Genomic DNA, 112495 nt, shown 5'->3' on the forward strand with positions numbered 1-112495 from the left:
CGCCGATCAGGCTCAGCAGCGGGGTGCCCAGGGCCAGGGTGGCCAGCAGCGCCAGGGTGGCGGGCTGGGACAGGGACAGCAGCAGCGCCAGCACCGGGGCCAGCAGCAACATCGGCAGGCCGCTGACCAGCCAGTGGGCCAGAACCTTGGCGGTGACCAGCCAGGGCAGGGGATGGGGGCTGAGGGCCAGTTGTTCCAGAGTGCCGTCGGCGAAATCGGTCTTGAACAGGTTCTCCAGGGAGAACAGCGCCGACAGCAGGGCGGCGATCCAGATGATGCCGGGGGCGATGGTGCGCAGGATCTCCGGTTCCGGGCTGATCCCCAAGGGATAGAGGCTGACGATCATCAGGAAGAACAGCGGGGGGTTGAGCAGCTCGCCCCGGTGGCGGAAGGCCAGGATCAGGTCGCGTTTGAGCAGGGTCCAGAAGGCCGATAGCGGAGAGCTCAGCATGGTTTTCCCGTCGCCATGAAAAAGCCGCCCTGTACGGGCGGCTTCCGGGTTGGCTGGGGGACCAGGATTCGAACCTGGGTAAACGGAGTCAGAGTCCGTTGTCCTGCCGCTAGACGATCCCCCAAGAAATCGGTATCAGCGTTTGGAGTACTGCGGCCGTTTGCGGGCTTTGTGCAGACCCACCTTCTTGCGTTCCACCTTGCGGGCGTCCCGGGTCAGATGACCGGCTTTGCGCAGCGGGGAACGCAGGGTTTCGTCGTAATCGACCAGGGCGCGGGCGATGCCGTGGCGGATCGCGCCGGCCTGTCCGGTCGGACCGCTGCCCTTGACCGTAATCATGATATCGAATTTTTCGGTCATTTCAACACATTCCAGCGGCTGGCGCACGATCATGCAGTCGGTCTTGCGGCCGAAATAGACGTCCAGCGGCTTCTGGTTGACGGTGATCTGACCGGAGCCCGGCTTCAGGAAGACACGGGCGACGGAACTCTTGCGACGGCCGGTGCCGTAGTGATATTGGGTTTGTGCCATGATCGGTTGCTTACAGTTCCAGAACTTTGGGTTGTTGGGCGTGATGGTTGTGCTGCGAGCCGGCGTAAACCTTGAGCTTGCGGAACATCGCCCGGCCGAGCGGATTCTTCGGCAGCATGCCGCGGACCGCATTCTCGATGATGCGCTCGGGATGCGTGGCGCGCTGTTTGCCGAGGGTGATCGATTTGATACCGCCGGGATAGCCGCTGTGGCGGTAGTAGACTTTCCTTTCTTCCTTGCGGCCGGTCACCTTCACCTTCTCGGCGTTGATGACGATGATGTAGTCGCCGGTGTCCACGTGGGGGGTGTATTCGGGCTTGTGCTTGCCCCGCAGGCGGCGGGCGATCTCGGCGGCCAGACGCCCCAACGTCTTTCCTTCGGCATCGATGACGTACCAGTCGCGTTTCACTTCGTGGGGTTTGGCGCTAAAGGTCTTCATGATTCTCCTTGCGAACTTCCGATTTGGGGCTGATCTGAAACGGTGAATTCTAGAGGATAGCCGGATTCCATGCAAGACCTGTCGTGCACAACGGTGGATTTTCCGCCGACGGGGCCATGTTATACTCCATGGCTTTCCCGATTCAACCAGCCACACAAGCGTCCCATGCCACACTCCAGCGCGACCAAAGCTTTCCCCCGGATGCAGCCGGGCCCCCGTTTCGAGGTTTATACCCTAGCGGATCTGGAGAAGGGGACGATCCCCCATCTCCAGTCCCTGTCACCGCAACAGCGCCTCGCCATGCGGGCGGTGGCTCACGTCCTGCCGTTCCGGGTCAACCGTTACGTGATCGAGGAGCTCATCGACTGGGACCGGGTGCCGGACGATCCCCTGTTCCAGCTCACCTTCCCGCAGCCCGGGATGCTGGCTCCCGACGACCTAGCGGCGATGACGGATCTGCTGCAACGTCAGGCGCCGGCGGGCGAGATCAGGGCCAGGGTGCAGAAAATCCGCGCCCGTCTCAATCCTCACCCGGCCGGACAGCTGGCGCTGAACCGCCCCCGTGACGCCGAGGGCAATCCCATAGGCGGCCTGCAGCACAAATATCGGGAGACGGTGCTGTTCTTCCCCAGCCAGGGGCAGACCTGTCACAGCTACTGCACCTTCTGCTTCCGCTGGGCTCAGTTCATCGGCGACAAGTCGCTGCGCATGGCCTCCCGCGAGGCGGGGGTGTTGCACGATTACCTGCGCCGTCACCGGGAAGTGACCGATCTGTTGATTACCGGCGGCGACCCCCTGGTGATGAAGACCCGTCATCTGGCCGATTATCTGGAGCCGTTGCTGGCGCCGGAATTCGCACACATCCGCACCCTCCGCATCGGCACCAAGTCCCTGAGCTTCTGGCCCCACCGCTATCTGAGCGACGAGGACGCCGACGACCTGCTGCGGCTGCTGGAAAGGCTGGTCGCCGGCGGCAAGCACGTGGCCCTCATGGCCCATTACAACCACTGGCGCGAGCTGGAGACCCCGGCGGCGCGCCGGGCCATCGCCCGGGTGCGGGAGACCGGCGCGGTGATCCGCGCCCAGGGGCCCTTGATCGCCCACGTCAACGACGATCCCGGTGTCTGGGCAAGGCTGTGGCAGACCCAGGTGAGTTTAGGCATCGTGCCTTATTACATGTTCGTGGAGCGCGACACCGGGGCGCGTCACTATTTCGAGGCGCCGCTGGCGCGCTGCTGGGAGATTTACCGTCAGGCGCTGCAGCAGGTTTCCGGTCTGGGGCGTACCGCCCGCGGTCCCAGCATGAGCGCCACGCCCGGCAAGGTGGATATCCAGGGCGTGACGGAGATCGCCGGGGAAAAGGTCTTCGTGCTGCGCTTCATCCAGGGGCGCAATCCCGACTGGGTCCAGCGGCCCTTCTTCGCCCGCTTCGACCCTAAGGCCACCTGGCTCGATCAGCTCAGGCCCGCCTTCGGCGAGGAGAAGTTCTTCTTCGAGGACGAGTTGGCGGCGATGCTTCAGGCCGACCGCCGCGGTGGGGCGTCGTAAACCAGCCGTTCCCGGCCGTGGTACACCAGGAAATGGTGTCCCCGGGCTCGGGCGATCAGGACGATGCCGGCCCGGCGGGCCATTTCCAGGCCCATCTGGGTGACCCCGGAGCGCGACAGCAGCACCGGGATGCCCATCTGCGCCGCCTTGATGCTCATCTCCGAGGTCAGGCGTCCGGTGGTGTAGAAAATCTTGTCGCCGCCGTCGATGCCGTTGAGCCACATGTGACCGGCGATGGCGTCGACGGCGTTGTGGCGGCCCACGTCCTCGCAGAAGAACAGGATCTCTCCTTTCGGGGAACACAGGGCGCAGCCGTGGACGGCGCCGGCCTGTTTGTAGACTGCGTTGTGGGCCTTGAGATTGGCCAGCAGGCGGTAGAGGACCGACTGGCGCACTGGCGGCGGCTGCAGGCGGATCTTCTCCAGGCGTTCCTGCAGCCGACCGTAGACCGTCCCCTGACCACAGCCGGTGGTGACCGTGCGCTTCCCCAGCAGCGCCAGTTTGTCCGGATCGGTGCCGTGGCGGGTGACCACGGCGGCCGCCTCCACTTCCCAGTCCACCTGCACTGCCTTGATCTCGGCGATGTCGTCCACCAGACCCTGATTGCGCAGGTAGCCCAGGGTCAGCAGTTCCGGTTCGGTGCCCAGGGTCATCAGGGTGACGATTTCATGCTTGTCCAGATAGACGGTCAAGGGCCGTTCGGCGGCGACGGCCTTTTCCACCGGACGGCCGTATTCGTCGTGGGCGGTGACGGGCAGGGCGGCGGCCAGGCCGCTGTCGCTCAGTTCAAGGCGCGCCATGGAAGTCTTCGGGGGTGTTGACGTTGAGGAAGGCGTCGGGATGGTCGCTGCAGTCCACCGCCGTCCACCGATGGCGCCCGGCCCAGCGATCGATCTTGTGGTGCCCGGCGGCGAGCCAGGCGGCCAGATCGTCGGCCAGATGGGTGCGCAGGGCCATGACCACCGGGTGCAGCCGCTGTCCGTCGTGGGCGATGGCGATGTCGTGGCCGTCGTCCAGCGCCGCCGGCAGGCGCGCCAGCAGCGTGGCGGAGAGCCGGGGGCTGTCGCAGGGGACCACCAGCAGGCAAGGGGTCCTGGCCCGCCCCAGGGCGGCGAGGATACCGGCCAGGGGCCCCTGGAAATCGGGCAGTGAATCGGGGACGACCGGGTGGCCGAAGCGGCGGTAATCCGCCAGATTGCGGTTGGCGTTGATGAGAATTTCGCCGCACACCGGTTCCAGCGCCTGCAGGGCATAGCGGATCAGGGGCCGGCCGCGGTACTCAAGCAATCCCTTGTCGATGCCGCCCAGCCGCCGGGCTCTGCCGCCAGCCAGGACCACGCCGGTGATCTGCTCGCGCGTCATGGGGCAGGGGGCGTCAGGACGGTGTTGCGGGGCGGATCCTTGGGGCGGGGATAGTCGAGGGTGTAGTGCAGCCCGCGGCTTTCCTTGCGCGTCATGGCGCTTCTGACGATCAGTTCGGCGGCGATGATGAGGTTGCGCAGCTCCAACAGATCGCTGGTGACGCGGAAGTGGCCGTAGTAGTCGGCGATCTCCTGTTTGAGCAGTTCCACCCGCCTAAGGGCCCGCTGCAGACGCTTGTCGGTGCGGACGATGCCGACGTAGTCCCACATGAAGCGGCGGATCTCGTCCCAGTTGTGGCTCACCACCACTTCCTCGTCGGAATCGGTGACCTGGGATTCGTCCCAGGCCGGCAGCGGCGGCGGGGCAGGCAGGTCGTCGAGATGGTCGCGCAGGTCTTCGGCCGCCAGCTCGGAGAACACCAGGCATTCCAGCAGCGAGTTGCTGGCCATGCGGTTGGCACCGTGCAGTCCGGTGCAGGCGGTTTCCCCCACCGCGTACAGGCCGGGGATGTCGGTACGCCCGCGGGCGTCTGTGACCACCCCGCCGCAGGTGTAGTGGGCCGCGGGCACCACCGGGATCGGTTCCCGGGTGATGTCGATGCCGAATGCCAGGCAGCGCCGGTAGATGGTGGGAAAGTGGTCGCGGATGAAGCCCGCCGGCTTGTGGGAGATGTCGAGATAGACGCAGTCGATCCCGAGGCGCTTCATCTCGTGGTCGATGGCGCGGGCGACGATGTCGCGCGGCGCCAGTTCGGCGCGGGGGTCGAAGCGGTCCATGAACGGGGTGCCGTCGGGCAGCAGCAGCCGGGCCCCCTCGCCGCGCAGGGCCTCGGAGATCAGGAACGAGCGCGCTTGGGGGTGATACAGGCAGGTGGGATGGAACTGCATGAATTCCATGTTGGCCACCCGGCAGCCGGCGCGCCAGGCCATGGCGATGCCGTCGCCGGTGGCGGTGTCCGGATTGCTGGTGTAGAGATAGACCTTGGCTGCTCCACCGGTGGCCAATACCACCGTTCGGGCCCCGAAAGTCCGCACCTTGCGGGCGTTGCGGTCGAGCACATAGGCGCCCACCACCCGCTGCGGCGCGCGGTCGAGCTTGGCGGTGGTGATGAGGTCGATGGCGTTGTGGTATTCGTAAAGGTCGATGTTGGGGTGGGCTTTGGCCCGGGCCAGCAGCGAGGTCTCCACCGCCTTGCCGGTAGCGTCGGCGGCATGGACCACGCGGCGGTGGCTGTGGCCGCCCTCCCGGGTCAGATGCAGGTGGCGGCCGCCGTCTTCGGCTTCCACTTCGGTGAAGGTGACGCCCTGATCCAGCAGCCACTGGATCGCCGCCTTGCCGCGGGAGACCACCAGGCGCACGATCTCCGGGTCGCACAGGCCGGCGCCGGCCTCCAGGGTGTCTTGGATGTGGGATTCGACCGAATCTTCGGCGTCCACCACCGCGGAAATGCCGCCCTGGGCGTAGAAGGTGCTGCACTCGGACATTTCCGCCTTGGCGAGGACGGCCACCCGGGCGCGATCGGCAAGGCGCAGGGCGACGCCGAGGCCGGCGGCACCGCTGCCGATGATGAGGACGTCGTGATAAGCGTGTGTCATGGGCTATTTATAACAGAATCCGCCTGCGGTGGCACAGGCCCGCGTTGAACGTGGGGGGGGAAACCGGGATAATGTTCGGTCATCCATTTGACAGGACGGACTGGTGCACAGTTCGGGCCAATCTGGCGATGCAGGCCGAAGCGACGCTCACAGACGGGGAAAAGGGATTGAAAGCAGAAGGCCAATCGGCGGCGGACGTTGACCGCGAGCTGGTCCGGCGCGTCCAGCAGGGGGACAAGAAAGCCTTCGATCTGCTGGTGCTCAAGTATCAGCCCAAGATCGTCCAGCTCATCAGCCGCTACATCCGCGATCCGTCCGAGGCCCTGGACGTCGCCCAGGAAACCTTCATCAAGGCCTACCGGGCGCTGCCCCGTTTCCGCGGGGACAGCGCGTTCTACACCTGGCTGTACCGGATCGCCATCAATACCGCCAAGAATCACATCGCCGCCCGGGCGCGGCGGCCTTCCGATTCGGAAATCGAACTGGAAACCGCGGAACAATTCGAAGGGGCCGTTCGTCTAAAGGACCAGGAGACCCCCGAGGGGATCCTGTTGAGCGAGGAGATCGCCGACGCGGTGCGCCAGGCGATCGAGGAGTTGCCCGACGAATTGCGTACCGCCATCATCCTGCGGGAATTCGAAGGGTTGAGTTACGAGGAAATCGCTCAGGCGATGGGTTGTCCGGTCGGAACGGTGCGTTCGCGCATCTTCCGGGCCCGGGAGGCGATCGACAAGAAACTGCGGACCTTGCAAAGCGGCATGCGCAAGGATCGCAAAGCGAAAAAATCCGAACCGGTGGAAAAATGACCAGAGGCATCCGCTCATGCAAGACGATGTGAATTGGAAACTCTCCCTCTTGATGGACGACGAACTGCCTCCCGACGAAGCGATCGCCTTGTTGGAGCGTCTGCACAACGACTCGAATCTTCAGGATACGTGGTATCAGTACCAGTTGATCCGCCAGGCTGTGCGCCACGGCGCTGGTGCGCACGCCACCGCCGCCTTTCTCGGGCGGATTCAGGCTGCCCTGGCCGAAGAACCCGCGCCCGAACCGCAGATTCCCCAATGGCAGAGTGACGCCTCCGGACCGCAACCGGATTCCCTTCCTTTCTGGCGCAATCCGTGGGTGACGGTGCCGATGGCCGTCGCCGCCGGCGTGCTGGTCGCTTTCCTGTGGCGGCAGCCGGATACCCCGGAAACGCCAGTGCAGAAGACGGCCGAAGCTGCGAGCGTTCCTTCCCGGATAGCGCGGGACGAACGGCTGGAAGACTATCTGCTCGCCCACAGCGAGGACAGCCTTTACCTTCCCGGCGCCCAGCAGATGATCAGCTATGCCCGTATCGTCAGTCATGGCGGGCGTTGAGATGCCGAAAACCCGTTTTTGCGCTTTGCTGTGGTTGCTCTGCCACGGCCTGATCGCCTTGGCCGCAGAGCTGAAATCCCCCCAGGACTGGTTGCAGGCGATGAACGAGGCGATGCGGCATCTCGATTATCAGGCCACCGTGGTCTACAGCCGCGACAACCGGATCCAGACCTTGCGGCTGGTGCATCTGCTCGAAGACGGCGTCGTCCGCGAACGCCTGCAGGCGCTGGACGGGGCCCCGAGAACCGTGGTGCGCGAATCGGATCAGATCCGCTGTTATTTTCCCGATCGGAAAATGGTCACCGTCGGGTTCCGCCATGGCGACCATCCTCTGTTTGACAATACCCTGCCGAGCCGCTGGGACGAGCTGGCGCGCTACTACCGCCTGCGCCTCGGGGCGCAAACCCAGGTGGCCGGGCGTCCGGCCCGGGAAATCGTGATCGAACCGCTGGATGCCCACCGCTACGGCCGCCGTCTCTGGATCGACACCGAAACCCGGTTGCCGCTGCGCTTCGAGTTGGTCGACCGCGACGGCGAGGTTCTGGAATCGTTCGTGGTGACCGATCTCAAGGTGGGTGAGGCGGTGGCGTTGCCCCAGGAAGGCGAGGACCATCAAGGCTGGAAGGTGCTCGATCGCAAGGAAATTCCGGCCGATATCCGCTGGCGGCTGACCTATCTTCCCCCTGGATTCAAGGAGGTGCGGCGCAGCCGCCACATCGACCCGGAGACCGGTGCGGCCATCGATCACCTGCTGCTCAGTGATGGTTTGGCGACCGTTTCGGTGTATATTCGCCAGGCCGATGGCGAGCGCGCCGATGCCCATCGCCAGCGTCTCGGGGCGGTGAATGTCTACAGCCGCAGGCTGGGTGACCACTGGATCACCGTGCTCGGGGATGTGCCGCCGGACACGGCCGCCCGCATCGGCGAAGGCGTCCGCGGTGCAGCGCCCTGATCTTCAGGTTCCGGCAGGCACGAGGGCGGCGGGCTTCAAGCCCGCCGCGTCGTGTCGGCTGGGGTGAAATACGACGGGAATTGGAACTAGGAACGGCATTCAGGACAATGGCGGATCGACATCGATTGGCGCAGGGGTGTGCAGCCTTGTGGCTGGTGGCATGGGCTGCCTGGGCGCAGGCGGCGCGTCTGCCCGATTTCACCGAGCTGGTGGCAAAGACCGGCGCTGCGGTCGTCAACATCAGCACCAGCAAGAAGGCCGGGCCGCCGGCGCCGCCGCTCCCCCGCCGCGAACTTCCCCCGGGCGCGCCTTGGGACGAGCTGTTCAAACGTTTTTTCGGTGATCCGGACACGCCCCGGGAAAGCCGTTCCCTAGGTTCCGGTTTCATCATTTCCCCCGACGGCTACATCGTCACCAATCATCATGTGGTGAAGGACGCCGACGAAATCATCGTCCGCCTCCAGGACCGCCGGGAGCTGACCGCCCGTCTGGTCGGTTCCGACCGCCGCAGCGATCTGGCTCTGTTGAAGATCGAAGCCCAGGGGCTGCCTGCGGTCAGGCCGGGTTCGAGCGCCAGGCTGAAGGTGGGCGAGTGGGTGGTGGCCATCGGTTCGCCCTTCGGCTTCGACCATTCGGTCACCGCCGGCATCGTCAGCGCCAAGGGGCGCAGCCTACCGGGGGACAATTACGTGCCTTTCATCCAGACCGACGTGGCGATCAATCCGGGCAATTCCGGCGGCCCGCTGTTCAATCTGGATGGTGAGGTGGTAGGGGTCAATTCGCAGATCTACAGCCGCACCGGCGGCTTCATGGGGCTGTCCTTCGCCATCCCCATCGACGTCGCTCTGGAGGTGATCGAACAGCTCAAGGCCCATGGCACAGTCCAGCGGGGCTGGTTGGGGGTACAGATCCAGGACGTCAGCCGCGAGCTGGCCCAGGCCTTCGCCATGCCCCGTCCCTACGGCGCCTTGGTGGCGCGGGTGCTGCCCGGCAGCCCGGCGGCTGGCGCCGGGGTCCAGGTGGGGGACGTGATCGTCGCCTACGACGGCCACCCGATCGAAAGCGCGACGGAACTGCCGCCTCAGGTCGGACTGACGCCGGTGGGCAAGACGGTCACGATCCGGCTCCTGCGCGGCGGCCACGAGGAAACGATGAAGGTGGCGATCGGCCGCCTTCCCGAGGAAAAACCGCCCGCCGCCGGGGATCGCACCGAAACGCTGAATTTTCCCGCCCTGGGGCTGGGTCTCGAGGACCTGGACCTGGAAACCCGGCATCGTCTCGGTGTCAAAGGGGGGGTAAGGGTGCGCCAGGTGGCGGAACCGGCCCGTTCTGCAGGGATCGAGCCCGGTGACGTGATCCTGCGGGTCGGCCGGGTGGCGGTGACCGGCATGGCCGACTTCGGGCTGCTGGTGTCCCGCCTGCCGCCGCGGCAGCCGGTCGCGCTGCTGGTGCAGCGGGGCGAGGACGCCCTGTTCGTTGCCATCAAACCCGACAAGCATCCAGAGAAAGCCAAACGTGACTGACCTCAGCAAGATTCGCAACTTCTCCATCATCGCCCACATCGACCACGGCAAATCGACCCTGGCCGACCGCTTCATCCAGATCTGCGGCGGCCTGTCGGAGCGGGAGATGGAAAGCCAGGTGCTCGACTCCATGGATCTGGAGCGCGAGCGCGGCATCACCATCAAGGCCCAGAGCGTGACCTTGAACTACACCGCCGCGGATGGGGAAACCTATCAGCTCAACTTCATCGACACCCCGGGCCACGTGGATTTTTCCTACGAGGTGTCTCGTTCTTTGGCCGCTTGCGAGGGGGCGCTGTTGGTGGTGGACGCCGCCCAGGGGGTGGAGGCGCAGACCGTGGCCAACTGCTACACCGCCATCGACCAGGGTCTGGAGGTGGTGCCGGTGCTCAACAAGGTGGACCTGCCCTCGGCCGAGCCGGAGCGGGTCAAGCACGAGATCGAGGAGATCATCGGCATTCCCGCCGACGAGGCCCTGGAGATCAGCGCCAAGACCGGCCAGGGGGTGCGGGACGTGCTGGAACAGATCGTCGCCAAGATTCCCCCGCCCCAGGGCGATTCCGAGGCGCCCCTGCAGGCGCTCATCATCGACTCCTGGTTCGACAACTACCTGGGAGTGGTGTCACTGGTGCGGGTGGTCAACGGCACCCTGAGGAAACGGCAGAAGATCACCGTGATGTCCACCGGCCGCAGCTATCAGGTGGATCAGGTGGGGGTGTTCACGCCCAAGCGCACCGAAACCGGGGCGCTGCACGCCGGCGAGGTGGGTTTCGTGGTCGCCGGCATCAAGGACATCTTCGGGGCCCCGGTGGGCGACACCATCACCGCCGCCGACCGCCCCTGCGCCGAAGCCCTGCCCGGCTTCCAGAAAGTCCAGCCGCGGGTGTTCGCCGGTCTCTATCCGGTCAGCTCCGACGATTACGAGAACCTGCGCGAGGCGCTGCAGAAACTGCGTCTCAACGACGCCGCCCTGCAGTTCGAGCCGGAAACCTCCCAGGCGCTCGGTTTCGGCTTCCGCTGCGGCTTCCTGGGAATGCTGCACATGGAGATCGTCCAGGAGCGGCTGGAGCGGGAATACGATCTCGACCTCATCACCACCGCCCCGTCGGTGATCTACGAGGTCCTGACCACCAAGGGCGAAGTTCTCAAGGTGGACAACCCGGCGGACCTGCCGCCGCCCAACCAGATCGAGGAGATCCGCGAGCCGATCATCGAGGCCAACATCCTGCTGCCGGCCGATTATCTGGGCGGCGTCATCGGATTGTGCATCGAAAAGCGCGGGGTGCAGAAGAACCTGCAGTACCTCGGCAACCAGGTGTCGCTGACCTTCGAGCTGCCCCTGAGCGAGGTGGTGCTGGACTTCTTCGACCGCCTCAAGTCCGTCAGCCGGGGTTTTGCTTCCTTCGATTACGAGTTCAAGCGCTTCCAGGCCGCTCCGATGGTCAAGCTCGACATTCTCATCAACGGCGAGCGGGTCGATGCGCTGTCGCTCATCGTTCACCGCGATCTGGCCGAGGCCCGTGGCCGCGAGCTGGTGGAAAAGATGAAGGAGCTGATCCCGCGGCAGATGTTCGAGGTGGCGATCCAGGCCGCCGTCGGCTCCAAGATCATCGCCCGCTCCACGGTCAAGGCGCTGCGCAAGAACGTCACCGCCAAATGTTACGGTGGCGACATCACCCGCAAAAAGAAATTGCTGGAGAAGCAGAAAGCCGGTAAAAAGCGCATGAAGCAGGTGGGCAAGGTGGAGATTCCCCAGGAGGCTTTCCTCGCCGTGCTCAAAGTCAAATCAGAAGGATAACAACAACATGGATTTCGATTTCGAGTTCTTTCTGCTGACCGGCACGGTGGTGTCCGGTCTGATCTGGGGGGGATGGCTGTGGTGGCTGAAGCGCCAGGGCAAACGCCCGGATCAGGAAAAGGAGCCGGTGTGGGTGGAGTACGCCCATTCCTTCTTTCCGGTCCTGCTCATCGTCCTGCTGCTGCGCTCCTTTTTGCTGGAGCCGTTCCGGATCCCCTCCGGCTCGATGATGCCGACGCTGCTGGTGGGGGATTTCATCCTCGTCAACAAGTTCATCTACGGCCTGCGCCTGCCGGTGTTCCACACCAAGATCGTGGACATCTCCGAACCCCGGCGCGGCGACATCGTAGTGTTCCGTTATCCCAACGATCCCAGCGTCGATTACATCAAACGGGTGGTCGGCCTGCCCGGCGACCACATCGCCTACTACAATAAAAGACTGTACATCAACGGCGAACCGGTGCCGCTCAAGCCGCTGGGGCGGTTCGTCGGCACCGGGGACGATGCCCGTTACAACGGGGCTCTGGTGTTCGAGGAGACGCTGGGACAGGTCAGGCACCAGATCATGATCATGCCGGGAAGGCCGTCGGTGGAAGGGGAATTCACCGTGCCGGCGGGATACTATTTCGTCATGGGCGACAACCGCGACAACAGCAACGACAGCCGTTACTGGGGTCCGGTGCCGGAGGCGAACTTCGTCGGCAAGGCCTTCTTCATCTGGATGCACTGGAACCCGAGCGATCCCGGCGAGGTGTTCGACCGCATCGGCACGGTGTTGCAATGAGAAATCCATCCCAACAGCGGGGCATGACTCTGATCGGCCTGATCTTCGTCCTTGCGATCTTCGGCTTCTTCGTCCTGTTGATTCTGAAGATCGGCCCCATCTATCTGGAGCATTTCAAGGTGGTAGGCTCGCTGAAATCCCTTCAGGAGACGCCGGAGCTGGCCAGAAAGTCCCGGCGGGAGATCCGCAGCCTGCTGGAAAAGCGCCTCGACATCAACATGGTGGAAAACGTCGCCCCCGAGGACATCGTGGTCAGGAAGGAAGACGGCGTGGTCACGGTGGAAGTCAGCTACGAGGTGGAAAAACCGGTGCTGGGCAATCTCAGCGTGGTCGCCTATTTCGACGACCGGATCGAAGCCGGCAGCGCACCTTGAGCAAGGATCTGCAACGTTTCTGCCGCCGTCTCGGGCTGCGTTTCCAGCATCCCGAGCTGCTGCGCGAGGCCCTGACTCACCGCAGCGCCGGCTCCCGCAACAACGAGCGCCTGGAGTTCCTCGGGGATGCGGTGCTCGGTTTCGTCATCGCCCACGAGCTGTTCCGCCGCTTTCCCAAGGCCAGAGAAGGGGAGCTGAGCCGCATGCGTGCCAGTCTGGTCAATCAGGCCAGTCTGGCGGAGATCGCTCGGGAGCTGAAACTGGGCGACTGGCTGATCCTGGGGCCGGGGGAGCTGAAAAGCGGCGGTTTCCGCCGCGATTCCATCCTCTCCGACGCCCTGGAGGCGATCATCGGTGCACTGCTGGAGGATCAGGGGTTCGAAGCCTGCCGCCGCTGGATCCTGGAGCGGTTCGCCGCCAGGTTGGCCCGTCTCGAGGCGGGAAAGTGGCAGAAGGACCCCAAGACCCGCCTACAGGAATTGCTGCAGGGACGGGGCCTGCCGCTGCCGCGCTACGAGCTGGTGTCCCAGAGCGGCCCGCCTCACGCCCAGCATTTCGAGGTGGTGTGCCACCTGGAACCGCTGGCGCAACCCTGCCGCGGCGCCGGCAGCTCGAGAAAACAGGCGGAGCAACAGGCCGCGGCCCAGGCACTGGAAAGACTGTCCCAAGAACTGGATAAGGCATCATGAAAACCGGATACGTGGCGCTGATCGGCCGGCCCAATGTCGGCAAATCCACGCTGCTCAACCGCCTGCTGGGCCAGAAGCTCAGCATCGTCTCGCGCAAGCCCCAGACCACCCGCCACCGGATTCTCGGTATCAAGACCACCGCCGAATTCCAGGCTGTTTACGTGGATACGCCTGGCATCCACCAGGGCGAGTCGCGTGCCCTCAACCGCTATCTCAACAAGGCCGCCGCCTCCGCTCTGGTGGGAGTGGACGTGGTGGTCTGGCTCATCGACGCCAAAGGGTTCCGCAAGGACGACGCCTTGGTATTCGAAAAACTGAAGGCGGTCAAAGCGCCGGTGATTCTGGCGATCAACAAGATCGACAAGGTCAGGGACAAAAAGACCTTGCTGCCCTTGATCGCCAAGGCGGAGCGGCGTTATCCCTTCGCCGCGATCGTACCCGTCTCGGCCCTGGCTGGCGACAACGTCGAGGCTCTGGAACAGGCGATCGTCACGCACCTGCCGGAAGGCCCGCCCATCTATCCCGAAGACCAGATCACCGACAAGCCGGAGCGTTTCTTCGCCGCCGAAATCATCCGCGAGAAACTGCTGTACTACCTGGGCGACGAGATCCCCCACCGGCTGACGGTGGAAATCGACCAGTTCAAGGAGGAGAACGGCCTGACTTCCATCTACGCGGTCATCTGGGTGGAGCGGGAAAGCCAGAAACCCATCGTCATCGGCCGCCACGGCGAGCTGCTGAAGAAGGTCGGCCAGCAGGCCCGGCTGGAGCTGGAGGACTTCCTGGACCGCAAGGTCTATCTGAACCTGTGGGTCAAGGTCAAGAAGGGCTGGTCCGACGACGAACGCCTGCTCAAGCAACTGGGCTACGCCGACTGAGATTGGACTGGTACGAGGGTTTCGTCCTCCGCCGCCGCCCCTGGCGGGAAACCAGCCTGTGGTTCGAAGCCTTCACGCGGGAGGCCGGCAAGGTGGCGCTGATCGCCCGGGGAGCGCGGCGCCGCAAGCGCGCCCCAATCGCCCTGGAACCGTTCCAGCCGCTGGCGCTGTGCTGGCGGGGACGGGGGGAGCTGGCCACCTTGACTGCCGCCGAAGCCGCCGCGCCGCCGCTGCGTCTCGGCGGGACTGCCCTGTACTGCGGTTTCTATCTCAACGAACTGATGAGCCGGCTGCTGGCGCGCGACGATCCCCATCCGGCGCTGTTCGATAGTTACCGGGAGACTCTGAAAGCTTTGGCCGGTGGCGAGGTGGAGGGGCCGCTGCGCCGCTTCGAGCTGCGGCTGCTGCGGGAAATCGGCTACGCGCCGCTGCTTGACCATGAGGTAGAATATGCCCGCCCGGTGGTGGCCGAGGCCCGCTACCGCTATCTGCCCGATCGGGGGCCGGTGGCCGATCCGGCGGGCTGGCTGCAGGGCCGGACCCTGCTGGCCCTGGCGCGGGACGCGCTGGACGACGGGGAAGTCAGGCGCCAGGCGAAACGGCTGTTGCGTCTGCTGATCGACTACCGCCTGCAGGGTAGGCCGCTGAAAAGCCGCCAACTGTTCCAAACCATGGTGAAAAAGCGTCAACCATCCCTCCCTAAAGGGAGGGGCTTGCGGGAGAACCTGCAAGCCCGGGGTTGACCAGGGAAAGCCGTAACCAACCGGCTACGTTGCAGGTAAGGCCAAAAGACCCACCCTGGGATGCTTCCTCAGTCCCAGGCTCTGGAAGTCCCGGTTGCAGACAAGGGCCGGGTACCTGCGAAACGGACTGGGACAGCGGGCCGGCCTGCGACATTCCCGAAGGGAGACACCCTGAAATGGGTGCGTTACCAGGCCCGTAAGGGCAGAGCCGCAAGGCCCGGCCGGGTGGAAAGCCTGGCACCTATTTCGTGTGTAACAACTTGTACGGAGGCCGCGCTTTCCTCCTTCGCCTTCCGGCGGGGGAAACCTGCGCGGGAAACAGATGAATCTTAGACCGATCCTGCTCGGCGTCAACATCGACCACATCGCCACCCTGCGCCAAGCCCGCGGCACCCCCTATCCAGAGCCGGTCGAGGCCGCCCTGCTGGCGGAGAAGGCCGGGGCCGACGGCATCACCGCCCACCTGCGCGAAGACCGCCGCCACGTCCAGGATCGTGACATCCGCCTGCTGCGGGAGCTGATCCACACCCGCCTGAACCTGGAAATGGCGGTGACCGACGAGATGATCGCCATCGCCTGCCGGGTCCGGCCCGACGCCTGCTGCCTGGTGCCGGAGAAGCGTGAGGAGCTGACCACCGAGGGCGGACTCGACGTGGCCGGCCAGTTCGAGCGGGTCCGGGCCGCCTGCCAGCGCCTCGGCGAGGCCGGCATCGAGGTGTCTTTGTTCATCGACCCGGACGAGGCCCAGATCGAGGCGGCGCACCGGGCCGGCGCGCCGGTGGTCGAACTGCATACCGGGCATTACGCCGATCTCAAGGGCGAGGCCAAAGCGCGGGAGCTGCGACGGATCGAACGGGCCGCACGTCTGGGGGACAGTCTGAACTTGCAGGTCAATGCCGGCCACGGCCTCAACTATCACAACGTCGAGGCCATCGCCCGGATTCCCCAGATTGTCGAGCTGAACATCGGCCACGCCATCGTCGCCCGTGCGGTGCTGACCGGATGGGTCGAGGCGGTGCGGGAGATGAAGCGGCTGATGCGGGCGGCCCGGGCGGAAATGTTGACCGGAACGAACTGATTTGCCATATTGAACCATTCCCGTTGGGGTTCTTGGGGGATGGCCTATGGAGCGCAAACCGATGAAACCGATGACTCAGGTCGACGATTCGCCGGCGGCAGACAATGAAGCCTTGCTGATGGCCCGGCTCGCCATGCAGGAGCAGAACCGCTTCGCCCGCCGTCTGGTGGGGGGATTGCTGGCGCTGATGCTGGTCTGGCTGGCGGCGTTGTTGTATTTCAAGCAGCCCCAGTGGCTGAAGCTTCCCGCCCCGGTGCAGGGTGAAACCATAGCGAAGACGGATTCGGCCGCGCTGCCGCAGGCCAGCCAGGTGGTGGAACTGAACCGGGAGCTGGCCCGTCTGCAGCAGCAGCTGGGCTCCGCATTGACCCAGAGCCTGACCATGAAACTGGAGGCGCTGGAGGAGCGTATCCGCCTGGGGCAGGCCGGATTGCAGGATCTGGAATTGCTGCAGTCGATCCGGGAGGACATCCGCACCCTGAGCCGTCAGGCCGATGCCGGCCGCCTGCCGCAGACGACCGCACCTGGGTCCGATGGCCGTCTGCTGGCCGAACTGGGCCGCCTGGAAAGCCTGCTGTATCTGACCCTGGGATCCTTCGCCCTGATCGTGGTCGCGGGGCTGGGTTACTGGCTGCGCTGGCACAGTCGACTGCGGCAGCTCGACGCGGATCTGACTCAGGTGCGTTTCCGTCTCGAGCACCGGGATTGAGCGCTACTCACCCACCTCGATCCGATCGCGTCCCGCTTGCTTGGCCTGATACAGGGCGCGGTCGGCGCGTTCGATGAAATCCTTCGGCGCCTCACCCTCGCGGTAGCTGACTACCCCGGCCGAGAAGCTGGGCAGGGGGAAGGTTTCGCTCTCCGCCTTCAGACTGTGGCCTTTGACGGCCTCACGGATCTTCTCCAGAGCCTTGACCGCCCCTGCGGTATCGGTGTTCGGCAGCAGGACGATGAACTCTTCGCCGCCGTAGCGGGCGACGTAATCCTGGCGGCGGAAGCCGGAGAAGACGTGCTCGGCGTAGGTGCACAGGACTTCGTCGCCGAGGGTGTGGCCGTAACGGTCGTTGATCTGCTTGAAATGATCGAGATCGATGATCGCCAGGGTCAAGGGCACCGGGTGGCGCTGGATCCGGGCCAGTTCCCCTTCGAGGCGCTGCAGGAAAGCGCGGCGGTTGGGCAGGCCGGTCAGTTCGTCGGTCAGGCTCAGGGAACGGGCCCGCTGCAGCTCCTCGTCCAACTGCCGATTCTCGAGGCGCGCCTGGGCCAGCTGCTGGCGCAGTTCCGCCAGTTGCCGATCCAGCTGTTGCTGGCCTTCGAGCAGCAAGTGGATATGCTGTTCCAGGGCGGCGCGGATTTCCCCCGTTGGCCGGCTGCCTTCCAGTTCCTCCAGCTGATGCAGCAGCTGTTGCAGCGGCAGGGTGAACCGGGCGTTGTTGCGTTCCAGGTGCGCGAGGCGGTCGTCGATGTCGCCGATCACCAACGCCTGCGAGGTCGATCGTGCCGCCGTGGCCGGTTGCCCCGTTGCTCTGGCGTTGATCATCCGCTGCAGTTCCCTCACGCCCTGTTGCAGGGTCTTCAGGTCTTCCAGCGAAGGGCGGGTCAGCAGGCGGTCGAAGAACTGCAACCGCTGGTGCAGCGGTGATCCGGATTCCGGCAGCAGCTCGGTCAATTGCTGCAGTAATAGACGGATGATGTCCAGATAGTGCTGCTGATAGGTGCGCTGCAGGGCGTCGAGGGTGTTGAGGTGTTTCTGCAGGTGTTCGATGACCAGGGATTCCACGTCGAAATCGCTTAGAATCTCCAGTTCTTCCAGCAGCCGTTCGATGTCACAGGAAAGTCGATTCATGGATGGGGTTCGCAAGCAAAGTGATGCGCCAAGGGCTGATTCTTGTTCGGAAACGATGAGCCGGCATGCCGTCCTCTCGGTCGCGCCGATGCTCGAGTGGACCGACCGCCATTTCCGGTATTTTCTGCGGTTGCTCACCGAGCACACGTTACTTTACACCGAAATGGTCACTTGTGGGGCACTGCTCCACGGCGATGCAGCGCGGATCCTGGCCTTCGACGCCCGCGAGCGGCCTCTGGTGCTGCAGCTGGGAGGAAGCGATCCCAGGCTGCTGGCCCGGGCCGTGCGCATCGCCGACGCTTGCGGTTTCGCCGCCTACAATCTCAACGTCGGCTGCCCCAGCGACCGGGTGCAGGAAGGCCGTTTCGGCGCCTGTCTGATGCGGGAGCCCGAGCGGGTCGCCGAGCTGGTGGCGGCGATGCGGGCCGTCACCCGCCTGCCGGTGTCGGTCAAGTGCCGTATCGGTGTGGACGAACGCGACCGCTACGACGATCTGGCCGCTTTCGTCGCCACCGTGGCGCAAGGTGGCTGTGACACGTTCATCGTCCACGCCCGCAAGGCATGGCTCAAGGGGCTGTCACCGAAGGAAAACCGCACCGTGCCGCCGCTGCGGTACGAACTCGTCCACCGGTTGAAACAGGATTTTCCCGGCCTGACCATCGTGCTCAACGGTGGCATCGACTCCCTAGATCAGGCCGCCGCCCACCTGGCCTGGGTGGATGGGGTGATGATCGGCCGTGCCGCCTATCACAACCCCTATCTGCTGGCCGAAGCCGACCGGCGCTTTTTCGGCGGCCGCCGTCCGCCGCCCAGCCGCGAGGACGTGCTGCGGGCCTATCTGCCCTATGTGCGCAAGCAGCTGGCGGCCGGGGTGCGGCTGCACGCCATGACGCGGCATCTGCTCGGCCTCTACCACGGCCAGCCCGGGGCGCGCCGCTGGCGTCGCCATCTGAGCGGAGCGGGGAGCCGGGCGGGTGCCGGCATCGAGGTGTTGAGCGCCTGGTTGGCTCGGCAGGAGGCGGTTGACGGCGGCGGGGCAAACGTGGTTTAACTTGAATCCATAACGAATAACGAGAGGAGGCGTGAATGGCCAAAGTGACGCTGCCGGTCAGCGGCATGAAATGCGATGCCTGTGAGAATCTGATTCACGATGCCCTGATGGAAAAGGAAGGTGTGATCGCCGTCAGGGCCGACCATCAGGCCAAGACCGTGGAGATCGAATACGAGGAGGAAAAGGTCGATCTCGACACCTTGAAACAGGTGATCGCCGATCAGGGTTTCAAGGTGGAAGGTTTCGGCGAACCTTCCCTGTTGGAGAAGATCAAGGCGTTCTTCGACAGTCTGCTGGCTTTCTTTAAAAGCTGACCCGGTTTCCGGACGCCACGGCGCCCGCTGCGACAATATGCCGCAGCGGGCGTTTTCGCGTAACTTTATATAATGATTTCCACCTGCGGCACTTTGACGCCGTATGGTCCGTCTAACCCATAACGATAACGAATCCCGGCTTTACGGTATGGCCAAGCGTCAAGTGACGTTCCGCGCCGAGGGGATGCACTGCACCAGCTGCGAGAAGGTGATCGAGCTGGCACTGAGCAAGCTGCCCGGCGTCGATAAAGTGCGTTCCAACTATGCCTCCCAGGTGGTGCAGGTCGTCTTCGATCCGCGCAAGATCTCGCTGGCGCAGATTTTCGACGTGGTCGAGGGCAAGGGTTACCATTGCCGCCTCATCGATCGTGCGACCCAGCGCAAGGAGCTGTTCAACCGCCTGCTGGGCATCGTTCTCGGGGTCGGCGGGATTCTGTTGATCCTCTATGGCGGTTCCCGCTTCATCGACCGCTTCCAGCTCCCGGACCTGGATGTCCAGCTCAGCTATTGGGCGGTGCTGGTCATCGGTCTTTTGACCGGTTTCCACTGCGTCGGCATGTGCGGCGGTTTCGTTCTCAGTTACACCGCCCGCGGCGCCCAAGAAGGCGTGCGGACCTACTGGCTGCATCTGCAGTATGCCGCCGGCAAGCTGATTTCCTACACGGTGCTGGGAGCGGCCTTCGGCCTGCTGGGGGCCGTCGTCAGTTTCACCCCCACGATCCGGGGCATCGCCGCCATCCTCGCCGGGATCTTCCTGATTCTCTACGGCTTCAACATGCTGCACGTCTTCTCGGCGGTGCGTATCGGTTTCGCCATGCCGCGCTTCCTGGCCCGCTTCGTGCGCGAGGAGACCCACAAGACCCATCAACCCTTCCTCATCGGTCTGCTCAACGGTCTCATGATCGCCTGCGGGCCGCTGCAGGCCATGTACGTGATGGCGGCCGGCAGCGGGGATGCCCTGGAGGGCGCGAAGCTGTTGTTCATTTTCGGCCTCGGCACCCTGCCGCTGATGTTCGGTTTCGGCTTCCTCGCCAGCCTGGTGTCCCATCGGATGACCCACAAGATCCTCAACGCTTCCGGCGTTCTGGTGATCACCCTGGGACTGGTGATGCTCAACCGCGGCCTGGCAATGACCGGTTCCGGGTACGATTTCCATACCCTGATCCAGCGCCATCGCCCGACCGCGACCGAAACCATCGCCGCCAGTCAGGCGCGAGAGGAGGAACAGATCATCCGCATGGCGGTGGAGGCTGGCGGCTACCGTCCCAACCGCTTCGTGCTCAAACGCGGGGTGCCGGTGAAATGGATCATCGAGGGCCGCGAGCTGACCGGCTGCAACCGGGTGATTCTGGTGCCGCAACTGGGGCTGGAGGTGGAGCTCAAGCCGGGCACCCAGGTGGTCGAGTTCACGCCCGACAAGGCGGGAACCATTCCCTGGAGCTGCTGGATGGGGATGCTCCACGGTGAATTCATCGTGGTGGACGGTGACGGTGGTCAGGTCGCCCAGACGGTCCGCCGGCCGTGGATCCGCCGTGGCCGGGTGCGCAGTTCGGCCGCCTCGCTGCGGCGCTGTGCCACCTGTCTGACGCCACCTTGACGTCTGATCCATTCGCGTTCCCGGCCCCCTCTGATGAGCGGTAAGCCGATATCGTGCTGAAGTTTGCTTTGCCCCTGGCTTTGGGCGAGAATTGGAAAATTTCCACCGTATTCGAGAGGGTAGGATCATGGCGGTAGCAGTCGATCAGGCAGGCCATCCACAGGAGGCGCCCAGCCTTCGCCTTTCCATCATCGGCATGCGCTGCGCTGGGTGCGTCAAGACCGTGGAGAACGCGATCCGCAGCGTGCCCGGCGTGAAGGACGTGACGGTCAACTTCGCCGACCATTCGGCGGAAGTGATCGGTGAGGTCGATCCCGAAGCCCTGCGCGCCGCCCTTCAGGAAGTGGGGTACGACGCCGCGGTCATGGAGAGCTTCGAGGATCTCGAGGCCCAGGAGCGCATGGAAGAGGCCCGCTATCAGTCCTTGTTGCGCAAATCCGCCATCGCCGCGAGCTGGGGCATTCCCCTGATGGTCGGCGGCTGGCTCGATCTGTGGCCGCCCATCGGCACGCCCCAGGGCACCGACTTCTGGTCCATCGTCTCCCTGGTCACCTTCCTGGTGATGTACTATGCCGGCGGTCACTTCTTCAGCGGGGCGCTCAAGGCGTTGCGCGGCGGGGCGGCCAACATGGACACCCTGATCGCCATGGGAACCGGATCGGCCTGGCTGTATTCCACCCTCGTCATCGATTTCGCCGACGTGTTGCCGCCGGAGGCGACCCATCCCTATTTCGAGGCGGCGGTCATCATCATCGCCTTCGTCACCCTGGGAGGCGCCCTGGAAACCCGCGCCCGCGGCCGGGCGTCGGCGGCGATCCGCAAACTCATCGGCCTTCAGCCCAAGACCGCGCGGGTGGTGCGCAACGGCAAGGAATTCGACGTCCCCATCGAGCAGGTGGGGGTGGGCGAGATCATCCGCGTGCGGCCGGGCGAGAAGATCCCGGTGGACGGGATCATCGTCGAGGGGCATTCGAGCGTCGACGAATCCATGCTCACCGGAGAATCGATTCCGGTGGAAAAAAGCGTCGGCGACGAGGTCATCGGCGGCACCGTGAACCTGCGTGGCACCTTCCTGATGGAGGCGACCCGCATCGGCAAGGATACGGTGCTGGCCCAGATCATCGAATCGGTGCGCCGCGCCCAGAGCAGCAAGCCGGAGATTGGCCGCCTGGTGGACCAGATCGCCGCGGTGTTCGTGCCGGTGGTGGTGACCATCGCCGCGCTGACCTTCCTGACCTGGTGGACCTTCGGTCCCGAGCCGTCCCTCGGCTATGCCTTCGTCACCTCCATGACGGTGCTGGTCATCGCCTGTCCCTGCGCCCTGGGGTTGGCGACGCCGATTTCCATCATGGTGGCGGTGGGCCGGGCGGCCCAGAGCGGCATTCTGATCCGTAACGGCGACGCCCTGCAGACCGCCGGTCGTCTCACCACGGTCGTGCTCGACAAGACCGGTACCGTGACCGAAGGCAAGCCCAAAGTGGTGGCCGTGGTGCCGCTGAAGCGCTGGCAGGAAGACGAGGTGCTTGCGTGGGCCGCCAGTATCGAAGCCGGTTCCGAGCATCCCCTGGCCGGCGCCATCGTCGCCGAGGCCGAGGCGCGGGGGCTGGAACCGGCGCCGGTGACTGACTTCGAAGCCGTGACCGGCAAGGGCGTGCGGGCCAAACGTGAGGGCAAGACGGTCCTGTTCGGCAATCTGGCCCTGATGGAGGCGGAAGGCGTCGATTGCCGCGCCATCGTCGCCCGCCTGGACGGGTTCGCCGAAGCCGGACAGACGCCGATGATTCTGGTGGTGGACAAGGAAGTGGTCGGAATCATCGCCGTGGCCGACACCATCAAGCCGGATTCCAAGGAAGCGATCCGTCAGCTCAAGGCCCTGGGGATCAAAGTCTGGATGGTGACCGGCGACAACGAAAAGACCGCCCGCGCCATCGCCCGCGAAGCCGGGATCGACGAGGTGCGGGCCGAAGTGCTGCCGGAGGACAAGGCGCAGGTGGTGCGCGAGCTGCAGCGCCGTGGCGAGATCGTCGGCATGGTGGGGGACGGCATCAACGACGCCCCGGCCCTGGCCCAGGCCAACGTCGGCTTCGCCATCGGCACCGGCACCGACATCGCCATCGAAAGCGGCGACGTGGTCATCATGCAGGGATCGCTGCTGAAGGTGGCGGAAACCGTCAAGCTGTCGCGGGCCACCATCCGCAACATCAAGCAGAACCTGCTTGGGGCTTTCGTCTACAACATCATGGCCATTCCCATCGCCGCCGGTGTGCTGTATCCCTTCTTCGGCATCCTGCTCAATCCGATGATCGCCGGGGCGGCGATGGCGATGTCGTCGGTGACGGTGGTGACCAACGCCAACCGGCTGCGTTACATCAGGCTCTGACGCCAATACCGTATCTAGATGACGAGAAACCCCGCGGCAAGCGGGGTTTCTCGTGCCGGTCAACCGTGCAGCTTGAGGCGTTTGACTTCCTCCGGTCGGGGATAGTCGGCGCCGATGCTGATGATGAAGCTGGCCGCCTCCTCAATACTCAGATCCGAATGGACCACCTTGGATTCATGGACGATGACGGTGAACCCGGAGGTCGGATTGGGGGAGGTGGGGACGAACAGGATGTAGGTGTCGCCGATCTTGTTGGTCACGTAAGCCGGCACCCAGACTTCTTCCTTGGGGTATTCCACGTACACCACCTCGCGTTTGGCCACTTCCTCCGCGGTGGTGAACATGGCGATCACCTTTTTGCTGACCCGGTAGATAGTGTTGAGCAGCGGGATCTTCTCGATGACGGCGTCGATGGCGGAAATGATGAGGGAACGGCGGTAGCGGGTGATGGAATAGCCGATGTAGGTCAGCAGGGCGATGCTGAGCACTAGCAGGCTGGTGGTGAAGGAATAGCTGGCCGAGTAACCGTACAGGCTCACGATCAGATCGGTGAGCAGTTCCTTGGTGAACAGCACGATCTGGATGGTGATCAGGATCGGGATGACGGCCAGCACCCCGAGTAGGAAATATTTGAACAGCTGTTTGATCGCTTGGAACATCGGGTGTCACTCCTCGTTGGTGTTTTTGTGTAGGCCATCATTGTACTGAAGCCGGGGCATTGGGCTTGAAATTTGCGCGCCAGACGCTATATTTTTTGGCAGCCAATTAGAGAGAGTGCTAACAAATCTGAGCTTGCTGGGATAAACCGATTGTCGAGGAGGTTACAGATCCATGGCAGCGAAACAGATTTTGTTCTCTGAAGACGCCCGTCACCGTATGCTGGCCGGGGTCAACGTGCTGGCCGAAGCCGTCAAGCAGACCCTGGGCCCCAAGGGCCGCAACGTGGTGCTGGAAAAGAGCTTCGGCGCCCCGACCGTCACCAAGGATGGCGTCTCCGTGGCCAAGGAGATCGAGCTGAAGGACAAGTTCATGAATCTGGGGGCGCAGATGGTCAAGGAAGTCGCCTCCAAGACCTCCGATGTGGCCGGTGATGGCACCACCACCGCCACCGTGCTGGCCCAGGCCATCGCCCGCGAGGGGATGAAGACCGTGGCCGCCGGGGCTAATCCTATGGACATCAAGCGTGGCATCGATTTGGCGGTCCAGACTTGCGTCCAGGAGCTGAAGAAGCTCTCCAAACCTTGCACCGATACCAAGGCCATCGCTCAGGTGGGCGCCATCTCCGCCAACAACGACGAGGAGATCGGCAGACTGATCGCCGAGGCGATGGAGAAGGTCGGCAAGGAAGGGGTGATCACCGTCGAGGAGGGTTCCGGGCTCGAGAACGAGCTGGAGGTGGTGGAAGGGATGCAGTTCGACCGCGGCTATCTGTCGCCGTACTTCATCACCAACCAGGAAACCATGTCGGTGGAGCTGGAGAATCCCTTCATCCTGATCCACGACAAGAAGATCTCCAGCATCCGCGACCTGTTGCCGGTGTTGGAGAAGGTCGCCAAGTCCGGCAAACCGCTGCTGCTGATCGCCGAAGACGTGGAAGGCGAGGCGCTGGCGACGTTGGTGGTCAACAACATGCGCGGCATTCTCAAGGCTTGCGCGGTCAAGGCGCCGGGATTTGGTGATCGCCGCAAGGCCATGCTGCAGGACATCGCCATCCTCACCGGTGGCAAGGTGATCTCCGAAGAAGTGGGCCTGAGCCTGGAAAAGGCCGAACTGGAAGACCTCGGCCGGGCCCGCAAGGTCCGGGTGGACAAGGAGAACACCACCATCGTTGATGGCGCCGGCAGCCGGGAGGCCATCGAGGGCCGTATCCAGCAGCTGCGGCGGGAGATCGAAGAGGCCACCTCCGACTACGACCGTGAGAAGCTACAGGAGCGTTTGGCCAAGCTGGCCGGCGGGGTGGCGGTGATCAAGGTGGGTGCTGCCACCGAAGTGGAGATGAAGGAGAAGAAGGCCCGCGTGGAGGACGCCCTGCACGCCACCCGCGCCGCCGTGGAGGAAGGTGTGGTGCCCGGTGGCGGTGTCGCCCTGATCCGTGCCCAGGCCGTGCTGGCCGATCTCAAGGGCAGGAACCGGGATCAGGACACCGGTATCCAGATCCTGCGCCGGGCCGTCGAGGAGCCTTTGCGGCAGATTGTCCGCAACGCCGGTGAGGAGCCCTCGGTGGTGGTCCACAAGGTGCAGGAGGGCAGCGGCAACTTCGGTTACAACGCCGCCACCGGCCAGTACGGCGACATGATCGAGATGGGCATTCTCGATCCCACCAAAGTGACCCGCACCGCACTGCAGAACGCCGCTTCCGTGGCCGGTCTGCTGCTGACCACCGAAGCGATGGTGGCGGAGATTCCCAAGGAGGAAAAGGCGCCGGCCGCCTCCCCGGACATGGATGAATTCTGATTCTGGCGGAAGAGCGAATCCATTCGGCCCCGCTTCGGCGGGGCTTCGTTTTTTTGCGGGTGCGGTAAAAAAAGACCCGCCGGAGGCGGGTCGAAAAGCGTCAAGTGCAAGAAGGAGGTTTAACGCTACTAGAGGAGGAGGAATCAATCAGCGCTGCTGTCGGTAATGGTTGAGACAAAAACGGACCGTGAAGATGACCGTCGCGATCATGGTGGCGATCAGTACGAGTTCCAAGGGGGTCATGGTTGCATTCCCTCATCAATCAATCGAATCTGATTCTAATTATATGACTGGTTTTTTTATTTACAATATCCACATTCTGTTTATTTATACAACTTTTAGTTTCTAAATATAAAATAATTTTCATTCCGGTCTTCTGCCGTCTTACTCGTATCCGAACTAAACCCGTTGGCGTCCGCCCCACGGGCTCAGGCCCGTGGCGATGATATGGCTGGTTCGCAGGGGCTCGGGAATCCGGCTGTGAATCGCAGTCGCGCGGATGACGGCGGCTGCGGTTTCCCGGTCCAGGCCGGCCCGTTGCACGTAGATTCCTTCCAGGGCCTCCATTTCACCGGCCCGCTGAATCAGACCCCACTTGCGCTTTCCTCCGGGGACGCGCGTCAGCAGTGCCCGGCGGATCGCGGTATAGTCGGGGCGTTTGCGGCATACGACCAGTACTGGCAGGTCGGTCTCGTGATGGAGTTTCCAGATATCGACGACGTTGAAGCCGGCCAGGGCGATTCCCTGCAGCATGATCAGCTGCAGGTGGCCGTGGAAACGCGAGTCCTGGATCGCCGCTGCCAGCCGGTGGGTGCTGTTGGCCCCATCACGGCGGATCTTGGTCAGCAGGACGCCGTCAAGACGGGCGGCGGTGAAAACCGTGCCGATGACGCCGACATCGCCGCGGTGTCCGGGTGGGAAGGGCATATCGTCAAAGCCGACGATGTGGGTCGGGATGGTCATGAACGGAGGGTTTCAGGAAGGACAATTTCCGCAGGAAGACAGTAGAATACAGCCATTCGTCTCGATCCATCATCCGCGTAGGGAGGAAGTTTCAATGGTTTCAATCGTCAAACGAGGATTCGTGGCAGCCGGATTGGCGCTGTGGGGCTTGTCGGCCTGGGGCGAGAACCAGGCACCGGCTCCACCACCAGCCGCGGCCGAGGCCGCGACCCAAGCCCAGGTCGAGGCGACGTCGGTCATCGAGCGCCTGAATCGAGCCCTGCTCGAAGCCATGCGCCGCGGCAAGGCGCTGGGTTACCAAGGCCGTTACCAGCTGTTGGCGCCGGTGTTGCAGGAGATTTACGATTTCCGCACCATTTCCCGTTATGTCCTTGGGAGCCATTGGAAGCAGCTGAACGAGGCCCAGCGGCAGCAGATGATCGATCGGATGACCCGTTACGGAATCGCCGCCTATGCCGCCCAGTTCGACGAATACAACGGCGAGACTTTCCGGATCGTGGAGGAAAAGCCGTTCCGCAAGCGTTTCCGCCTGGTCAAGGCGGTGCTGGAGGTGCCCGATGGCGACGACGTCGAATTCACCTACGTGCTGCGGCGGACCAAGGACGGTTGGAAGATCATCGATGTCCGCTACGATGGCGTCAGCGACCTGGCCCTCAAGCGCAGCCAGTTCGCCAAGATCCTTCAGGAGGAAGGCTTCGAGGCGCTGTTGGCCAGGCTCGACGAAAAGATCGCCGATTACGCCGAGGAGAAGGAAGCTCAGGGTTGAAACGCAGCCCCTCAGTAGAGGGGCTCGTCATAGAACATCAGGAGCAGACCGATCAGCAGCATTGAGGCCATCGACGCGATACCGGCCCAGGTGGAAGCCGGTGGTTCCAGCTTCAGTTCCAGCCACCGGCCGGCGGCCATGAAGATCGCCAGCAGGCCCATGACCGTATGGGTGGACTGGATCAGATATTCGGTCTTGAGCTCGAAGCCGCCGTGGGCGTGGGTCAGCAGCAGGATGCCGCCCACCGCACACAGGATCGGGAACATGTAGCGCAAATGTGCGGCCTTGGGGCTGGTGCGGGCGCGGGTTTCCAGGCCGCCGAGCACCAGGACCAGGAAGGTGGCGAGCCGATGCTGCAGGATTTCCCCGTCGCCGAAGGTGCTCTCCCAGAATCCCAGTGGTCCCAGGGGCCAGGCCTGGGCGTCGGAGCGGAAGAACAGGAAGACGCCCAGGGCGATGAAGCCCGCAGGCCAGTAGCGGGTCCAACGCCAGCGGAAGAGGTAACCGGCCAGGGCGGTCAGGGCCATGACGGTCAGAAACAGGCCGGAGACGTTGTGGTTGAAGTTGGACCATTCGGTCGCGGCGATGGGGGCTTCCTTGCCGACGATGGTGGCGCGCTGCGCCTCGCCGACCAGCAGCGCTTCGTGGCTGGGAGAGGTCAGGGTCGGCCATTTGGGACTGAACATGTGCCAGACCTCTTCCGCCGAGGCGGTCAACTGGGGGATGTCGGTGGCTGGCGGCTGGCTCGACAGGGTGGCGGCCACGAACAGGGCGCTCACCAATAGAAAGGACTCCGCCTCGATCAGGTGGGGGATGGTGCGGTACAGCGCCGGGTCGTCGCCCCGCTGTTCCCAGCGCCTGCCGGCCCGGTGGTTGAGCCAGGCCAGTCCCAGCGCTCCCAGCATCAGGGCGATCTTGGTCAGCAGCAGGCTGCCGTAGCCGGTGCCGATCAGGGCGGTGAGGCTGTCGATGTAGTGCCATGCCAGGGGAATTCCGGTCGTCAGCAGGCCGAACACCGCTAGCGCTCCCCAGGTGGAGAAGCGGCGGATCACCCGCGGCCAGTAGGGTTTCAGCTCCGGCGCCTTCTGCAGCACGCGCCAGAAGACGATGAGTTGAACCACGCCCCCGAACCACAGGGCGCCGGCCACCTGGTGGATCACGGTCATGGTCATCAGCAGGGTGCGGGCCTCGAAGCGGCCGACGCCGTGGGTCAGCCAGGCGCCGCAGACGGTGATCGCCACCATCAAGCCCCAGATCAGGCGCCAGCGTAGCGGATCGTGCGGATGGGAAATCAGGCTGCGGCCGGCGAATCCCAGGGCAAAGGCCAGCAGCATGCGGATGAAGCCGGCCTTGAACTGGACCGTTCCCAGATAGGCGCCCCAGGGCAGCACGCCTAAGGTCTCCTTCAGTACCCACCCCTTGGCGATCAAGGCCACCGCATGGCTGGCGGCCAGGGCGAAGGCGCCGATGTAGAGCCATTGCAGGCTGTAGCGGGCCAGCCGTTCCTTGACCTGGCTTTCCGGCACCACCGGTGCCAGTATCCAGCGGCTCCACAACAGGGCGCCCAGGGAAAGGGCGAAGCTGATGAGGGCGAATCCTCCCATTAGGTCGTCGAGAAAGTTGGCCAGCCCTTCCAGGCCGCCGACAGCGATGGCAGGTCGAATGGTTTCCGGCATGGTCTTATTCCTCGGTGACGGTGAACTTGAGGACGTCTTCGGTGATGTGGCCGTCGGCGGCGAAAACCTTGTACTGCAGGGCGTATTCCCCCGGCGCCAGCGGCGGCAGGGCCACGATCAGTTCGCCGGGACGGGCGCCGTGGCGCAGTTCCAGGGATTGCTTGCGATCGCCGGCGCTGACCAGATAGACGATGGACAACAGCGGTTCCACGTCGGAATTGAAGAACAAGTGGACTTCGGTGGCCTGGCCCGGTGCCGGCGCCTGCTGATCCAGGGAGGAGCGGACCACGACCGCATGGGCCTGGACGGCGGGGGGCAGGATGGCGAAAGCCATGAGGAAAACAAGGAAAAGCGCACGCATGAGGATCACCTCGTCGGTTGAATACGGAAAGTCAGGCGGATTTTCGGGCCTTGAGGGCGTGACCGGCCAGGGTCCTGCCCAGATCCCAGATGGCGCCGGGCACCTGGTGGCAGTCGGCGAGGACGTCGTCCATGGCCGCGACGATCCAGCGCCGGTCGTCGTCGCCGATCACCAGTGGCGGCAGGAACTTGACCACGTTCATGCCGTGGCCGGCCACCTGGCTCAGGATGCGGTGCTTCTTGAACAGGGGAATGGTGACCATCTGGCTGAACAGGCCCTTGTTGGCGGTTTCCAGCAGGTTCCAGGCGGTCTTGAGCTTGAAGCTTTCGGGTTTGCCGAATTCCAGCGCCAGCATCAGCCCCTTGCCGCGGACCTGGTGAAAGAATTCGTAACGGTCCACCAGCGCGCCCAGTTCCGCCAGCAGCGCCTCCCCCTGGCGGGCGGCGTTCTCGATCAGACGCTCGCTTTCCAGCACCTCCAGGGTCGCCAGACCCGCGGCCATGGCCATGTTGTTCTTGGAGAAAGTGGAACCGTGGACCACCGCTCGGTCCATGCGGTTGAAGACCTTGTCCATGATCCGGCCGGTCATCGCCACCGCCCCCACCGGCACGAAACCGCCGGACAGGGCCTTGGCCATCAGCAGCATGTCCGGTTCCACGTTCCAATGCTCGATGGCCCACAGTTTGCCGGTGCGCCCCAGGCCGGTCTGGATCTCGTCGGCCACGAACAGGGCCCCGTGGCGGCGGCACAGGCGCGCGGCCTCGGCCAGATATTCGTCGTCGGGCAGATTGACCCCCTTGCCCTGGATGGGCTCGACGATGAAGGCGGCCGTCTCTTTCGCCCGTAGCGCGCGTTCCAGGGCTTCCAGGTCGTTGAAGGGGATCGGATCGCAGTCCGGCAGCAGGGGGCCGAAGCCCTGGCGGAAGATTTCCTCGCCGTTGAGGGACAGGGCCCCCAGGGTCAGGCCGTGGAAAGCGTGTTCGCAGTAGAGGATGCGGCTGCGGCCGGTGGTGTAGCGGGCGAACTTGATCGCCGCCTCCACCGCCTCGGCGCCGGAGTTGCAGAAGAACAGGCGGGTCAGGGGTTCGGGGGTGCGCGCGACCAGTTTCTCCGCCAGCACCCCGGCGAGCAGGGAGACGTCCATCTGCACCAGATCGGGCAGGTCCAGTTCCAGCACTTCCTTGAGGGTCGCCTTGACCGTGGGATGATTGCGCCCGAGGGCGAAAACCCCGAAACCGCTGAGCAGGTCGAGATAGCGGTTGCCCTGGTCGTCGAACAGGTAGGGGCCTTCGGCCCGGGTGTAGACCCGGTCGTAGCCGATGGTGCGCAGGACCCGCACCATCTGGGGATTGAGGTACTGTTCGTGGAGGGTGAAGTTTTCCTGGCGTCGGGTTTCGATCAGATCGGCGAGTTTCAATGTCATGGGCGTGTTTCCGCGGTAGTGGCCGCAAAGGCCGGAAGAACGAAGAAGGTGCACATCAGATTGAGAATCAGGCCGACGGTCAGAAGCTGACCGATGCTGGCGATTCCCGCGTGGGAGACGAAGCCCAGGCTGGCGAAACTGAACAGGGTCGTCAGCGCGCTGAAGAATATGCCGCGGGCGGTGCTGGTGGTCAAGATCGAATCGCCCGCCGGCAGCTGGTGCATGCGGTGGATCATGTGGATGCCGTTGTCCACCCCGAGGCCGAACAGCAGGGGCAGAACGATGACGTTGGCGTAATTGAGGGGCAGTTCCAGAATCGCCATGGCGGCGCCGGTGAACAGCGCGCCCAGCCCTAACGGCAGCAGCACCAGGAAAGTATCGCGGCTGCTGCGCAAGAGAAGCAGCAGCAGCCCGCTGATGAGGGCCACGGCGCTGGCGAACGCCTGTTTGAACGAACCGATGATCACCGCCATCGATTCGATGTAGATCACCGGTAGACCGGTGATGTCCGGATAGGCGTTACGGACTTCGCGGACGAATTCCCGCATGTTGTCGAGTACATTCATGTCCTTGGCGGGCAGGACGTCGATGCGGTAGATGCCGGAGGGCGAGACCCAGCGACTGCGGATGTCCTCCGGCAGATCGGTGATTTCCAGGGGTGCGGCGGTCAGGCCCAGACGCAGTTTCTCCATCACCCGCGGAAAGGTGGCCAGAATGCGGAACTGGAGTTGCCCGATCTGCCGCTGGCAGTCTGCGGCATCAAGCCGGCGGCACACACTCAAGAACCGGTCCAGGGCGGCCTGCAATCGGGCGCGGGTTTCGGGCGCCAGGGCCTTGGCGGCGGCGGGGAGGGCCAGTTCGGCCTGAAAGTTCTCCAGGTCTTCGAGGTGGGTTTGACCGCCGCGGGCGTCGAGAGGCTGCTCCAGCTGCGGTCCCAGGATCAGCGCCATTTCGTCGATGACGGCCAGTTTGGCCTCCTGATCCCCGGGGATCAGGTCGAAGATCGACATGGCCGCTTCCACCACCGGCAATTGCTCGAAACGCTGTTCCAGGAGCCGGGTTTCGGCCGGATTTTCCGCCAAGGCGGTCAGGAACATGGGAGAGGCTTCCTTGAGCCGCAGCAGTTCCTTGAAGGTTTTGACCGATTCGCTGTTAGGGTCGCGGAGGTTGACGGGGTTGAAGTCCACGCGGATGGCGCACAGCGTTCCCAAAGCGGCGAGTGCCAGGAAAAAGGTCAGACGTTTGATTCCCCTGGCATGGCGATAGGGAAAACGGGCCAGCTCGGGGGGCAGAAACAGGGTCCGGCGCAGGCGCCAGTGGCTTACGGGTTCCAGGCGCATGAGACTGAGCAGCGCCGGCATCGCCGTCAGGGTGACGAAGGCCACGATGAACATACTGGAGCCGGCGATGAGGCCCAGTTCCGAGATGCCCTGGTAATGGGTGGGAACGAAGGCGTAGAGCGCCAAGGCGGTGGTCAGGGCGCACAGCAGCAGCGCCGGGGAGACGCTCTTGACGCTGTGCCACAGGGCCTCTTCGTAGGTCCGGTCCTCGAGCAGGTATTCGCGGTAGCGTAGTGCCAGATGGGTGGCGTAATCGACACCCATGCCGATGTAGAGCACTGCGAAAGCGACGGAGATCATGTTGAGAGAGCCGATGGCGGCGGCGGCGAAACCCATGGAGAAGAGCAGGCCGAGCGCCAGCGTGATCAGGGTGGCCAGGGCCAGCTTCCAGGAACGGAAACTGAGCAGCAGCGCCAGACAGACCAGCGCGAGGGACACCAACCCGGCCACTTCGGTGCCGTGGGTGATGCTCAGCATCTCCTCGTACTCCAGCACCGGTTCGCCGGTCATCCGTACGGTGACGGCAATACCGTCGAGGGTGCGGACTTGGGCGATGGCTCTGCGGATGGTTTCGATCGCTTTTTCCGCCGGCAGCATGCGCTCGAAGTCGAGCACGGGGGAGACGACCACGAAGTGCAGGGTATGGCCGATCTCCCGCTTGGGCTGGAACAGCAGATCGCTCCAGGACAGCAGGTAAGGACGGTCTTCCAGTTGGGCTTCGATGGCGGTGGCGAGACGGCCGGCGACAGGGTCCAGTTTCACCGGCATCTCCGTTTGGTGTTGCAGTGCCTTCACCAGCAGGCGCAGCAGGCTGCCCAGACTGAAGTCCTCATAGAGCCGGGCGATGAAGGGCTGGGCCCGGGCCAGGTCGTTGGCCAGCCGCTCCAGCTCGGGGGTGTCCAGATAGAGTAGTCCGTAGCGGTCGAAAAAGGGGTGGGCGGTGGGCAGATAGACCGAGGCGATCGTATCCGTGTGCGGCGCCAGCAGTTCCTTGAGCCGGCGCGCGGCGGCCTCGCTGACCTCGGGGACCGGGGATTCCACCATCAGCAGGATGGCGCGCTTGTCCTGGGGAAACAGCCGTTCCAGCTCGAAGCGTTTCTGCATGAAGGACAGTTCCGGATCGAGCATCTTGTCGGTATCGGTGTTCACCTCCAGGTGGGTGGCGGCGTAGAAGCCGCTCAGGGCCGCGGCCAGAAACAGCAGCGCCAGCGTCCACAGCGGATGGCGCTGGGAGCAGCGGGCGATGGAGAGAACGCGATCGAGGAGGATATGAGTCATGGCCGGCAGAAATGCTGGGGACGCAGGGTAGCCGCGGCCTGTTGCAGCCGCCGGCGGGCGGCGCCGAACTGGCGGCCCAGGCGGAGCAGCGTCGGTATTTGACCGGGCTGGCCCAACAGGGCGGCGAGCAGGCGCCGGAGGTCGATTCGGCCGCAGGCGTCGGTGGCGGCGGTGGCGGCGGCGGGAATGGCCGTGTCGGCGGTGTCGGCCACGGCGCGGACGGCGGCAAAGGGAAGATTCTGTTTGGCGGCCCAAGCGGCCAGGAAGGCGCTTTCCATATCGGCGGCAGCGGCCCTGCTGCGGTCGGCCAGGGTGTGTTTGGCCGCGCCGGTCACCAGGGCGGTTGCGGTGCCTGCCAACGGCCCGGTGTCGGGCGCAAGATCGCTCAAGGTGCAGGCCAAACGCCGATGCCAGGCGGGATCGGCGCCGGTCCGCTCCCCGTGGGGAAGGACGAATTCCGCCGGCAACAGCAGGCGGCCGGCTTCGACGTCGGGCCGCAGGGCTGCCGCACAGCCCCAGTTGAGTAGGGCGGTGGCGCCGGCCCGGTGGAGCTGGGTAGCGCCTTCCAACGCGCGCTCGTGGCCCATGCCGGTGACGATGAGCCGCGCTCCCGTCGCCAAATCAATCGCCCGTCCCAGGGGGACGGGCGAGCGTGTCAGGGTGCGGGCCTCGATCGGCAGGGCGACGATGATGCCTAGCACCTGCCCGCGGTTTCGTTACGGTAGCGGGCCAAGGCCCACAGTGGGAAGAAACGATCGTAACCGTAATACTTCAGGTAGAACACCCGCGGGAAGCCGGGGGCGTTGAAGTACTCGTCGCGCCAGAGGCCGTTTTCCTGCTGGTTACGCAGCAGAAATTCGATTCCGCGGCGGACCGCCTCGGTGTCCGTCTCGCCGGCGGCCATCAACGCCAACAAGGCCCAAGCCGTGTGGCAAGCCATGCTGGTGTGGAAGCGGCCCCGGATGGCAGGATCGTTGCGGTCCTCGTAGCTGTCGTTGCTCTCGCCCCAGCCGCCGTCTTGACGCTGGACCGACTTGAGCCAGGCGACCGCCTTGCGGATGCGGGGATCGTCCTTGGGGATGCCGCATTCCTCGATCCCCATCAGGACCGACCAGGTGCCGTAGATGTAGTTGGTGCCCCAACGGCCGAACCAGCTGCCGTCATCCTCCTGCTCGTTCCAAAGGAACGCCAGGCACTTGTCGCGTACCTGGGCGAAATAGGGAACCTCGTCGGCCAGCTCCGCCAGCAGCATGACGCAGCGGGCGCTGACGTCGGCCTCCGGTGGGTCGAGGAGGGCGCCGTGGTCTGCGAAGGGGATGTGATTGAGATAGTAGTAAGTATTGTCCGGGTCGAAGGCCCCGTAACCGCCGTTTTTCGACTGCATGCCGGCGATCCAGCGGGCCGCTCGCCAGGCCGCCTCCCGGTGGTGGGGCCGGTCGCTTTTCAGCAGCGCGTGGGCGACCACGGCGGTGTCGTCCACGTCCGGATAGTAGGCGTTGTTGAATTGGAAGGCCCAGCCGCCGCCTTCCAGATGCGGGCGGCGCACGCGCCAGTCGCCCGGTTCGTCCCGCAGCTGTTTGCCGACCAGCCAGTCCAAGGCCTTGTCGATGGCTTCACGGGTCGGTTCGTGGTCCTCGCCCTCCGCGACTTCCTGCAGGGCCTGGATCGCCAGACCGGTATCCCAGACCGGAGACAGACACGGTTGACAGTAGGATTCGTGATCGCGGTGGATCAGCAGTTTCTGCAGGGCCTTCTTGGCGGTCTGGCGGCGCGGATCCTCCGGCGGGATGCCCATGGCGTCCATGGCCTCGTAAAGATTGACCATCGCCGGAAAGATGCCGCCGAGGCCGTCCTCGCCGTTGGCCCGTTCCAGGCTCCAGGCCAGAGCTTTTTCCAAGGCCCGCTGGCGGATGCGGAAGGGGATGAAGGGCTCCAGTCTCAGGCCGATGCGTTCCAACACCAGGATGAATTTGCCGATGGGCGTTTTGACGTGGGAGAAGTAACCTTTCTCCTGCTCCGGCGGGGTGACGAACAGCTCACGGATGTGAACGTTTTTGGGATTTCTGGCCTCGACTTTCAGGGAGCAGAGAATGAACAGCGGCACCATCACGGTGCGCGACCAGTAGGAAACCTTGTCCAGGTGGAACGGGAACCACTTGGGGAACAGCATGATCTCCACCGGGATGAAGGGCACTCCCCGCCAGGGGATCTGCCGGAACATGGCCAGCATGATGCGGGTGAAGACGTTGGCCTTGGCGGCTCCCCCTTGCGAGAGAATGAAGTCGCGCGCTTTGCGCATGTGGGGGGCGTCGGGGGAGTCGCCGGCCAGCTTGAGGGCGTAATAGGCCTTGACCGAACAGCTGATGTCGCCACGGCCGCCGGTGTAAAGGGGCCAGCTGCCGTCAGCCTGCTGGCGGGCACGGATGTAGTTGGCCAGTCTGGCCTGCAGGATCTCGTCCACCTCGTCCATGTGGTGCATCATCAGGATGTACTCGGACGGGATGGTGCAATCGGCTTCGAACTCGTACAGCCAGTACCCTTCCGGATGCTGGTCGGCAATCAGGGCGTCGCGGGCCCGGGTGATCGCCTGATCCAGCAGGTCCCGGGCAGTGTCAAGCGCGGCTTGGCGTTGTTGTAATGCGGAGAGCTGGGTCATGGATTGGGCCTCTGTTATGGGTATGATCGGGTTTGGGATGGGCGCCGATGGCACTTAGATCGAGCCATTCGGCCTTTGCCGGCCCCGGTAGCCCACGGCTGGCGAGGGCGAACAGGGCGCGCAGAAAGTCGTCGTGGCGGTGGCAGACGCGGGTGGTGACGATGGTGGCCTTGACGCTGCGGCGCGAGATCTTGACCTCGTCCCCGTGGCGGTAATAGGGATGCGCATTGATCCTGCGCAGGGTCAGCACCGCCATTCCCAAGGCCCACAGGCAGAAATCCCGCAAACCGGTTTCGTATTCCGGAATCAGCAGGGTGTATTCCAGGGCGTTGCGCAGATGGCCGTGGGCGATGGCGATGAGATCCCGCAGTCCGGCGGCGAAGCGGGGATCGTTGTGGCCGGGCCTGAGTTTGTCCAGGGAAAAGCAGTGGCGCTGAAAGATATCTCGGGGCAGCCAGCAAACCCCACGTTCCAGATCGGTCCAGACGTCCTTGAGGATGTTGGTCATCTGCAGCCCCTGACCGAAGGAAACCGCCAGCGGCATCATTTCGTCGCGGTGCTGGGCGATGTACTGGGAATAGTTGCAGAACACCCGGGTCAGCATCTCGCCCACGACACCGGCCACGTAGTAACAGTAGCGGTTCATGTCCTGTAGGGTCGGCAGGCCGCGGCTCAAATCGCGATCCTGGAAGTCGGCCATACCGTGTCCCATGATGTCCACGCAGGTGGCAAGCGCTTCGCGGTCGTCCCGGGAAAAACCGTGGGTGATGGCGATGACCCGGGGGATGACCCGAATCAGCTCGTGTTCGGCCGGCGGTGTCTGCTCGGAGAGCTGGGCGGCGAACGCCTGGGCGAAGGATTCGGCGTCGGCCCGCCCCTGGACCACGGCGACGAAACGTTCGCAGAATCGGCGCTTGGCGTCACGGTCGAGCAGGGGTTCGTCCTCGATGGTATCGACGATGCGGCACAACAAGTAGCCATTGGCGACCACTTGGTGGACCGGCTCGGGAAGCTGGGGGATCGTCAGGGCGAAGGTGCGAGAAACCCCTTCGAGCAAATGGGCCTGAAAGGCCGCGTCATTCAACGCGTTCAAGTCCCTGGCGACGCTGGCTGCAGCGCTTCCATTCATCGACACGAATCAATTTCCCCCTTGAGGATGCCGCGACGGGCAAGCTGATGGAACAGCTTATTCTAGATGTTTTGCCCGGACGGTCAAGGGATGTTGTTTTTTCGCCTAAAGCCGCTAAACTAGGCCGCCAAGGTTTCCATCGACCTGACAGGCTTTTCCTGTGGCGCAGATGCAACAGGCCGGATCTGCCCCGGCGCTTGATTCTGCGGCCCAAACAGAGCTAAACAGTAGGAAATTGCCGCGCGGGTCAGCCGCCGAAGAATACCAAAACGGAGAGAGAAAATGGGCATCCCATTGAAACAACAAGCCGCCGTCGCCCGCTATCTGGTCACGCAGAAACTCAAGGGGGTGAAGCGCTACCCGCTGGTGTTGATGCTCGAACCGCTGTTCCAGTGCAACCTGGCCTGCGCCGGTTGCGGCAAGATCGATCACCCCGATGAAATCCTCAAGCGCCGCCTGTCGGTGGAGGAGTGCCTGGAGGCGGTGGATGAGTGCGGCGCCCCCATCGTGTCCATTCCCGGTGGTGAGCCGCTGCTTCACAAGGAGATGCCCCAGATCGTCGAGGGCATCGTCGCCCGCAAAAAATTCGTCTATCTGTGCACCAACGCTCTCCTGCTCAAGAAGCGGATGAAGGATTACACCCCGTCGCCCTATCTGACCTTCTCGGTGCACCTCGACGGGTTGAAGGAACGCCACGACGCTTCCGTCTGTCAGGAAGGGGTGTTCGAGCGTGCCGTCGACGCCATCCAGGAGGCGCTGGCGCGCGGCTTCCGGGTCACGGTCAACTGTACCCTGTTCCAGGGTGAGTCGGCCGAGGAGATCGCCGAGTTCCTCGATTTCTGCAACGATCTTGGAATCGAGGCGGTGACCATCTCTCCGGGGTTCCAGTACGAAAAGGCGCCGCGCCAGGACGTCTTCATCCGCAATTCCGAAACCAAGGAACTGTTCCGGCGGTTGTTCCGCATCGGCAAGGAAAAGAAGGCCAAGTGGCGGTTGAACCACTCCTCCTTCTATCTCGATTTTCTCGCCGGCAACCGCGCCTACAGCTGTACCCCGTGGGGTAATCCCACCCGCAACGTGTTCGGCTGGCAGAAACCGTGCTATTTCCTCGCCGACGAAGGTTACGCCAAGACCTTCAAGGAGCTGATGGAAACCACGCCCTGGGACAAGTACGGCACTTCCAGGAATCCCAAGTGCGCCAACTGCATGGCCCACTGCGGTTACGAGCCCACGGCGGTGGAAGACGCCATGGCCCATCCCCTGCAGGCGGCCTGGGTGGCGCTGATGGGGCCGCGCACCGAAGGCCCGATGGTGCCGGACCCGGAAATGGCCCGCAAGGCCAAGGAGGCCGACTCCCTGGCCGAAGCGGTCGAATAATTCCGGCTGATTTCGGCGATGCCTTGGTTCGAGGGCGCCGCAGCTTTGGCTGCGGCGCTTTGGATTGTAGTGCTGCTGCTTCCCTGGCAGTCGTGGCGCAACCGGGAGGTGCTGGAACCGCAGCCGGGGGAGGCGGCCGATACGGCTGGTCTGACGGTGCTCATTCCCGCCCGCAACGAAGCTGCAGTCATCGCCCGAACGCTGGCGGCGCTGGCGGATCAGGCCCCGGGCCTTCGGGTCGTGGTGGTGGACGACGGCTCCGACGACGGCACCGCCGAGGTTGCCCGCGGGGTGGCGGGACTGCGTTTGACCGTGGTGCCAGGCGCGCCTTTGCCATCGGGATGGAGCGGCAAGCTCTGGGCCTTGGAGCAGGGCCTGCGGCGCATCGAAACCCCGGACGTGTTGCTGCTCGACGCCGATATCGAACTCAAGCCCGGCATGCTGGCGGCGTTGCTGGCCAAACAGGCGGAAGGCTGGGATCTGGTCTCCATCATGGCTCTGCTGCGCACCCGGTCCCGATGGGAAAAGCTGCTGATGCCGGCGTTCGTCTATTTTTTCAAGTTCATCTATCCCTTCGCCCTGGCCAGTTCCCCCCGGGTTTCCTGGGTCGCCGCCGCCGCCGGCGGCTGCATTCTGGTCCGTACCGAAGCCCTGCGGCGCTGTGGCGCTTTCGCCAGTCTTCGGGACGCCCTCATCGACGACTGCACCCTGGCGACCCGGGTCAAGGCGCTGGGCTACCGCACCTGGATCGGCCTGTCCCACGGCGTGGTCAGCCAGCGGTCTTACGACGATCTGGAGACGATCTGGAACATGGTGGCGCGTACTGCTTATACCCAGTTGGGTTATTCGCCGCTGTTACTGGGAATTTGCACCCTGATGCTGGGGTGGATGTTCCTGGTGCCGGTATTGGCGGCCACCGTTCCTGAAACCCGCCTGTGGGGGATGGCGGCCTGGGGGGCGATGACGCTTTCCTTTCTGCCTACGGTGCGTTTCTACCGGCTGTCACTCCTGTGGGCGTTGCCGCTACCGGCGATCGCTTCGCTCTATCTGGCGATGACCTGGAGCTCCGCCTGGCGCTATTGGCATGGCATCCGCAGCCGCTGGAAGGGGCGGGTGTACGATTAGAAGTGTAAGAGGCTATGGACCGGATAAGGCGCCAGCTGCGTCCGGCCGCCTAGTTCATCCAGCTCGATGACAAAGGCGAGGGCGTGCACTTCGGCGCCCAGCCGTTCTACCAGCTCGCAGCTGGCCTTGGCGGTGCCGCCGGTGGCGAGCAGATCGTCCACCAGCAGCACCCGGTCGCCGGGGCCGCAGGCGTCGATGTGGGCCTCCAGCGTGTTTTCCCCGTATTCCAGGGCGTAGGAGACGCTCTGGACGTCGTAGGGGAGCTTGCCCGGTTTGCGCAGGGGGATGAAGCCGACCCCCAGTTCCCAGGCCGCCAGGCTACCGAAGATGAATCCCCGTGCCTCCATACCGGCCACCGCGGTGATCGGGGCGCCGACGAAGGGGTGGATGAGGTGGTGGAGCGCCAGGCGCAGGGTCGCCGAATCGCGCACCAGCGGTGTGATGTCCTTGAACAGAATCCCGGGTTTGGGAAAGTCGGGGATGTCGCGGATTTTTTCCCGCAGCCGGGTCTGCCAGTCCGGGGTCATGCGATGACCTTGAGCTTGTCGTGTTGTTGGAGGAAATGTTCGATGTTGCGGCGGATGCCGTCGGCGTCCAGTTCCACTTCGCTGAGCAGCTCCTCGCGGCTGCCGTGCTCGACGTAGCGGTCCGGCAGGCCCAGATTGAGCACCGGCAGCGGCAGGCCATGGGCCACCAGGCATTCGTTGACGGCGCTGCCGGCGCCGCCCATGACGGCGTTTTCCTCTATCGTGACCAGATAGTCGTGGCTGCGGGCCAGCTCCGCCACCAGGTCTTCATCCAGCGGCTTGACGAAGCGCATGTTGGCGACGGTGGCGTCGAGGCGTTCTGCCGCTTCCAAGGCAGGCGCCACCATGGCGCCAAAGGCAAGGATGGCCACCCGTTTGCCGTGGCGGCGGATTTCCCCCTTGCCCAGCGGCAGGGTGGTGGCGTCTCGCTGCAGGCGGGCGCCGGGACCGGTGCCGCGGGGGTAGCGTACCGCTGCCGGCCGCCTCGAGGCGAGGGCGGTGTTGAGCATCTGATAGCATTCGTTCTCGTCCGCCGGGGCCATGACGATCATGTTGGGAATGCAGCGCAGGAAGCTGAGATCGTAGGCGCCGGCGTGGGTAGGGCCGTCGGGACCGACCAGGCCGGCGCGGTCGATGGCGAACACCACCGGCAGGTTCTGCAGCGCCACGTCGTGGATCAGCTGATCGTAACCGCGTTGCAGGAAGGTGGAATAGATCGCCACCACCGGTTTCAGCCCCTCGCAGGCCATGCCCGCGGCCACGGTGACGGCGTGCTGTTCGGCGATGCCGACGTCGAAATAGCGTTCGGGGAAGCGGTCGGAAAATTCCACCAGCCCCGAGCCTTCGCGCATCGCCGGGGTGATGCCGACCAGCTTGGGTTCACGCTCGGCGGCGTCGCACAGCCAGCGGCTGAACACCTGGGTGTAGCTCAGTCCCTTGCTGGGCGCCTTGGTCATGCGGTCCTTGGACGGATCGAAGGGAGAGACGCCGTGGTAGGTCACCGGATCGCGCTCGGCCGGCAGATAGCCTTTGCCCTTTTTGGTGATGACGTGGAGGAACTGCGGCCCCTTCAATTCACGGATGTTGCGCAGGGTCGTGATCAGGGTGTCCAGATCGTGGCCATCGATAGGGCCGATGTAGTTGAAACCCAGTTCCTCGAACAGGGTGCCCGGCGCCACCATGCCCTTGACGTGCTCCTCGGCGCGGCGGGCCAGCTCCCATACCTCCGGCACCCGCGACAGGATCTGCTTGCTGCCCTGGCGCACGGTGGTGTAGAGCTTGCTCGACAGGATCTTGGCCAGGTAGTTGGTCATCGCCCCGACATTGGGGGAGATGGACATTTCGTTGTCGTTGAGGATCACCAGCAGGTTGGCGTCCAGGGCGCCGGCGTGGTTGAGGGCCTCGAAGGCCATGCCGCCGGTGAGTCCGCCGTCGCCGATGATCGCCACCGCGCGCTGGTCGCGACCTTCCAGGGAAGCAGCGATGGCCATCCCCAGGGCGGCGGAGATGGAGGTGCTCGAGTGGCCCACGCCGAAAGCGTCGTAGGGACTTTCGCTGCGTTTGGGGAACGGCGTCAGACCGCCGTGTTTACGGATGGTGGGCAGACGGTCACGGCGGCCGGTGAGGATCTTGTGGGGATAGGCCTGATGGCCCACGTCCCAGACCAGGCGGTCGTGGGGGGTGTTGTAAACGTAATGGAGGGCGATGGTCAGTTCCACCGTGCCCAGACCGGCGGCGAGATGGCCGCCGGAGCGGCTCACGCTCTCCAGCAGAAAATGGCGTACTTCCTCGGCCAGCTGCGTCAACTCGGCTTCGCTGAGCTGGCGCAGGTCGTCGGGAGAATTGATGCGGCTGAGCAGGGGATAGTTCTTGAGATCGATCATAAACGGTATGGGCTGGCGGGGGTGTCAGGTGGAATGGAAGCCATTATCCAACGCGGCCTGGTGCGGTGCAAGCGCCTAGCCGTCCTGGTGTTCCAGGCGGATGCCGATGATTTCCAGGACGATGGCGACCATCAGGATGGCTAGGCTACCGGCCCACAGTTCCGGCGCCAGCCACAACAGCAGGGCGCCGAGACCGACCAACATCGAGCCCAGCAGGCGGCGGCGGAGGGTGTTTCTCAGCATGAGCTTGCAGTCCCCAGAATGCAGATCGATTATTGTAACATTCCGAAACGACGGTATGCTTGCAGTTTGCCGGGGATTTGGCCACCATAGCCGCGAGATTGCAATTCCTGAAGGAGCGAGTCGATGAGCCAAGACAACACCCACGAATCGAAACCGCAAGCGGGCGCCGAGCCCCCCAAGGCGGATGAAACCCCTCAGGCCGAGTCCCAGGGGCAGCGCGAAGAAGCCATGGCCCAGCTGGAAGCCTCGGTGCGCGAGGCGGTAACCAGGGGGGAGGATATCCGTGAAACCGTCCGGCGTCTGACCGTCGAGGCCCTGTCCGAAGGCCGTCTGAATGCCGAGGAAGTGCGTCAGGTGATCGAATCGGTCCTGAAAGGAGCCGGGGCCGGGATCGAGAAGCACGGATCCCGGGCCCGGGAGGCATTGGAGGAAGTCCTGCGCGGTCTCGAGGACGGTCTCATCAAAGCGGCGGAGGCCTCCAAACTGGCGTTGGAGGAGGCTGCCGGCCGGGCACAGGAATTTGCCGAGCAGGATGTCAAACTGGCCCTGGAGCAGTTGCGCGATCTGGAACAGGTCTATCTCGACACCCTCACCGAGGTAGCGAAACGGGGGTCCGAGCAGTTCCGCACCATTCTCGACGATCTGGTCCGTCACGCCCGCAACAGCGGCACCGCCATCGGCGAGTATCTGGCGGATGTGATGGAGGATCTGCCGCGCAAACTCCAGGAAGCAGGGGAATGGGGGCTGAAGGCGGTCAGTGAAAGCGCCCGGGTGGCCGGTTCCCAATTGGCAGCCATCGCCAGCGGCTTCCTTGCCGGTATCGCCGATGCCCTGGACCGTCAGGCCAAGCGCTTGGGTGGAGAAGACGAGCGCCGTCACAAGAGCTGATGTGGCTGGAGGCCGTCACCGCGGTCCATGACCTGGGGCGTCTGTATGATCTGAGCATCATCCTGATCCGCTATGGGTTTGCCGGGGCCGTGCGCCGGCTCGGATTGGCGCACGTGTTCGAACAGGCGGGCAGGGCGCTCCATTGGAAAGGGGTGGAGGAGCTGGTCTCGCTCGATACCCCCCAGCGTATCCGCCGGGCCCTGGAGGAAATGGGGCCGACTTTCATCAAGCTGGGACAGGTTCTCGCCACCCGCGTCGATCTGTTTCCGCCGGACTGGATCGCTGAATTCGAGAAGCTCCAGGACCAGGTGCCGCCGCTGCCCTTCGAACAGCTGCGTCCGCAGCTGGAAGAAGACCTCGGCGCGCCGGTAGAGGAAGTCTTCGCCGAATTCGAATACCAGTCCCTGGCCGCCGCCTCCATCGCTCAGGTACACCGGGCACGGCTCTACAGCGGCGAACGGGTCATCGTCAAGATCCGCCGCCCCGGCATCGAGGAAATCGTCGAGGCCGACCTGCGCCTGGTCGAGCGCCTGGCGCGCATCGCCGAACGCGAGATCAAGGAGCTGCGGCGCTATCGGCCGGTGGAGATCGTCCACCAGTTCGCCTCCTCCCTGCGCCGGGAGATGGACCTGGAGAACGAGGCCCGCAACGCCGAGCGTATGGCCGGCAACTTCGCCCGCGACCCCTGGATTGTGATCCCGAAGATGTACTGGCAGTGGTGCTGCGAGCGTCTCAACGTGCAGGAGTACATCGAGGGGATTCCAGCACGCAAACTGCAGCTGGCCGAGGCCGCCGGACTCAACCGCAAGATCTTGGCCCGGCGCGGTTGCGATGCAGTGTTGAAGATGATTCTCATCGACGGTTTCTTCCATGCCGATCCCCATCCCGGCAATCTGATCTTCCTGCCCGGCAACCGCATCGCCTTCATCGACTTCGGCATGGTCGGGCGACTGTCGGAGACGCGCCGTTACCAGATCGTGGACATGCTGGCGGCGGTGATCGACCGTGACGCCCGCACCGCGGTCAACGTGTTGCTCGACTGGGCCGGTGACGTCCACGTGGACGTGGACGCTCTGACCGCCGACGTGGACATTTTCATCGACACTTACCACGGTCTGCCCCTCAAGCAGCTCAAGATCGCCAACATCCTCACCGATCTCACCAATCTGATGCGCAGCTACGATCTGGTGCTACCGCCCGATCTGGCCTTGCTGTTCAAGGCGCTGCTCACCCTCGACGGCATGGGGCGCCAGGTGGATCCGGATTTCGATCTCATCGCCGCCGCCACCCCCCACGTGCGCCGGGCCCTGCTCAATCGCTACCGGCCCGACGTCGTCCTCAGACGTGGCTGGCGCACCACCGCCGACATGCTCGACGTCGTCCAGGCGCTGCCCAACGACCTGCGCCAGCTCATCAAGGCCCTCAAGACCGGCTCGTTGCGTTTCAACGTCGATGTCAACCAGCTCGACTACTTCGGTTGGATCATCGACCGCGCCGCCAGCCGGCTGGCCGTGGGCATGGTGACCTCGTCGCTGATCATCGGCTCGGCCATCGTCATGACCGTTCCCGGCGGTCCGACCCTGTGGGGGCTGCCGCTGCTCGGCGTGCTGGGATTCGCCGGCGCTGGCATCGGCGGGGTGTGGCTGCTGATTTCGATCTGGCGGGGAGGGCATTTGCCCCATGGAGAGGAAGATTGAGGCAAAAGAAAACCCGGCATCGGCCGGGTTTTCCAGAGGTGGGCGTCAGGATTACCCCAGGGCGATGCCGAAGGTGTTGGCCGCCAGGATCAGATAGCAGATCACCGCCAGGGCGGCATGGGCTAGAATCAGCCCCTTCTGCACTTGCCCGGTCTCATAGCGTTTGTGCCCGGCCATCACCCCGAGGATGACGATGACCACCACCAGGGCGATGTTGACATAGACGCGCTTGTCCCCCTGCAGCGCGGCGCCGATGGCCAGCAGAGCGCCCAGAACAGCGATGCCGGCATGGGTGAGGATGAATTGGCGTTCCACCGACCGGCCGCGGAGCAGGTCGGCGGCGATCAGTACCCCCAGGACGGCGACAACGGTGAAAGCAGCCAGCGAAGCGGTCAGCAATACGCTCATCGGTTTACCTCCCTTGCTATTGGTTTCAAATTCGGTCGAGTCGCGAATTATACGACCGGCGGCTCCAGCAGGCTACCGGAACCCTGCGCTTCCAGCAGCCCACTTGATCCGAAAATCTGCGTAGCCCCCTATTCATTGGCGATCCAAAATGAAAAGGGCAGTCTTTGACTGCCCTCGGGTTCCGGTATGGGGGCGGTTACTCGTCGCCTGCCAGAAAGCCCAGGATGTGAAGCAGGCTGGTGAACAGGTTGTAGATGGCCACGTACAGGGTCACGGTGGCGAGGATGTAGTTGGTTTCGCCGCCGTGGACGATCTGGCTGGTTTCGAACAGGATCAGCCCGGCCATCAGCACCATGAACATGGCCGACACCGCCAGGGCCAGCCCCGGCAGCTGGAAGAAGATCGCCCCCAATCCTGCGAGAAAGGCGACCAGAATGCCGGCGAACAGGAAACCGCCCAGGAAACTGAAGTCCCGCCGCGATACCAGTGCATAGCCCGACATGCCGAGAAAGATCAGCCCGGTGCCGCCCAGGGCCATCATCACGATCTGATGGCCGTTGGGAATGAATTTCAGGTACAGGCTCAGGATCGGCCCCAGGGTCATGCCCATAAAGCCGGTGAGCAGGAACACGAACAGCAGGCCCCAGGCGCTGTTGCTGAACTTCTGGGTCAAAAACAGCAGGCCGAAATACCCCACCAGAGTGACGATCAGGCCCGGATGGGGCAGGTTCAGGGCCATCGACAGCCAGGCGGTGAAGGCGCTGAACAACAGGGTCATCGCCAGCAGGGCGTAGGTGTTGCGCAGCACTTTGTTGGTTTGCAGAACCCCGACCTGGGGTTGGCGCATGACGCGGACTCGACTCATGAATGGAACCTCCGGAAATGTTGCGATATCGAATGTCGGACCTGTAAAGCGTAGCGAAGTTGCCCGCGGATTGATAGTCGTCCCAGGGCTTCGTCCTTGCAAATCGAGCTCCAGACCGGGATAATACAGCGCTTTCCTGCAGGCGCGATGCCGGCACATGAACGATTCCATGGTGGGCCGCGTCGGTCCCCCCGCAACGATAGGCTGTGAACCCCGCCAGGCCCGGAAGGGAGCAACGGTAGCAGCTGATTCGTGTGCCGGGGTGTGGCTGGCGCGGCCCGCCGCCTTTATCTTCCCGGTTGCTCCATGAGCTATCTGGCCCTGGCCCGCAAGTGGCGTCCCAAGCGCTTTGCCGAGATCACCGGGCAGTCCCACGTGGTCAAGGTGCTGCAGGGGGCGTTGATCCACGACCGCATCCACCACGCCTATCTCTTCACCGGCACCCGCGGTGTGGGCAAGACCACCCTGGCGCGCATTTTCGCCAAGGCTCTCAACTGCGACCGGGTCAGCGACGGCGAGCCCTGCGGCCGCTGCCAGACCTGCCGGGAGGTGGACGAAGGCCGCTTCGCCGATCTGATCGAAGTGGACGCCGCTTCCCGCACCCGGGTGGAGGACACCCGGGAACTGCTGGAGAACGCCCAGTTCGCGCCCGCGGCGGGGCGCTACAAGATCTATCTGATCGACGAAGTCCACATGCTCTCCGGGCACAGTTTCAACGCCCTGCTCAAGACCCTGGAGGAGCCGCCGCCCCACGTCAAGTTCCTGCTGGCGACCACCGATCCGCAGAAGATACCGGTCACGGTGCTCTCGCGCTGCCTGCAGTTCAACCTGACCCGCTTGAGTCCGGCCCAGATCGAGCGGCGGCTGGCGGAGATCCTCACGGCGGAAAACATCCCCTTCGAAGCGGAGGCGCTGAAGCTGCTGGCCCAGGCCGCCGACGGCAGTCTGCGCGACGCTCTCAGCCTGCTGGATCAGGCCATCGTCTATGGAGATGAGGTGGTGCGCGGGGCTGCGGTGGCGGAAATGCTAGGCGGGGTGACCCGCCGCGCCGTCCAGGGATTGGTGGAGGCGTTGGCGGCCGCGGACGCCCAGGCGGTGATGGCCGAGGTCGGGCGGCTGGCCGAACAGGCCGCCGACTTCGGGGAAGTGCTCAAGACCCTGTTGGGCCTGTTGCACCGCATCGCCCTGGCCCAGCAACTGCCGGAAACCGCCGAGCAGGACGAGGTCCGCGACTGGCTGCTGGCCCAGGCGCAGGCGTTGACCCCGGAGGACGTGCAGCTGTATTACCAGATCGGGCTTCTGGGGCAGAAGGATCTGCCCTGGGCGCCGGATCCCCGGACCGGTCTGGAGATGACGCTGCTGCGGATGCCGGTGAGGAAGCCGGCCGCGGCAGGGGCGCCGGCTGTGCAGGAAGAAACGCCCGCGCCGGACGCGCTGCCCGTCTGGAACGATCTGGTCCAGCGGATGCGTCTGCCGGGGATGGTCCAGGAACTCGCCCATCACTGCGTGCTTGAAAAGCTGGAAGGCGATCGCTGCGAGCTGGTGCTCGATCCGGCCTTCGAACACCTTGCCAGCGACCGTCTCAAGGCCCGGCTGGCGGAAGCGCTGGCAGAAGCGCTCGGGTGGCCGGTGAAGCTGACGATCCGCATCGGTGAGGTGAACCAGGAGACGCCGGCGGCGGTGCGGGAACGGGAGCAGACGGCGAGACAGCAGGCGGCGGAGCGGGCGATCGCCGGGGACGAGACGGTCAAACTGATTATGGAAACCTTCGATGCCCGCATCGTGCCGGGCTCGATTCAGCCGCGGAAAGATTGAGAAATTGAGGAGGTGGCGATGAAAAATCCCCTAGGCGCCTTGATGCAGCAAGCGCAGGAAATGCAGGAGAAGTTCAAACAGCTCCAGGAGGAGCTGGAGCGAGCCGAGGTGGAAGGCGAAGCCGGCGGCGGCCTGGTGAGGGTGGTGATGAACGGCAAGCGCGAAGTGCTGCGCCTGTCCATCGATTCCAGTCTGTTCAAGGAGGAGGAAAAGGAGATCCTCGAGGATCTGGTAGCGGCGGCGGTCAACGACGCGGTCCACAAGGTCGAACGCATGAAGCAGGAGAAAATGGCCGAGCTGGCCGGGGGCATGCAGCTGCCCGGTGGGATGCAGCTGCCCTTCTGAGATGGACCGTGGCGACAGCCTTCAGCGCCTGATGGAAGCCTTGCGCTGCCTGCCGGGGGTCGGCCCGCGCAGCGCCCAGCGCATGGCCTTTCACCTGCTGCAGCAGGACCGCGACGCCGCCAGCCGGCTGCACCAGTGTCTCGGCGAGGCGCTGGAGAAGATCCGCCGCTGCCGGGTCTGCCGCACCCTGACGGAAGACGAGGTCTGCGGCCGTTGCTGCGATCCGCGCCGCGATCGCAGCCTGCTGTGCGTGGTGGAGACGCCCGCCGACGTCCTGGCCGTCGACCAGGCCACCGTGTTCCAGGGGCTGTTCTTCGTGCTCCACGGCCATCTGTCGCCGCTCGACGGCGTCGGCCCCGAGGATCTGGGGCTGGACCGTCTGGAACGGCGTCTGGCCGAAGGCGAGGTGAAGGAGTTGATCCTGGCCACCAATTCCACCGTCGAGGGCGAGGCCACCGCCCATTACATCGCCGAGCTGGCACGCCGCCACGGAATCACCGTCAGCCGCATCGCCCATGGCGTGCCGGTGGGTGGGGAACTGGAATACCTGGATGCCAACACCCTCGCCTATGCCTTCGAAGGGCGGCGGCAGTTCTAGCCCGGCGTTTTCAGGAGATTTCCGGCAGCTTCTCCAGCAGCTTCAGATAGCGCCGGTAGCGTGCCTGACTGATCTTGCCCTTCTCCACCGCCTCGCGTACTGCACACCCCAGATCGTCAACGTGACGGCAGTCGTTGAAACGGCAGCGGGGAACGTAGGGGCGGAATTCCCGGTAGCCGTGGGCCAGTTGACGCTGGTCGATACTGGCCAGACCGAAGACGGCCACCCCTGGGGTGTCGATGAGAATGCCGCCCTCGGGCAGATGGAACAGCATCGCGGTGGTGGTGGTGTGGCGGCCGCGGCGGGTGGTGGCCGACAGCTCGCCGATGCGCACGTCGCGGTCAGGAATCAGGGTCCGCAGCAGCGAGGATTTGCCGACGCCGGACTGGCCGGCGAACATCGACGCCTTGTCTTTCAGGGCGTCCCGCAGGGCGGTGATGCCGAGGCCGGTCTTGGCGCTGACCTCGAGGACGGGATAGAGCACCCGGTAGGGGGCGAGATCGTCGTCGAGCCGTTGCCGGCGGGCGGGATCGAGCAGGTCGATCTTGTTGACCACGATCAGGGGGGTCAGGTCGTGGTTTTCGCACACCACCAGATACTGATCCACCAGCAGCAAATCGTAAAGGGGCTCGGGGGCGATGACGACGAGGACCTGATCGAGGTTGGCCGCTACCGGCCGCGGGCGGCCGCTGCGGCCGGGGCGGGTCAGTAGGGTCTTGCGCGGCAGAACCTCGACGATACGGCCGTGACCCGGATCGGTCTGCTCCCAGCGCACCCGGTCGCCCACGCAGGGAAGGGGAATACGCCGCAGGGCATGGCAGAGGAAAATTTCCCCCTGTTCGTCCTCGACGGCCCAGCCTCTGCCGTAGTGGGCGACGACCAGGCCGGTACGCCGGGCTGCACTCACGCCGTCACGGTTTCCCGTTTGCCGCCGGTCCGTTTCAGGTGCGCGATGCGGATCGCCGCCGGCGGATGACTGTAGTGGAAGGCGGCGTACAACGGATCGGGCGTCAGGGTGGCGGCGTTGTCCCGATAGAGTTTCACCAGCGACCGCACCAGCGGATCGGCACCGGTGAGGGCGGCGGCGAATTCGTCGGCCTCGAACTCGTACTTGCGCTGGATCCATGCCAGCACTGGCTGCAGAAAGGTGCCAAGCACCGGTAGGATCAGCATGAACAGGAGCAGGGCGGTGGCGTTGGCGGGGTGCGAAACCCCAAGGCCCTCGTAGAACCAGGGCTGCTGGGCCAGCCAGCCAAGCAGAGCCAGCCCCACGAAACTGAGGGCCGCGCTGGTGAACAGCATCTTGACCACGTGTCTGCGTTTGAAGTGGCCCAGTTCGTGAGCCAGCACCGCCTCCAGTTCCTCCGGTTTCAGCGCTTCCATCAGGGTATCGAAGAAGACGATGCGCTTGTTGCTCCCCAGGCCGGTGAAATAGGCGTTGCCGTGGCCGCTGCGGCGCGAGCCGTCCATGACGAAGATTCCCTGGCTCTTGAAGCCACAGCGCTGCAGCAGGCGCTGAATGCGCGCGCGCAGCTGGGCGTCTTCCAACGGCGTGAACTTGTTGAACAGGGGGGCGATGAGGGTGGGATAGGCCCAGCTCATCAGTAGCGAGAATCCCATCAGGATGGCCCAGGCGATCACCCACCACCAGGGGCCGGCGCTGTCCATCACCCACAGGATCAGGGCCAGGAGTGGCGCCCCGATGGCCAGCGAGAGCGCTCCCTGGAGCAGCAGATCCTTGACGAACTGGGCCGGGGTGGTGCGGTTGAAGCCGAATTTCTCCTCCACCACGAAGGTCTGATAGATCGACAACGGCAGATCCGCCAGGCTCATGAGCAGCATCACCGTCAGGATCAAGGCGACGCCGTGAGAGATGGGGCCGAGATCGAAGCGGTCGAGCCAGCGGTCGATGGCGTCGATGCCGCCGCCAAGGGTGAAAATCAGCAGCAGGACGGCGTTCCAGGCGCGGCCGGCCTCGATGACCTTGAGCTTGGCCAGGGTGTAGTCGGCGGCCTTGCGATGGGCTTCCGGGGTGATGACACCGCTGAATTCCTCGGGAACCCGGTCGCGGTGGGTGCGCACGTGATGGGCGTGGCGCTTGGCGAGCCAGAATTCCAGGGCCAGGGAGGCGAACAGGGCGGCGAGAAAGATCAGCGTGAACGTGTTCATGTCAGGGACCGCGCAAGTGGCTAACGAGTGCCAAAGCTTAGCCTCTGCTACAATCGCTGACAAGCGACAAACCATAAGGATACCGACTTCATGAGCGACAGCCCTGAAAACCTCAACCTGATCTGGATCGACCTGGAGATGACCGGTCTCGATCCCGACCGCGACGTCATCATCGAAATCGCCACCGTCGTCACCGACAAGGATCTCAACGTGCTCGCCACCGGCCCGGTGATCGCGATCCACCAGCCGGAGGAACGGCTGGCGGCGATGGACAAGTGGAATCAGGAGCATCACGGGGCCTCCGGCCTGATCGAGCGGGTGCGCAGGAGTCAGGTGCGGGAGCGCGAGGCCGAGCGCCAGACCCTCGAATTCCTCAAGCGCTGGGTGCCACCGGGCGAATCCCCCATGTGCGGCAACAGCGTGTGCCAGGACCGCCGTTTTATGGCCCGCTGGATGCCGAACCTGGAAGCCTATTTCCATTACCGCAACCTCGACGTCTCCACCCTCAAGGAGCTGGTGCGCCGCTGGGCGCCTGATCTGAAGGAGGGATTCAAGAAGAAGAACGCCCACGAAGCCCTGGCCGACATCCTCGAGTCCATCGAGGAGCTGAAGTACTACCGCGCGCACTTCATAAGATATTGATTGCGCAGAACTTGTGCGGTTTTTCCGCGTCCAATCCCAGAGTGTTATAATTTCCCGATTTGTTCTGGTTGGAGGCGTCGTGCCCAGCCGGGAGATCAAAAACACCCTGTGCCGCCTGATCAGACAGCAGTTGGGAATCTGAAAGTCATATGAGCGAATTCGCCAAGGAAATCCTGCCCGTCTCCCTCGAAGAGGAGATGAAACAGTCCTATCTCGATTACGCCATGAGCGTGATCGTGGGGCGGGCCCTGCCCGACGTGCGCGACGGCCTCAAACCGGTGCACCGGCGGGTTCTGTACTCCATGCACGAGCTGGGCAACGATTGGAACAAGCCCTACAAGAAGTCGGCCCGCGTGGTCGGGGACGTGATCGGCAAGTATCACCCTCACGGCGATTCGGCGGTGTACGACACCATCGTGCGCATGGCCCAGCCGTTCTCGATGCGCTACGTGCTCATCGACGGCCAGGGCAACTTCGGCTCGGTGGATGGCGACCCGCCGGCGGCGATGCGGTATACGGAGGTGCGCATGGCCCGCATTGCCCATGAGCTTTTGGCCGATCTCGACAAGGAGACCGTGGATTTCGTCCCCAATTACGACGAATCCGAGTCGGAGCCTGCGGTGTTGCCCGCCAAGGTGCCCAACCTGCTGGTCAACGGTTCGGCCGGGATCGCGGTGGGGATGGCCACCAACATTCCGCCCCACAACCTGACCGAGGTCATCAACGGGATCCTGGCGCTGATCGACGACCCCGACATTACCATCGACGGTTTGATGGCCCACATCCCCGGGCCGGATTTCCCCACCGGCGCCATCATCAACGGCGCCAAGGGCATCCGCCAGGCTTACGAGACCGGCCGCGGCCGCATCTATCTGCGCGCCTGTTCCCACGTGGAGACGGCCGGCGGCAGCGGCCGCCAGAGCATCGTGGTCACCGAGCTGCCCTATCAGGTCAACAAGGCCCGGCTGATCGAGAAGATCGCAGGGCTGGTCAAGGAAGGCAAGCTGGAAGGGATCGCCGCCCTGCGCGACGAGTCCGACAAGGACGGCATGCGTATGGTCATCGAGCTCAAGCGCGGCGAGCAGCCCGACGTCATCCTCAACAACCTTTACCAGCACACTCAGCTGCAGAACGTCTTCGGCATCAACATGGTGGCGCTGGTGGACGGGCGGCCCCGCTGCCTCAACCTCAAGGAAATCCTCGAGGCCTTCGTCGATCACCGCCGCGAGGTGGTGACCCGCCGTACCCTCTACGAACTGCGCAAGGCCCGCGAGCGGGTTCACGTGCTGGAAGGGTTGGCGGTGGCCCTGGCCAACATCGACGAGATGATCGAGCTGATCAAATCCTCGCCGAGTCCTGCCGAAGCCAAGGAGGCGATGCTGGCGCGGGTCTGGAAACCGGGGGTGGTGCAGGCTTACCTGGAGCGGGCCGGTGCCGATCGCACCCGGCCCGAGGAGCTGGCGCCGGAGTACGGTCTCGGTCCCGACGGCTACCGGTTGTCTCCGGTGCAGGCCCAGGCGATCCTCGACCTGCGTCTGCACCGCCTGACCGGTCTGGAGCAGGACAAGATCGTCAAGGAATACGAGGATCTTCTGGCCAAAATCGACGCGCTGCTGGCCATTCTCGGCAGTGACGAGCGCCTGCTGGAAGTGATCCGCGAGGAGCTGATCGCCCTGCGCGACCAGTTCGGCGACGCGCGTCGCACCGAGATCTACCAGGAGGAGCGCAGCCTGTCGCGCGAGGACCTGATCTCCGAGGAGGCGGTGGTGGTGACCCTGACCCACGCCGGCTACGCCAAGGCCCAGCCCTTGTCGGAATACCGCGCCCAGCGCCGCGGTGGGCGGGGCAAGGCGGCGGCGGCCACCAAGGAGGAGGATTTCGTCGAGAAGCTCCTCGTCGCCAACACCCATGACACCCTGTTGTGCTTCTCCAGCCAGGGCAAGGTCTACGGCCTCAAGGTCTACGAGCTGCCGATGGCCGGCCGCACCTCGCGCGGCAAGCCCATCGTCAACCTGCTTCCCCTGGAGGAGAACGAGCGCATCAACGCCGTGCTGCCGGTGCGCGACTTTGCCGCCGGCGGCTTCATCTTCATGGCCACCGCCGCGGGCGTGGTGAAGAAGACCCCGCTGAAGGAATTCGATAACCTGCGCAGCAACGGCAAGATCGCCATCGACCTCAAGCCGGGGGATGTGCTGGTCAAGGCCGATCTTACCGACGGCCGCCAGGACGTGATGTTGTTCTCCAGCGGCGGCAAGGCGGTGTGCTTCAACGAGGCCGAGGTTCGCTCCATGGGCCGGACCGCCGGCGGCGTGCGAGGCATGAAGCTGCCGGAAGGCGACAGGGTGATCGCCATGATCATCGGCACCGAAGGCACGGTGTTGACGGTGACCGAGAACGGTTACGGCAAGCGCACCCGCCTCGACGAGTTTCCGCGCCACAAACGCGGCGGTCAGGGGGTCATCGCCATCCAGCCGTCGGAGCGTAACGGCAAGCTGGTGGGAGCGGTGCTGGTTCACGACGACGATGAAATCATGCTGATCACCACCGGCGGCACCCTGGTGCGCACCCGGGTGCGGGAAATTCCCGTGCTGGGGCGCAACACCCAGGGGGTGCGCATCATCCGCCTGGGCAAGGGGGAGAAGCTGGTGGGGGTCGACCGGATCGAACAATGGGAGGAAGAAGAATAAATGCGCGTGTACAACTTCAGCGCCGGCCCGTCCATGCTGCCGGAGCCGGTTTTGCAACGGGCCCGGGAGGAAATGCTCGACTGGCACGGAAGCGGCATGTCGGTGATGGAAATGAGCCATCGCGGCCCGCATTTCAGGCAGATCGCCGAGAACACGGAAGCGTTGCTGCGGGAGCTGCTCGGGGTTTCCGACGAATATCACTGCCTGTTCCTGCAGGGTGGGGCTACCGGCCAGTTCGCCGCCATCCCCATGAACCTGCTCGGCGACCGCCGTATCATGAGTTACGTCCTCACCGGTTCCTGGGGCAAGAAGGCCGCCGCCGAGGCGAAAAAATACGGCGAGGTGATGATCGCCGCCAGCAGCGAGGACGCCAAGTTCACCACCATCCCCGATCCGGCCGCCTGGGACGTGGACCCGGAGGCGGTCTATCTCCACTACACCAGCAACGAGACCATCGGCGGGGTGGAGTTTCCCTTCGTTCCCGAGGTGGACGTGCCGCTGGTATGCGACATGTCCTCCGACATCCTGTCGCGGCCGGTGGATGTCAGCCGCTTCGGGGTCATCTACGCCGGGGCCCAGAAGAACATGGGGCCGGCGGGGATCACGGTGGTCATCGTGCGCAAGGACCTGCTGCGGCCGCCGCATCCGGCCACGCCCCAGGTGTTCGACTACGCCAAGCAGGCCGAAGCCGGTTCCATGCTCAACACCCCGCCCACCTACAACTGGTACCTGCTGGGGTTGGTGCTGGAATGGCTCCGGGATCAGGGCGGGGTCGAAGGGATCGAGAAGCGCAACATCGAAAAAGCCGGGCTGCTCTACGGCGCCATCGACGCTTCCGATTTTTATTACAACCCCGTCGATCCCCGTTATCGCTCGTGCATGAACGTACCCTTCACCCTTGCCGATCCGTCCCTGGACGGTCTGTTCCTTAAGGAGGCCGAGGCCGAGGGCCTGGTGAACCTCAAGGGCCACCGCTCCGTCGGCGGCATGCGGGCAAGCATTTACAACGTCATGCCTCTGGAAGGGGTGCAGGCACTGGTGCAATTCATGCAGGAGTTCGAAAGACGTCATGGCTGAATTCAAGATCCGGACCTACAACAACATCGCCATCGCCGGGTTGGAGCGCTTTCCCCGTGATCGTTATGAAGTGGCTTCGGAGATCCAGCATCCCGACGCCATCATCCTCCGTTCCCACAACCTTCACGACGAGCCGCTGCCGGAGACGGTCAAGGCCATCGGCCGCGCCGGAGCCGGGGTCAACAACATCCCGGTGGCCGAATGCAGCCGGCGCGGCATCGTGGTGTTCAACACCCCGGGCGCCAACGCCAACGCGGTCAAGGAACTGGTGATCGCTGCCATGCTGCTGGCGGCGCGCAACATCTGCCAGGGCTGGGACTACGTCCGCCATCTGGAGGGCGACGACCATCAGCTCCATAAGCAGGTGGAGGCGGGCAAGAAGCGCTTCGCCGGTTTCGAGCTGGCGGGCAAGATGCTCGGCGTGGTCGGTTTGGGCGCCATCGGCGTGCGGGTGGCCAACAAGGCGCTGGCGTTGGGGATGAACGTCAGCGGTTACGACCCTTACGTCACCGTGGAGCGGGCCTGGCAGCTGTCGTCGTCGGTGATCCAGGCGTCCAGCCTCGACGAGCTGCTGGGGATCTGCGATTTCGTCACCCTCCACATGCCGCTCACCGATCAGACCCGCGGCTGCATCGACCAGGGTCGCCTGGCGTCCATGAAGGACGGGGCAGTGCTGCTCAACTTCTCCCGCGGCGAACTGGTGGACGAGACCGCGGTGCTGGAAGCGCTCGATTCCGGCAAGCTCCACGCCTACGTCACCGATTTTCCCACCAATGCCCTGAAACGCCATCCCAAAGCCATCTGCCTGCCCCATCTGGGCGCCTCCACCCGCGAAGCGGAAGAGAACTGCGCGGTGATGGTGGCCGACCAGATCCGCGATTTTCTCGAGAACGGCAACATCCGCCATTCGGTCAACTTCCCCGAGGCGGTGATGGCGCGGGCGCCGGGGACGACGCGGTTCTCCATCCCCCACGCCAACGTTCCGGCGATGGTGAGCCAGATCTCCGCCTGCCTGGGGGAAAAGGGCATCAACATCGTCGAGCTGCTCAACAAGTCGCGGGACAAGGTAGCCTACACCCTGATCGACGCCGAGGGTGAGGTGGACGAGGACGTGGTCGAGCACATCCGCGCCATCGATGGCGTGTTGGCGGCACGGCGGATTCCTTAAGCGGAGTCTTGCGATGGCAGGGGAGGACAAGCTGCGGCCGTTGCGGGAGCGTATCGACGCCATCGATGCGGAGATCCTGGCACTGATCGCCGAGCGTGCCCGTATCGCCCAGGAGGTCGGCCGGGTCAAGCAGGAAGCCGGCGAGCGCGACAACTTCTACCGCCCCGAGCGTGAGGCCCAAATACTGCGGCGGGTGCGCGACGCCAATCCCGGTCCCCTGGATGACGAAACCGTGGTGCGGATCTTCCGTGAGATCATGTCCGCCTGCCTGGCGCTGGAAAAACCCTTGCAGGTCGCCTTTCTGGGTCCGGAGGGTACCTTCACCCAACAGGCGGCCTACAAGCATTTCGGTCAGTCGGTTCAGGTCCACCCCTTCCCGGCCATCGACGAGATCTTCCGCGCCGTCGCCTCGGGCGCCTGTCACTTCGGCGTGGTGCCGGTGGAGAACTCCAGCGAGGGGGTGGTGACCCATACCCTGGACAGTTTCCTCGGCACCTCGCTGTTGATTTCCGGCGAGGTGGTGCTGCGTATCCATCACGCGCTGCTGAGCCGCTGCCGGTCCCTCGACGAAGTGCAGGAAGTGTTGGCCCACAGCCAGGCCCTGGCCCAGTGCCGCGAATGGCTCGACCGTTTCCTTCCCAACGTCAAGCGCACGCCGGTGAGCAGCAACGCCGAGGCAGCCAGGTTGGCAGCCATCGTCCCCGGCAGTGCCGCCATCGCCGGCGAGGTGGCGGCCCGGCTCTACGAACTCAACGTCCTCGAACGCAACATCGAAGACGATCCGGACAACACCACCCGCTTTTTGGTCGTCGGCCGCCAGGCGGTCGGTCCCACCGGCGACGACAAGACTTCGCTGCTGGTGTCCACCGGCAACCGTCCCGGTGCGCTGTATCAGATCCTCCAGCCCTTCGCCGTTCACGGCATCAGCATGACCAAGATCGAATCGCGTCCGAGCCGGCGGGGTATGTGGGATTACGTGTTCTTCATCGACATCGAGGGCCACCGGGACGATCCCGAGGTGGCCCGGGCCTTGCGAGATCTGGAGCAGAAGGCGCAGATGGTGAAATGGCTGGGATCTTATCCGAAGGCGGTGATTTGATTGGCCGCCGTCAAGGTCCGTGATTTAATCAAGCGTCTGGAGGCCGACGGTTGGGTTCAAGTCAGAATGCGTGGCAGTCACCGCCAGTTCCGCCATCCGAACAAGCCGGGAACGGTGACCATTTCGGGAAAACCCGGTGCAGACGTGCCGCCGGGAACGTTGCGCAGTGTGTTGCGTCAGGCAGGATGGGAAAAATGAAATATACGGTAATCATCGAGCGAGGGGAACAGGGATATGGTGCTTATGTGCCGGATCTTCCCGGCTGTATCGCCGTGGCGGACAGTCGGGAGGAGGTCATGCGTTTGATCCGCGAGGCGATCCCGTTCCATATCGAGGGCTTGAAGGACGCCGGGCAGCCGGTGCCTCAGCCGTCGTGTGATGTGGTGCAGGTGGAAGTGGAGGCGGCATGATCGATTTCCACATGCTTGCCGTGCAGCCGGTGTTGGGTCTGACGCCCTACCAGCCAGGCAAACCCATCGAGGAACTGGCCCGCGAACTGGGGCTGGAGCCGGCGAAAATCGTCAAGCTGGCCTCTAACGAGAATCCCCTCGGACCCCCGCCCAAAGCCCTGGAAGCGATACGCCGGGCATTGCCGGAAACCGCCCGCTATCCCGACGGCAGCGGTTTTTCCCTCAAGCACAAACTGGCGCGGAAACTGGGGGTGCAGCCGCAGCAGATCACCCTGGGCAACGGTTCCAACGACGTCTTGGATCTGATCGCCCGGGTGTTTCTGGGGCCGGGGCGCGGTGCGGTGTTTTCCGAGCACGCCTTCGCCGTCTATCCCATCGCCACCCAGGCGGTGGGCGCCGGGGCGAGGGTCGCCCCGGCCCACGACGGCAGCCGCGGACCCCGTTACGGCCATGATCTGGGGGCGATGCTCGACCAGGTGAGCGGTGACACCACGGTGGCGTTCATCGCCAATCCCAACAATCCCACCGGCACCTATGTCACCCGCAAGCAACTGGAAGATTTCCTCACCGCCTTGCCGGAGCGGGTGATCGCCGTGGTGGACGAGGCCTATTCCGAGTACGTCGAGCGCGATGACTATCCGGACGCTCTGGCCTGGCTCGACCGCTTTCCCAACCTGATCGTCACCCGGACCTTTTCCAAAGCTTACGGGCTGGCGGGATTGCGGGTCGGTTACGCCGTCTCCCATCCTCAGGTGGCCGAACTGCTCAACCGGGTGCGCCAGCCCTTCAACGTCAACCATCTGGCGCTGGCCGCCGCAGAAGCAGCCCTGGACGACGAGGCCCATCTGCGCAAGACCTGCCGGACGAACCGGGAAGGGCTGATGCAGCTGGAAGCCGCCTTTCAACGTCTGGGGCTGGACTACATTCCTTCCATCGGCAACTTCATCACCGTGGACGTGGGCCGTGAGGCGGTGCCGGTGTTCGATGCTCTGCTGCGACAGGGCGTGATCGTGCGCCCGGTGGCCAACTACGGCCTGCCTAATCATTTGCGTGTGTCGGTGGGGACGGCGGCGGAAAACGACGCTTTCATCACCGCGCTGGAGCGGGTGCTGGGGTGATTCAGCGCCTCTGCGTCATCGGTATCGGCCTGATCGGCGGTTCCGTGGCCCTGGCGGCGCGGGCCCAAGGGCTGTGTCGGGAGGTCGTCGCCGCCGACCGGGAGGAGGAAGCGCTGCGGCAGGCGGAAAAGTGCGGTGTCATCGACCGCGGCTATCGGGACCTCAGCGAAGCGGCGAGGGGGGCGGATGCCGTGGTGATCGCCACGCCGGTGGGCAGGATGACGGCGGTGTTCGAAGCCCTGAAGCCGGTCTGGTCGACCCGGGCCTTCTATACCGACGTGGGCAGTACCAAGGCCAGCGTGGTGCAGGCGGCGGAAAGCGTGTTCGGCCGGGTGCCGGAAAATTTCGTCCCCGCCCATCCCATCGCCGGGAGGGAGTTGAGCGGCGTGGCGGCGGCGCTTGCGGATCTGTTCACCGGCAAGAAGGTGATCCTGACGCCGCTGCCCCACACCGACGTCCGCGTGCTCGAGCGGGTTAGGGTTTTCTGGCAGAGACTGGGCGCCGAGGTCCACGACATGAGCGTGGCGCATCACGATCACGTGCTGGCGGCCACCAGCCACCTGCCCCACGTGATCGCCTACTGCCTGACCCACCTGCTCGGACGCAAGGATGAGAAGGACGAGATCTTCCAGTACGCCGCCGGCGGTTTCCGGGACTTTTCCCGCATCGCCGGCAGTTGTCCTGTGATGTGGGCCGACATCTGTCTGGCCAACCGCGACGAGATTCTCAAACTGCTGCGCCAGTTCGAAGGGGAATTGCAGCGGTTCGACGAACTTTTGAGCCGCGGCGACCGCCAGGCCATCCACGATTATTTCGCCGAGGCCCGCACGGCCCGGCAACGGTTTTTGGATCGACACAGCTAAAGAGACATGAGCGAACGCATCGACTTCATCGCCCGTCCCGGCGGGCATCTGGAAGGCCAGGCCCGGGTGCCGGGGGACAAGTCCATTTCCCACCGCGCCATCATGCTCGGTTCCATCGCCGAGGGAGAGACCTGCGTGCAGGGTTTTCTTGAGGCCGAGGACGCCCTGGCGACGCTGGCGGCCTTCCGGCAGATGGGGGTCAGGATCGAGGGGCCGGACCAGGGCCGCGTGACCATCCACGGGGTCGGCATGCACGGTCTTGAGGCACCCGGGGAACCCTTGTATCTGGGCAATTCCGGCACCTCCATGCGCCTGCTCTGCGGCCTGCTGGCCGGCCAGCCTTTCGACAGCGTTCTCACCGGTGACGAATCCCTGTCGCGCCGTCCCATGCGCCGGGTCACCGAGCCGCTGCGGCAGATGGGGGCGGAGATCGACACCACCCCCGACGGCACCGCCCCGCTCCACATCCACGGCGGCCGCAAGCTCCACGGCATCCGCTACGACATGCCGGTGGCCAGCGCCCAGGTCAAGTCGGCGTTGCTGCTGGCGGGGCTGTATGCGGAAGGGGAAACCTGCGTCACCGAACCGGCGCCGACCCGCGACCACACCGAACGCATGCTCGACGGCCTGGGTTACGAAGTGCGGCGGCAGGGGAACCGGGTCTGCCTTCGGGGCGGCGGCAGGCTGACCGCCGCCGATCTGGACGTGCCGGCGGACATCTCCTCGGCGGCGTTCTTTCTGGTGGGGGCCAGCATCGCTCCCGGTTCCGAGCTGATTCTGGAACACGTGGGCATCAATCCCACCCGCACCGGCGTCATCGACATCCTGCGCCTGATGGGCGCCAAGATCGAAGTGCTCAATCCCCGCATGGTGGGGGGGGAACCGGTGGCGGATCTGCGGGTGGTGCACCGTCCCCTGAAGGGCATTCACATCCCGGAAAAGTTCGTGCCCCTGGCCATCGACGAATTTCCGGTGCTGTTCGTCGCCGCCGCCTGCGCCGAGGGGGAGACGGTGCTGACCGGCGCCGAAGAGCTGCGGGTCAAGGAAAGCGACCGCATCCAGTCCATGGCCGACGGCCTGCAGATCCTCGGCATCGACGCCCGCCCCACGCCCGACGGCATGATCATCCAGGGCGGCCGTATCGGCGGCGGCCGGGTCCGCTCCCATGGCGACCACCGGATCGCCATGGCCTTCGCCATCGCCGCCCTCAGAGCCTCGGGGCCGATCGAAATTGAGGACTGCGCCAACGTCAACACCTCCTTCCCCGGCTTTGCCGAGCTGGCCGGGCGTCTGGGGCTGGCGATCGAGGTGGTGGAACATGACTGACGTCCCGGTGCTCACCATCGACGGGCCCAGCGGGGCGGGGAAGGGAACTGTCAGCCGTCTCATCGCCAAGCGCCTGGGCTGGCATTTCCTCGACAGTGGCGCCATCTACCGGGCCCTGGCCTGGGCGGTGCGGCGGCGCGGGGTGGATCTGGATGACGAAGATGCCGTGGCCCGGGTCGCCAGCGATATGAAGCTGGAATTTGTCTGCAACGATGCCGTCCGAGTCATCGTGGACGGTGAGGATGTGACCGACCGCCTCGCGACTGAAGACGTGGGGCGGATCGCCTCGAAGATCGCCGCCTATCCCAAGGTCCGCCAGGCCCTGCTGGAGAAGCAGCGCGCCTTCCGCCGCCCCCCGGGGCTGGTGGCCGACGGCCGCGATATGGGAACGGTGGTGTTCCCCGATGCGCCTTGCAAGGTCTTTCTCACCGCCAGCGCCGAGGAAAGGGCCAGGCGCCGCTTTTTGCAGTTGAAAGCCCAGGGATTGGATGTTAATCTTGACCAAATAATCAAGGACTTGGAAGAGCGGGATCGGCGCGACCGGGAACGCAAGGAGTCGCCGTTGGTGCCGGCCGGGGATGCGGTCGTCATCGACTCCTCGAATCTCACGGTCGACGAAGTCGTCGAACGGATTCTGGCCCGGTTGCCGCAGGCGCTGAAAAGTCCGCGTGGGGCCTCCGCTTCGTAGGAAGCGGGGGTGTCGTTCAACCTAACGAAATTTAGATCGTTTTGACAGACCCGGCCTGGCCGGGCGTGGAAGTTATCAACATGAGCGAAAGCTTTGCGGAATTATTCGAAGAGAGTCTAGCCAAGACTGAAATGCGTCCGGGTACCCTGGTGAAGGCCAAGGTGGTGGACATCACCCCGGATGCGGTCATCGTCGATGCCGGCCTCAAATCCGAAGGCATCATCCCCAAGTGGCAGTTCCAGAACGAGAACGGCGAGCTGGAGGTCCAGGTCGGCGACGAAGTGGAAGTGGCCCTGGATCTGGTCGAGGACGGCCGGGGGGCGACCCTGCTGTCACGCGAGAAGGCCAAGCGCCTGCGTGCCTGGGAGAAACTGGAAGAAGCCTACGAGAAGGGCGAGATCGTCAAGGGGCGGATCACCGGCAAGGTGCGCGGCGGTTTCACCGTGGAAATCGGCCCGCTGCGGGCGTTCCTGCCGGGTTCCCTGGTGGACGTGCGCCCGGTGCGGGACACCACCCATCTGGAAGGCCAGGATCTGGAATTCAAGGTCATCAAGCTCGATCCCAAGCGCAACAACATCGTGCTGTCGCGCCGCGCCGTGGTGGAGCAGGAATACAGCGCCGAGCGCGAGGAACTGCTCAAGAAGCTCAAGGAAGGCGGCGTGGTCAAGGGCATCGTCAAGAACATCACCGATTACGGCGCCTTCATCGACCTGGGTGGCATCGACGGCCTGCTCCACATCACCGACATGGCCTGGAAACGGGTGCGCCATCCGTCGGAAGTGGTGCAGCTGGGTGACGAGGTCGAGGTCAAGGTGCTGCGCTTCGACGAGGAAAAGCAGCGTGTCTCCCTGGGGTTGAAGCAGCTCAACGAGGACCCCTGGAAGGACATCGCCCGCCGCTATCCGCCGGGCACCCGGCTGATCGGCAAAGTCACCAACCTGACCGACTACGGTTGTTTCGTGGAGCTGGAGGACGGCGTCGAAGGCTTGGTGCACGTTTCCGAAATGGACTGGACCAACAAGAACGTCAACCCGGCCAAGGTGGTTCAGGTGGGCGACGAAGTGGAGGTCATGGTCCTCGACATCGACGAGGAACGCCGCCGCATCTCCCTCGGCATGAAGCAGTGCAAGCCGAATCCGTGGGAGGAGTTCGCCGCCACCCACAAGAAGGGCGAAAAGATCAAGGGCACGATCAAGTCGATCACCGACTTCGGCATCTTCGTCGGCCTGGAAGGCGGCATCGACGGCCTGGTGCACCTGTCCGACATCTCCTGGAACGAACCGGGTGAGGAAGCCATCCGCAAGTTCAAGAAGGGTGACGAGATCGAGGCGGTCATCCTGGCCATCGATCCCGAGCGCGAGCGCATCTCCCTCGGCATCAAGCAGCTGGAACAGGATCCGTTCCAGAACTTCCTCGCCGAGCACGAGCGCGGCAGCATCCTCAAGGGTGTGGTCAAGGAAGTCGACGCCAAGGGCGCTGTGGTCGAACTGGCCGACGGCGTGCTGGGTTACCTGCGCGCTTCCGAGATCCAGCGCGACCGGGTGGAAGACGCCCGCACCCTGCTCAAGGAAGGCGACGAGATCGAAGCCAAGTTCATCGGCGTGGACAAGAAGAACAAGATGATCCTGTTGTCCATCAAGGCCAAGGAAGAAGAAGAGGAAAAAGCGGTGCTGAAGGATTACAGCCAGCAGTCAGTCGGTGCGCCCACGCTGGGCGACCTCTTCAAGGAACAGATGGAAGACAAGGGCTGAGCCCCTTGCCGGCCAAACGACGAGGGGGCGTCAGCGCCCCCTCTTTCTTTGTGGGGCGGCAATCGTGAACAAATCCGAACTGATCGAGAATCTGGTCGAGCGCCTGGCCAAGGAAAAGGGCATCGAACTCAACGTCAAGGACGTGGAACTGGCGGTCAAGCACATCATCGACTATATGACCGACGCCCTGGCCTCGGGCCAGCGGATCGAGATCCGCGGCTTCGGCAGCTTTTCGCTGCGTTACCGGCCGCCGCGGATGGGGCGCAATCCCCGCACCGGCGAGCCGGTGCCGCTGCCGGCCAAACACGTGCCGCATTTCAAACCCGGCAAGGATCTGCGCGAGCGGGTCAACGCCGCGGCTCAAGGCAGGACGAAGGAATAAGCGATGCTGGATCCCCATCTGCTCCGTCAATCGTTGGACGAAGTGGCGCGCCGGCTGGCGCGGCGCGGCTTCGTGCTCGACAAGGACGCCTATCTAACCCTCGAGGAAAGGCGCAAGGCGTTGCAGGTTCGCACCCAAAAGCTGCAGAACGAACGCAACACCCGCTCCAAGACCATCGGTCAGGCCAAGGCCCGCGGCGAGGACATCGAACCGCTCAAGGCCGAGGTGGCCCGTCTGGGAGAGGAACTGAAAGCCTGCCAGCAGGAGCTGAATCGCGTGCAGGAACAGCTCCAGACCTTCCTGCTCAGCCTGCCCAATCTGCTCGACGACGACGTCCCCGACGGCAAGAGCGAGGACGACAACGTCGAGGTGGCCCGCTGGGGCGAGCCGCCGGTCTTCGACTTCGAGCCCCGGGATCACGTCGATCTGGGGGCCGGGCTGGGACTGGATTTCGACGCCGCGGCCAAGATCACCGGCGCCCGCTTCGTGGTGATCCGCGAGCCGCTGGTGCGCCTTCACCGGGCCCTGATCCAGTTCATGCTCGATCTTCACACCCGCGAGCATGGTTACAGCGAGGTCTACGTTCCCTATCTGGTCAACACCCAGTCCCTCGTCGGCACCGGGCAGCTGCCCAAGTTCGAAGAGGACCTGTTCCGTATCGACCGCGATCCACCCTGGTATCTGATCCCGACCGCCGAGGTGCCGGTCACCAACCTGGCCCGGGACGAGATCCTGGTGGCCGACCAATTGCCCCTGAGGCTGGTGGCCCATACCCCCTGCTTCCGGGCCGAGGCCGGCGCTTACGGCAAGGACGTGCGCGGCATGATCCGTCAGCACCAGTTCGAGAAGGTGGAGCTGGTCCAGATCGTGCCCCCGGCCGAATCCTCCCGGGCCCACGAGGCACTGACCGGCCATGCGGAGGCGGTGCTGCAACGGCTGGGGCTGCCCTACCGCAAGGTGATCCTGTGCGCCGGCGATACCGGCTTTTCCGCCGCCAAAACCTACGATCTGGAAGTGTGGCTGCCGGGGCAGAACACCTACCGGGAGATTTCCTCCTGCAGCAATTTTCGTGATTTCCAGGCCCGGCGCATGAAGGCGCGCTGGCGCAATCCGGAAACCGGCAAACCGGAGCTGGTGCACACCCTCAACGGCTCGGGGCTGGCGGTGGGTCGGACCCTGATCGCGGTGATGGAGAACTACCAGCAGGCCGATGGCAGCATCCGGGTGCCGGAGGTGCTCAGGCCGTATCTGGGAGGAATCGAGGTGATCGCGCCATGAGTTTGAGAACATCGGTTGAATCAGCAGTGTCCGGAGGCTCGTCTGTAGGGCGTACCCGGCCTGGATGGCCGGGTTTCGAGCGTACAGGGATGTGTTTACAGCGTCCCGGAAGACGAGTCTCCGGACACTACCATCAGGAGTGAGGCATCATGAAAATCATGCTTTTGGGCGCCCCCGGTTCCGGCAAGGGAACCCAGGCGCAATTCATCTGTGAACGTTACGGTATCCCGCAGATTTCCACCGGCGACATGTTGCGCGCCGCGGTGCGCGAGGGCACCGAACTGGGCAGGAAGGCCAAGGCGATCATGGACGCCGGCGAGCTGGTGCCCGACGACATCATCCTGAAACTGATCGCAGCACGCATCTCCCAGCCCGATTGTGCCAACGGCTTCCTGCTCGACGGTTTTCCCCGTACCATCGCCCAGGCGGAGGGGCTGGAGAAAATGGAGGTGCAGCTCGACTGGGTCATCGAGATCGACGTGCCCGACGAGGAGATCGTCAAACGTTTGAGCGGGCGCCGGGTGCATCCGGCTTCGGGAAGGGTCTATCATCTGCTCTACAATCCTCCCAAGGAAGACTGCAAGGACGATGTCACCGGTGAGCCGCTGATCCAGCGCGACGACGACAAGGAAGAAACCGTGCGCAAGCGTCTGGAGGTCTACCACCGGCAGACCGCACCGCTGGTGGATTTCTACCGACAGCGCTCCGCCGAGGGCAAGGTGAAGTTCGCCACTGTGCCGGGTATCGGTACGGTGGAGGAGATCCGTGACCGGATCTTCCAGATTCTGGAGCAGGCATAAATGAGGGTACGGGTATCCCGCTTTCCTCCGAAGGGCGTACCCGGCCTGGATGGCCGGGTTTCGAGCGTCCAGGGATGGATTCACAGCGTCCCTGAGGAGGAAGGCGGGATGCTCGGGCTTTGTCCGATCTGAGCAACTTCGATTTTCCCCGTCGGTCGAACCGACAATAACCTGACCGCAAGACGAGAATATGGCAAAAACCTTATACGACAAGATCTGGGACGCCCATGTCATCCGCACCGAGGAGGACGGCAGCTCCCTGCTTTACATCGACCGCCAGCTGATCCACGAGGTCACCTCGCCCCAAGCCTTCGAGGGACTGCGCCTGGCCGGGCGCAAACCCTGGCGTCCCGATGCCAATCTGGCGGTGGCCGACCACAACGTGCCCACCAAGGACCGCGACCGGGGTATCGCAGATCCGGTTTCCCGCCTGCAGGTGGAAACCCTGGAAAAGAACTGCCGCGAATTCGGCATTCCGGTGTTCTCCATGAGCGACCACCGCCAGGGCATCGTCCACGTGGTGGGGCCGGAGGAGGGTTTCACCCTGCCCGGTATCACCCTGGTGTGCGGCGACTCCCACACCTCCACCCACGGCGCCCTGGGGGCGCTGGCCTTCGGCATCGGCACCTCGGAGGTGGAGCACGTGCTCGCCACCCAGACCCTGTGGATGAAGAAGGCCAAGAACATGCTCGTCAAGGTCAACGGCCACGTGGGACCGGGGGTGACGGCCAAGGACATCGTCCTGGCCATCATCGGCGAGATCGGCACCGCCGGCGGCACCGGTTACACCATCGAATTCGCCGGCGAGGCCATCGAGGCCCTGTCGGTGGAAGGGCGCATGACGGTGTGCAACATGGCCATCGAGGCCGGTGCCCGCGCCGGGCTGATCGCCGTGGACGACGCCACCATCGAATACCTGGAAGGCCGCCCCCTGGCCCCCAAAGGGGAACTGTGGGACCGGGCCGTCAGCGCCTGGCAGGACCTTCACAGCGATCCCGACGCCCAGTTCGACAAGGTGGTGGAGCTGGATGCCGACGCCATCGAACCCCAGGTGACCTGGGGCACGTCGCCGGAAATGGTGGTGCCGGTCAGCGGCCGGGTGCCCGATCCGGCTCGGGAAACGGATCCCACCAAGCGCAAGGGCATGGAACGGGCCCTGGAATACATGGGCCTGGCACCCAACACCCCGATCGAGGCCATTCCGCTGGACAAGGTCTTCATCGGCTCCTGCACCAACTCGCGCATCGAAGACCTGCGAGCGGCGGCGGCGGTCATCAAGGGCCGCAAGGTGGCCGACAGCATCAAACTGGCGTTAGTGGTGCCCGGTTCCGGGTTGGTGAAGGAACAGGCCGAAGCCGAGGGGCTGGACAAAGTCTTCCGGGAAGCCGGTTTCGAGTGGCGCGATCCGGGTTGTTCCATGTGCCTGGCCATGAACGCCGACCGCCTGGAGCCCGGGGAGCGCTGCGCCTCCACCTCCAACCGCAACTTCGAAGGGCGCCAGGGCTACGGCGGCCGCACCCATCTGGTGAGTCCGGCCATGGCGGCCGCGGCCGCGATCGCCGGTCATTTCGTCGACGTGAGGAAGTTCTGATGCTAGCATTCGATCGAGTCAAATCCCAGGTGATCCCGCTGGACCGCGCCAACGTGGACACCGACGCCATCATCCCCAAGCAGTTTTTGAAATCCATCCGCCGTACCGGGTTCGGGCCGTTCCTGTTCGACGAGTGGCGCTATTTGGACCGGGGCGAGCCGGACATGGACTGCAGCAACCGGCCCAAAAATCCCGACTTCGTCCTCAACAAGCCGGAATACGCCCACGGCCAGATCCTCCTGACCCGGGAGAACTTCGGCTGCGGCTCCTCGCGCGAGCATGCCCCCTGGGCCCTGGCCGATTACGGCATCCGCGTCATCATCGCCCCCAGCTTCGCCGACATCTTCTACAACAACTGCTTCAAGAACGGCATCCTGCCCATCGTCCTCGACGCCGAGACGGTGGATCAGTTGTTTCGCGAAGTGGGGCCCGGCTACGAGTTGGAAGTGGTGCTGGAAACCCAGACCATCACCAAGCCCGACGGCACCGTGATTGGCTTCGACATCGATCCCTCGCGCAAGGAGCGCCTCCTCAAGGGTCTGGACGACATCGCCCTGACCTTGGCCTTCGCTGAGGACATCCGCGCCTACGAGAACCGGCGCCGCGAAGAGGCGCCGTGGCTGTTCGCTCCCATTCAACCCTGAAGTAAAAAAGAGAACATGAGCAAGAAAATCGCAGTGTTGCCCGGTGATGGCATCGGCCCGGAGATTGTCCGCGAAGCCCTGAAAGTGCTCGACTGCCTGCGTCAGGAATTCGGCGTCGCGGTGGAAACCGAAGAAGCCCTGGTGGGCGGGGCCGCCTACGACGCCACCGGTACCCCCTTGCCCCCCGAAACCCTGGAACTGGCCAAGGCCGCCGACGCGGTGCTGCTGGGGGCGGTCGGGGGACCGCGTTGGGAGCCGCTGGACTATTCGGTGCGCCCGGAGCGGGCCCTGCTGGGGCTGCGCTCGGAGCTGGGCCTGTTCGCCAACCTGCGCCCCGCGGTGCTCTATCCCCAGCTGGCCGACGCCTCCACCCTCAAGCCGGAGGTGGTTTCCGGCCTCGACATCCTCATCGTCCGCGAACTGACCGGCGGCATCTACTTCGGCAAGCCACGCGGGGTGCGGACCCTGGACGACGGTGAGCGGGTCGGCATCAACACCCTGATCTACAGCGAGTCGGAGATCCGCCGCATCGCCCAGGTGGCCTTCGACACCGCCATGAAGCGCGGCAAGCGCCTGTGTTCGGTGGACAAGGCCAACGTCCTCGAATGCACCGAGCTGTGGCGCGAGGTGGTCACCGAGGTGGGCAGGGACTACCCGGCGGTGGAACTGAGCCACATGTACGTGGACAACGCCGCCATGCAGCTGGTGCGGGCACCGAAGCAGTTCGACGTCATGGTGACCACCAACATGTTCGGCGACATCCTTTCCGACTGTGCCGCCATGCTCACCGGCTCCATCGGCATGCTGCCCTCGGCTTCCCTGGACGAGAAGGGCAAGGGCATGTACGAGCCGATCCACGGCAGCGCCCCGGACATCGCAGGCAAAGGCGTCGCCAATCCCCTGGCGACCATCCTGTCGCTGGGGATGCTGTTCCGTTACACCTTCAGCGACGAAGACATCGCCGCCCGCATCGACAAGGCGGTGGAAGCGGCCCTCGACAGCGGCGTGCGCACCGCCGACATCTGGTCGGAAGGGACCCGCAAGGTGTCCACCGCAGAGATGGGCGATGCGGTGGTGGCGGCGTTGCGGGCCCAGGCTTAGGAGGTCGGTATGAATGACAAAACCTACGACGTCGCCGTGGTCGGCGCCACCGGCGCCGTCGGCGAGGCGATGCTGGAGATCCTGGCCGAGCGGGATTTCCCCGTCGGCGAGGTCTACGCCCTGGCCAGCGCCCGCTCCGAGGGGGAGAAGATCCGCTTCAAGGACCGCACCCTGGTGGTTCAGGATCTGGCCAAGTTCGACTTCAACAAGGCCCGAATCGGCCTGTTTTCCGCCGGGTCCTCGATTTCGGCCCAGTACGCCCCCATCGCCGCCGCCGCCGGCTGCGTGGTGATCGACAACACTTCCCAGTTTCGCTACGACGACGACATCCCGCTGGTGGTGCCGGAGGTCAATCCCGACGACATCGCCTTATACAAGAACCGAGGTATCATCGCCAACCCCAACTGCTCCACCATCCAGATGGTGGTGGCCCTGAAACCCATCTACGACGCTGTCGGCATCGAGCGCATCAACGTCGCCACCTATCAGGCGGTGTCCGGTTCCGGCAAGGAGGCCATCGAGGAACTGGCGATGCAGACCGCCTATCTGCTCAACGGCAAGCCCATCGAACCCAAGGTGTATCCGAAGCAGATCGCCTTCAACTGTCTGCCCCACATCGATGTCTTCCTCGACAACGGCTACACCAAGGAAGAGATGAAGATGGTGTGGGAGACCCGCAAGATCATGGGGGACGAATCCATCCAGGTGAATCCCACCGCAGTGCGGGTGCCGGTGTTCTACGGTCACAGTGAGGCGGTCCATATCGAGACGCGGGAGAAGATCAGTGCCGACGAGGCCCGCCGGTTGTTGGAGAAGGCCCCCGGGGTGGAGGTGCTCGACAAGCGCGAACCGGGTGGTTATCCCACCGCGGTGACCGAGGCCGCCGGCCGCGATCCGGTGTATGTCGGACGTATCCGCGAGGACATCTCCCACCCCCGTGGGTTGAATCTGTGGGTGGTGGCGGACAATGTCCGAAAGGGTGCGGCGCTTAACAGTGTTCAAATCGCGGAGTTGCTGGTCAAACGCCATATTTGAGCTATTCTTACCTTAAAGGTAAGAACTGCTCGGATAGGAGATTGACGTGCGTGACTTCGCGAAGACCCTGGCGGTGATGGGCGTTCTCACGCCGGCCGGCGTGAATGCACTGGGCGTGGGGGAAATCAAGCTCCACTCCGCTCTGAATCAAAAGTTGCTGGCGGAAATTCCGATTCTGGCCGCGCCGGGCGAGGATCCCGCCCAGATTCAGGTGCATCTGGCGTCGCCCCAGGCCTTCGCGAAGGCGGGACTATCCCGACCTTACTATCTTACCCGGTTGCGTTTCTCCAAACCGCTGCGCAAGCCCGACGGCAGCCTGGTCGTCCAGGTCACTTCCACCGACGCCATCCGGGAGCCGTTTCTCGATTTCCTCGTTCAGGTCGAATGGCCTCAGGGGAAGATGCTGCGGGAGTTCACCGTGTTGCTGGACCCGCCGCTCACCTATGACGATGTGGTCAAAGTGCCCCAGACCCCACCCGGGGTCACCCCGGCCCCGATCCAGCGCAGCCGTTCCAGCGCTACGGTGAACACGGCTCTGAGTCAGGGGCAGGCGGTGGCCTACGGTCCGGTGCGGCGCAACGAATCTCTGTGGCAGATCGCCGAGAAACTCAAGCCGGACGCCGCAATCACCACCGAGCAGATGGTCATGGCGTTGTACCGCAAGAACCCGCAGGCGTTCGAGCACGACAACGTCAACGAGCTCAAGGCCGGTGTGACTTTGAAGGTGCCGGAGCGCGAGGAAATCCTGTCTGCCTCCCCCCGGGAGGCGCGCCGGGCGTTTCAACGCCACTATCAAAGCTGGCTCGCCCGGCGCGCACCGGAACCCGAGCCCCGGAAGGAAGCGACAGCAGATGTCAAGCAGCCCCAGCTGAAGCTGGAAGCGCCGAAGGAAACCGAGTCCACCAAGGCCGAAGGGGTCGACATCCCGGTGGTGGAAGGCCCGGAACCGGGCGCCGATCCGGCTATAACGGAAGAACTGGCGGCGCTGAAGGCCGAAAACGAAGCTTTGAAAGCTCGTCTCGACGCCCTGGAGACGCGCCTCAATGCGCTGCTGGAGATGAAGAACGCCGCCCTGGCCGGCGTCGCCGCTGCCGGACAGACGCAGCCGGCGCCTTCCCATCCGGCGGAAGTGGTGACCCCGGAGCCTGCGGCGGCCGAGGCGGAGAAACCGGTGGCGCCTGAACCCTCCGCTGCGGTGAAGAAAGCCGCAGCCAAGCCGGAACCGGCTGCGCAACCGCCGAAACCAAAACCCCGAACCGAACCGCGCCCTGAAACCAAATCGCGGCAGGTTTCGACCGCCCATGCCGAAGAATCCGGCTGGGGCGATCCGCTCTACCTGTCTCTGGGTGGCGGCAGCCTGCTGCTATTGGGAGCGGCTGGCTGGTTGATCTGGCGTCGCCGTACCCTGGCGGACGCCCAGGCGGACAGTCTGCTGGTGGATATGGACATGGCGCCGGCGCCTGCCGTGATCCACGGCGAGGAGAAGCCGGCTGAGGCCGCCGCGGACACCGCGCCGGAAGCGGCGACCGTCACACCCGCAGGCGGTGTCGAAGTGGCGGAAAGTTCCTTCCTCAGTGAATTCACGCCGAGCGATTTCGATATCCTTGAGGCGGACGACGAGGCTGTCGATCCCATCGCCGAAGCCGACGTCTATCTGGCTTACGGGCGTTATCAGCAGGCGGAGGAATTGATCAAGCAGGCCCTGGCGGAGGATTCGGCCAATCGTGCGCTGCAGTTGAAACTGCTGGAAATCTACTACGCCAACGAAGATGCCGCAGCCTTCGAAAAGTACGCCCGCGAACTGCAGCAGGCCGGCGCTCCGCAGGATCCCGAATTCTGGAGCAAGGTCGAGGAAATGGCCCGCGAACTGGAAATCGGGAACAAATCGTTCAGCGGGGGTGGTGCGGCCCCGGCTGCGGTGGCCGACGCCAAGGTCGATAAGGACGAGGCCGATCCGGAACCGGCTGTCGCGACTTTCGATCTGGCCGACAGCGGCGAAGAATTCCCCTCAGCGGCCGAGGACACGCCGCTTTCCTCGGAAGGGGAAGCGGAGCCTTCCGGTATCGGGGAAACAGTGGCTGCGACCGAAGCGACAACAGCGGCCGATGAGGATGAAGAACTGCTCCAGGGGCTGGATTTCGACCTGGGGGATTTCGATCTGGAAGCGTTGCAGAACCAAGACCGGGACGACACAGCTCGCAAGCCGGAGCAGGCCGCCGAAGAAGACGACAATGTGCTGGCGTTTTCCGTTTCCGACGAAGCCAGCTCGGAAAATCCGCAAACACCGGCGGAAGCAGAGGAAGCCGCCCAGGAGGACGAGGAACACTTCGATCTCACCGACATGGACGAGCTGGACACCAAGCTGGATTTGGCCCGGGCTTATGTCGATATGGACGATGTGGAATCGGCCCGGGCCATTCTGGAGGAAGTGCTCAGCCATGGGAGTGAAAAACAGCGGCAGGAGGCCAAGGAATTGTTGGAGCGTGTCGGTATGGTTTCTTCCTGAGTGCCCGCGCGTTTCAATCTTTTCGGGATGCGGCCGGCCCGCCATCGTCGAGATGGCGGGCCGTTTTCTTGAGCTCGTTCCAGATGCGTTCGACGCGTGAAGGATCCGCTTGCGCCAGTGCGGCTTCCAGTTCTCCGGCGAGCTGGTAGAACGTGGTGAAACCACAAAAGCCGGCACCGCCCCGTAGTTTGTGAACCCGGGGGAGGGCTTCGTCCCATCGCTGACGGCGCAGAAAATCTTCGATCTGGTTCAGGAATGCGGGCAGTTCGGTGAGGAATTTCCGTTGCGGCGCGCGGGGGCGGAAGTGGTGAGGGCTGTCTGCCTGTAGCAGCGGCAGAAAAGCCGTCACTGTTTTTCGCAGCCGTTCCGGGGTGACGGGCTTGAGCAACCAGCCGTCGAATCCCGTTGCTTTCAGGTGTTCTTCGGTGTCCGGGTCCAGGTTGCCGGAGATGGCGATCACCGGAATCGTTTGATTGGGCCCCTGGGTCCTGCGCAGCCGTTCCACCACCGTTTCCCCCCGTTGTCCCGACAGCTGCAGATCGACCAACGCCAGCGTGAACGCCTGTGTCTGCAGCCGGCTCCAGGCTGTCTCGGCGGTGGTCGCCGCCTGGACTTCCAGGCCCCATTGTTGCAGCTGGGTCGTCAGAATCAGGCAGGTGATTTCATCGTCTTCGACGACGAGTACGGATGCAGGCATGGTCGTCAATTTTTGGACACGAACGGCGGTATGCAACCGGGAAACGGACGACGGGATTTTGTCATTTTCTCCTGCCGCCAACAAGGGTATGACGGTGGGGTTGCTCAGGTGAGGACCGGTAAGCGCCCAGATTCGGCTATGCTCGTAGAGAGCTTGACGTCCATCGCCTGCACGCGAAGGGGTTTCTGTCAAGTTGGCCCGTAATTTGCTAATAAACTTTCCGAGGAGGTCATGACGATGGCAGAAAACGACGATCTGGATCTGGGGGAGGAAAAGAAATCCTCCAAAAAGTGGCTCATCATCGCCGCAGTGCTGATACTGCTACTGGGCGGCGGTGGGGCGGCCCTGTTCTTTCTCGGGCTGCCGCCTTTCGGGGGCTCGGACGAGAGCGACGAGGCGGCGGACGAGGAAGCCGCCGCTGAGGAAGCGGCGGAAGAGCCAAGCAAGGGTCCTAAAGAGGCGCATTTCTACGAATTCAAACCGTTCATCGTCAATTTTCCGCCGGGGGGCGGGGCCCGCTATCTGCAAGTCGGTTTCAGCGCGCTGGCCTTCGACGGGGATTCCATCGAGGCGATCCAAAAGCACGCCCCGATGATTCGCAACAATCTGCTGCTGTTGCTGGGGCGTTACAAGCCCGAGGATCTCAGCAGCGCCCAGGGCAAGGAGGCGCTGCGCCAGGCGATCACCCAGGAAATCCAGAAGGTGCTCGATCTGCAGAGCGACGGCGCTAAGGTCGAAGGCGTCTTCTTCACCCAGTTCATGATGCAGTAAGGACCATGTCGCTTGACGATCTGCTTTCCCAGGACGAAATCGACGCCCTGCTTCACGGCGTCGACGAAGGCGAGGTCAAGACCGAGGACGAGGAAGGCAATTTCACCGGTGAAGGCGCCCGCCCTTACGACTTCACCAGTCAGGACCGTATCGTCCGCGGGCGGATGCCGACCCTGGAGATGGTCAACGAACGCTTCGCCCGCTATTTCCGCATCAGCCTTTTCAACCTGTTGCGGCGTACTGCGGAAGTGGCCTTCACCGGCATCCAGGTGTCGAAATTCTCCGAGTTCGTCAACAGCCTGTTCGTCCCCACCAATCTCAACCTCATCCGCTTCAAGCCGTTGCGGGGCCGGGCCCTGATCGTCATGGAACCGACGCTGGTGTTCACTGCGGTGGACAACTATTTCGGCGGCAGCGGCCAGTTCTACAACAAGATCGAAGGGCGCGAGTTCACCCCTACGGAGATGCGGATCATCCAGATCCTGCTGGAAATGGCCTTCAAGGATCTCAAGGAAGCCTGGCGACCGGTCATGGACGTACAGTTCGAGTATCTCAATTCCGAGGTCAATCCCCAGTTCGCCAACATCGTCAGCCCCTCGGAGATCGTCGTCACCTCGACCATTCACATCGAATTGGAAGGCGGGGGCGGGGATTTCCATATCTGTCTGCCGTATTCGATGATCGAGCCGATCCGTGAGCTGCTCGATTCCATCCAGAGCGACCGCGGCGACGTCGACGACCGTTGGCAACGGGCCATGCATTACGAGGTCATGGAAACCCGGGTGGAAGTCTACGGCATTCTGCTGGAAAAACGGCTGACGCTGGAGGAAGTGCTCAATTTCGAACCGGGGGACGTGATTCCGGTGGAGATTCCCGAGCAGGTGACCCTGTTTTCGGAGGACGTCCCGCTGTTCCGTGGCCGGGTCGGGGTGTCCAACGGCAATTATGCGGTCAAGATCCAGGAAAAGGTGGACCGTGGCCCCGATACCACCCCCACGACGCAGATTATCGATCACAGCGAGATAGAGGAAGAAACCGATGAGTGAGGAAGAATTCGAGTCCCAGGAAAATCCACCGGAGGAAGCGCAGAATCCGGAAAACCAGGACGGCGGGGAAGCGCTGGAGGACGTCTGGGGCGAGGCGTTGGCGGAACAGGCTGGATCCAGCCAGGCGGAAGACGCGCCGGATGTCACCCGCGCCGACTATGAAACCCTGGAGCAGGAGGGAGGGCAGGCGCTCCAGGCTCAGGAAGGGAGCGACGACAACGTCAATCTCGACGTGATCCTGGACATTCCGGTAACCATTTCCATGGAAATCGGCCGCACCCGTCTGAGCATCCGCAACCTGCTCCAGCTCAACCAGGGGTCGGTGGTGGAACTGGACCGCCTGGCAGGGGAGCCGATGGATGTGCTGGTCAACGGCACTTTGATCGCCCACGGTGAGGTGGTGGTGGTCAACGACAAGTTCGGTATCCGCCTGACCGACGTCATCAGCCCGGCGGAACGGGTGCGGCGGTTGCGCTGATGCGGAGTCTGGGGCCGATCGCCGTGATGATGGTTTCCCCCGCGCTGGCCGCGGCACCGGCCGGCGGGATGCCTCCCGTGGCGGCGGGGCAGTGGCTGGCCGGTCTGGTGGTGGTGCTGTTTTTGCTTCTCCTCGCTCTGTGGGGCCTGAAGCGCCTGACTCGGTGGCAGGAACCGGCCGGCGGGAAAATCCGGCTGCTGGGAGGGATCGCCCTCGGCGGCCGGGAAAAGCTGCTGGTGGTGGAGGTGGGAGAGACCCAATTGGTGCTGGGGGTGGCGCCGGGAAGGGTGCAGACCCTGCACGTTCTGGAAGGGGACCGCCGTCTCCAGGCCGGGGAGCCGGCCACGCCCCCCTTCGCCAGACAACTGCAACAGATTCTGAACAAGCGACAGGCGCCATGAGAAAGTGGACGATCACGGGATTGCTGCTGCTCTTACCCTGGGCGGCGTGGGCAGCGCCGGGGCTGGAGGCGGTGCAGGTGACCACCGCGGCGGACGGCGGTACCCGCTACACCATCTCCATTCAGGTGCTGGCGCTGATGACCGCGTTGACGGTACTGCCGGCGCTGCTGCTGTCCATGACCGCCTTCACCCGCATCATGGTGGTGCTGGCGATCCTGCGCCAGGCCCTTGGCACCGGCCAGACCCCCAACAACCAGATCCTGCTGGGGGCGTCGCTGCTGCTGACTCTGTTCATCATGATGCCGGTGTTCGATCAGGCCTATAAGAGCGGGGTCGAGCCCTATCTGGAGGAGAAGATCGAGGCCGGCGTGGCCCTGCAGCGGGCACTGGTGCCGCTGCGCAAGTTCATGCTGCGTCAGACCCGCGAGAGCGATCTGGCCCTGTTCGTGCGCCTGTCGGGACGCGAGGATCTGGAATCGATGGACGACGTTCCCCTGAGCTTGTTGTTGCCGGCGTTCATGACCTCGGAGCTGAAGACCGCGTTCCAGATCGGTTTCATGCTGTTTCTGCCGTTTCTGGTCATCGATCTGGTGGTGGCCAGCATCCTCATGTCCATGGGGATGATGATGCTGTCTCCGGTCATCATCTCGCTGCCGTTCAAGCTGATGCTGTTCGTGCTGGTGGACGGCTGGGCCCTGGTGATGGAAACCCTGGCGGCCAGCTTTTATACCGTCTAGCGGGAAGATGGACAGCAGCACCGTCATGACCCTGGCCCACGACATGCTGTGGGTCACCCTTAAACTGGGGGCGCCGATCCTGCTGGCGGTGTTGGCGGTCGGTCTGGTGATCGCCATGTTCCAGGCGGCGACCCAGATCAACGAGATGACCCTCACCTTCGTCCCCAAGCTCATCGTCGTGGCGCTGGTGCTGGTGCTGGCGGGCCACTGGATGCTGCGCCTGCTGACCGACTACACCCGGACGCTGTTCGAGAACATTCCGGCATTGATCGGCTGACGATGGCGGATCGGCTGAAAAGCGGTGAAGGCGCCGGGGAGCCGGGTCCGGGGGCGTACTCGGCCCGGACGGCCGAGTACCGAGCGCCCAGGGATGGATTCACCGCGTCCCCCGGACCCGGCTCCCCGGCACCCTGGCGGTGGGTCCGGAGGCAATCCCGGAGGTGGTGATGGCGTTTACGGAAGCCCAATTGTTCGACTGGCTGGCCCGCTTCTTGTGGCCCCTGATTCGCATCGGTGCCCTGCTGGTGGCGATGCCGGTGTTCAACAGCCGCTCGGTACCGATGCGGGTGCGGGTGATCCTGGCGGTGACCGTGACCGTGGCGGTGCTGCCGCTCCTGCCGTCACCGCCCCGGGTGGAGCTGATCGGCCTGGAGGCCGTTCTGGTAGCGATCCGGGAAACGATGATCGGCCTGGCCATCGGCTTCGTTCTTCAGGTGAGCTTCGCCGCCCTGGTGTTTGCCGGTCAGAACATCGCCTACAGCATGGGGTTGGGGTTCGCCGCCATGCTCGACCCCCAGCTCGGGGTCCAGGTGCCGATCGTCTCCCAGGTCTATCTGCTGTTGGCGACCCTGCTGTTTCTGGGGCTCGACGGCCATCTGGTGATGATCGAGCTGATCGCCGCCAGCTTCCAGGCGTTGCCGCCGGGATTGGGGGCGGTCGGCCGCGACCAGTTGTGGCTGCTGGTACGCTGGAGCGCCACCGTGTTCAGCGCCGGGGTGTTGCTGTCGCTGCCCATCGTCATCGCCCTACTGTTCGTCAACATCGCCCTGGGGGTGGCCACCCGCGCCGCCCCCCAGCTCAACATCTTCTCGGTGGGTTTCCCGATCACTCTGCTTTTGGGGCTGGGGCTGATCTGGCTGACCCTGCCGCAGATCCTGGAGCGTTTCGCCGCCGGACTGCCGGCCGCTTTCGAACTGGTCCGCAAACTGCTGGGGGTGTGAGATGGCAGAAGAAGACAGCGGCCAGGAACGCACAGAAGACCCTACCCCCAAACGCCTCGAGGAGGCGCGCAAGAAGGGGCAGATTCCGCGCTCGCGTGAGCTCAACACCTTTGCGGTGGTGATGGCAGGGGTGGCCGGGTGCGGCCTGCTGGCCCGGTACATGGCGGTGCGGCTGGAACGGATCATGCGTGGTAATTTCCGTCTCGACCGGGCCGACGTCTTCGAACCCCGCGCCATGACCGAGCACAGCCTGGCGACCCTGTTCGACGGTCTGCTGCTGCTGGCCCCGTTTCTGGGGCTGATGACCGTGGTGGCGCTGCTCGCGCCCATCGCTCTGGGCGGCTGGGTGGTCAGCTGGGAGAGCCTGCGCCCCAAGCTGGACAAACTCGATCCCCTTTCCGGGTTCAAACGCATGTTCTCGGTCCGTGGCCTGGTGGAGCTGGTCAAGTCGCTGCTCAAGGTGGTGCTGCTGGCGGCGGTGGCGGCCCTGATTTTCCAGGCCTTCGGAGATGAGGTCCTGCGCCTGGCGGACGAGAATCTGCATCAGGCGCTGGCCCGCGGCCTGGATTTTCTCTGGCTTTCCAGCTTGCTGCTGGCGGCGGGGCTGGTGGCGCTGGTGGCCATCGACGTTCCCTATCAGCTCTGGGACCACCACCGCAAGCTGAAGATGACCCTGCAGGAGGTCAAGGACGAATTCAAGGAGTCGGAAGGCCGTCCCGAGGTGAAGTCGAAAATCCGTCAGCTGCAGCGCGAGCGGGCCCAGCAGCGGATGATGGACGAGGTGCCCAAGGCGGACGTGGTGGTCACCAACCCGACCCACTTCGCCGTCGCCCTGCGTTACGACCAAAGCCAAGGCGGGGCGCCGACGGTAGTGGCCAAGGGGGTCGATCTGATCGCCGCCCAGATCCGCCGCAGGGCCACCGAAGCCGGGGTGCCGCTGGTGGCGGCTCCACCATTGGCACGGGCTTTGTATTACAGCACGGAGCTGGAACAGGAAATTCCGGAAGGGCTGTATCTGGCGGTGGCCCACGTGTTGGCCTACGTCTATCAGCTCAAGGCCGCCAGGGGTCCGGGCGAGCGCCCCCCGCCGCCCAAGGATCTGCCGGTCCCGGACGAATTCCTCCAGGGGGAGGCGGCCGACTGATCCCGTCCTTCCCGGTTCCAGCCCTGTTTACGGAGATTGAGCCGGGGAGACCGACACGATGAATCTGACCGCGATCCTGTCCCGCCTGCGCCAGCTCGGCGGTGCCGGTCTGGGGGCGCCGCTGCTGGTGCTGCTGATCCTGATGCTGCTGGTGATACCCCTGCCGGCGTTCGTGCTGGATCTGTTCTTCACCTTCAACATCGCCCTGTCGCTCATCATCCTGCTGGTGGTGATCTACACCGCCAAGCCGCTGGAGTTCGCCGTGTTTCCGACGGTGTTGCTGGTGGCGACGCTGATGCGCCTGGGGCTCAACGTCGCCTCCACCCGGATCGTGCTGCTGGAGGGCCACGAAAGCCCCGACGCTGCCGGCAAGGTGATCGAGGCTTTCGGGGCCTTCGTCATCGGCGGCAACTTCGCCGTCGGTCTGGTGGTGTTCGCCATCCTGGTGATCATCAACTTCGTGGTGGTCACCAAGGGGGCCGGGCGGGTATCCGAGGTCAGCGCCCGTTTCACCCTGGACGCCATGCCCGGCAAGCAGATGGCCATCGACGCCGATCTCAACGCTGGCCTCATCGACGCCGACGAGGCCCGCGCCCGCCGCGAGGAGATCGCCCGCGAGGCGGACTTCTACGGTGCCATGGACGGGGCCAGCAAGTTCGTCCGCGGCGACGCCATCGCCGGCATCCTGATCCTCTTCATCAACGTCATCGGCGGGCTGGCCATCGGCATGGGGCAGCACGACATGCCCCTGGCGGAGGCCACCGAACGCTACGTGCTGCTGTCCATTGGTGACGGTCTGGTGGCCCAGATTCCCTCCCTGCTGCTGTCGGTGGCCTCGGCGATTCTGGTGACCCGGGTCGGCAGCGGCAGCGAGGACGTGGGGCAGCAGTTCAGCGCCCAGTTCCTCAATCATCCCCGGGCCCTGGCCATCAGCGCCGGGGTGATCCTGCTGCTCGGTCTGGTTCCCGGTATGCCGCACTTGCCGTTTCTACTGTTGGGGAGCCTGCTGGGCGGCAGCGCCTGGTGGCTGATGCGACGGGCCCGGCAGCCGGTGGTGGAGGAGGGGCCGGTGGCGGAAACGCCGGCGGCCGCTGGGGAGGCCGAAGTCAAGGAGCTGACCTGGGAAGACGTGATGCCGGTGGACCGCATCGGCCTCCAGGTGGGATACCGGCTGATCCCGCTGGTGGACAAACAGCAGGGAGGACAGCTCATGGGGCGGATCAAAGGGGTGCGCAAGAAACTGTCTCAGGAGCTGGGCTTCCTGATCCCGCCGGTGCACATCCGCGACAACCTGGATCTGCCGCCCAACGCCTATCGCCTGCAGATCCTCGGCGTCACGGTGGGCGAGGCCGAGATCCATCCCGACCGGGAAATGGCCATCAATCCGGGACAGGTGTTCGGTTCGGTTCAGGGTATCGAGGGCCAGGACCCGGCCTTCGGTCTCGATGCGGTGTGGATCGAGCCGGCCCAGAAGGACCACGCCCAGGCGCTCGGTTATACCGTGGTGGACCCGGAGACGGTGATCGCCACCCATCTGAGCCAGGTGCTGCAGGATCACGCCTACGAGCTGTTCGGCCACGAGGAGGCCCAGCAGTGGCTCGACAATCTGGCCAAGGTCGCCCCCAAGCTGGCCGAGAGCCTGGTGCCAGACACCATTCCGCTGACCCTGCTGGTGAAGGTGCTGCAGAACCTGCTCAAGGAAAAGATTCCCATCCGCGACATGATCACCATCGCCGAAACTTTGGCGGAATACGGGCGCACAAGTCAGGATCCCGACGCTTTGACCTCCGCGGTGCGCGCCGCCCTCGGCCGCGCCATCGTCCAGAAGATCAACGGTCTGGCCGAAGAACTGCCGGTCATCACCCTCGATCCAGAGTTGGAACAGTTGTTGCAAAAGACCTTGCAGAGTGCCGGTGCCGAAGGCGCCGGTGTGGAACCGGGACTGGCGCAACGGATTCACCAGTTGCTCGAGGAACAGGCAAGGAAGCTGGAGACGGCCGGCAAGCCGGCGGTGCTGTTGGTGTCCTCGATGCTGCGGTCGTGGCTGGCGCGTTTCGTGCGCCACACCATCCCTGGTCTCCACGTCCTGTCCTACAACGAGGTGCCTGAAGATCAGCAGGTCAAGGTGGTCGGTGTCGTCGGCCAGCAGGCCTGAGCCCAGCAAGAGGGAGAATGAAGGATGAAAATGAAACGCTTTCTGGCGCCGGACATCCGCCAGGCGCTGCAGCAGGTCAAGGAGGAACTGGGGCCGGACGCAGTGATCCTGTCCAACCGTAAGACCGACGAGGGCGTGGAGATCGTCGCTGCCCGTGATTTCGATCTGGAAACCGTCGATTCCGCCCCTGCAGCGCCCCAGCCCCAAGCTGAATCCCGACCCGAGCCCGGGCCGGAGACGGTCACGCCGAAACCGGCGTTCTCCGCCAAGGGGTATTCTGCGGTGGCGAAGATGAGTGGGGGGGGCGCTCCTGCGTCCAAGCCCAAGGCACGCGTCCGCAAGCCGGAATTCCCCCGGGTCCAGGTTGGCGGCGCCCGGCAGGCTCGGTCCCTGCAGGAGGAGCTGCGCCAGCGCCAGGGGGGCGCCAGGCCGACGGAACGTCCGCGTTCCCAGGAGGATGCCTTGGCTGTGGTGCGGCGGGAGCTGCAACAAATGCGTCGCCTGCTCGACCGTCACCTGTCCCGCGATGCCTGGCACGAAAGCCTGCGGGAACATCCCACCCGCCTGGATTTGCTGCGGATTCTGAACGAATCGGGTTTCTCTCGTTCCCTGGCGATGGATCTGGCCCAGCGGGGCGGTGGGGTGGCGGAACTCGAGGGCGCGCTCACCCTGGTACGGCGCCTGTTGGCGGAACAGCTGCCGGTGGTCGAGGATCCGCTGCTCGACTACGGCGGTATCGTCGCTCTGGTAGGCCCCACCGGGGTCGGCAAGACCACCACCATTGCCAAGCTGGCGGCCCGCTTCCGGCTCAAGCACGGTCCCCGCCAGATCGCCCTGGTGACCACCGACAACTACCGCATCGCCGCCCACGAGCAGCTCAGCACCTATGCCCGTATCCTCGGGGTGCCGGTGCGGGTGGCGGGCAATCCCGACGAACTTCAGGCCATCGTCCGCAGCTTCATGGACAAGAAGCTGGTGCTCGTCGACACCGCCGGCATGAGCCAGCGCGATCTGCGGTTGGCGGAGCAGTTCGCGCTGCTGCGCGACAGCCAGGTGGCCATCGAAACCTATCTGGTGCTGTCGGCCGGCAGCCAGCTTGCCAGTCTTTACGAGGCGCTGGAGGCTTTCGCCGAATTCCAGCCCAAGGCTTGCATCTTGACTAAACTTGATGAGGCGGGGGTGCTGGGCCCGGTGTTGTCGGCCCTGATCGAGCGCGGCCTGCCTGCCGCCTTCATCACCGACGGCCAGCAGGTGCCAGAGGATCTGCACCCTGCCCGCGGCGACGATCTGATCGCCCGGGCCTTCGAGGGGCTGACGGCGGATGACCGTGCCCCCACCGACGTGGATTTCGCCTTCGAGGATTGGATCGCCCATGCAAGCGTTTAATTCGGATCAGGCTGCCGGCATCCGCCGGCTGAGCGACACCCGCCCAGTACGCGTCTTCGCCGTCGCCAGCGGCAAGGGTGGCGTCGGCAAGACCAACATCGCTGTCAATCTAGGGGTGGCCTTGGCACGGCGGGGACGTCAGACTGCCCTGCTCGACGCCGATATGGGGCTGGCCAACGTGGACATTCTGCTCGGCCTACAGCCCCAGTACAACCTGTCCCACGTGATCGCCGGCCAGCGCAGCCTGGACGAGATTCTGGTGGAGGGGCCGGCGGGGCTCAAGATCGTGCCGGCGGCTTCCGGGATTCAGCAGATGGCGGAACTGTCCCCGATGGAGCAGGCCGGCCTGATCCGCGCCTTCAGCGAGCTGCAGGTGCCCCTGGAGGTGTTGATCGTCGATACCGCCGCCGGCATTTCCGGCACCGTGGTCAATTTCGCCCGTGCCTGTCAGGAAATCGTCGTGGTAGTCTGCGACGAGCCCACCTCGCTCACCGACGCCTATGCCTTCATCAAGCTGCTCAACCGCGATTACGGTCTCTACCACTTCCAGATTCTCTGCAACCAGGTGCGCAGCAACGGTCAGGGACGTCAACTGTTCGCCAAGCTGTGCCGGGTGACTGAACGCTATTTGGACGTTTCCTTGAGTTATTTCGGCGCCGTTCCCTACGACGACAAGGTGCGTCAGGCGGTGCAACTGCAGCGTCCGGTGGTCACCGCCTTCCCCGGCAGTCCGGCGGCCCAGGCGATCCTGGAACTGGCCCGCAAGGTCGAGCAGTGGCCGCTGCAGGAGGCCCCCTCCGGTCAGCTTGCCTTTTTCGTCGAGCGCATGATCCAGTATGCGGCGGAGGGTTGGGCATGAAAGGGGCGGCCGCCTACGCTCAGGTACAGGCGCTGGATTTCGACACCGTGGTGTCCCGCTACACGCCGCTGGTGCAGCGTATCGCCCATCATCTCAAGGGCCGTTTGCCGGCCAGCGTTCAGATCGACGATCTGATTCAGGCCGGCATGATCGGTCTGCTGGAGGCCAGCCGCCAGTACGATGCCAGCCAGGGCGCCAGTTTCGAAACCTATGCCGGCATCCGCATCCGCGGCGCCATGCTCGACGAGGTGCGCCGTTACGACTGGACTCCGCGTTCGGTCCACCGCAAGGCGCGGGAGATCTCCGAAGCCATGTACCGCATCGAGCGCCGTACCGGTCGCGACGCCCGCGATACCGAGGTGGCCGAAGAGCTTGGCATCTCCCTGGACGAATATCACAAGATTCTCCGGGACGCGGTCGGGTGTCGTCTGTTCAGCATCGAGGAATTGAGCGAAGCCGGCGATGCCTTCCTCGAGGACCATAGTCACGGTGACGCCGAACTGCCGGTGGAACAGCTGAGTCGGGAACGTTTCAAGGCGGCGTTGGCGGACGCCATCGCCAGTCTGCCGGAACGCGAGCGCCTGTCGATCTCGCTGTATTACGAAGAGGAGATGAACCTCAAGGAAATCGGCCAGGTGCTGGGTGTGAGCGAATCACGGGTGTGCCAGATCAACAGCCAGGCGTTGCTGCGGCTGCGGGCCCGGATGCGCGACTGGATCGGTGGCTGAACCGGAAAAACCGTCTATATTTAAGAACAACGATCGCAAGCGTTTAACGGATCAAAGGGGTTTGGCTTTGGACAAGAACATGAAAATCCTGGTGGTGGACGATTTTTCCACCATGCGCCGTATCATCAAGAACCTGTTGCGGGATCTGGGGTTCACCAACGTCGCCGAGGCCGACGACGGTCAGACCGCCCTGCCCAAGCTGCAGGCCGGGGATTTCGATCTGCTCATCACCGACTGGAACATGCCGGGCATGACCGGCATCGACCTGCTCCGGGCGGTGCGAGCCGACGAAAAGCTGGCCAACCTGCCGGTACTGATGGTGACCGCCGAGGCCCGCCGTGACCAGATCATCGCCGCCGCCCAGGCCGGGGTCAACGGTTACATCATCAAGCCGTTCACCGCCGCGACTCTGAAGGAAAAGCTGGAAAAAATCTTCGAGCGGCTGGAGGCCTGAGGCGATGGCGGAAGCAGTGGAAAAACTCGACGAATCCCTGGAGGCGCGGCTGACCCGCGCCAAGGCGTTGGTGGCCGCCCTGGAACAGGGAGACGAGGAAGAAGCGGACCGGGTGCTGGACGAGATCGGCCGGGTGCGCCAGAGCATGCTGTTCCAGGAGATAGGCCGCCTGACCCGGCAGCTCCACGACGCTCTCACCGGCTTCATGCTCGACGACAAGCTGGCCGAACTGACCGAGCGGGAGATGCCCGATGCCCGTGAGCGTCTCAAGTACGTCATCACCATGACCGAACAGGCAGCCAACACCACCCTCAACGTGGTGGAGCAGGTGCTGCCGATGGTGGACGATCTCAGCGCCAGGACGGCATCGCTGTCGCAGCGCTGGCGTCGCCTGCTGCAACGGGAGATGTCCTTCGAGGAATTCAAGGAATTCAGCCGTGACATCACCACGTTTCTCGACGAACTGGACGACGGTCTGAACCAGGTGCAGGGACAGCTCAACGAAGTGCTCATGGCCCAAAGCTTCCAGGATCTGACCGGCCAGATCATCCGCCGTGTCATCGATCTGGTGCAGGAAGTCGAGCACAGCCTGGTGGAGCTGATCCGCTTCGCCGCCAGACAGGGAAGCGGGCAACCGGTCAAAACCGGGAAGAAAGCGGACAAGACCGAAGCCCAGGGACCGGTGGTGCCGGAGGTGGACCAGGGCGAGGCGGTCAGCAGTCAGGACGACGTGGACGATTTGCTCTCCAGTCTGGGATTCTGAAGGAGGCGCCGATGTCGATCGATCTCAACGACGAAATCCTCCAGGACTTCCTGGTGGAGGCGAGCGAGATTCTCGAGCAGCTCGGCGAGCAGCTGGTGGATCTGGAGCAAAGCCCCGAGGACACCGATCTGCTCAATGCCATCTTCCGCGGTTTCCATACCGTCAAGGGCGGCGCCGGTTTCCTCGGCATCACCGCATTGGTGGAGGTGTGCCACAAGGCCGAGGACGTCTTCAACGTGCTGCGCCAGGGAGAGCGCAAGGTGTCGCCGCCGCTGATGGATGCGGTGCTCAAGGCGCTCGATGTCATCAACGACATGATGGTCCAGATCCGCGCCGGGGAGGAACCGGAGGCGGCCGACCCCCAGCTGCTGGAAACCTTGCTGCGCTTCACCAAACCGGAGTCGGAGGACGAAACGGCCGCACCGGAACCTGCCGCGCCAGCCGAACCCCACCCCCAGCCGGAGACGTCGGCCGCCGAAACCCAGGCTGCAGATCCGGTGGAGGCGGAATTCGAAGCCATGCTCGGAAGTGTGACGGAGACGGAGCGGACGGGTGGCGGCGATGAGATCACCGAGGAAGAGTTCGAGCGCCTGCTCGACGCCCTCCACGGTGAGGGGGGCGCCCCCGGCAAGCCGAAGAAGACTAAAGCCGCGCCTCAAAAGCCCGAGACGGCCGGTGACGATGACGAGATCACCGAAGAGGAGTTCGAAGCGATCCTGGATCAGCTGCACGGTCCGGGAAAATTCAAAGGGGCGCCGGAGAAGGCCGTCACTCCGGCGCAACCAGCCTCTGAACCTGTGATCCGGGAAAAACCCAAAACGCCGCCGACCACAGCGGAGAAACCTGCCCCGGTACCGGCCGGAAAGAAAGAACCGCGGTTGAAGGTGGTCGGTGGGGCGGATGCCCACAAGCCGCAAAAGCCCCAGGGCGAGTCCACCGTCCGGGTCGATACCCAGCGTCTCGACGAGATCATGAACATGGTCGGCGAGCTGGTGCTGGTGCGCAACCGCTTCAAGACCCTGGGGGCGCTGCTGGACAACGAGGAGATGGCCAAGGCGGTGGCCAACCTGGACGTGGTCACCTCGGACCTGCAGCTGGCGGTGATGAAGACCCGGATGCAGCCCATCAAAAAGGTCTTCGGCCGTTTCCCCCGGGTAGTGCGGGATCTGGCCCGCAGCCTCAAGAAGGAGGTCCGCCTGGAGATGCAGGGAGAGGAGACCGACCTGGACAAGAATCTGGTCGAATCCCTCGCCGACCCCCTGATCCACTTGGTGCGCAACGCTGTCGACCACGGCATCGAAATGCCCGACGAGCGCGAGAAGGCCGGCAAGCCCCGGGAGGGGACGGTGCTGCTGACTGCCGCTCAGGAGGGTGATCACATCGAGCTGACCATCGAGGACGACGGCAAGGGCATGGATCCCGAAGTGCTGCGGCGCAAAGCAGTGGAGAAGGGACTGATGGACGAGGAAAGCGCCGCCCGCATGAGCGACAAGGAATGTTTCCAGATCATCTTCATGCCCGGTTTTTCCACCAAGAGTGAGATCTCCGACATCTCCGGCCGCGGGGTGGGGATGGACGTGGTCAAGACCCGCATCGACCAGATGAACGGCAGTGTCGAGATCGATTCGGTCAAGGGCAAAGGCACCAAGATCACCATCAAAGTGCCGCTGACGTTGGCGATCATGCCCACGCTGATGGTGAAACTGGAGGACCAGGCCTTCGCCCTGCCGCTGGCCAGCGTGGTGGAGATCCTCGATCTCGATCTGGACAAGACCAACGTGGTGGACGGTCAGGAGGTGGTCATCGTCCGCGATCAGGCCCTGCCGCTGTTCTATCTCAAGAACTGGCTCATCCGTGGGGTCCGCAGCGACGGCAACCGTTACGAGGGCCATGTGGTGGTGGTCAACGTCGGCGGCCGCCATGTGGGCTTCGTAGTCGATCACCTCATCGGCCAGGAAGAGGTGGTCATCAAGGCTCTGGGTGCCAAGCTCCACGGTCTTGACGGTCTGGCCGGGGCGACCATCACCGGTGACGGCATGATCGCCCTGATTCTGGACGTCCCCAGTCTGATGAAACGTTATGCGGCCTGAGCCCGCCCCCGGAAATGGCATCCGTACTTCCAGCACTCCGATCCGGGTGCTGGTGGTGGACGATTCGGCCTTCATGCGTCGGCGTCTGACCGAGATTCTGGAAGAGGATTCCCATTTGTGCGTGGCCGACGTGGCCGCCAACGGCGCCGAGGCGGTGCGCAAGGTCGGGCGTACCCGGCCGGACGTGGTGCTCATGGACGTGGAGATGCCGGTCATGGACGGCATCGAGGCGGTCCGGCGGATCATGCGCCAGCATCCGGTCCCGATCCTGATGTTCTCCGCCCTGACTCACGCTGGTGCCAAGGCGACCCTCGACGCTCTGGAAGCCGGGGCGGTGGATTTTCTGCCCAAACGGCTGGAGGACATCCACAACGACCAGAGCGCCGCCAAGCTGATCCTGCGGCAGCGTATCCGGACCGTGGTCCGCCGGCGTCCGAGACGGAGAGCCGCTCCGCAGCTGCAAGGCGAGGCTCCGGTGGTGCTCGGCCGTCCCGGACTGGTGGTGATCGCCGCCTCCACCGGCGGTCCTGTGGCGCTGCAGAAGATTCTGGCCGCCTTGCCGCAGCGCACGCCGTTCCCGCTGCTGCTGGTGCAGCACATGCCGGCGAATTTCACCCCCAGTTTCGCCGAGCGCCTCGACCAGATGGCCCGGATTCAGGTGCGGGAGGCGGCCGACGGTGACCGGTTGCGCTCCGGCACCGCCCTGCTGGCGCCCGGCGGCATGCAGATGACCCTGGGCAGCGGTGGCCGTATCCACTTGCGCGAGCCGGCGGAAGGGGAGATCTACCGGCCCAGCGCCGATGTCACCTTCGCGTCCGTGGCCGAGCATTTCCGCGGTCAGGTGCTGGCGGTGGTGCTGACCGGCATGGGTTCCGACGGTTGCGCCGGTGCCCGGTGCCTGAAGTCTCAGGGGGCGAAGGTTTGGGCCCAGGACGAGGACAGCTGTGTGGTCTACGGCATGCCCCGGGCGGTGGCCGAGGCCGGTCTGGCGGACCGGGTGCTGCCGTTGAACCGGATCGTGGCGGCCTTCGGAGGCGGGTGAGCGGCGATGGATCCCCTCAGCCTCGTCGGTCTGTTCATCGGTCTGGCGGCCATTGTCGGCGGCAATCTGCTCGAGGGGGGCAACCTGGCTTTCCTGGTCAACGGGCCGGCGCTACTGATTGTCCTGGGGGGCAGTCTGGGGGCGGTGCTGTTGCAGACGCCGCCGGCCCAGTTCTTGCGCAGCCTGAAGATGCTGCCCTGGATCGTGATTCCCCCGAAGATCGATCTGGAGACCCTGATCCGCAAGGCGGTGCGTTGGAGCCAGTTGGCGCGCAAGGAAGGGTTGCTGGGGTTGGAGAACGAAATCGACCGGGAACCGGATACCTTCGTGCGCAAGGGGCTGCAGCTGCTGGTCGATGGCAACGAAACCGAAATCATCCGTGATGCCCTGGAGCTGGAGATGAACATTCGCGAACGCCGCTATCACGCCGCTGCCAGGACCTTCGAGGCGTTGGGGGGATATGCCCCGACTCTGGGGATCCTGGGGGCGGTGCTGGGACTGATCCAGGTGATGCAGAATCTGACCGATCCGGAAAAGCTCGGCAGCGGGATCGCCATCGCTTTCGTCGCCACCATCTACGGGGTGGGACTGGCCAATCTCGTGTTTCTCCCCATCGCCAACAAACTGAAGGCCCTGCTCCATCATCAGAGCATGGCCCAGGAGCTGATGCTGGAGGGCCTCCTCGCCATCGCCGAGGGGGAAAATCCCCACAACGTCGAGCTCAAACTGCGGGGATTCTTGGTATGAGGGGTCACAATCGTCGTCTAGCCGCTCCGGAACCGGAAAACCATGAACGCTGGCTGGTCTCCTATGCGGATTTCATCACCCTGCTGTTCGCTTTTTTCGTGGTGATGTACGCCATCTCCAACATCAATGCCGGCAAGTACCGGGTGATGGCCGAATCCCTGGAGAAGGCCTTCAAGGAAAAGAAGGAATCCCCGGCAGTTGCGGTCAAGGCGAGCGATCCGATCCAGATCGGTGAGACGCCACGCTCTCCGGCGCCTATTCAGGTGGACATGGGGTTGGCCGGGGAGCGGGTGCGCCTGGCGCGGATCTCCGAGCAACTGGAAGAGGTGCTGGCGCCTTACATCGATCAGGATCTGATCGCGGTGGAGCGCAATCCTTATTGGGTCGCGGTGGAGATGAAAAGCGGCATGCTGTTTCCCAGCGGCAGCGCCGAACTGAACACGGCGGCGGATCCGGTGATCGCCAAGCTGGCGGAGGTGGTGCGGCAGATGCCGTCGAATCCGGTTTACGTCGAGGGTCATACCGACAACGTGCCGATCCACAACCGGCGTTTCCCTTCCAACTGGGAGCTGTCGGCAGCCCGGGCCGCCAGTGTCGTCCGCCGCCTGATCCGTTACGGTGTGGCGCCCCGCAGGCTGGCCGCGGTGGGCTACGGGGCCGAGCACCCGGTGGCGGACAACGACACTGCCGCGGGCCGCTATCGCAATCGCCGCGTGGTAATGGTGCTGCAGTCCAAGACGCTGGCCCGTTATCCGGTGACGGGTGGCGAAAGGCAGCGCCTGCTGGTGCGGCCGCAGGGGTGAGCGACATGCGGGTTTGGGCGGTATCCAACCAGAAGGGCGGCGTCGGCAAGACCACCACCGTCGCCAATCTAGCCGGTCTTCTGGCCCGGCGCGGAGAACGGGTGCTGGTGATCGACCTCGATCCCCACAGCTCCTTGAGCGCCTATTTCGGTTTCGATCCGGAGCAAGTGGAAAGCGGCGTTTACGACCTGTTCCGCGCGGTCATGCAACGCCAGCCCCTTGCCCCGCAGCGCCATATCCAGCCGACCTCGGTGGACAGTCTCGACATCCTGCCCGCCGCCATGGCGCTGGCGACCATCGAGCGCCAGGCCGGTGCGGTGGAAGGGCTGGGACGGGTGATTCAGCGCGCTCTGGGGGAAATCGCGCCGGATTACGATCGGGTGCTGATCGACAGCCCGCCGATGCTCGGGGTGTTGATGGTCAACGCCTTGGCTGCCTGCGAGCGCCTGTTGATTCCGGTCGTCGCCGACTTTCTCTCCCTGCGGGGGCTGGAACGGATGCTGCGCACCCTGGCGATGATCGGCCGTTCGCGCCGCCAGCCGTTGCCCTATCTCATCGTGCCCACCCTCTACGACCGCCGGCCCCGGATTTCCGCCGACACCCTCAGGGTGCTGGAGGAGCGTTACGGCGAGCGCCTCTGGCCCAGCGTCATCCCCCAGGACACCAAGGTGCGCGAAGCCAGCCGTGCCCATCTGCCGCTGTGTCACTATCATCCCAGATCCCGGGCGGCACTCGCCTACGAAACCCTGCTGGATTATCTGCTCGAGCAGGAAGGCCATCCAATCACCCAAGCGGTATCGGCATGACGGATTCCCTGACCTCCCCCGACACGGAACTGCACGCCTATCTGGAAGCGCTGTTGACCTCGCCGCCGGAACCGGCGGAGCGCTCCCCGGCGCTGGAGCCGGGGTGCCGTCCGCCTTCTGAAGAAAAGCCGGTTTCGGCCGGTCCAGAGGCACCCTCCCGCCCGCCGCTGCCGCCGGGCTGTCCGGAGTGGTTGGGGATGCGTTTTCCGATCCTGCGCTTCAGACTGGGAAATCTTCGTTTCGCCGCCCCGGTCGCCCATCTCCGCGGTGCCTGGGAGCTCGATGCCGACGCACTGCAGCCGTTGTCCGGCCCGGGACTGCTGGGTGAGGTGGAACAGCTGGGCGAAGACTGGATCGTGCTGGACACCGCCTCCCTCATCGTTTCGGGCGGCAGGCTGGAGGTGGATTACCGCTGGGCTTTGCCCACCGCACTGGGGACGTTCGCACTCGCTTGCGAGGCGGTGGAGCAGGAAATCGAATGCTCGGCGGACCAGGTCCGCTGGCGCGAGAATCGCAGTCGCCGTCCCTGGCTGTTGGGCATGGTGGGAGGAACGGAGAAATGTCCTTTGCTCGATATCGAAACCCTGGTGGCCGACTGGCAGGCCCGGTCGCAGAAATAATGTCTTGGAGGAATGCAAATGGCGGAAGCAGCGAAAAAACTGAACGATGAACTGATCCAGTGGGTGACCTTCCGGCTCGGCGAGGAAACCTACGGTATCAACGTGATGCAGGTGCAGGAAGTGCTCCGGGTCAGCGAGATCGCACCAGTTCCCGGCGCGCCGGACTACGTCATCGGCATCATCAACCTGCGCGGCAACGTGGTCACCGTCATCGATACCCGGGCGCGCTTCGGTCTGCCGTCGAAGGAGCCGGACGATCTGTCACGGATCGTCATCATCGAATCCAACGAGCAGGTGATCGGCATTCTGGTGGACAGCGTCGCCGAGGTGGTCGAGTTGCGCAGCGACGAGATCGATGTGGCGCCCAACATGGGCAACGAGGAGAGCGCCCGCTACATTCAGGGGGTGACCAGTCGGGACGGCGAGTTGCTGATTCTGGTGGACCTCAACAAGCTGCTGACCGACGAGGAAATGGCCGAAGTCGGGGGGTTGTGATCGTCCCGGCTTGATGGGGAACGGAGGGCGCGCGACAATGACGACTTCGTCGTTCGCGCCCACGTTTGCCGATGTCCGAATTGTCACCGCCGCTTGTCGTTGTGATCGCCGTGCTGGCGGCGGTCGTCCTGGTGGAAGCCGGGTTCGTGATCTGGCTCTGGCGGCGGCAGCGGCAGCTGGAGCGGCGCCTGCAGGCATGGGTGGCGGGACAGCGGCGTCAGGGCCAGGATATCGCCGGCCTGTGTGCCGCCGGCCTGCAGATCGATACCCGTCTGGCCCGTCTGGAGCAGGGTCTGGCCGAAACCCGTGAGTGGTTGCAGACACGTCCGCCAACGGAGACCGGCGGGGCCGCTTCCTATCAGACCGCGATCGAGTTGATCCGGGAAGGCGCCGGTGTCGAGGCGTTGGTGAGCGAGTGCGGTTTCACCCGCGAGGAAGCCAATTTGCTGATCCGCCTGCACCGCGACGAAACCGGCGCCGGTTTTTCCTGACGCCCGCTTCAGTCCGTCTCCGGGCCTGATTTGCCACTGAGCCAATAGGCGAAGGCGATCACTTCGGCGACGGCCACGTATAGCTCCCGGGGAATCTCCTCGCCCAGCGGCACCCGCGACAGGACCTTGGCCAGCTGTGGATCGTGGTGCAGCGGCACCTGGTGGTCTTCCGCGGTAGCGATGATGCGCCCGGCAGTTTCCCCGTGGCCTTTGGCGACGATGCGGGGAGCCGAAGTGCCGTCGTACTTGAGCGCCACGGCCAGATCCGGGGGGTTGACGGTTGTGGCGTCGGGTTTGCGGCTCATGCTTCCTCGTTCAGCAACGGTTCTGTGGCAGGCGGTTCCGGTTCCGGGGCCGGCAGCGGCCGTTCCGTCACCTGCAGCCGGGCCGGAGTCAACCCCGCCAGGGACAGGCGTCGTTCCAGTCGTTCCAGATGCCGTGCGAACAGGCGCTGGGTGTCCGGCCGCTCCCCCCAGAAATAACTGCTGATCTGCTTTCCGCTCAGGACGATGCGGGCCCGGATCGTGCCCAGGGACGCCGGCTGCAGTTCCAGGTCCACCGACCACAACGGCCGGGGGGCTTCCGCATCGGCGCCGTTTCTTTCCTGTTCCCTTTTGATGACCAGGGTCAGTACCTCCAGACGCTGGTCGTCGTGGTAGGGGATTTCCAGATGCCAGACGGTTTCAGGACGGTCCGGGTGCGGCAGGGAAGCCAGCTGATCGACGGTGATCCGGGCCAGCGCCGCGGTGACTTTCCGGCTCAGGGAATCGAGCAGGGTTTCCAGCGTCCGGGCGGCGGCTTCCTCCCCTTGTGGCGGCGCCTCGGGCGGAACGGAAGCAGCCGCCGGCTGCCGGCCCGGTGGTTCGTCGGGGACAGACGGAGAGGATACCGACGTGGCCGCCAGCGGGGGAGATGGCATGGCCATGTGGGTGGGAAGCGGAAGTTGCGGTTCCCCGGGAGACGGTAACGGCAGGGAAGGGGGGCGTGCCGGTGCCGGGGGTTCCATCCGCAACGGTGTTGATGCCGGGCGTTGGGGCGATGGCGTCGGATGATTGGTATTCCCAGCGTCTTCCTGCGCAGAAAGGACACGGGTGGCGGCGGTACGCGGCGGGAGGGCCGGGCGCTCACGGAGGGTGTCCGCCAGTTGTCGGAGCTGGCGTTTCAGATCCGGTTTCAGCTGGGAAGCGTCGGCTTCCTCCGTCGCGGTATCGGCGAACAGCCCGCTGCGGCGGATGGCCTGGCGCAGGCGGTCGGGGGAAACCAGCTCGGCTTGCCGTGGCAGTGCCTGCCGCAATTGTTCGAGCTGACGGCGCACCGGTTCGGGTATCCAGGGGTCGTCAGCCAGTTGCAGCAGGGGCGGCAGGCTCTGGGCCAGCGGTCGTTGCTGCGGCAGGACATTGCGCAGCAGTTGGGCGGGGGCGTCGCCGCCGGAAGGCGGTGGCAGCGCCCGCAGCTGGGGTTGCTGGCCGCCCTGGACGACTTCCAGTTGGACCTGTTTGCCGGCGGGCAGGGGAATCTGAGTGTCGGCGATCACCCGGCTGCCGAGCATCTCCAGCATCACCTGGTTGGGACCGGTCTGGGCCAGCACCCGGGCCTGGATGCGCTGTCCCGGCTGCAATGCCTGCAACGGGAGAACCGGTTGGGAGGGGGCGCTGGCGCGCCCGAGCACCGGAATCAGGGTTTGCAGGGCCCGGCGGATTTCCATGTTCAGAAGGCCAGCATCTTCTGAATCTGCCAGATTTCCTCCCGCGCGGTTTCCAGCACGTTCATGCTGGTGTCGGCGTCCAGCCGTCCGGCGAGCAGTTTGCGGTAGGCGGGCACGGTGTCGATCCGGGGGAGCTGGCGGATCTGGGGGGAACCGATGAAACTGTGCAGCTGCGACACCAGGACGATGTCGAGATAGTCCGGTTCCGGCCCTTCGTCGTGGAACCAGTCCTCGGCCTTACGGGCGATGACGGCGAAGTCCTCGGGGAAATCCCAGCGCTGCATGATGGCGGCCCCCACCGGTCCCCGGAGCCTGGCGATAGTGTGCTCCAGTTCCGCGGGATCGCTGAGCAGGTCCATGTGGGCATCGGCAAAGGTGAGCACCGGCACTGCGCCGATGTCGTGGATCAGACCGATGAGCATGGCGCGGTCCGGATCGAAGCCGGGGGTCTTGTGGGCCAGCACGGCGCAGATGGCGGCTACGTAGCTGCTGTGCCGCCAGAGGGCGTTCATGCGTTTCCGGATCCGGTGGGATTTGGCCTGGAACACCGCCTTGAGCGCCAGGGTGGTGATGATGTGCTGTGCCGCTTTGAGGCCCAGGCGGGTGAGGGCCTGGGGACAGCTTTCGATGCGGCGTCGCCCCCGGTACAGGGGACTGTTGGCGATCTGGATCAGGCGGGCGGTGATGACCGGGTCCATCTGCACCACCCTGGCGATTTTGGTGTTGCTGGCCTTGGGATCGTTGATGGCGCGGCGGATCTTGAGGGAAATGTCGGGAATGGTGGGGAGGGAGAGCTTGTTTTCCTTCAGCGCCCGACAGCACTGCTGGAAGAAGGGGCCGGGGGATTCCGGCGCCTCGGAAGGATCGGTTTCGCTCTGGGAGGGTGCGGGCATCAGCGGGTGTTTTTGTCGGCTTCGTCTTCAAGTCTAGCCGTTTTCCCGACAAACGGCAGGGCGGTGGTGCGGGAAACCACCGCCCTGGCGGCTCACTCCGCTGGGGCGGCGTTTTCCGTCTTGTCCCGCCGCGGGCGCAGGTGGGGGAACAGCAGCACGTCGCGGATCGACGGTGAATCGGTCAGCAGCATCACCAGCCGGTCGATGCCAATGCCTTCACCGGCGGTCGGCGGCATGCCGTGTTCCAGGGCGATGATGTAGTCCTCGTCGAAGTGCATCGCCTCCTCGTCGCCGGCATCCTTGGCCTCCACCTGTTTGCGGAAACGTTCGGCCTGGTCCTCGGGGTCGTTGAGTTCGGTGAAGCCGTTGGCGATCTCGCGCCCGGCGATGAACAGCTCGAAGCGGTCGGTGACCTCTGGATTTCTGTCGTTGCGCCGCGCCAGGGGAGAGACTTCCACCGGGTATTCGGTGATGAAGGTGGGGTCGAGCAACTTGGGTTCGACGCTCTTTTCGAAGATCTCGGTCTGCACCTTGCCCAGCCCCCAGCTGGGCAGCACCGGAATCTCCAGTCTTTCCGCCACCCGGCGGGCGCTTTCCAGGTTGTCCACGTCCTCGGCCGCCAGCCCGGGATTGAACTTCAGCAGCGACTCGAACAGGGTGTAGCGCTGGAACGGCCGGCCGAAGTCGTACTCGCGATCCTGATAGGTGATCGTGGCGCTGCCGAGAATCGATTCGGCCAGCTCCCGCAGCAGGGTTTCGGTCAGGTCCATCAGCTCCGGGTATTCGGCGTAGGCCTGGTAGAACTCCAGCATGGTGAATTCCGGATTGTGCTGGGTCGATAGACCCTCGTTGCGGAAGTTGCGGTTGATCTCGAAGACCCGCTCGAAGCCGCCCACCACCAGGCGCTTGAGATACAGCTCCGGGGCGATGCGCAGGTACAGCTGCATGTCGAGGGCGTTGTGGTAGGTGATGAAGGGGCGGGCGGCGGCGCCGCCGGGGATCACCTGCATCATCGGGGTTTCGACCTCGAGGAAGTCGCGGTCGATGAGGAACTGGCGGATGCGCTGCACCACCTGGGAGCGGATGACGAAGGTGCGGCGGCTGACCTCGTTCATGATCAGGTCGAGGTAGCGCTGGCGGTAGCGGGCCTCGCGGTCGGTGAGACCGTGATACTTCTCCGGCAGGGGGCGCAGGCACTTGGCCAGCAGGCGGATTTCGTCCACCTTCACCGACAGCTCGCCGGTCTTGGTCTTGAACAGGACGCCTTCGGCGCCGAGGATGTCGCCCACGTCCCATTTCTTGAATTCCTGATACAGACCGTCGGGCAAATTGTCGCGGGTGACGAACAGCTGAATGCGCCCGGAATAGTCCTGGATGTGGCAGAAGCTGGCCTTGCCCATGATCCGCCGGCTCATCATCCGCCCGGCGACCCGCACCCGCAGCGGGCTCTGCTCGAAGAACTCGGCCGGTTTGTCGTCGTAGCGGGCATGAAGCTCGGCGGCGACGCTGTCGCGGCGGAAGTCGGTGGGGTAGGAGAAACCGGCCTCGCGCAGGGCCGCAAGCTTGGCCCGGCGCTGGGCGATGAGGTCTTGTTCGGTGTTGGGTTTCGTGTTCATTGCGGTTGGGGTGGGTTGGAAGATTACAGTCCCTGTTTCAGGCTGGCCTCGATGAAGGGATCGAGATCGCCGTCGAGCACCGCCTGGGTGTTGCCCACCTCGACGCCGGTGCGCAGATCCTTGATCCGCGACTGGTCGAGGACGTAGGAGCGGATCTGGCTGCCCCAGCCGATGTCGGACTTGGAGGCTTCCAGCTGCTCCTGTTCGGCGCGGCGTTTCTGCATCTCCAGCTCGTAGAGCTTGGCCTTGAGCTGCTTCATCGCCGTGGCCTTGTTCTTGTGCTGGGAGCGGTCATTCTGGCACTGGACCACGATGCCGGTGGGCAGGTGGGTGATGCGCACCGCCGACTCGGTACGGTTGACGTGCTGGCCACCGGCGCCGGAGGCACGATAGACGTCGATGCGCAGATCCGCCGGATTGATCTCGATGTCGATGTCGTCCTCCACCTCGGGGGAGACGAACACCGCCGCGAACGAGGTGTGACGGCGGTTGCCGGAGTCGAACGGAGACTTGCGCACCAGCCGGTGGACGCCGGTTTCGGTCCGCAGCCAGCCGTAGGCGTAGGGGCCCTCCACCTTGAGGGTGGCGCTTTTGATGCCCGCCACTTCCCCGGGCGACAGCTCGATGATCTCGGTCTTGAAGCCCTTGTTCTCGGCCCAGCGCAGGTACATGCGCAGCAGCATGTCGGCCCAGTCCTGGGCCTCGGTGCCGCCGGAGCCGGCCTGGATGTCGAGGAAGGCGTTGCTGGCGTCCATCTCGCCGGCGAACATGCGGCGAAACTCCAGATCGGCCACCGCCTTCTCGAAGTTTTCCAGATCGGCGGCGATGCTGGCGATGGTGTCCTCGTCGCCTTCCTCCTGGGCCATCTCCAGCAGCTCGGCGGCATCGGCCAGACTCTGGGAGAGGTTGTCCAAAGTCTGGACCGTCTCCTCCAGTTGGGCCCGTTCCCTGCCCAGCGCCTGGGCGCGGTCCGGGTCGTTCCAGACCGCCGGATCTTCCAGTTCGCGGAGAATTTCTTCTAGGCGTTCTTTCTTGTTATCGTAGTCAAAGATACCCCCTCAGAGCCTCGACGCGGCCCTGGAGGTCTTCAATTTTTCGGCTCAACTGATTGAGTTCCAATGCTTCCATCGTGTCCTCGCGTTGGATAGAAATCAAATAATTCTACCTTAATTGACGTCTGCCGCCGCGTTAAGTTTACCGTCGTCAGACCGGGAGGATGGCATGACACTGGAAACCGCATTCCGGAATTATCTGGCCCGACAGCTTCGGGTGCTGGAGGTGGAGGAGGCCGGGATCGTTCAGGATGCCGATCCGGAGCCGCTGCACCGTTTCCGGGTCGCCCTGCGCCGCAGCCGCGCCGTGCTCGGGGAGATGCAAGCGGAGCTGGCGCCGGAACTTGCCGGACTGCGCCGGCAGATGGTCGCCGTCATGCGCCGGACCAACGCCCGCCGCGATGCCGACGTCTTCCTGGCGCTGCTGCCGGCGTGGCGCGGGCAGGCGCCGGACTGGCTCGCCGACGGCATCGAGGGCCTGGAACGGCCGCTGAGACGGCAGCGCGAGGAAGCCCACCGGGAGGTGCTCGCGCTGCTCGGGAGCGAGGAATACCGGAAGCTGAAGGCCGACTGGCATGCCTGGCTGACGGCGCCGGCAGGGGCGTGGCTGGCGGCGGAGCAGACCGAACCGCAGGCAAAGCTTCTGCAACGCCACATCGCAAGGCGGCGCAGGAAGGTGACAAAGCGGCTGCGGGCGCTGGCGCGCGATGCGGCGCCGGAAGCGGTGCACCGCCTGCGGATCGCGGTGAAGAAACTGCGCTACCTGCTGGAGTTCGCCGCCGCCAGCGGGGAAAGCGCAGGCGCGAGGAAGCGAATCGCCCGCCTCAAGCAATTGCAGGATCGGCTCGGCGCCCATCACGACGCGGCGGTCCAGTCCGCCTGGCTGAGGCGGATGCTGGTCGAAACCCCGCGTCTGTCCCGCCCCACCGCCGCCGTCATCGGCTGGCTGTCGGCGGAGCGCTGGCGGTGTCAGGCGCGGGCGCTGCGCAAACTGTCCCGGCTGTCCGACCGTTGGGACGACTAGTCCCAGCGGTCGTCGCGCACTTGGATCATCCCGTCCTTCACCCGCACCGGGAACACGTGCAAATCTTCGTAGGCCGGGGGGCTGAGGACCTCGCCGGTCTTGATGCAGAAGCGGGCGCCGTGGCGGGGACAGACGATCACGTCCCCTTCCACCTCGCCGCTGGCGATTTCCGCCCCGTCGTGGGTGCAGACGTCCTCGATGGCGTAGAACCCGCCGTCGAGATTGAACACCGCCACCTCGGTGCCGGCGACCTCGACGACCACGTGCTGGCCCGCCTTCAGGTCCTCGACCTTACAAACATCGATCCAGTCGGACATGGGTTGAATCCATCGTGCAGTTGTGAGTTCAGGCGTCGCAGGGGACGGGTGGAAGGGCGTACCCGGCCTGGACGGCCGGGTTTCGAGCCCCTAGGGAAGGGTTTACGGCGTTCCTGGAACCCGTTCCCTGCGGCGATCCTTAAAGCTGGTGTTTGTCTATTCGGTGCTTACCGCTTCCTGCTCCCCCTTGATCGCCGCCTCCAGCGAATGCCAGGGCAGGGTGGCGCACTTGATCCGGGACGGATACTGGCGCACCCCGGCCAGCACCGCCAGCTTGCCCAGTTCCTCCCGTTTCAGGTCGTCGTCCTGACCGGTGACGATCTTGTGGAAGGCCTCGAACAGTTTTTCCGCCTCCGCCAGCGTCTTGCCTTTGACGATTTCGGTCATCAGCGAGGCCGAGGCGGTGGAGATGGCGCAGCCCTGGCCCTGGAAGCTGACGTCGGCGATGCGGTCGCCGTCGAGCTTCAGGTACAGGGTGATGCGGTCGCCGCAGAGGGGGTTGTGGCCCTCGATGACTCGGTCGGCGTCCTCCATGGGGCGGAAATTGCGGGGATTGCGGTTGTGGTCGAAGACCACCTCCTGGTAAAGATCTCTGAGATCGTCGAGCATCAGCCGAACACCTTGATGATTTCCTTCAATGCGTAGATGAGCAGATCCACCTCCTCGCGGGTGTTGTACATCCCGAAGGAGGCGCGGGCGGTGGCGGGTACCTGAAAGAAGTCCATCACCGGCATGGCGCAATGGTGGCCGGCCCGGACCGCGATGCCGTAATGGTCGAGGAAGGTGCCCAGGTCGTGGGGATGGACCCGGTCCACCACGAAGGACAGGATCGCCCCCTTGTGCCGGGCGGTGCCGATCAGGCGCAGGCCCGGAACTTCGGCGGCGCGCTCGGTGGCGTATCGAATGAGGTCGTGCTCGTGGGCGGCGATGGCCTTGAGGCCGATTCCCTGCACGTACTCGATGGCCGCCGCCAGGCCTACCGCCTCGGCGATGGCCGGGGTGCCGGCTTCGAACTTGTAGGGCAGGTCGGCGTATTCGGTCTTCTCGAAGGTGACGGTGCGGATCATTTCCCCGCCCCCCTGCCACGGCGGCATCGCCTCGAGCAGCCCGCGCCGGCCGTAGAAGGCGCCGATGCCGGTGGGGCCGTAAACCTTGTGGCCGGAGAAAGCGTAGAAGTCGCAGCCGAGCGCCTGCACGTCCACCGCCAGATGGGGGGCCGCCTGGGCGCCGTCCACCAGCACTTTGGCCCCGTGGGCGTGGGCCATGGCGGTCAGCCGTTTGACCGGATTGATGGTGCCGAGGGCGTTGGACATGTGGGTCACCGCCACCAGCCGGGTGCGGTCCGTCAGCAGCCGTTCGAATGCTTCCAGCAGCAGTTCGCCATGGGCGTCGATGGGGGCCACCTTCAGCACCGCCCCGGTCTGCTGGCACACCAGCTGCCAGGGAACGATGTTGGAGTGGTGCTCCATGGCGGTGATGAGGATTTCGTCGCCTTCCCTGAGGTTGGACCGCCCCCAGCTCTGGGCCACCAGATTGATGGCCTCGGTGGTGCCGCGGACGAAGACGATTTCCTCCACCGCCTCGGCGTTCAGGAACTGCCGCACGGTCTCGCGGGCGGCTTCGTATCTGGCGGTGGCGCGCTCGCCCAGGGTGTGGACGCTGCGGTGGATGTTGGCAAAATCGCGGCGGTAGAAATCCGCCAGGGTGTCGATGACGGCATTGGGCTTCTGGGCGCTGGCGGCGTTGTCCAGATACACCAGGGGCTTGCCGCGCACCTGCTGCCCCAGAATGGGGAAATCGGCCCGGATGCGGTCGATGGGGTAGGCGGTCATGTGTCCTCGTCCCGTTCGATGGCGTCGTTTCTATCCGCTCCCGCTGCGGAATCCGCGGGAGAATGGGAAAGGTCGTCGATTTCGATGCGATTGAAGCGATCGTCCAGTTGCCGGTGCAGATAAGCCCGCAGCGGGGCGATCCCGACCTGTTCGATCAGTTCGTTGACGAAGCCGTAGAGCAGCAGCTGGCGCGCGGCCGCCTGATCGATGCCGCGGGTTTCCAGGTAGAACAGGGCGTCGGGGTCAAGCTGGCCGACGGTGACGCCGTGGGCGCACTTGACGTCGTCGGCGTAGATTTCCAGCTGCGGTTTGGTGTCGATCTCGGCGTCGTCCGACAGCAGCAGGTTGCGGTTGTTCATCGCCGCATCGGTGCGCTGGGCCCCGGGCTCGACGACGATGCGGCCCTGGAACACGCTGCGGCCGCGCTGCTCGGCGATGGCCTTGTAGGCTTCGCGGCTGACGCCGTCCGGACGGGCGTGGACCAGCCGGGTGTGGCTGTCCAGATGACGGCGGCCGTCGGCCCAGTGGAGGCCGTCGAAGCGAGTTTCGCAGCCCCGCCCCAGGCGGGCGTGGATGTCGCTGCGGGCCAAAAGGGCGCCGAGGGCGAAATGGATCTGGCGGCAGCGGGCGCCATCGGCCTGATCGACGTAGAAGCCGCCGAAGTGGAAGGCGCGGTCGTGTTCCTCCTGAATCTTGACGTGATCCAGCGTAGCGTTTTCCGCCAGCACCGCTTCGGTGACGTGGGCGGTCAGACCGGCTTCGACGGCGGCGTAGGACTCGATCACCGTCGCCCTGGCGCCCGCTTCCAGGCGGATCAGATGGCGGGTGGGGGCGGCGGCGGGCTGGGTCTGGATGTGGAGGATCTGGACCGGGTGTTCCAGTTCGACGCCGCTTTCCAGCCACAGCAGCATCCCGCCGTGGAACAGGGCGGTATTGTAGGCGATGAAACCGTGGTCCTCGTCCACCGCCTGGCCGAGAATCCGGCTCACCTGATCGGGATGGCGGCGCAGAGCGGCGTCCAGATCGCACAGGATCACGTCGCCGGCCAGGGCCGGATGGGACAGGTCGCGGTGGAAATGACCGTCGATGAAGACCAGGTGCCAGCAGTCGGCCAAGAGGCGCTGCTGGACCCAGGCCACGTCCACGTGGCCGGATTCGGCGGCGACGGGAAAGCGTTTGCGCTCGATCGGGGGGGCGTTGGTGTAGCGCCATTCCTCCTCGCGGGGAGAGGGAAAACCACAGGCAACGAAACGTTCCAGGGCCTTGCGGCGTAGGCCGGCGAGCCAGGCCGGGGCGTTCTCGGCCAGAACGTCGGTGCGCCGGCGCAGCGGTTCGATCACTTCGGCAGGGAGCGTCATCGGGCCTGGGCCTCCAGGTGGGCTTCGATCCAGCCGTAGCCTTTGGCTTCCAAGTCCTTGGCCAATTCCGGGCCGCCGGATTTGACGATGCGGCCGCCGGCGAACACGTGGACCACGTCCGGCACCACGTAGTCGAGCAGGCGCTGGTAGTGGGTCACCATCAAAAAACCGCGTTGCGGGCCGCGCAGGGCGTTGATGCCCTTGGCGACCACCTTGAGGGCGTCGATGTCCAGCCCCGAGTCGATCTCGTCGAGGATGCACAGGGTCGGTTCCAGCACCAGCATCTGCAGGATTTCGTTGCGTTTCTTCTCGCCGCCGGAGAAGCCCTCGTTGATGGCGCGATAGAGGAACTGCTCGTCCATTTCCATCAGTTTCATCTTGTCCTTGACCAGGGCGATGAAGTCCATGGCGTCCACTTCCGGCTCGCCCCGATACTTGCGGATGGCGTTGAGGGCGGCTTTGAGGAAATAGATGTTGCTGACCCCGGGGATTTCCACCGGATACTGGAAGGCCAGAAACACCCCTGCGCGGGCGCGTTCCTCCGGCTTGAGCGCCAAAAGGTCCTGGCCCTGGTACCAGACTTTCCCTTCGGTGACCTCGTAGCCTTCGCGCCCGGCCAGCACGTTGGCCAGGGTGCTCTTGCCGGAGCCGTTGGGCCCCATGATGGCGTGGACTTGGCCGTAGTCGAGGGTCAGATCGATACCTTTGAGGATGGGTTTGTCCTCCACCCTGGCGTGGAGGTTTTCGATTTTGAGCAGGGGTTCGGTCATGACGGTTGGTCTATCCTCAAGTCTTTGCAGATTTTTCGTGCCAGAAGATCTTTGATTTCGCTGTGCCTGGGGACAGCAGTCAAATCGCCTGTTGCGAGATTCCTGTTGCGAGATTGCGCAAAATGGAGTGCCGCGATCCTTTGCGCGCCAGTTCACAGCCTTGGCGCAGCAAATGTCGGATCAATGCCTGGCGTTTCATACCGCCAGGGGAACTTCTTCATAATTCCCTTCGACCTGTTTTCTGGCTTCTTCCCGGCGGATTTCCAGAATGTCGCGGACGGCTTCCTGCAGACTGGCGAGGAGTTCTTCCTTCGTCCTTTCCTGGGCGTTGGCGCCAGGGACTTCCTCCACCCAGCCGATCCACCAATCCCCTTCCTTCTTGATGATGGCGGTGAACTGGTTCATCCCACGCTTCCTTCCAGACTGACGCCCAGCAGATTCTGCGCCTCCACCGCGAACTCCATCGGCAGTTCCTTGAACACTTCCTTGCAGAAGCCGTTGACGATCATCGACACCGCGTCCTCCGGCGAGATGCCGCGTTGCTGGCAGTAGAACAGCTGGTCCTCGCTGATGCGTGAGGTGGTGGCCTCGTGTTCCACCTGGGCGTCGGCCCGCTTGACCTCGATGTAAGGGAAAGTGTGGGCGCCGCAGCGGTCGCCGATGAGGAGCGAGTCGCACTGGGTATAATTGCGCGCCCCTTCGGCGCTTTTGAGCACCTTCACCAGGCCGCGGTAGCTGTTCTGCGCCTTCCCGGCGGAGATGCCCTTGGAAATGATAGTGCTCCGGGTGTTTTTGCCGATGTGGATCATTTTGGTGCCGGTGTCGGCCTGTTGGTGGTGGTTGGTGACCGCCACCGAATAGAACTCGCCCACCGAACCGTCGCCGCGCAGGATGCAGCTGGGATACTTCCAGGTGATGGCCGAGCCGGTTTCCACCTGGGTCCAGGAGATCTTGGCCCGCTCCCCACGGCAGTCGCCACGCTTGGTGACGAAGTTGTAGATGCCGCCGCGGCCTTCCTCGTCGCCGGGATACCAGTTCTGCACCGTGGAGTATTTGATCCGGGCGTCCTTCATGGCGATCAGCTCCACCACGGCGGCGTGGAGCTGATGCTCGGAGCGCATGGGGGCGGTGCAACCTTCCAGATAGGAGACGTAACCGCCTTCCTCGACGATGATGAGGGTACGCTCGAACTGGCCGGTGTTGGCGGCGTTGATGCGGAAATAGGTGGACAGTTCCATGGGGCAGCGCACCCCCTTGGGGACATAGACGAAGGAGCCGTCGGAAAACACCGCCGAGTTCAGGGCGGCGAAGAAGTTGTCCCCGGGCGGCACCACGCTGCCCAGATATTCGCGCACCAGATCCGGGTGTTTCTGCACCGCCTCGGAGATGGGGCAGAAGATCACCCCGGCTTTCTCCAGGGTTTCCTTGAAGGTGGTGGCCACCGAGACGCTGTCGAACACCGCGTCCACCGCCACTCCGGCCAGTCGCTCGCGCTCGTGTAGGGGGATGCCCAGTTTCTCGAAGGTCTCCAGCAGTTTGGGATCGACCTCGTCCAGGCTCTTGGGAGCGTTCTTGCGGGATTTGGGGGCGGCGTAATAACTCAACGCCTGGTAGTCGATGGGCTGGTATTTGACGTGGGCCCAGCGGGGTTCTTGCATCTTCAGCCACAGGCGATAGGCGTTCAGGCGCCATTCCAGCAGCCACTGTGGCTCGTTCTTCTTGGCCGACAGGGCGCGGATGATGTCCTCGTTCAGCCCCGGCGGGAGGCGTTCCTCCTCCACCTCGGTGACGAAGCCCTCTTCGTATTCGCGGCCGATGAGCCTTTCCAGATCTTTGCTGCTTGCTGCCATGGGTTTTCTCTATGCTGTCAGCCCGCCGTCTCGTGCAGGCGGGTCAGGGATATGGGGTGTTCCCGGGAAACGGGCCGGACCATGTCCGCCAGGGTGACCGTCTCCAGGGCGGCCTGGATCGCCCGGTTGATCAGCGCCCAGTTGCCGCGGATGTCGCAGCCGTCCGCCTGCCGGCACTGGTTCTCCGCCAGGCTGCATTCGGTCAGACCGATGGGGCCCTCCATCGCGGCGATAAGTTCAGCCACGTTGATCCGTTCCGGCGCGCGTGCCAGACGGTAACCGCCGTGGGCGCCGCGTTCGGAATGGAAAATGCCCGCCTGGGTCAGGCGCTTGAGCACCTTCTGCGCCGTTGGCAGCGCGATGCCGACGGCGTCCGCGATCTCGGTGGCGCTGTGCATTTCGTGAGGCCGCCGGGCGCTGTGACAGGCGATGACGATGGCGTAGTCGGTCAGTTTGCTGAGGCGTAACATATTCTATTCTCATTGATCTGGACTATTTTAGTACCAAATGAATGCCCGAGTAAAGAACTAGGTTTTATTGACGGCCCTGGTCGGCAAAGAGTTCGTCGGAACAGATTGCTCGGGTTCATGTGTGGGTATGTTGAACTATGCTTAGGAAACAAAAAATTGTATCCAGACACTATCATGGACATTACGCAGAATCATCTGCCACGTTTGGGGGAATTGACCGCGCAACTAGGGAACGACAGCCTTTCCAAGGTTCTGCACAGCGTTCTGGAAACCATTCTCCGGTTGCCGTGGCTGGAGATGAATGCAGGTGGCATTTTCCTGAATCACCCTGAAAAAGGGTATTTGGAGTTGCTGACGCACATCAATTTCACCCCTTACATCGCCGGTACCTGCAGCCGGGTGCGACATGGACACTGCCTTTGCGGTCGGGTCGCCCAGAGTAGTGAACTACTGCACGTGGATTGTGTGGACGAGCGTCATGAAACCCGCTATGAAGGCATGTCGGAGCATGGGCACTACGTGGTGCCAATCCGCTGGGGTGACGACGTGCTTGGCGTCATGGTGCTTTATGTGGCACATCATCATGCCTTCGACGCCGACGAGGCCAAGGTGCTGGGAGATTTCGCCGGGCTGATCGGATTGCTGATCCACACCTGGCGGGTCCGGCAGGACATGGCGTTGGCGGACCGGATTCTGATACACAGCACCCATGGTATTCTCGTGACCGATGCGGAACTGAAAATCCAATGGGTCAATCAGGCTTTCGAACGGATGTCCGGCTATCGATTCAGCGAAGTTCTGGGCAAGACGCCGGGCGTGCTCTCATCGGGGAGGCACAGTGCCGGCTTTTACGACGCCATGTGGAAAACGATCGAAACCGAGGGTCACTGGGAAGGGGAGATCTGGAATCGCGACAAGTCGGGGGCGGTACGCCCGCAGTGGCTGAGCATCATCTCCCTCAAGGACAAGAGTGGCAGGGTGTTACGGTATGCCGGACTCTATGTGGATCTGTCGGAGATCCGGGCGGCCGAAGAGAAGATCCGCCGTCTGGCGTATCACGACGAGGTGACGGGTCTCGTCAATCTCAATTGGTTGCGGGACCAATTGCCGGATCGGCTGGCTTCTTCAAGCTGTGGGCGGTATCTCGTGGTGCTGCGGTTGAGGATGAAATATTTTCAGGAGATTAACGCGGCCTTGGGACACGGTGCAGGGAACGTCATGCTGCGGGAGATGGCGTGCAGGCTCCGTGAGACTGTGGAAGCAGACGCTGTGGCCAGAATCGGCACCGATGAGTTCGCTGTCGTTTGGCATTGCGAAGACGATCCGGATTTGCAGATTCTGCAAACCGTGCGGAGGCTCGAAAAACGTTTGGCGTCGCCGCTGCATCACGATTATCAGGTCCTGGATCTCGGTTGTGTCATGGGGGCGAGCTGGGGAGACGGCGAGGCGGCGCAGGTCGATACACTGCTCAAGCAGGCCTCCATGGCATTGGCCGCATGTGGACGGCAGCAAGATCGCTCGACGAGCTGCCTGATTTATGACGAGGAATTAGGTGAGAAGGTGTTGCAACGTCAGCGTTTGTCTGGATTGCTGACTCACGCCATCGGAAAAAAAGAGCTTTCTCTCCGCTATCAGCCCCAGGTGGATGCTCAGGGACGGTTGGTTGGGGCCGAAGTGCTGCTGCGCTGGGACAATGCCGTGTATGGTTCCATTCCGCCGGATTTCTTCATCCCCCTGGCTGAAGAGAGCGGTAAGATCGTCGAGATAGGCACCTGGGTCTTCGAGGAGGTCCTGTGCCAGATCGGCCGTTGGCGCGGCAGTCGGGTTTTTGGCGATCGGCTACCGCGTCTGGCGGTCAATCTGTCTCCCCTGCAGTTGACCTCGCCACACGTGGTCAATCATTTCATCGAAACTTGTCGGACCGCTGGGGAGCAGCCAGGCATGATCGAGCTGGAAGTGACCGAATCCAGCATGGAACGTCATCTTCATGTCATTTCCAATCATATCCGTCATTTGGCGGATTACGGTTTCAGGATCGCCATCGACGATTTCGGTACGGGGCATTCTTCCCTGGCTCGGTTGCATCAGTTCCCACTCCGGGTGCTCAAGATCGACCGCAGTTTTGTGACCCACATGGCTCTGGGAAATTCTCACCTCACCCTGCTGAAGTCGATCGTCGATATGGCCCACGGTTTGGGACTCGAGGTAGTGGTGGAAGGGGTCGAGACTGCTGAACAGTACAGGACTCTGGTGGAAATGGGCTGTGACGTTTTCCAGGGCTACTTTTTCAGCCGTCCATTGGAGCCGACGGCTTTCGTCATGTGGGCCCGGGAGAGGTGGGTGACGGCAGGTGAACCGTGCTGAAATCCTTACAAGTTCTTTCTGATCGGCTGAGAGGATATCGATGGAAACCCTGGAACTGGAGCGTCTGTTCACAACTTATGGTTTGCAGGACAGCGATCTGTACTTTCTTGATCTGATTCCACTGGTGGAAATGATCTGGGCCGACGGCTGCAACCAGGAGGGGGAATTGCAGATTTTGGAGGATTTCGCCCGGCGCCACATGACCGAACTCAACCGGATTTTAGGATACCCGATGGTCACGGAGCGTCATCTGAACCGCTTTCTCGACCGTTTTGCCCGGCGGCGGCCGTCGCCACGGTTACTGGCGGCACTACGCGACATTGCCTGCGAGCGTCTGCGGCAGCGTTCCGCTCCGGCGGACGAAGAGCGGATCGAGGCGATCCTTGAATGTTGTCTGGACATCGCCGCCGCCTGCGTGACTCGCTATCCTTACGGTTTGCAGGAACGCATCATGGAGGGAGAGCGCCGTTTGCTGATGCAGCTGTTCGATCGCCTCCGGGGCCGGGAGGCCTCTCCAAAGTGATGAACCGCCCCCGGGCAAGGGAAGTCTTATGGGCAGGTTGACTGGCAGAGGGGAATACGATGCTGGGGCGGGTATTGACCTCGATCCTGCTGCTGGTGGCCGCCTGGGTCCTCATCGTCCTCACCGATGACACGCCGGGTTGGGTGGGCTGGCAGGAGGCGCTCATCACACCGGTGGTGATCTTCGCCGGCTGGCGGGCGATGAAGGATCTGTTGGAATGGTGCCGGCAGATGACCGGAGAGGAATGAGGGGCGCAGGGCGGTTGTGTGAGCCGCCCTGCGCCTCCGCGCGCTGGGATCAGTTCCCGTAGCGCTCGCGCAGCAGTCCGGCCGCCGCCACCATCCGGGTCAGGGCTTCATCCACCTCGGGCCACTGTCGGGTCTTGAGACCGCAGTCGGGGTTGACCCACAGGCGCTCGACCGGGATCTTCTCCGCCGCCTTCTCCAGCAGCGCGACCATCTCCTCGACCGTCGGGATGTTGGGGGAGTGGATGTCGTAGACGCCCGGGCCGATCTCGTTGGGATATTCGAAGTCGGCGAAGGCGTCGAGCAGCTCCATCTTCGAGCGCGAGGTTTCGATGGTGATGACGTCGGCATCCAGAGCGGCGATGTGCTCGATGATGTCGTTGAACTCGGCGTAGCACATGTGGGTGTGGATCTGGGTTTCGTCGCGGACGCCGGCGGCGGCGATGCGGAAGCTGCGGACCGCCCAGCTCAGATAGTCGTCCCAGTCCCCCCGGCGCAGGGGCAGTCCCTCGCGCAGGGCCGGCTCGTCGATCTGGATCACGCCGATGCCCGCCCGTTCCAGATCCAGCACCTCGTCGCGAAGGCTCAAGGCGATCTGCAGGCAGGTGTCGCGGCGCGGCTGGTCGTCGCGCACGAAGGACCATTGCAGCATGGTGACAGGACCGGTGAGCATGCCTTTCATGGGTTTGGCGGTGAGCGACTGGGCATAACGGATCCAGTCCACCGTCATCGCCTTGGGACGGGCGACGTCGCCGTAGATGATCGGCGGCTTGACGCAGCGCGAGCCGTAGGACTGGACCCAGCCGCCTTCGGTGAAGGCGAAGCCGTCGAGTTGTTCGCCGAAGTATTCCACCATGTCGTTGCGCTCCGGTTCGCCGTGGACCAGCACGTCCAGGCCGTAGCCTTCCTGTTTCTCCACCACGAAGGCGATCTGGCGGCGCATGAAAGCGACGTATTCGGCCTCCCCGATGTCACCGTTTTTGAAGGCGCGGCGGGTGCGGCGGATTTCCGCCGTCTGGGGGAAGGAGCCGATGGTGGTGGTGGGCAAAAGCGGCAGTTTCAACCGGGCGTGCTGGGCCTGGCGGCGCACGGGATAGGGATGGGCGCGCCGGTCGGCGGGCAGGTTCTGCAGCCGCTCGCGCACCGCCGGCCGCGTCACGCGGGCGGATTTCCGGCGCGAGGCCAGCGCCCGGCGGCTGACTTCCAGGACCTCGGCGACGCTATCGCAGCCTTCGGTCAGGGCGCGTTTGAGGGCGACGGTTTCGTCGATCTTCTGCACCGCAAAAGCGAGCCAGCTTTTCAGTTCCTCGTCCAGCTTGGCTTCCGCCGCCAGATCCACCGGTACGTGGAGCAGGGAACAGGACGGGGCGATCCACAGCGAATCGCCACGGCGCTGCCGCAGCGGCTCTAGGATTTCCAACGCCTGGTCCAGATCGGTGCGCCAGACGTTGCGGCCGTCGATGATTCCCACCGACAGCACTTTGTGCGCCGGCAGCCAGTCGGCCACCTGGGCCAGTTCCCCGGAGCCCCGCACCGCATCCACGTGGAGGCCGGCCACCGGCAGGTCGCAGGCGGTTCTGAGATTGTCCGCCAGAGGGCCGAAGTAAGTCGCCAGCAGCAGCATCAGCCCCGGCGCCTGCAGGCTGTGGTAGGCGCGGGAGAAGGCGGCGCGCCAGGCCGGGGGCAGGTCCAGGGCGAGGATCGGCTCGTCGATCTGCACCCAGGCGGCGCCCTGGCTCTGAAGGCGCTGGAGAATCTCGCCGTAGGCCGGCAGCAGCCGTTCGAGGAGGGTCAGCTTGTCGAACGCTTCCCCCTGGCATTTTCCCAGCCACAGCCACGACAGCGGCCCGAGCAGCACCGGCCGGGCCTTGCCGCCGACGATTGCGCGGGCTTCTGCCAGTTCGTCGAACAGTTTGGCCGAGGAGACGGCGAAAGCCATGTCCGGGTGCAGTTCCGGGACGAGGTAGTGGTAGTTGGTGTCGAACCACTTGGTCATCTCACAGGCCGGCTGCGGTCGGCCGGTGGGCGCGCGGCCGCGGGCCATGCGGAAGTAGGTGTCCAGGTCCACCTCGCCGCCGGGATGTTCGAAGCGGGGCGGCACCGCCCCCAGCAGGGCGGTGGTGTCGAGGACGTGGTCGTACCAGCTGAAGTCGCCGACGGGAATGAAATCGAGGCCGGCGGCCTGCTGCAGCCGCCAGTGGCGGCGGCGCAGCTCGGCGCCGCGTTGCTGCAGTTCGGCGCGGTCGATGTCGCCGTTCCAATAGGCTTCGACCGCCTGTTTCATCTCCCGCCGCAGGCCGATGCGGGGAAAGCCGAGAATGTGAGCGCAGGTCATGGGCGTATCCTTGTCGTGTTGAAACCGGCCAACAGTATCGTCCGTCCGGTTTATGAGTACAATTGATAATTTCTCAGATTAAGATGAGACAGATTCATGTATCTGGAGCTCAAGCACCTGCGCACCCTCAAGACCCTGCAGCAGACCGGTAGCCTGGTGGCCGCCGCCCAGTGCCTGCATTTGACCCAGTCGGCCCTGTCCCATCAGCTCCGGACGCTGGAGGCGCGTTTCGGCCTGCCGCTGGTGATCCGCAAGAGCCGGCCCGTGACCTTCACCCCGGCCGGCCGGCGGCTGCTGGATCTGGCCGCCCAGGTGTTGCCCCAGGTCGAGGCGGCCGAGCGCGATCTGGCGCGCCTGGGCGGTGGACAGGCGGGACGGCTGTTCATCGTCATCGAGTGTCACAGCTGTTTCGAATGGCTGCTGCCCACCATGGATGCCTACCGGGCCGAGTGGCCGGAGGTGGAGATGGATCTGACCTTAGGCTTCAGCTTCGAGCCGTTGCCGGCCTTGCTGCGCGGCGACGTGGACTGGGTGGTGACCTCCGACCCGCAGCCCCTGTCCGGCATCGCCTACGAGCCGTTGTTCGCCTTCCAGGTGATGCTGGCGGTGGCCAAAGACCATCCTTTGGCCCACAAAGAATGGATCGTGCCCGAGGACCTGGCCGACCAGACGCTCATCACCTATCCGGTGGAACGCCAGCGCCTCGACGTGTTCCGCAATTTCCTCGACCCGGCCGGAGTGCAGCCGGCGGCCCAGCGCAC

Annotated in this window: 111 protein-coding genes, 1 tRNA gene and 1 other RNA gene (2 of these 113 running past the window's edge); 74 read left to right on the forward strand and 39 right to left on the reverse strand. The window is 64.2% G+C overall.

What is annotated here, in order from left to right; translation table 11 throughout:
- From ccmB to rplM, 4 genes are all read right to left on the reverse strand, one after another.
- Positions 1-451, reverse strand: the 5' portion of a protein-coding gene (gene ccmB / locus MIN45_RS07840) for a heme exporter protein CcmB (RefSeq protein ID WP_286291409.1). It extends 230 nt beyond the left edge of the window; the window shows 451 of its 681 coding nt (coding positions 1-451); its start codon is at positions 449-451; its stop codon lies off the left edge, out of view.
- Between the two features lie 50 nt (positions 452-501).
- Positions 502-575, reverse strand: a tRNA-Gln gene (locus MIN45_RS07845).
- An 11-nt stretch (positions 576-586) separates the two neighbouring features.
- A complete protein-coding gene (rpsI, locus tag MIN45_RS07850) occupies positions 587-982 on the reverse strand; it encodes a 30S ribosomal protein S9 (protein WP_286291410.1) in 396 nt (131 codons plus the stop codon).
- Between the two features lie 10 nt (positions 983-992).
- Positions 993-1421 carry a 50S ribosomal protein L13 gene (rplM, locus tag MIN45_RS07855; protein WP_286291411.1) on the reverse strand — a complete coding sequence of 143 codons (429 nt, stop codon included), beginning with the start codon at positions 1419-1421 and terminating at the stop codon, positions 993-995.
- Between the two features lie 165 nt (positions 1422-1586).
- On the opposite strand from rplM, the gene MIN45_RS07860 reads away from it, so the two are divergent.
- Positions 1587-2969, forward strand: coding sequence for a KamA family radical SAM protein (locus MIN45_RS07860; RefSeq protein WP_286291412.1), 1383 nt, complete (start codon positions 1587-1589; stop codon positions 2967-2969).
- Here the strand turns inward: MIN45_RS07860 and MIN45_RS07865 are convergent.
- From MIN45_RS07865 to nadB, 3 genes are read right to left on the reverse strand one after another with little or no spacing between them, the layout of a single operon-like run.
- The gene (locus MIN45_RS07865) at positions 2939-3769 is read right to left on the reverse strand and encodes a formate dehydrogenase accessory sulfurtransferase FdhD (RefSeq protein ID WP_286291413.1); all 831 of its coding nucleotides are present in this window, start codon (positions 3767-3769) and stop codon (positions 2939-2941) included. The genes MIN45_RS07860 and MIN45_RS07865 overlap by 31 nt on opposite strands.
- On the reverse strand, positions 3756-4331 hold the full coding sequence (gene mobA / locus MIN45_RS07870; RefSeq protein WP_286291414.1) for a molybdenum cofactor guanylyltransferase MobA: 576 nt from the start codon (positions 4329-4331) through the stop codon (positions 3756-3758). Before mobA ends, MIN45_RS07865 begins: the two co-directional genes overlap by 14 nt.
- The gene (nadB, locus tag MIN45_RS07875; RefSeq protein WP_286291415.1) at positions 4328-5926 is read right to left on the reverse strand and encodes an L-aspartate oxidase; all 1599 of its coding nucleotides are present in this window, start codon (positions 5924-5926) and stop codon (positions 4328-4330) included. Before nadB ends, mobA begins: the two co-directional genes overlap by 4 nt.
- A gap of 167 nt (positions 5927-6093) precedes the next feature.
- Between nadB and rpoE the strand changes: the two genes are divergently transcribed.
- The 12 genes from rpoE to MIN45_RS07935 all read left to right on the forward strand — a co-directional run bounded on the left by rpoE (position 6094) and on the right by MIN45_RS07935 (position 16816).
- Entirely contained in the window at positions 6094-6732 is a 639-nt protein-coding gene (gene rpoE, locus MIN45_RS07880; RefSeq protein WP_286291416.1) for an RNA polymerase sigma factor RpoE, read from the forward strand.
- A 16-nt stretch (positions 6733-6748) separates the two neighbouring features.
- On the forward strand, positions 6749-7288 hold the full coding sequence (locus MIN45_RS07885) for a sigma-E factor negative regulatory protein (RefSeq protein WP_286291417.1): 540 nt from the start codon (positions 6749-6751) through the stop codon (positions 7286-7288).
- 1 nt (position 7289) lies between these two features.
- The gene (locus tag MIN45_RS07890) at positions 7290-8240 is read left to right on the forward strand and encodes a MucB/RseB C-terminal domain-containing protein (RefSeq protein ID WP_286291418.1); all 951 of its coding nucleotides are present in this window, start codon (positions 7290-7292) and stop codon (positions 8238-8240) included.
- 107 nt (positions 8241-8347) lie between these two features.
- A complete protein-coding gene (locus tag MIN45_RS07895; protein ID WP_286291419.1) occupies positions 8348-9763 on the forward strand; it encodes a DegQ family serine endoprotease in 1416 nt (471 codons plus the stop codon).
- Positions 9756-11561, forward strand: coding sequence for a translation elongation factor 4 (gene lepA, locus MIN45_RS07900; RefSeq protein WP_286291420.1), 1806 nt, complete (start codon positions 9756-9758; stop codon positions 11559-11561). The genes MIN45_RS07895 and lepA overlap by 8 nt, the downstream gene beginning before the upstream one ends.
- A 7-nt stretch (positions 11562-11568) precedes the next feature.
- Positions 11569-12345 (forward strand): signal peptidase I, encoded by a 777-nt coding sequence (gene lepB, locus MIN45_RS07905; protein ID WP_286291421.1) that lies wholly within the window; start codon positions 11569-11571, stop codon positions 12343-12345.
- Positions 12342-12719: a DUF4845 domain-containing protein gene (locus tag MIN45_RS07910; protein ID WP_286291422.1), complete on the forward strand. Its 378-nt coding sequence runs from the start codon at positions 12342-12344 to the stop codon at positions 12717-12719. Before lepB ends, MIN45_RS07910 begins: the two co-directional genes overlap by 4 nt.
- Positions 12716-13408 (forward strand): ribonuclease III, encoded by a 693-nt coding sequence (gene rnc, locus MIN45_RS07915; protein ID WP_286291423.1) that lies wholly within the window; start codon positions 12716-12718, stop codon positions 13406-13408. Before MIN45_RS07910 ends, rnc begins: the two co-directional genes overlap by 4 nt.
- On the forward strand, positions 13405-14286 hold the full coding sequence (gene era / locus MIN45_RS07920) for a GTPase Era (RefSeq protein ID WP_286291424.1): 882 nt from the start codon (positions 13405-13407) through the stop codon (positions 14284-14286). The genes rnc and era overlap by 4 nt, the downstream gene beginning before the upstream one ends.
- Positions 14287-14288: 2 nt before the next feature.
- Complete coding sequence (gene recO, locus MIN45_RS07925; protein WP_286291425.1) at positions 14289-15029, forward strand: DNA repair protein RecO; 741 nt, start codon at positions 14289-14291, stop codon at positions 15027-15029.
- A 322-nt stretch (positions 15030-15351) separates the two neighbouring features.
- Positions 15352-16107, forward strand: a complete 756-nt coding sequence (pdxJ, locus tag MIN45_RS07930) for a pyridoxine 5'-phosphate synthase (protein ID WP_286291426.1) — start codon at positions 15352-15354, stop codon at positions 16105-16107.
- A 61-nt stretch (positions 16108-16168) separates the two neighbouring features.
- Positions 16169-16816, forward strand: a complete 648-nt coding sequence (locus MIN45_RS07935; RefSeq protein ID WP_286291428.1) for a hypothetical protein — start codon at positions 16169-16171, stop codon at positions 16814-16816.
- 3 nt (positions 16817-16819) lie between these two features.
- On the opposite strand, the gene MIN45_RS07940 is transcribed toward MIN45_RS07935, so the two are convergent.
- Positions 16820-17953 carry a GGDEF domain-containing protein gene (locus MIN45_RS07940; protein ID WP_286291431.1) on the reverse strand — a complete coding sequence of 378 codons (1134 nt, stop codon included), beginning with the start codon at positions 17951-17953 and terminating at the stop codon, positions 16820-16822.
- A gap of 55 nt (positions 17954-18008) precedes the next feature.
- Here MIN45_RS07940 and dusA point away from each other — a divergent pair, with 55 nt between their 5' ends.
- The 4 genes from dusA to MIN45_RS07960 all read left to right on the forward strand — a co-directional run bounded on the left by dusA (position 18009) and on the right by MIN45_RS07960 (position 23295).
- Entirely contained in the window at positions 18009-19004 is a 996-nt protein-coding gene (gene dusA / locus MIN45_RS07945; RefSeq protein WP_286291432.1) for a tRNA dihydrouridine(20/20a) synthase DusA, read from the forward strand.
- A 35-nt stretch (positions 19005-19039) separates the two neighbouring features.
- Positions 19040-19318, forward strand: coding sequence for a heavy-metal-associated domain-containing protein (locus MIN45_RS07950; protein ID WP_286291434.1), 279 nt, complete (start codon positions 19040-19042; stop codon positions 19316-19318).
- A 148-nt stretch (positions 19319-19466) separates the two neighbouring features.
- On the forward strand, positions 19467-20915 hold the full coding sequence (locus tag MIN45_RS07955; protein ID WP_286291435.1) for an urease accessory protein UreH domain-containing protein: 1449 nt from the start codon (positions 19467-19469) through the stop codon (positions 20913-20915).
- A gap of 127 nt (positions 20916-21042) precedes the next feature.
- Complete coding sequence (locus MIN45_RS07960; protein ID WP_286291436.1) at positions 21043-23295, forward strand: heavy metal translocating P-type ATPase; 2253 nt, start codon at positions 21043-21045, stop codon at positions 23293-23295.
- A 59-nt stretch (positions 23296-23354) separates the two neighbouring features.
- On the opposite strand, the gene MIN45_RS07965 is transcribed toward MIN45_RS07960, so the two are convergent.
- Positions 23355-23954 (reverse strand): DUF502 domain-containing protein, encoded by a 600-nt coding sequence (locus tag MIN45_RS07965; RefSeq protein ID WP_286291437.1) that lies wholly within the window; start codon positions 23952-23954, stop codon positions 23355-23357.
- A gap of 172 nt (positions 23955-24126) precedes the next feature.
- On the opposite strand from MIN45_RS07965, the gene groL reads away from it, so the two are divergent.
- Positions 24127-25749, forward strand: coding sequence for a chaperonin GroEL (groL, locus tag MIN45_RS07970; RefSeq protein WP_286291438.1), 1623 nt, complete (start codon positions 24127-24129; stop codon positions 25747-25749).
- Between the two features lie 399 nt (positions 25750-26148).
- Here groL and MIN45_RS07975 read toward each other — a convergent pair whose 3' ends face one another.
- Positions 26149-26712 carry an endonuclease dU gene (locus MIN45_RS07975; protein WP_286291439.1) on the reverse strand — a complete coding sequence of 188 codons (564 nt, stop codon included), beginning with the start codon at positions 26710-26712 and terminating at the stop codon, positions 26149-26151.
- Between the two features lie 121 nt (positions 26713-26833).
- On the opposite strand from MIN45_RS07975, the gene MIN45_RS07980 reads away from it, so the two are divergent.
- The gene (locus MIN45_RS07980) at positions 26834-27478 is read left to right on the forward strand and encodes an ABC transporter substrate-binding protein (protein ID WP_286291440.1); all 645 of its coding nucleotides are present in this window, start codon (positions 26834-26836) and stop codon (positions 27476-27478) included.
- Positions 27479-27489: 11 nt separating this feature from the next.
- Here the strand turns inward: MIN45_RS07980 and MIN45_RS07985 are convergent, their stop codons facing one another.
- Genes MIN45_RS07985 through MIN45_RS08015 form a run of 7 tightly spaced genes read right to left on the reverse strand, consistent with a single transcriptional unit; the run spans position 27490 to position 37305 of the window.
- Positions 27490-29154, reverse strand: a complete 1665-nt coding sequence (locus tag MIN45_RS07985; protein ID WP_286291441.1) for a copper resistance D family protein — start codon at positions 29152-29154, stop codon at positions 27490-27492.
- A 4-nt stretch (positions 29155-29158) separates the two neighbouring features.
- The gene (locus MIN45_RS07990; protein WP_286291442.1) at positions 29159-29515 is read right to left on the reverse strand and encodes a copper resistance CopC family protein; all 357 of its coding nucleotides are present in this window, start codon (positions 29513-29515) and stop codon (positions 29159-29161) included.
- 31 nt (positions 29516-29546) lie between these two features.
- Positions 29547-30938, reverse strand: coding sequence for an aspartate aminotransferase family protein (locus tag MIN45_RS07995; protein ID WP_286291443.1), 1392 nt, complete (start codon positions 30936-30938; stop codon positions 29547-29549).
- Positions 30935-33556 carry an MMPL family transporter gene (locus MIN45_RS08000; protein ID WP_286291446.1) on the reverse strand — a complete coding sequence of 874 codons (2622 nt, stop codon included), beginning with the start codon at positions 33554-33556 and terminating at the stop codon, positions 30935-30937. The genes MIN45_RS07995 and MIN45_RS08000 overlap by 4 nt, the downstream gene beginning before the upstream one ends.
- Positions 33553-34257: a phosphorylase family protein gene (locus tag MIN45_RS08005; RefSeq protein ID WP_286291447.1), complete on the reverse strand. Its 705-nt coding sequence runs from the start codon at positions 34255-34257 to the stop codon at positions 33553-33555. Before MIN45_RS08005 ends, MIN45_RS08000 begins: the two co-directional genes overlap by 4 nt.
- Positions 34251-36212, reverse strand: a complete 1962-nt coding sequence (shc, locus tag MIN45_RS08010; protein WP_286291449.1) for a squalene--hopene cyclase — start codon at positions 36210-36212, stop codon at positions 34251-34253. Before shc ends, MIN45_RS08005 begins: the two co-directional genes overlap by 7 nt.
- Positions 36169-37305 carry a phytoene/squalene synthase family protein gene (locus MIN45_RS08015; RefSeq protein WP_337250341.1) on the reverse strand — a complete coding sequence of 379 codons (1137 nt, stop codon included), beginning with the start codon at positions 37303-37305 and terminating at the stop codon, positions 36169-36171. Before MIN45_RS08015 ends, shc begins: the two co-directional genes overlap by 44 nt.
- Before the next feature lie 318 nt (positions 37306-37623).
- On the opposite strand from MIN45_RS08015, the gene hpnH reads away from it, so the two are divergent.
- Entirely contained in the window at positions 37624-38718 is a 1095-nt protein-coding gene (hpnH, locus tag MIN45_RS08020) for an adenosyl-hopene transferase HpnH (protein WP_286291451.1), read from the forward strand.
- Between the two features lie 18 nt (positions 38719-38736).
- On the forward strand, positions 38737-39843 hold the full coding sequence (locus tag MIN45_RS08025; protein ID WP_286291453.1) for a glycosyltransferase: 1107 nt from the start codon (positions 38737-38739) through the stop codon (positions 39841-39843).
- Here MIN45_RS08025 and MIN45_RS08030 read toward each other — a convergent pair.
- From MIN45_RS08030 to MIN45_RS08040, 3 genes are all read right to left on the reverse strand, one after another.
- Positions 39840-40370 carry an adenine phosphoribosyltransferase gene (locus MIN45_RS08030; protein ID WP_286291454.1) on the reverse strand — a complete coding sequence of 177 codons (531 nt, stop codon included), beginning with the start codon at positions 40368-40370 and terminating at the stop codon, positions 39840-39842. The genes MIN45_RS08025 and MIN45_RS08030 overlap by 4 nt on opposite strands.
- A complete protein-coding gene (gene dxs / locus MIN45_RS08035; protein WP_286291457.1) occupies positions 40367-42253 on the reverse strand; it encodes a 1-deoxy-D-xylulose-5-phosphate synthase in 1887 nt (628 codons plus the stop codon). The genes MIN45_RS08030 and dxs overlap by 4 nt, the downstream gene beginning before the upstream one ends.
- 75 nt (positions 42254-42328) lie before the next feature.
- Positions 42329-42496, reverse strand: coding sequence for a hypothetical protein (locus tag MIN45_RS08040; RefSeq protein WP_286291459.1), 168 nt, complete (start codon positions 42494-42496; stop codon positions 42329-42331).
- 123 nt (positions 42497-42619) lie between these two features.
- Here MIN45_RS08040 and MIN45_RS08045 point away from each other — a divergent pair, with 123 nt between their 5' ends.
- The gene (locus MIN45_RS08045; RefSeq protein ID WP_286291460.1) at positions 42620-43384 is read left to right on the forward strand and encodes a DUF6781 family protein; all 765 of its coding nucleotides are present in this window, start codon (positions 42620-42622) and stop codon (positions 43382-43384) included.
- The gene (locus MIN45_RS08050) at positions 43384-45081 is read left to right on the forward strand and encodes an ABC1 kinase family protein (protein WP_286291461.1); all 1698 of its coding nucleotides are present in this window, start codon (positions 43384-43386) and stop codon (positions 45079-45081) included. Before MIN45_RS08045 ends, MIN45_RS08050 begins: the two co-directional genes overlap by 1 nt.
- A 51-nt stretch (positions 45082-45132) precedes the next feature.
- Here MIN45_RS08050 and MIN45_RS08055 read toward each other — a convergent pair whose 3' ends face one another.
- Together MIN45_RS08055 and MIN45_RS08060 are read right to left on the reverse strand one after the other, a co-directional pair.
- Positions 45133-45489 carry a hypothetical protein gene (locus MIN45_RS08055; RefSeq protein ID WP_286291462.1) on the reverse strand — a complete coding sequence of 119 codons (357 nt, stop codon included), beginning with the start codon at positions 45487-45489 and terminating at the stop codon, positions 45133-45135.
- Positions 45490-45685: 196 nt separating this feature from the next.
- Complete coding sequence (locus tag MIN45_RS08060; protein ID WP_286291463.1) at positions 45686-46354, reverse strand: Bax inhibitor-1/YccA family protein; 669 nt, start codon at positions 46352-46354, stop codon at positions 45686-45688.
- Positions 46355-46534: 180 nt separating this feature from the next.
- Between MIN45_RS08060 and ffs the strand changes: the two genes are divergently transcribed.
- The 4 genes from ffs to recR all read left to right on the forward strand — a co-directional run bounded on the left by ffs (position 46535) and on the right by recR (position 49112).
- Positions 46535-46631: signal recognition particle sRNA small type (gene ffs, locus MIN45_RS08065), an RNA gene on the forward strand.
- 29 nt (positions 46632-46660) lie between these two features.
- Positions 46661-48169: a DNA polymerase III subunit gamma/tau gene (dnaX, locus tag MIN45_RS08070; RefSeq protein WP_286291464.1), complete on the forward strand. Its 1509-nt coding sequence runs from the start codon at positions 46661-46663 to the stop codon at positions 48167-48169.
- An 18-nt stretch (positions 48170-48187) separates the two neighbouring features.
- Complete coding sequence (locus MIN45_RS08075; protein ID WP_286291465.1) at positions 48188-48514, forward strand: YbaB/EbfC family nucleoid-associated protein; 327 nt, start codon at positions 48188-48190, stop codon at positions 48512-48514.
- A gap of 1 nt (position 48515) precedes the next feature.
- Positions 48516-49112: a recombination mediator RecR gene (gene recR / locus MIN45_RS08080; RefSeq protein WP_286291466.1), complete on the forward strand. Its 597-nt coding sequence runs from the start codon at positions 48516-48518 to the stop codon at positions 49110-49112.
- A gap of 10 nt (positions 49113-49122) precedes the next feature.
- Here recR and rsgA read toward each other — a convergent pair whose 3' ends face one another.
- The gene (rsgA, locus tag MIN45_RS08085; protein WP_286291467.1) at positions 49123-50019 is read right to left on the reverse strand and encodes a ribosome small subunit-dependent GTPase A; all 897 of its coding nucleotides are present in this window, start codon (positions 50017-50019) and stop codon (positions 49123-49125) included.
- Positions 50016-51281: a M48 family metallopeptidase gene (locus tag MIN45_RS08090; protein ID WP_286291468.1), complete on the reverse strand. Its 1266-nt coding sequence runs from the start codon at positions 51279-51281 to the stop codon at positions 50016-50018. Before MIN45_RS08090 ends, rsgA begins: the two co-directional genes overlap by 4 nt.
- 90 nt (positions 51282-51371) lie before the next feature.
- On the opposite strand from MIN45_RS08090, the gene orn reads away from it, so the two are divergent.
- The 20 genes from orn (at position 51372) to MIN45_RS08190 (ending at position 73447) form a co-directional block, all read left to right on the forward strand.
- Positions 51372-51923 carry an oligoribonuclease gene (orn, locus tag MIN45_RS08095; protein WP_286291469.1) on the forward strand — a complete coding sequence of 184 codons (552 nt, stop codon included), beginning with the start codon at positions 51372-51374 and terminating at the stop codon, positions 51921-51923.
- 149 nt (positions 51924-52072) lie between these two features.
- On the forward strand, positions 52073-54610 hold the full coding sequence (gene gyrA / locus MIN45_RS08100; protein WP_286291470.1) for a DNA gyrase subunit A: 2538 nt from the start codon (positions 52073-52075) through the stop codon (positions 54608-54610).
- Complete coding sequence (serC, locus tag MIN45_RS08105) at positions 54611-55687, forward strand: 3-phosphoserine/phosphohydroxythreonine transaminase (RefSeq protein WP_286291471.1); 1077 nt, start codon at positions 54611-54613, stop codon at positions 55685-55687.
- Positions 55680-56855, forward strand: coding sequence for a phosphoglycerate dehydrogenase (locus MIN45_RS08110; RefSeq protein WP_286291472.1), 1176 nt, complete (start codon positions 55680-55682; stop codon positions 56853-56855). Before serC ends, MIN45_RS08110 begins: the two co-directional genes overlap by 8 nt.
- A gap of 13 nt (positions 56856-56868) precedes the next feature.
- A complete protein-coding gene (gene pheA / locus MIN45_RS08115; protein ID WP_286291473.1) occupies positions 56869-57954 on the forward strand; it encodes a prephenate dehydratase in 1086 nt (361 codons plus the stop codon).
- Positions 57955-58152, forward strand: a complete 198-nt coding sequence (locus MIN45_RS08120; RefSeq protein ID WP_286291474.1) for a type II toxin-antitoxin system HicA family toxin — start codon at positions 57955-57957, stop codon at positions 58150-58152.
- Positions 58149-58364 carry a type II toxin-antitoxin system HicB family antitoxin gene (locus MIN45_RS08125; RefSeq protein ID WP_286291475.1) on the forward strand — a complete coding sequence of 72 codons (216 nt, stop codon included), beginning with the start codon at positions 58149-58151 and terminating at the stop codon, positions 58362-58364. Before MIN45_RS08120 ends, MIN45_RS08125 begins: the two co-directional genes overlap by 4 nt.
- Complete coding sequence (hisC, locus tag MIN45_RS08130) at positions 58361-59482, forward strand: histidinol-phosphate transaminase (protein ID WP_286291476.1); 1122 nt, start codon at positions 58361-58363, stop codon at positions 59480-59482. The genes MIN45_RS08125 and hisC overlap by 4 nt, the downstream gene beginning before the upstream one ends.
- Positions 59479-60345: a prephenate dehydrogenase gene (locus MIN45_RS08135; protein WP_286291477.1), complete on the forward strand. Its 867-nt coding sequence runs from the start codon at positions 59479-59481 to the stop codon at positions 60343-60345. The genes hisC and MIN45_RS08135 overlap by 4 nt, the downstream gene beginning before the upstream one ends.
- 6 nt (positions 60346-60351) lie before the next feature.
- Positions 60352-61671 (forward strand): 3-phosphoshikimate 1-carboxyvinyltransferase, encoded by a 1320-nt coding sequence (gene aroA, locus MIN45_RS08140; RefSeq protein ID WP_286291478.1) that lies wholly within the window; start codon positions 60352-60354, stop codon positions 61669-61671.
- Positions 61664-62359: a (d)CMP kinase gene (cmk, locus tag MIN45_RS08145; protein WP_286291479.1), complete on the forward strand. Its 696-nt coding sequence runs from the start codon at positions 61664-61666 to the stop codon at positions 62357-62359. Before aroA ends, cmk begins: the two co-directional genes overlap by 8 nt.
- 80 nt (positions 62360-62439) lie before the next feature.
- Complete coding sequence (rpsA, locus tag MIN45_RS08150) at positions 62440-64110, forward strand: 30S ribosomal protein S1 (RefSeq protein WP_286291480.1); 1671 nt, start codon at positions 62440-62442, stop codon at positions 64108-64110.
- 64 nt (positions 64111-64174) lie between these two features.
- Positions 64175-64492 carry an integration host factor subunit beta gene (locus tag MIN45_RS08155; RefSeq protein WP_337250342.1) on the forward strand — a complete coding sequence of 106 codons (318 nt, stop codon included), beginning with the start codon at positions 64175-64177 and terminating at the stop codon, positions 64490-64492.
- A 3-nt stretch (positions 64493-64495) separates the two neighbouring features.
- Entirely contained in the window at positions 64496-65770 is a 1275-nt protein-coding gene (gene serS, locus MIN45_RS08160; protein WP_286291481.1) for a serine--tRNA ligase, read from the forward strand.
- Between the two features lie 149 nt (positions 65771-65919).
- On the forward strand, positions 65920-66570 hold the full coding sequence (gene adk / locus MIN45_RS08165; protein WP_286291482.1) for an adenylate kinase: 651 nt from the start codon (positions 65920-65922) through the stop codon (positions 66568-66570).
- 190 nt (positions 66571-66760) lie between these two features.
- Positions 66761-68161, forward strand: coding sequence for a 3-isopropylmalate dehydratase large subunit (leuC, locus tag MIN45_RS08170; protein WP_286291483.1), 1401 nt, complete (start codon positions 66761-66763; stop codon positions 68159-68161).
- Positions 68161-68805, forward strand: coding sequence for a 3-isopropylmalate dehydratase small subunit (gene leuD, locus MIN45_RS08175; RefSeq protein WP_286291484.1), 645 nt, complete (start codon positions 68161-68163; stop codon positions 68803-68805). Before leuC ends, leuD begins: the two co-directional genes overlap by 1 nt.
- A 15-nt stretch (positions 68806-68820) precedes the next feature.
- Complete coding sequence (leuB, locus tag MIN45_RS08180) at positions 68821-69906, forward strand: 3-isopropylmalate dehydrogenase (RefSeq protein WP_286291485.1); 1086 nt, start codon at positions 68821-68823, stop codon at positions 69904-69906.
- A gap of 9 nt (positions 69907-69915) precedes the next feature.
- On the forward strand, positions 69916-70941 hold the full coding sequence (locus tag MIN45_RS08185; RefSeq protein WP_286291486.1) for an aspartate-semialdehyde dehydrogenase: 1026 nt from the start codon (positions 69916-69918) through the stop codon (positions 70939-70941).
- A 46-nt stretch (positions 70942-70987) separates the two neighbouring features.
- Positions 70988-73447, forward strand: coding sequence for a motility hub landmark protein FimV (locus tag MIN45_RS08190; protein ID WP_286291487.1), 2460 nt, complete (start codon positions 70988-70990; stop codon positions 73445-73447).
- Positions 73448-73460: 13 nt separating this feature from the next.
- Here the strand turns inward: MIN45_RS08190 and MIN45_RS08195 are convergent, their stop codons facing one another.
- Positions 73461-74336 (reverse strand): Hpt domain-containing response regulator, encoded by an 876-nt coding sequence (locus MIN45_RS08195; protein ID WP_286291488.1) that lies wholly within the window; start codon positions 74334-74336, stop codon positions 73461-73463.
- 39 nt (positions 74337-74375) lie between these two features.
- On the opposite strand from MIN45_RS08195, the gene MIN45_RS08200 reads away from it, so the two are divergent.
- The 22 genes from MIN45_RS08200 (at position 74376) to MIN45_RS08305 (ending at position 93380) form a co-directional block, all read left to right on the forward strand.
- On the forward strand, positions 74376-74915 hold the full coding sequence (locus MIN45_RS08200; RefSeq protein WP_286291490.1) for a flagellar basal body-associated FliL family protein: 540 nt from the start codon (positions 74376-74378) through the stop codon (positions 74913-74915).
- 5 nt (positions 74916-74920) lie between these two features.
- Complete coding sequence (gene fliM / locus MIN45_RS08205; protein ID WP_286291491.1) at positions 74921-75961, forward strand: flagellar motor switch protein FliM; 1041 nt, start codon at positions 74921-74923, stop codon at positions 75959-75961.
- Positions 75962-76127: 166 nt separating this feature from the next.
- Positions 76128-76439 carry a flagellar motor switch protein FliN gene (fliN, locus tag MIN45_RS12445; RefSeq protein ID WP_422732689.1) on the forward strand — a complete coding sequence of 104 codons (312 nt, stop codon included), beginning with the start codon at positions 76128-76130 and terminating at the stop codon, positions 76437-76439.
- A gap of 26 nt (positions 76440-76465) precedes the next feature.
- On the forward strand, positions 76466-76840 hold the full coding sequence (fliO, locus tag MIN45_RS08215; RefSeq protein ID WP_286291493.1) for a flagellar biosynthetic protein FliO: 375 nt from the start codon (positions 76466-76468) through the stop codon (positions 76838-76840).
- A complete protein-coding gene (gene fliP, locus MIN45_RS08220) occupies positions 76837-77577 on the forward strand; it encodes a flagellar type III secretion system pore protein FliP (RefSeq protein WP_286291494.1) in 741 nt (246 codons plus the stop codon). The genes fliO and fliP overlap by 4 nt, the downstream gene beginning before the upstream one ends.
- Positions 77578-77584: 7 nt before the next feature.
- Positions 77585-77854, forward strand: coding sequence for a flagellar biosynthesis protein FliQ (gene fliQ, locus MIN45_RS08225; protein ID WP_286291495.1), 270 nt, complete (start codon positions 77585-77587; stop codon positions 77852-77854).
- A 169-nt stretch (positions 77855-78023) separates the two neighbouring features.
- On the forward strand, positions 78024-78797 hold the full coding sequence (gene fliR / locus MIN45_RS08230) for a flagellar biosynthetic protein FliR (RefSeq protein WP_286291496.1): 774 nt from the start codon (positions 78024-78026) through the stop codon (positions 78795-78797).
- A 1-nt stretch (position 78798) separates the two neighbouring features.
- Positions 78799-79941, forward strand: coding sequence for a flagellar biosynthesis protein FlhB (gene flhB, locus MIN45_RS08235; RefSeq protein ID WP_286291497.1), 1143 nt, complete (start codon positions 78799-78801; stop codon positions 79939-79941).
- 58 nt (positions 79942-79999) lie between these two features.
- Positions 80000-82096 carry a flagellar biosynthesis protein FlhA gene (gene flhA, locus MIN45_RS08240; protein WP_286291498.1) on the forward strand — a complete coding sequence of 699 codons (2097 nt, stop codon included), beginning with the start codon at positions 80000-80002 and terminating at the stop codon, positions 82094-82096.
- Between the two features lie 24 nt (positions 82097-82120).
- Positions 82121-83482 carry a flagellar biosynthesis GTPase FlhF gene (gene flhF, locus MIN45_RS08245; RefSeq protein ID WP_286291499.1) on the forward strand — a complete coding sequence of 454 codons (1362 nt, stop codon included), beginning with the start codon at positions 82121-82123 and terminating at the stop codon, positions 83480-83482.
- Entirely contained in the window at positions 83469-84341 is an 873-nt protein-coding gene (locus MIN45_RS08250) for a MinD/ParA family protein (protein ID WP_286291500.1), read from the forward strand. The genes flhF and MIN45_RS08250 overlap by 14 nt, the downstream gene beginning before the upstream one ends.
- On the forward strand, positions 84338-85069 hold the full coding sequence (locus tag MIN45_RS08255; RefSeq protein ID WP_286291501.1) for an RNA polymerase sigma factor FliA: 732 nt from the start codon (positions 84338-84340) through the stop codon (positions 85067-85069). Before MIN45_RS08250 ends, MIN45_RS08255 begins: the two co-directional genes overlap by 4 nt.
- 79 nt (positions 85070-85148) lie before the next feature.
- On the forward strand, positions 85149-85523 hold the full coding sequence (cheY, locus tag MIN45_RS08260) for a chemotaxis response regulator CheY (RefSeq protein ID WP_479691237.1): 375 nt from the start codon (positions 85149-85151) through the stop codon (positions 85521-85523).
- Positions 85524-85527: 4 nt separating this feature from the next.
- Positions 85528-86286 carry a protein phosphatase CheZ gene (locus tag MIN45_RS08265; protein ID WP_286291502.1) on the forward strand — a complete coding sequence of 253 codons (759 nt, stop codon included), beginning with the start codon at positions 85528-85530 and terminating at the stop codon, positions 86284-86286.
- A gap of 11 nt (positions 86287-86297) precedes the next feature.
- Positions 86298-88376, forward strand: a complete 2079-nt coding sequence (locus MIN45_RS08270; protein WP_286291503.1) for a chemotaxis protein CheA — start codon at positions 86298-86300, stop codon at positions 88374-88376.
- Positions 88366-89418, forward strand: a complete 1053-nt coding sequence (locus MIN45_RS08275; protein ID WP_286291504.1) for a protein-glutamate methylesterase/protein-glutamine glutaminase — start codon at positions 88366-88368, stop codon at positions 89416-89418. Before MIN45_RS08270 ends, MIN45_RS08275 begins: the two co-directional genes overlap by 11 nt.
- 6 nt (positions 89419-89424) lie before the next feature.
- Positions 89425-90165 carry a flagellar motor protein gene (locus MIN45_RS08280; protein WP_286291505.1) on the forward strand — a complete coding sequence of 247 codons (741 nt, stop codon included), beginning with the start codon at positions 89425-89427 and terminating at the stop codon, positions 90163-90165.
- Positions 90162-90968: a flagellar motor protein MotD gene (gene motD / locus MIN45_RS08285; RefSeq protein ID WP_286291506.1), complete on the forward strand. Its 807-nt coding sequence runs from the start codon at positions 90162-90164 to the stop codon at positions 90966-90968. The genes MIN45_RS08280 and motD overlap by 4 nt, the downstream gene beginning before the upstream one ends.
- Before the next feature lie 5 nt (positions 90969-90973).
- Positions 90974-91774, forward strand: coding sequence for a ParA family protein (locus tag MIN45_RS08290; RefSeq protein ID WP_286291507.1), 801 nt, complete (start codon positions 90974-90976; stop codon positions 91772-91774).
- A complete protein-coding gene (locus tag MIN45_RS08295) occupies positions 91771-92394 on the forward strand; it encodes a hypothetical protein (protein ID WP_286291508.1) in 624 nt (207 codons plus the stop codon). The genes MIN45_RS08290 and MIN45_RS08295 overlap by 4 nt, the downstream gene beginning before the upstream one ends.
- 18 nt (positions 92395-92412) lie before the next feature.
- Entirely contained in the window at positions 92413-92889 is a 477-nt protein-coding gene (locus MIN45_RS08300; RefSeq protein WP_286291509.1) for a chemotaxis protein CheW, read from the forward strand.
- Positions 92890-92960: 71 nt separating this feature from the next.
- On the forward strand, positions 92961-93380 hold the full coding sequence (locus tag MIN45_RS08305; protein ID WP_286291510.1) for a DUF2802 domain-containing protein: 420 nt from the start codon (positions 92961-92963) through the stop codon (positions 93378-93380).
- 8 nt (positions 93381-93388) lie between these two features.
- On the opposite strand, the gene MIN45_RS08310 is transcribed toward MIN45_RS08305, so the two are convergent.
- The 5 genes from MIN45_RS08310 to prfB all read right to left on the reverse strand — a co-directional run bounded on the left by MIN45_RS08310 (position 93389) and on the right by prfB (position 98722).
- The gene (locus MIN45_RS08310) at positions 93389-93685 is read right to left on the reverse strand and encodes an EscU/YscU/HrcU family type III secretion system export apparatus switch protein (RefSeq protein ID WP_286291511.1); all 297 of its coding nucleotides are present in this window, start codon (positions 93683-93685) and stop codon (positions 93389-93391) included.
- Positions 93682-95085, reverse strand: coding sequence for a flagellar hook-length control protein FliK (gene fliK, locus MIN45_RS08315; RefSeq protein ID WP_286291512.1), 1404 nt, complete (start codon positions 95083-95085; stop codon positions 93682-93684). Before fliK ends, MIN45_RS08310 begins: the two co-directional genes overlap by 4 nt.
- A gap of 2 nt (positions 95086-95087) precedes the next feature.
- Complete coding sequence (locus tag MIN45_RS08320) at positions 95088-95978, reverse strand: HDOD domain-containing protein (protein ID WP_286291513.1); 891 nt, start codon at positions 95976-95978, stop codon at positions 95088-95090.
- 92 nt (positions 95979-96070) lie between these two features.
- Positions 96071-97594 (reverse strand): lysine--tRNA ligase, encoded by a 1524-nt coding sequence (gene lysS / locus MIN45_RS08325; RefSeq protein WP_286291514.1) that lies wholly within the window; start codon positions 97592-97594, stop codon positions 96071-96073.
- A gap of 23 nt (positions 97595-97617) precedes the next feature.
- A protein-coding gene (prfB, locus tag MIN45_RS08330) for a peptide chain release factor 2 (protein WP_286291515.1) occupies positions 97618-98722 on the reverse strand; the annotation gives its coding sequence in 2 pieces (ribosomal slippage) (positions 97618-98640 and positions 98642-98722; 1104 coding nt in all).
- A 93-nt stretch (positions 98723-98815) separates the two neighbouring features.
- Between prfB and MIN45_RS08335 the strand changes: the two genes are divergently transcribed.
- Positions 98816-99670, forward strand: a complete 855-nt coding sequence (locus tag MIN45_RS08335; RefSeq protein ID WP_286291516.1) for a CHAD domain-containing protein — start codon at positions 98816-98818, stop codon at positions 99668-99670.
- Here MIN45_RS08335 and MIN45_RS08340 read toward each other — a convergent pair.
- The 8 genes from MIN45_RS08340 to MIN45_RS08375 form a co-directional block, all read right to left on the reverse strand.
- Positions 99667-99987: a non-heme iron oxygenase ferredoxin subunit gene (locus MIN45_RS08340; RefSeq protein ID WP_286291517.1), complete on the reverse strand. Its 321-nt coding sequence runs from the start codon at positions 99985-99987 to the stop codon at positions 99667-99669. The genes MIN45_RS08335 and MIN45_RS08340 overlap by 4 nt on opposite strands.
- A 156-nt stretch (positions 99988-100143) precedes the next feature.
- Positions 100144-100596, reverse strand: coding sequence for a Fe-S cluster assembly sulfur transfer protein SufU (gene sufU, locus MIN45_RS08345; RefSeq protein ID WP_286291518.1), 453 nt, complete (start codon positions 100594-100596; stop codon positions 100144-100146).
- A complete protein-coding gene (locus MIN45_RS08350) occupies positions 100596-101819 on the reverse strand; it encodes a cysteine desulfurase (protein ID WP_286291519.1) in 1224 nt (407 codons plus the stop codon). The genes sufU and MIN45_RS08350 overlap by 1 nt, the downstream gene beginning before the upstream one ends.
- Entirely contained in the window at positions 101816-103177 is a 1362-nt protein-coding gene (gene sufD / locus MIN45_RS08355; RefSeq protein ID WP_286291520.1) for a Fe-S cluster assembly protein SufD, read from the reverse strand. Before sufD ends, MIN45_RS08350 begins: the two co-directional genes overlap by 4 nt.
- Complete coding sequence (gene sufC / locus MIN45_RS08360; protein WP_286294149.1) at positions 103174-103935, reverse strand: Fe-S cluster assembly ATPase SufC; 762 nt, start codon at positions 103933-103935, stop codon at positions 103174-103176. Before sufC ends, sufD begins: the two co-directional genes overlap by 4 nt.
- A gap of 207 nt (positions 103936-104142) precedes the next feature.
- Positions 104143-104352, reverse strand: a complete 210-nt coding sequence (locus tag MIN45_RS08365; RefSeq protein WP_286291521.1) for a type II toxin-antitoxin system HicB family antitoxin — start codon at positions 104350-104352, stop codon at positions 104143-104145.
- Positions 104349-105797, reverse strand: coding sequence for a Fe-S cluster assembly protein SufB (gene sufB, locus MIN45_RS08370; protein WP_286291522.1), 1449 nt, complete (start codon positions 105795-105797; stop codon positions 104349-104351). The genes MIN45_RS08365 and sufB overlap by 4 nt, the downstream gene beginning before the upstream one ends.
- A 17-nt stretch (positions 105798-105814) precedes the next feature.
- Positions 105815-106267 (reverse strand): SUF system Fe-S cluster assembly regulator, encoded by a 453-nt coding sequence (locus MIN45_RS08375; RefSeq protein WP_286291523.1) that lies wholly within the window; start codon positions 106265-106267, stop codon positions 105815-105817.
- 174 nt (positions 106268-106441) lie between these two features.
- Between MIN45_RS08375 and MIN45_RS08380 the strand changes: the two genes are divergently transcribed.
- The 3 genes from MIN45_RS08380 to MIN45_RS08390 are packed head-to-tail and all read left to right on the forward strand — an operon-like array spanning position 106442 to position 109402.
- Positions 106442-108631 carry a bifunctional diguanylate cyclase/phosphodiesterase gene (locus MIN45_RS08380; protein WP_286291524.1) on the forward strand — a complete coding sequence of 730 codons (2190 nt, stop codon included), beginning with the start codon at positions 106442-106444 and terminating at the stop codon, positions 108629-108631.
- A gap of 40 nt (positions 108632-108671) precedes the next feature.
- Positions 108672-109154: a hypothetical protein gene (locus tag MIN45_RS08385; protein ID WP_286291525.1), complete on the forward strand. Its 483-nt coding sequence runs from the start codon at positions 108672-108674 to the stop codon at positions 109152-109154.
- A gap of 59 nt (positions 109155-109213) precedes the next feature.
- On the forward strand, positions 109214-109402 hold the full coding sequence (locus MIN45_RS08390) for a hypothetical protein (RefSeq protein ID WP_286291526.1): 189 nt from the start codon (positions 109214-109216) through the stop codon (positions 109400-109402).
- 49 nt (positions 109403-109451) lie between these two features.
- Here the strand turns inward: MIN45_RS08390 and metE are convergent, their stop codons facing one another.
- Positions 109452-111734, reverse strand: coding sequence for a 5-methyltetrahydropteroyltriglutamate--homocysteine S-methyltransferase (metE, locus tag MIN45_RS08395; RefSeq protein WP_286291527.1), 2283 nt, complete (start codon positions 111732-111734; stop codon positions 109452-109454).
- A 96-nt stretch (positions 111735-111830) separates the two neighbouring features.
- On the opposite strand from metE, the gene MIN45_RS08400 reads away from it, so the two are divergent.
- Positions 111831-112495: the 5' portion of a LysR family transcriptional regulator gene (locus tag MIN45_RS08400; protein ID WP_286291528.1), read on the forward strand. 262 nt of this gene lie beyond the right edge of the window; only the first 665 of its 927 coding nucleotides appear in the window; its start codon is at positions 111831-111833; its stop codon lies beyond the right edge, outside the window.

The sequence above is a fragment of the Methylomarinovum tepidoasis genome, assembly GCF_030294985.1.
Lineage (GTDB): Bacteria > Pseudomonadota > Gammaproteobacteria > Methylococcales > Methylothermaceae > Methylohalobius > Methylohalobius tepidoasis.

Excerpts from the sequence above, each read along its gene's own strand:
- rpsI (WP_286291410.1), bottom strand. The coding sequence starts at position 982 with ATGGCACAAACCCAATATCACTACGGCACCGGCCGTCGCAAGAGTTCC.
- rplM (WP_286291411.1), bottom strand. The coding sequence starts at position 1,421 with ATGAAGACCTTTAGCGCCAAACCCCACGAAGTGAAACGCGACTGGTAC.
- MIN45_RS07860 (WP_286291412.1), top strand. The coding sequence starts at position 1,587 with ATGCCACACTCCAGCGCGACCAAAGCTTTCCCCCGGATGCAGCCGGGC.
- MIN45_RS07865 (WP_286291413.1), bottom strand. The coding sequence starts at position 3,769 with ATGGCGCGCCTTGAACTGAGCGACAGCGGCCTGGCCGCCGCCCTGCCC.
- mobA (WP_286291414.1), bottom strand. The coding sequence starts at position 4,331 with ATGACGCGCGAGCAGATCACCGGCGTGGTCCTGGCTGGCGGCAGAGCC.
- nadB (WP_286291415.1), bottom strand. The coding sequence starts at position 5,926 with ATGACACACGCTTATCACGACGTCCTCATCATCGGCAGCGGTGCCGCC.
- MIN45_RS07885 (WP_286291417.1), top strand. The coding sequence starts at position 6,749 with ATGCAAGACGATGTGAATTGGAAACTCTCCCTCTTGATGGACGACGAA.
- MIN45_RS07890 (WP_286291418.1), top strand. The coding sequence starts at position 7,290 with ATGCCGAAAACCCGTTTTTGCGCTTTGCTGTGGTTGCTCTGCCACGGC.
- MIN45_RS07895 (WP_286291419.1), top strand. The coding sequence starts at position 8,348 with ATGGCGGATCGACATCGATTGGCGCAGGGGTGTGCAGCCTTGTGGCTG.
- lepB (WP_286291421.1), top strand. The coding sequence starts at position 11,569 with ATGGATTTCGATTTCGAGTTCTTTCTGCTGACCGGCACGGTGGTGTCC.
- MIN45_RS07910 (WP_286291422.1), top strand. The coding sequence starts at position 12,342 with ATGAGAAATCCATCCCAACAGCGGGGCATGACTCTGATCGGCCTGATC.
- era (WP_286291424.1), top strand. The coding sequence starts at position 13,405 with ATGAAAACCGGATACGTGGCGCTGATCGGCCGGCCCAATGTCGGCAAA.
- pdxJ (WP_286291426.1), top strand. The coding sequence starts at position 15,352 with ATGAATCTTAGACCGATCCTGCTCGGCGTCAACATCGACCACATCGCC.
- MIN45_RS07935 (WP_286291428.1), top strand. The coding sequence starts at position 16,169 with ATGAAACCGATGACTCAGGTCGACGATTCGCCGGCGGCAGACAATGAA.
- MIN45_RS07940 (WP_286291431.1), bottom strand. The coding sequence starts at position 17,953 with ATGAATCGACTTTCCTGTGACATCGAACGGCTGCTGGAAGAACTGGAG.
- dusA (WP_286291432.1), top strand. The coding sequence starts at position 18,009 with ATGAGCCGGCATGCCGTCCTCTCGGTCGCGCCGATGCTCGAGTGGACC.
- MIN45_RS07950 (WP_286291434.1), top strand. The coding sequence starts at position 19,040 with ATGGCCAAAGTGACGCTGCCGGTCAGCGGCATGAAATGCGATGCCTGT.
- MIN45_RS07955 (WP_286291435.1), top strand. The coding sequence starts at position 19,467 with ATGGCCAAGCGTCAAGTGACGTTCCGCGCCGAGGGGATGCACTGCACC.
- MIN45_RS07960 (WP_286291436.1), top strand. The coding sequence starts at position 21,043 with ATGGCGGTAGCAGTCGATCAGGCAGGCCATCCACAGGAGGCGCCCAGC.
- MIN45_RS07965 (WP_286291437.1), bottom strand. The coding sequence starts at position 23,954 with ATGTTCCAAGCGATCAAACAGCTGTTCAAATATTTCCTACTCGGGGTG.
- groL (WP_286291438.1), top strand. The coding sequence starts at position 24,127 with ATGGCAGCGAAACAGATTTTGTTCTCTGAAGACGCCCGTCACCGTATG.
- MIN45_RS07975 (WP_286291439.1), bottom strand. The coding sequence starts at position 26,712 with ATGACCATCCCGACCCACATCGTCGGCTTTGACGATATGCCCTTCCCA.
- MIN45_RS07985 (WP_286291441.1), bottom strand. The coding sequence starts at position 29,154 with ATGCCGGAAACCATTCGACCTGCCATCGCTGTCGGCGGCCTGGAAGGG.
- MIN45_RS07990 (WP_286291442.1), bottom strand. The coding sequence starts at position 29,515 with ATGCGTGCGCTTTTCCTTGTTTTCCTCATGGCTTTCGCCATCCTGCCC.
- MIN45_RS07995 (WP_286291443.1), bottom strand. The coding sequence starts at position 30,938 with ATGACATTGAAACTCGCCGATCTGATCGAAACCCGACGCCAGGAAAAC.
- MIN45_RS08000 (WP_286291446.1), bottom strand. The coding sequence starts at position 33,556 with ATGACTCATATCCTCCTCGATCGCGTTCTCTCCATCGCCCGCTGCTCC.
- shc (WP_286291449.1), bottom strand. The coding sequence starts at position 36,212 with ATGACCCAGCTCTCCGCATTACAACAACGCCAAGCCGCGCTTGACACT.
- hpnH (WP_286291451.1), top strand. The coding sequence starts at position 37,624 with ATGGGCATCCCATTGAAACAACAAGCCGCCGTCGCCCGCTATCTGGTC.
- MIN45_RS08025 (WP_286291453.1), top strand. The coding sequence starts at position 38,737 with ATGCCTTGGTTCGAGGGCGCCGCAGCTTTGGCTGCGGCGCTTTGGATT.
- MIN45_RS08030 (WP_286291454.1), bottom strand. The coding sequence starts at position 40,370 with ATGACCCCGGACTGGCAGACCCGGCTGCGGGAAAAAATCCGCGACATC.
- dxs (WP_286291457.1), bottom strand. The coding sequence starts at position 42,253 with ATGATCGATCTCAAGAACTATCCCCTGCTCAGCCGCATCAATTCTCCC.
- MIN45_RS08040 (WP_286291459.1), bottom strand. The coding sequence starts at position 42,496 with ATGCTGAGAAACACCCTCCGCCGCCGCCTGCTGGGCTCGATGTTGGTC.
- MIN45_RS08045 (WP_286291460.1), top strand. The coding sequence starts at position 42,620 with ATGAGCCAAGACAACACCCACGAATCGAAACCGCAAGCGGGCGCCGAG.
- MIN45_RS08050 (WP_286291461.1), top strand. The coding sequence starts at position 43,384 with ATGTGGCTGGAGGCCGTCACCGCGGTCCATGACCTGGGGCGTCTGTAT.
- MIN45_RS08055 (WP_286291462.1), bottom strand. The coding sequence starts at position 45,489 with ATGAGCGTATTGCTGACCGCTTCGCTGGCTGCTTTCACCGTTGTCGCC.
- MIN45_RS08060 (WP_286291463.1), bottom strand. The coding sequence starts at position 46,354 with ATGAGTCGAGTCCGCGTCATGCGCCAACCCCAGGTCGGGGTTCTGCAA.
- dnaX (WP_286291464.1), top strand. The coding sequence starts at position 46,661 with ATGAGCTATCTGGCCCTGGCCCGCAAGTGGCGTCCCAAGCGCTTTGCC.
- MIN45_RS08075 (WP_286291465.1), top strand. The coding sequence starts at position 48,188 with ATGAAAAATCCCCTAGGCGCCTTGATGCAGCAAGCGCAGGAAATGCAG.
- recR (WP_286291466.1), top strand. The coding sequence starts at position 48,516 with ATGGACCGTGGCGACAGCCTTCAGCGCCTGATGGAAGCCTTGCGCTGC.
- MIN45_RS08090 (WP_286291468.1), bottom strand. The coding sequence starts at position 51,281 with ATGAACACGTTCACGCTGATCTTTCTCGCCGCCCTGTTCGCCTCCCTG.
- orn (WP_286291469.1), top strand. The coding sequence starts at position 51,372 with ATGAGCGACAGCCCTGAAAACCTCAACCTGATCTGGATCGACCTGGAG.
- gyrA (WP_286291470.1), top strand. The coding sequence starts at position 52,073 with ATGAGCGAATTCGCCAAGGAAATCCTGCCCGTCTCCCTCGAAGAGGAG.
- serC (WP_286291471.1), top strand. The coding sequence starts at position 54,611 with ATGCGCGTGTACAACTTCAGCGCCGGCCCGTCCATGCTGCCGGAGCCG.
- MIN45_RS08110 (WP_286291472.1), top strand. The coding sequence starts at position 55,680 with ATGGCTGAATTCAAGATCCGGACCTACAACAACATCGCCATCGCCGGG.
- pheA (WP_286291473.1), top strand. The coding sequence starts at position 56,869 with ATGGCAGGGGAGGACAAGCTGCGGCCGTTGCGGGAGCGTATCGACGCC.
- MIN45_RS08125 (WP_286291475.1), top strand. The coding sequence starts at position 58,149 with ATGAAATATACGGTAATCATCGAGCGAGGGGAACAGGGATATGGTGCT.
- hisC (WP_286291476.1), top strand. The coding sequence starts at position 58,361 with ATGATCGATTTCCACATGCTTGCCGTGCAGCCGGTGTTGGGTCTGACG.
- aroA (WP_286291478.1), top strand. The coding sequence starts at position 60,352 with ATGAGCGAACGCATCGACTTCATCGCCCGTCCCGGCGGGCATCTGGAA.
- cmk (WP_286291479.1), top strand. The coding sequence starts at position 61,664 with ATGACTGACGTCCCGGTGCTCACCATCGACGGGCCCAGCGGGGCGGGG.
- rpsA (WP_286291480.1), top strand. The coding sequence starts at position 62,440 with ATGAGCGAAAGCTTTGCGGAATTATTCGAAGAGAGTCTAGCCAAGACT.
- serS (WP_286291481.1), top strand. The coding sequence starts at position 64,496 with ATGCTGGATCCCCATCTGCTCCGTCAATCGTTGGACGAAGTGGCGCGC.
- adk (WP_286291482.1), top strand. The coding sequence starts at position 65,920 with ATGAAAATCATGCTTTTGGGCGCCCCCGGTTCCGGCAAGGGAACCCAG.
- leuC (WP_286291483.1), top strand. The coding sequence starts at position 66,761 with ATGGCAAAAACCTTATACGACAAGATCTGGGACGCCCATGTCATCCGC.
- leuD (WP_286291484.1), top strand. The coding sequence starts at position 68,161 with ATGCTAGCATTCGATCGAGTCAAATCCCAGGTGATCCCGCTGGACCGC.
- leuB (WP_286291485.1), top strand. The coding sequence starts at position 68,821 with ATGAGCAAGAAAATCGCAGTGTTGCCCGGTGATGGCATCGGCCCGGAG.
- MIN45_RS08185 (WP_286291486.1), top strand. The coding sequence starts at position 69,916 with ATGAATGACAAAACCTACGACGTCGCCGTGGTCGGCGCCACCGGCGCC.
- MIN45_RS08200 (WP_286291490.1), top strand. The coding sequence starts at position 74,376 with ATGACGATGGCAGAAAACGACGATCTGGATCTGGGGGAGGAAAAGAAA.
- fliM (WP_286291491.1), top strand. The coding sequence starts at position 74,921 with ATGTCGCTTGACGATCTGCTTTCCCAGGACGAAATCGACGCCCTGCTT.
- fliO (WP_286291493.1), top strand. The coding sequence starts at position 76,466 with ATGATGGTTTCCCCCGCGCTGGCCGCGGCACCGGCCGGCGGGATGCCT.
- fliP (WP_286291494.1), top strand. The coding sequence starts at position 76,837 with ATGAGAAAGTGGACGATCACGGGATTGCTGCTGCTCTTACCCTGGGCG.
- fliQ (WP_286291495.1), top strand. The coding sequence starts at position 77,585 with ATGGACAGCAGCACCGTCATGACCCTGGCCCACGACATGCTGTGGGTC.
- fliR (WP_286291496.1), top strand. The coding sequence starts at position 78,024 with ATGGCGTTTACGGAAGCCCAATTGTTCGACTGGCTGGCCCGCTTCTTG.
- flhB (WP_286291497.1), top strand. The coding sequence starts at position 78,799 with ATGGCAGAAGAAGACAGCGGCCAGGAACGCACAGAAGACCCTACCCCC.
- flhA (WP_286291498.1), top strand. The coding sequence starts at position 80,000 with ATGAATCTGACCGCGATCCTGTCCCGCCTGCGCCAGCTCGGCGGTGCC.
- flhF (WP_286291499.1), top strand. The coding sequence starts at position 82,121 with ATGAAAATGAAACGCTTTCTGGCGCCGGACATCCGCCAGGCGCTGCAG.
- MIN45_RS08250 (WP_286291500.1), top strand. The coding sequence starts at position 83,469 with ATGCAAGCGTTTAATTCGGATCAGGCTGCCGGCATCCGCCGGCTGAGC.
- MIN45_RS08255 (WP_286291501.1), top strand. The coding sequence starts at position 84,338 with ATGAAAGGGGCGGCCGCCTACGCTCAGGTACAGGCGCTGGATTTCGAC.
- cheY (WP_479691237.1), top strand. The coding sequence starts at position 85,149 with ATGAAAATCCTGGTGGTGGACGATTTTTCCACCATGCGCCGTATCATC.
- MIN45_RS08265 (WP_286291502.1), top strand. The coding sequence starts at position 85,528 with ATGGCGGAAGCAGTGGAAAAACTCGACGAATCCCTGGAGGCGCGGCTG.
- MIN45_RS08270 (WP_286291503.1), top strand. The coding sequence starts at position 86,298 with ATGTCGATCGATCTCAACGACGAAATCCTCCAGGACTTCCTGGTGGAG.
- MIN45_RS08275 (WP_286291504.1), top strand. The coding sequence starts at position 88,366 with ATGCGGCCTGAGCCCGCCCCCGGAAATGGCATCCGTACTTCCAGCACT.
- MIN45_RS08280 (WP_286291505.1), top strand. The coding sequence starts at position 89,425 with ATGGATCCCCTCAGCCTCGTCGGTCTGTTCATCGGTCTGGCGGCCATT.
- motD (WP_286291506.1), top strand. The coding sequence starts at position 90,162 with ATGAGGGGTCACAATCGTCGTCTAGCCGCTCCGGAACCGGAAAACCAT.
- MIN45_RS08290 (WP_286291507.1), top strand. The coding sequence starts at position 90,974 with ATGCGGGTTTGGGCGGTATCCAACCAGAAGGGCGGCGTCGGCAAGACC.
- MIN45_RS08295 (WP_286291508.1), top strand. The coding sequence starts at position 91,771 with ATGACGGATTCCCTGACCTCCCCCGACACGGAACTGCACGCCTATCTG.
- MIN45_RS08300 (WP_286291509.1), top strand. The coding sequence starts at position 92,413 with ATGGCGGAAGCAGCGAAAAAACTGAACGATGAACTGATCCAGTGGGTG.
- MIN45_RS08305 (WP_286291510.1), top strand. The coding sequence starts at position 92,961 with ATGTCCGAATTGTCACCGCCGCTTGTCGTTGTGATCGCCGTGCTGGCG.
- MIN45_RS08310 (WP_286291511.1), bottom strand. The coding sequence starts at position 93,685 with ATGAGCCGCAAACCCGACGCCACAACCGTCAACCCCCCGGATCTGGCC.
- fliK (WP_286291512.1), bottom strand. The coding sequence starts at position 95,085 with ATGGAAATCCGCCGGGCCCTGCAAACCCTGATTCCGGTGCTCGGGCGC.
- MIN45_RS08320 (WP_286291513.1), bottom strand. The coding sequence starts at position 95,978 with ATGCCCGCACCCTCCCAGAGCGAAACCGATCCTTCCGAGGCGCCGGAA.
- lysS (WP_286291514.1), bottom strand. The coding sequence starts at position 97,594 with ATGAACACGAAACCCAACACCGAACAAGACCTCATCGCCCAGCGCCGG.
- MIN45_RS08335 (WP_286291516.1), top strand. The coding sequence starts at position 98,816 with ATGACACTGGAAACCGCATTCCGGAATTATCTGGCCCGACAGCTTCGG.
- MIN45_RS08340 (WP_286291517.1), bottom strand. The coding sequence starts at position 99,987 with ATGTCCGACTGGATCGATGTTTGTAAGGTCGAGGACCTGAAGGCGGGC.
- sufU (WP_286291518.1), bottom strand. The coding sequence starts at position 100,596 with ATGCTCGACGATCTCAGAGATCTTTACCAGGAGGTGGTCTTCGACCAC.
- MIN45_RS08350 (WP_286291519.1), bottom strand. The coding sequence starts at position 101,819 with ATGACCGCCTACCCCATCGACCGCATCCGGGCCGATTTCCCCATTCTG.
- sufD (WP_286291520.1), bottom strand. The coding sequence starts at position 103,177 with ATGACGCTCCCTGCCGAAGTGATCGAACCGCTGCGCCGGCGCACCGAC.
- MIN45_RS08365 (WP_286291521.1), bottom strand. The coding sequence starts at position 104,352 with ATGAACCAGTTCACCGCCATCATCAAGAAGGAAGGGGATTGGTGGATC.
- sufB (WP_286291522.1), bottom strand. The coding sequence starts at position 105,797 with ATGGCAGCAAGCAGCAAAGATCTGGAAAGGCTCATCGGCCGCGAATAC.
- MIN45_RS08375 (WP_286291523.1), bottom strand. The coding sequence starts at position 106,267 with ATGTTACGCCTCAGCAAACTGACCGACTACGCCATCGTCATCGCCTGT.
- MIN45_RS08380 (WP_286291524.1), top strand. The coding sequence starts at position 106,442 with ATGGACATTACGCAGAATCATCTGCCACGTTTGGGGGAATTGACCGCG.
- MIN45_RS08385 (WP_286291525.1), top strand. The coding sequence starts at position 108,672 with ATGGAAACCCTGGAACTGGAGCGTCTGTTCACAACTTATGGTTTGCAG.
- MIN45_RS08390 (WP_286291526.1), top strand. The coding sequence starts at position 109,214 with ATGCTGGGGCGGGTATTGACCTCGATCCTGCTGCTGGTGGCCGCCTGG.
- metE (WP_286291527.1), bottom strand. The coding sequence starts at position 111,734 with ATGACCTGCGCTCACATTCTCGGCTTTCCCCGCATCGGCCTGCGGCGG.